We start from the raw sequence: 115,343 nt of genomic DNA, 5'->3' as shown, positions 1-115,343 counted from the left end.
GAGCCGGACGTCCATCGGGAGGGTCATGGTCACGCCCACGCCGACGGCCGCGCCGTTGAACGCGCCGATGACGGGCTTGAGGCAGCGGGCGATGCGGAGCGCCACCGTCCCGCCGCCGTCGCGCGGGGTGCCGTCCTCCAGGACGTCGTCCTCCCCCGCGAACATGTCCTTGGACCTGTCCTTGTCGAAGGTGTCGCCGCCGCCGCTCAGGTCGGCGCCCGCGCAGAACGCGTGGCCCGCGCCGGTCACCACGACCGCGCGCACGTCGTCGTCGGCGTCGATCCGGTCGAAGACGTCGAGCATCTCGTTGCGCATCACGAACGTGTAGGCGTTCATCTTCTGCGGCCGGTTGAGCGTGACCGTGGCGATCCCGCCCCGAACCTCGTACTCGATCTCTGCGTACGGCACCCTGCGCACCCTTCTCCAGACCGGCTGTCAGAATCCGATTCTAGGAAGGGGCCCGTCAGGCGCGGGCTTCGGGGAACATCCGGAGCAGGACGTCCCGGCGCCACTCGGCGAGGTCGCGTCCCGGCGGCGGGACGGGCGCCAGCGTGCCGCCGTCCGCCGGTGTGAGACGGATCTCGACGCCGGGCGCCAGTGTGAGACGGATCTCGACTCCGGGCGCCGGTTCTTCCGGGATCCCCCCGGTGGCGGCGAGGCGCTGCGCGAGCGCGGCGAGGACGCGCGCCCAGCCCTGCCCCAGATAGGGCGGAAGCCCGTCGGCGCGCAGTTCCGGGAGGCCCCTGGCGGACAGGCCGGAAGTGCGCAGGGTCAGGCCGTCCGGGCGCTCGGCCCCGACGACGCGGATCTCGGACGTGACGTCCGCCACGGCAACCCCATCTCACCATCGGTCGATGTCCGATAAATTGTGACAGTGAACTGGGCCGTGACGACGTACGACTCCGCCTTCGGGTATGTGTCCGCGCACGGTGCGCCCCTCGTCGACCTCCTCGACCCGCAGCCCGGCGAGAGGGTCATCGACCTCGGGTGCGGCACCGGCTCGTTCAGCGCGGAGATCGCCGAGCGGGGCGCCGAGGTGCTGGGCATCGACGGCAGCCCCGAGATGGTCGCGCAGGCGACCGCCATGCACACCGGGCTGTCGTTCATCGTCGGCGACGCCCACGACTTCACCGTCACCGAGTCCTTCGACGCGGTCGCCTCGAACGCGGCCCTGCACTGGATGACCCGCGACCCCGACGCGGTGATCGGGCGCGTGCACGCGGCGCTGCGTCCCGGCGGCCGGTTCGTCGGCGAGCTCGGCGGCGCGGGCAACTGCGCCGAGCTGATCGTCGCGATGCAGACGGCGTGGCGGGTGTTCGGCCTCGGTGAGCCTGAGCTGCCCTGGTACTTCCCGTCGCCGGCCGCGTACGCGACCAAGCTGGAGGAGGCCGGGTTCACGCTGCGGCTGCTGGAGCACGCCGAGCGCCCGACGCGGATGACCGAAGGCCCGAACGGCGCCGCCGACTGGGTCCGCGCGTACGCCTCCCGCGCGCTGGCCGACGTCCCGCCGGAGCTGGTGGACCCGCTGCTCGACCGCGTGAACGACCTCGCCGCGCCCGCGCTGCGCCGCGAGTCGGGGTGGGTCGCCGACTACGTGCGGCTGCGGTTCGCGGCCGTCCGGCGGTCGGACGGGGCCGCGCCGACGCCGTTCGGGCCGATGGCCGCCGACCTCCCGCTGTAGGCGCCGCCCTAAGGTGGGAGGCATGCTGCGGCTCCACGACCATCGGACGGGACGGACGGAGGCGCTGCCCGCCGGGCGCGGGCTGCGCGTCCAGGTCGTGGACGGCGGGTACCGCCGCGCGGTCGTCGCCGACCTGCTGCGGCGGGTCGCCGGACGGTCCGGGCGCCACGTCCGGGTCGTGAGCACGCCGGGCGCCGCGACGGGCCTGGACGACTACGGCGTCCAGGAGTTCGAGGTGCTGGACGACGTCCTCCCGGACGCCGACGTGTACGTCTCGGAGACGGCCGACAGGGACGCGCTGTGCATGGCCGTCCCGCAGGAGACCGGGACCTCGCCGGATCCGTACACCGCGCGCCTGGCGATGCTGGAGACCCCCTACCGGGAGCCTCTGGAGCTGTCGGCGGAGAAGCTGTCGGCGGCCGCGGAGCGGTTGGACGCGTGGCGCGGCAAGGTCGCCCAGTGGGCGACGTCCCCGGGACGCCCGATGAACCGCGCGTACGCGGCCGAGGCCGAGGCCGCGCTGGCCGACGACCTCGGCAGCCCCGCCGCGCTCGCCGTCCTGGACCGGCTCGCCGCCGACCCGGACGTCCCGCCGGGCGCGAAGCTGGAGACGTTCATCCATCTCGACCTGGTGCTGGCGCTCGGGCTGGTCGCCGCGATCGGCCAGGCCTGAGCCGGGGCGCGCTCAGGCGTCCGGGATCTCGACGAGGCCGCCGTCGGCGAGCAGGTCGGTGACCGACCGCCGGAACACGTGCGCCGTCCCGCCGCCCGGCTGCCCGAACCACGGGACGGCCGTTCCGGTCAGGGTCTCCATAGGCCGCTGCAGCCGGTAGACGCGGTACGGGCGGTCCCGCCACTCGGGCGGCAGCGACCGCTGCGGATACGGCGTGCGCGCCGCGTACGTCACGTTGCCGTCCGGGGCGCCGTAGCGGTCCACCTCCGTTCCCGCGGCCAGTTCCACGACATGGCGGTCGCGCAGGAGCGAGAGCGGCGGCTCACCCTTGAGCGGCGCGAAGGGCCCGTCCTCGACGGTGTGGCGTGGGTCGAGCAGCAGCCGCCCGAGCAGGTGCGCGGACGCCTGCTCGGCGTCGTCGAAGACGGCCTCCTTGCGGCGCTCCCCGTCGCGCATCCGGAACACCGACCAGCGGCCCTGCCGCGACACCAGGCACCAGACGCCCTCGGCCACGTCGTCGAGGCGGCGCGCGTTGATGCGGTAGGCGGCGCGGTCGACGCGGAGCTGGTCGAGGCGGTGCTGGAGCGTCCCCGTCCAATCGGGCTCGGCTCCGGCCGGAACGCGTTCGGGCGCGGCGCGTCCGGTGACGGCGGAGTTCGCGGCGTTCATGGTGTCGTCGTCGACTTCGGGGACGCGGAACCCGTTGGCGATGATGTGCGCGACGAGGTCGGGCTCCGGCGGGACGCCGTGCTCGCTCAGGTAATAGGCCACCGCACCCGACCACACCCACGTCCCGTCGGTGTGGAAGGTCAGCGGCACCGCCGAGCCGCGCGACGGGTCGAGCCGGTCGGGGGCGTTCGAGCGCGCGGCCATGACGGCCGGGGCCTGCCGCAGGTACCCGGCCACGCGCCCGGCCTGGTCCGGCGGGACGGGCGGGCGCGACACGGCGGGACGGCTCCCGTCCGGGCCCGCATGGTCGAAGATCTTGGCCCGGCGCAGCCCCGACCCCGGCGGGGGCGGCGGCGTGCCGGCCACCGCCATCGGCCGGGGGCGCGGTCCGAGCCGGCGCGCCATCCAGTCCGGGACGTCCTCGCGCGGGAACCGCTCCAGCTCGCGCCGGACGTCGTCGGCGGACGGCTCCTCGTCCCAGCGCGGCTCGTCGTCGTGGGCGAAGCTCGCGCGGCAGCGCACGGCCCCGTCCTCGTACAGGACCTCGAAGTCGATCCGCGACCAGGTGGATCCCTGGAACGCGTGCGTCCCGGCGCGGAGCCGGTCGAGCAGCACGGCGGCGGCGGCGGGCGCCTCCCGGGACGTCCGGGCGCCGTCGGCGTGGTGGCACGTCATCGCGGAGAGCTCGGCGTGCCCGCCGACCGCCTGGTAGTGCCCGCAGACCCGCTCCCACAGCGCCGGCGCGTGGTCGGCGATCAGGATCGCGAACCGGTTCGACAGCAGCTCCGTCCGCTCGACCGGGTTCATCGGCTCCGGGGCGGACGCGGGCGGCGCGGCGGGCTCGCGGCCCTCCAGCCGGTCGCGCAGCCAGCCCGGCACGTTCTCGCCGTCCCGCGGCATCACGGTCTGGTCGCGCCGCCAGTACTCCACCGGGATCGGCGGGTCCCACAGCGGGTCGAACTCGTGGTTGTAGAGCGGGCGCACCGAACCCGGCTCGATGATCATGGTCATCGAGAACCAGCTGCCCCGCTCGGGCCGGCACTGCGCGCGGCGCAGGTCCATCAGCAGGCCGGTCAGCTCCTCCGGGACGTCCTCGGCCGCCACGATCCCGCCTTCGCCCGTCAGCACCGTCAGCGCGACGTCGCTCGCGGCGACCGTCGCGGCGCAGTGCAGGTCGAGCCGCCGCCAGCCGGGCGGGGCCAGCCGCCGGGCGAACTCGGCGACCCGGCTCTCGAACTCCGCGACGCGGTCGTCCTGGCCCGTCACCGCGCGTCCCTCCGTCCCGATGGCTCCCCCTATGGCACCTGATCGGCAGGTTAACCGCACTAATCAATGTATTGCGCGCCGCCCCGGGCGATGGCGACGCTCGCGGGAGGCTACTTTCGTATGTCGTGTCCACCGCTGCACCAGCGTCGTCCGTCCCGGCGTCCCCCGGCCCGCCGCACCCCCGGCGTCGCCGCCGTGCCCGCCCGCTGATGTCGGCGGTCGTCACGATCACCGCACTGCTGTGCGCGCTCGTCGGCGGGGTCGGCTGGTACTTCGCCGGCGTCGCCATCGAGGTCGACCACTCCGCCGAGTACCCGCTGACCATCGAGGACATGGGGAACGGCACCGTCACGCTGCCCCGCGAGCCGGGGACGGAGCGTCCCGGCGCGTGGGCCCTGGTCTGGAAGGGCGGGCGCGCCCTGCTCGGGCCCGTCGTCGGCGGGAACGACGAGCACGTCGTCCGGAAGGTGTCCCCCGTGGAGGGCGCCCTGGTGAAGGACGCCCCGGCGATGATCGACCACTGGATGTACGACGGCGACCCCAAGACGGCGCTCGGGCTGCCGTTCCAGGACGTCTCGTATCCGTCCGAGGTCGGGCCCATGCCCGCGTGGCTCGTCCCGGGGACGTCCCCCAAGAGCACCTGGGTCATCGGCGTCCATGGGCGCAACGCCGACAAGGCCGAGACGTTCCGTGTGATGCGCACCGTCCATGCGCTGGGCATGCCGATGCTGTCCATCGCCTACCGCAATGACGTGGGCGCACCCCCTTCGCACGACCGCCGCAACCATCTGGGCGACAAGGAGTGGCACGACGTCGTCTCCGCCATGGGCTACGCGCGCGCACACGGCGCGACGGGCGTCGTCCTGTACGGATGGTCGATGGGCGGCGCGATGGCGATGACGACGTTGCAGCGGGACCCGTCGTTCGTGCGCGGGGTCGTGCTGGACTCCCCCGTCCTCGACTGGAACGCCACCCTGGACAAGCAGGCCGATGCCCGCCACCTGCCCGGCTTCATGACGGACATCGCCAAGCGCGTCCTGCAGTGGCGCATCGGCATCGACCTGACCGACTTCGACATGCGCCGGTTCGCGCCCCACCTGCGGACGCCGGTCCTCATGTTCACCACCGAGGACGACGCCACCGTCGCCAACGCCCCCGCCTTCGCCTTCGCCCGGAAGGCGCCGCCCGGCACGGTCACCCACATCCCCACGCCGGGCGACCACACCGAGTCCTGGAACGTCGACCCCGCCGCCTACGAGCGTTCGCTGGTCGCGTTCCTCAGGAGGGTGGGCTGACCTCCAGGAGCGTCTTGCCGACGGTCCCGCGCGACTCGATCGCGGCGTGCGCCCCGGCGGCGTCGTCGAGCGGGAAGCGCTGCCCGATCACCGGCTCGATCCGTCCGGCCGCCGCCTCGCGCAGCGCGTGCCGCGTGAACTCCCGCAACTCCTCCGGCGTGGCCGTGGGCCGGACGAGCGCGACGCCCCGCTCCCGGGCGTCCTCCTCGGGGATGCTCGCCCATTCCCCGCTCGCAAGCCCGAAACTGACCATGCGTCCGCCCTTCCTGAGCAGGCCGAACGCCTCGCGGGCCACGTCCCCGCCCACGCCGTCGAACACGACGTCCACCGGCCCGGCCTTCTCCGCCCAGCCCGGCTCGCCGTAGTCGACGGCCTCGTCCGCCCCCAACCTCATGACCAGCTCGGTCTTCCGCGCACCTCGCGCGGCCGCGACGACCGTCGCCCCCTGCGCCTTCGCGAGCTGGACGAGGAGCGTCCCGACCCCACCGGCCGCCGCCTCCACCAGGACGCGTTCGCCTTCGCGGGGCCGGGCCGCGCGCGTCATCATCGTCGCGGTGCGCCCGTCGGCCAGCAGGGCGACCGCGTCGTCGAGCGCCAGGCCGTCCGGCACCTCGAACAGGCCCTCGGCGTCCACGGCGACCTTCTCCGCGTAGCCGCCGGTGCCGCCGGTACTGCTGACGACACGCCGTCCGACGAGCGTCCCGTCCACCCCGTCCCCGACCGCCGTGACCACGCCGCCGACCCCGTTGCCAGGGATCACCGGCGGCTCCAGCCGCACCGGCATCGGACCGGTGCCCGACCGCATCTGCGTCTCCACGAACGTGATGTTGGCGAACTCGACCTCGACCAGCGCCCGGCCCTCACCCGGCACCGGATCGGGCGCGTCCCCCGCGACCAGCACCTCCGGCCCGCCGAACTTCCTCAACCACACAGCACGCATGTCCGACTCCTCCCATCAGCGCGTTCACCAGGAGCCTGGTACCTCAAGCAAGGTCGAGGTCAAGCGGTCGCAACGAATCTCTTTTCTCGCCCCACGCATCTCTGTAAGCTTTCGCGCGTATTCGGCCCGTTGTCTGCTGCCGCTCAGGGATGGCGATGCGCACCCGGTTGGTACGTTCCTCCCCTCTGGGGTCTCGCCGCGCCGCCTGCCTGTCGGCCGTCCTCGCCGTGTGCACGGCCGCCGGATGCGGCTCGTCCGGCTCGTCCGGCGGCGGCGAACTGGCCCCCAACGGCCGGTTCGACACCGGCGGCACCCCGGCCGCCGCCGGCGCGCCCACCGCGGTCCCGACGGAGCAGCTCTTCACGACGGTCCTTGCCCGCTACCGCGCCTATCAGGCCGCGTACCAGGCCGCCTACGAGAAGAACGACCCCGCCGGCCTCACCGACGTCGCCATGGACCCCCTCCTCACCGAGGTCACCGACGACGTCGAGGCCACCAAGGCCAAGGGCCAGATCTGGCGCTTCACGAAGACCCTGAACCCCCGGGTCTACGCGGCCTCCAAGGACCGCACGAAGGTCTACCTGATCGACTGCGTCAACACCGTCGCGGGTTACCGCTTCTCCGCCAAGACGGGCAAGCGGACGGGCGGGGGGAAGGGCGGCGCCTACCTCTACCGGTACACCGTCCAGTACGACGGCGGTTCCTGGAAGGTCGCCGCTTCCGTCCGGGACCGCACATGCTGACATCCCCCAGAGGACACGCGATGTCTCACACCCCCACACGGCACCGCGCGGCGTCAGGCATCACCGTGGCGGCGGCCCTCCTGTCCACCCTCGTGGCCCCGGCCCAGGCCCTCGCCGACGGATGCGGCGGCGCGAACAAAGGTCTCGACTGCAACCTGTCCGGCGTGACCGGCGGACGCGGAGGCGGGGGCGGAGGCGGGACGGGCGGAGGCGGGACGGGCGGCGTCAGCGGCCCGGTGGCCCCACCCGCCCCCGAAGGCCTGACCGACAACCAGGCCGTGGACGGCGTCGACGGCCCCGGAGGCGGCGCGCCGCCTCCGCCCGCACCGCCCGACACCTGGACGCTGGTGCAGCAGGCCAGGGCCTCGGCCCAGTTCCCCGTGCCGACCGTCCACACGGCCCCCAAGGGCAAGACCTTCGTCCGGCTGCGGACGTCCCTGTGGGTGGACGGCTTCACCGTCGTCCAGACCCAGCCGATCACGGTGGGCGCCCAGACCGTCCAGGCGACGGCGAACCCGTCGTCCGTCACCTGGAACCTCGGCGAGACACAGATCGTCTGCCAGGACGCGGGCAGCAAGGACGGAAAGACCTGCGGCTACACCTACACGCGCGCCTCGGCCGGCCAGCCGGGCGGCGCCTGGCAGATCACCGCCACCATCACCTGGAAGATCACCTGGACCTGCCAGGGCGCCGACTGCGACGCCGCCGGCGGCGCCCTCGACGACCAGACCATGACCTCCCAGCCGACCCCCCTGGTCGTCAGCGAGATCCAGACCAACACCGGCGACTGACCCGCTTCGCGCCCGCTTCTCGGCTCCTACTACTGGCGGCGGCGCCCTGGCTGCTCATGCTGCCGCTCACTGGAGCGGCTTGCGCGCTTCGCGACGGCGACCCCGACCCCGATCGCCGCGGCCACCGGCCATTCCACGACACCGAACGCCGCCAGGGCGCCCAGCCCTGCGTAGTAGGCCAGCCTGCCCGGCGGCGCGAGGAACGAGGTCACGGCCTTACCGGCGGTCATCATCTCGTCGCCGCTCACCGGAAGAGTCGGCGTCGGCACGTTGACCCTGTGGACGGTGACGTGCGGGGTGACAAGAGGAACAGCGACCGTCCGATGCGCCGTTCCGGTGCCCTCCTTCGACGTGGGGCGCTTCGTGGTGGAAGCTCGGCCCTTGGTCTGGGGCCGCTCCTTTTGCGGGGCCCGGCCACGGGTGGTCGTGGGCCTGGTCTTGGTCTTTCCGGTCGCTGCCATATCGGCCTCCTGGAAAAGGGCTGGGCCTCTCATGGTCCGGAGATGGGGCTGCAGTCCGCCCGTCCGTTGAGGTCGGCTACCCGGGACACCAGCGCCGCAATCAGCATGTTGCGGTCCGTTTACGGGGGTTTAAGGATTCTTCTCTGTCGCGTCCAGCGGCCTCAACGGCGCCCAGGCCAAGCGGCCAGTTCCTCGGCGGCTGACCCTTCACCGGGATCCGGACGGCCTCGCCGGACCCGGCCCGGAAGGGGAAGGCAGCAGCCTTGGGGCGACGGCGGCCCCCAGGGTCGCGGCCGCCGCCGCCATCGTGACGATCGTCCAGGCTCCGGGGCCGAGAGGGGTGCAGCCGAAGAACTGGCTGATGCCCGGTGTTTCGACCACGGCGAACAGGGCTGCGGCCGAGACGGCGCAGGTGGCGAGGACCAAGGGGCTGTTCCAGCGTGAGATGAGCGTTTGGCCGAGTTGGGCGCAGACCAGGGCGGCCAGGCCCATGGTGGAGGCCCGGCGGCGTCCTCCGGGGACGAGGCCGGTGAGGCGGCCCGCCTGCCAGGAGGCCAGGGCCGCCGCTGCGGTGGCGGCACCGCGCACGGCCAGCACCTGTCGCATGTCGTGGCCGGTGAACCCGCGTACCGGCGCGGCGCCGAGTGGTGCCGAGGGGTCGGGTCCGGGGTCGGCGGGGGTGATGGCGACGGCGAGCGACGGCAGCATGTCGGTGAACAGGTTCACCAGGAGCAGTTGCCGGGTGCTCAGTGGGGCGTTCCCGTCCAGTGCCGTCCCCAGGGTGGTGAAGGCCACTTCCCCGGCGTTGCCGCCCACCAGGATCGCGGCCGCGTCCCGGACGCTGTTCCACAGGGCGCGGCCCTCGCGCAGCGCGTCGAGGATGAGTGTGGTGTCGGGCGCGGTCAGGACGAGGTCCGCGGCGTTGCGGGCCGCGCCGGAGCCGCGCCCGGCGACGGCGATGCCGACGTCGGCGCGGCGGATGGCCGCGGCGTCGTTCGTCCCGTCGCCGGTCATCGCGACCACCCGCCCGGCTCGGCGCAGGTCCTTGATGATCCGTACCTTCTGGGCCGGGGTGACACGGGCGTAGACCGTCGCGCGCTGGACGGCCTCGACACGCTCGGCGGCGGACAGAGTGTCGAGTTCGGCACCGGTGACGACATCGTGCGCGTCGGGGATGCCGAGTTCGGCGGCGACCGCGACGGCGGTGTCCGGGTGGTCACCGGTGATCATGGTGACCTGCACGCCCGCCTCACAGAGCCGCCGTACCGCCTCCTCGGCGGTGGGACGCGGAGTGTCGGCGATGCCGATGAAACCGAGCAGGGCGAGGTCCTCGACGTGCTCGGTGATCTCACCGCGCGCTCCGGCGGCGTCGGGGACGTTCCGTTCGGCGATGGCGAGCACGCGCAGGCCCTGTCCCGCCAGCCGGCGGACGGTCGCGGCGGCGGCGCGGCGCCGGGCGGCGGTGAGCGGCTTGTCCCGACCACCCTTGGCTCCGCCATGGACCCGGCTGCATTTGGCCAGGAGCACTTCGGGAGCGCCCTTGACGGCGATGACCGCTCGGTCGTCGTCGTGCCCGAGCGAGGCGGAGAACCCCCGGGTGGTCTCGAAGGGCAGTTCCTCTTCCAGGCGCCACCGGCTGTCGGGTGGCAGGTTCTCCGCGCGCTCCAGGACGGCCCGGTCGGTGGCGTGGGGGGCCTGCCCGCCGCCCGGCGGTGGGCAGGCCCGCGCGGCGACCCGCAGGAGGCCCCGGCCGCCCTCCCCGGTCAGGGGCAGCGGACGGGTGGAACCGGACGCGCGGACCACGCGGAGCCGGCCCTCGGTGAGGGTGCCGGTCTTGTCGAAGCACAGGGTGTCCACCCGGCCGAGGGCCTCCAGCGCCCGGGTGGAGCGGACCAGCACCCCCAGGCGTGACAGCCGCCGCGCCGCGGCCAGCTGGGAGATGGTGGCGACCAGGGGCAGCCCCTCGGGGACGGCGGCCACGGCGACCGCGACGCCGGATCCGAGGCCGCGGCGCAGGGGCCGGCCGCGCAGCATCCCGAGCAGGGTGACGGCCGCGCCGCCCAGAACCGTGGCGGGCAGGGCCCGGTGGGTGAGCTCGGCCAGGTGGGCCTGCATGCTGGAGGAGACGTCCGCGGCGCCGGCGAGGGCCGCGGCCCGTCCCGCCTCGGTGGCCTCGGCAGTGGCGACGACGACGGCCCCCGCTTCGCCTGCCACGACCGTGGTGCCCTCGTAGACCATGCAGTGCCGGTCGGCGGGGCCGGCGCCCGGGGAAGGCTCGACGCTCTTGTCGACGGGTACCGACTCACCGGTGAGCGCGGCCTCGTCCACCTCCAGCGATTCGGCCCAGAGCAGCCGGGCGTCCGCGGGCACGACGTCCTCCGAACGCAGCAGGATCACGTCTCCGGTGTGCAGGCGGTCGGCCGTGACCCGGTCGCTCTCCGCGGTCCGCAGCCGCGCGAAGTCCCTCTCACCGGCCGCCTCCCCTGCTTGCCCCTCCACGACCGCCTGCGCGTCGACGCGCAGGCGGCGGGCGTGGATCCGTTGTGTCAGCAGCAGCTCGCCCAGTGCCTTCTCCGCCCGCATGCGCTGGGCGCCGCCGACGAGGGCGTTGCCCGCCACGACCCCGGCGACGAGCAGCGCGTCGACGCTGGAGCCGACCACCGCCGAAGCCGCCGCCCCGAGTGCGAGGACGGGAGTCAGCGGGTCGGCGAGTTCCTGCCGCACGGCCGCGGCGATACGCAACCCCGTGCCGGCGGGCCCGGCCACGGCCCGGCGCAGCAGCGGCACCTTCGCGAGCCCTGCGGCCTGCGTTTCCGCGCCGTTCCCGGCTGCGCGCTCGGCGGCGATGCGCGACAACCGCCGCCACGCCGCCTCGGCGGTGAGGGCGTGCCAGTCGTCCCGGACGATGGGCAGCGGCAGCGGTCGGTGGTTCAGCCGCCGGGCGCTCACCGCGTTGACCGCCATCGCCGGCAACGAGGCCGCGTGCACCGGGGGCACGTCGTGCCAGGACCCGACCACGCGGCGCAGCCTCACTCGTCCGGCGCGGCGCCGGCGCGGCCTTCCCGCGATCAGCAGCGCACCCAGCGCGGACGCGCTCAGCGACAACTGTGCGGCACGCTCGCTGGCACGCCGCGCCGACCGGACCGCCACCAGCAACCGCCACGCCTCCGCCAGGCCCGGACCGCACAGCAGGTCGGCGCGCCAGTCGACCGGACGATCATCGCGCAGCACACCGATCCCCACGTCGGCAGCATCGAGCGCCTGATCCTGCCCGCATGCGACGGCCAGAACCCCATGGCCGTCGCGCTGCAGGTCACTCACGCACCGCACCAGCCGGTCCGCGGCCACCGCGGAGTCATCGCCCCAGGCCAACAGCTCACGGGTGCTGGCATGCTCGGTCAGGACCACCACGTCGGCCGCCTCATGCGCCGCCGAGAGCAGGGCCTCCGCCAGGGGGTCGAGCGAGGACCCGACCCACACCCGGCCGCACCGTCCTCGTTGCTCGTCGAGTAGGTCCAGCGTGACGCCGCACGGGTCGGCGGGGCCGCCGGACGGTGCGTCGGCCGCCCGCTCCAGCCGGCACCCCGCCGCCTCCCGACCGCCCTCGGGCCTCCCCCGCCACGGCCCGGGCCCTTCCAGGTCATCGCGACCGTACCCGGCCAGCAACGCGCTCGCGGCACGCCACACGCCCGCGTCGTCCAGCACGTCACCGGTGGCGACCGCCGACAGCAGCCGCAGCTCCCCATCGCACAGCACGGCGGAGTCGATCACCACCGCGCTGACCCGGTCCAGCCGCCGCAGCGCCCCCGGGTCCAGCTGCACCACGCCCCGCCGCGCAAGGTCATGTGCCAGCACCGCCGCGAACGCCTCCCGCCCGTGCCGTGCCGCCTTCGGCACGGTCGCCAACAGCAGGTCGGCGACGGCGGACACATCGCGCGTGCCCGCCAGGACCCCGGCAGCTCCGATGAGGTGACCCAGCGACGTACGGTCCGCGGCCTTCTCCACCGGCCCGTCCGGAAGCGGGCAAGGACGCTGGGCACGGCGGCCCCAGTCTTGCGGCCGGCCGCCCGCCAGCCGCGGCTCGCGGGCCTCCCACACCTCGCGTCGCGCCTGGATCTCGTAAAGCTGAAAGACCCGGTGGGCGGCGTCAACGGCCACCGGGACGAGCCCCTGCCCGGCCCCGTGCACGACGGCACTGGCCACACCGAGCAGAGCGTCGGCGCGCGGCGCGCCCAGCCGCCGCTCCAGGGCCGCCCGCACCCTGGGCATGGAGTCCGCCACCGACACCGCCGCCACCACCGGCCTCGGCACCGGCGGAAGGAACAGCAGCCGCCCGGCCAGTGCTCCAGCGGCGCCCGCGCAGTCGGCCACCAGGGCGGACATCGCCGCCGTCCACGCCATCTCGTCGTCCGGTCGACGCGCGTGCGCGGCCTCGTCGAACCGGGCGGCCCCGTGCGCCTCCTCCACGTCCTCGACCGTCGACACCAGGGTGTCGAGGTCCACCGCGCCCTCCGCGTACGCCACCAGGACGTGACCGGTGACCGCGTTGACCTCCGCCAGGTCCACGCCTTCCAGACTCAGAAGCGCATCCCTCAGCGCCTTGGTGTATCGCCGTTGCCGCCTCCCGCCGCCCGCCAGGCCGTTGGCCCGGATGTGCGCCCGTCCGCCCCGCGCCCACACCCGGCGACCGGACTCCCCCGCGGCCAACGCGACCACAGCCCCGGACACCCGGGTCGCACGGTCGAACCCCGCCTCCGCCACCGCTCGGACCGTAGAGCCCACGCCCGGCCGGCCGTCCTTCTGGTCCGGCGCTTCCTCGCTCTTTCGCCGGCCTTCAGCGGCTTTCCCGCCCTCGACGCCCCCGCGCAGGACAGCCGCCCCCCGCCTCCCGACCTCATGGACGGTCCCCGTGGCGACACGGGCGGTGGTTCCCACGCCGACCGCGGCCGCCCGCGTCCCCGCCACCGCACCGCTGACGGCCAGCGTCGAAGCCATGTCCACCGCCGCGAACGGCGCGGCGAGCACGGCCTTGGCAACCGACATCCCCGCGATGCCCACCGCACGCTCCCTCAGCCCTCGAAGAACCGAGACCGATCACCTCATCCGCCGCCTGCCGCCGAGTACCCGCAACAAGAGCCCACAAACAGCAAAGCACCAGCTCAGCCCGTTTCGGAGCCTCACCGGGCCACCGACCTACCATCCGGGTCCCCGACCGCCGGTCAGCACCGGAGCACGGCCGGGAGGGCCGCGTGGTCATCCGTTCCTCGGCTTTCTCGCGGCGGCACCCAGTCCGGTCGTCGCCGCAGCGCACAAACAGATCGTGGTGAACGACCAGAGGCCCGTACCGGTCGCGCCGACGATGGCTCCGATCATGTACAACAGCCAGGCCAGGGCGAGCAGCCTCGAACCTCGTCGCCGATGGGAGCTCTCACTGCTTCGGGCGAACAACCGGGTCAGCGTGCCGGTGACCACCGTGGTGGGCACCCCGTTGATGCCGAGCCGCATGCCCTGCGCGCTTTGGACGCCCATCGCGGCCGCCGCCAACCCCACACGTGCCCAGTTCGGGCCGGGCACAGCCGCCACGGCCAGCAGGAGCGACTCGGCGCCCACGAGGGGCCATATTGCGGTCAGGCGTCCGAGAATGCGCGAATCGAGCCATCCCGCGGCCGCCACGCCGACACAGAACGCCGCGAGTGACGTCAGCGGTTCGCTCACGCCGCGATTCGGGCCGGGCAGGGCGTCGCCGAGCGGGAGGCGTTCGGCGATCCCGATGGCCAGCAGCACGCAGTTGCCCGTCTGGTTGGCGACGAACACGCCGCCCAGCGCGAGGTAGGCGGCGGCGTCCACCAGCCCCGCCACGGTCGTCAGGACCAGGGCCAATCCGACGGGGCCGATCTCCGGAAGACAACGCTTGCGACGCATGGGTTCAGTCTCACCACCGATCGATGGCCGACACGGGGTGTCACAGCGAAGGTCCTGGAGTCCGGTGACCCCGACGCCGGCCAGATGCTCGCTCTCCCCTGCCTGCTCCCGTTCGCTCCGCTGGAGTCCGCGGTGGGAGCGCAGGGCCGAGACCGTGGTGCGGTCCCAGGGCGATGACACGGACGTACGAGGCGGTCTTCAAGCGGTGACACCAACGCGCCTTCCCCGCCGCTTCCGCATGGCGGCACGCGCTGCTCGCAGGACACCGCGCCACCATCGACCGCATCCTGGCCCAAGCGTTCGGCTTGGCTCCGCCAGCCGCGTTCTGCGGGCGGGTGACGCTCCGTCCGCGCCTACCCGGACTCGTTCCTTTGCCAAGCGGGACGGAAATGGAGGCTCGCCGTCCATCGCCGCTTGCAGCAGGCTCAGGGAAGACGAACGGATGAGAACGGGCCCTTTCGCCTGCCACATGCCATGGTTCAGGGAGATTTCCCAGGACGAGTGACGTTCGCGTAGGGAGACCAGTGCGTCGGCCTCGTTCATGACGTGCTTTCAGGGAGGAGCGCCCACACGGCCTTTCCGCCGCCTCCGAGGGGCTGCGTGCCCCATTCCTTGGCGAGGACGTCCAGCATCGCCAGCCCGCGTCCACCCTCACTCAGCAGGTTCGCCGCGCCCGCCACCGGCAGGACGTTGGAAGAGTCGAACACCTCCACGACCGTTCCCTTGTCCGCCTGGACGACCCGCACGGTCGTGGTCGCGCTCCTGGTGTGCTGCAAGACGTTCGTCACCAGTTCCGACACCACGACCTTCGCCACATAGGCGTCCTGTCCCCACGTCCCCAGGACGGCCTCGACCCAGTCCCGAGCCACCTTTACCGACTCGGCCCGAACCGGCACCACGATCTCCGCGGGGCACTCCATAACGATCACCTCCGATTTCCGGTAACTCCCCGCACGGAATCCACTCCAAGGCGTAACGTGAACACGCAAGCTCCGAGACGCACACCGAGGACTCAAAATCATTTAATTCCAGTTCAGAGCCACTGGAGGTCTCGTCATGGCCAAGCGCAAGCCGTCCCCCGCCCTGAAGGCTTTCGGTGCAGAAGTCAGACGCCTGCGGGAAGACGTCGGCATAACCCGGACAGAGCTCGCCAACCGCCTATCGGTGACGCCCTCCTATGTCTCGCAGGTCGAAAGCGGCAACACCCGCTGCCGCAAAGACTTCGCTCAGCGTCTGGACCAGGCGTTAGGCACCGGCGACCAACTCGCGACGGTCTGGACCAAGCACCTGCGCGCGGCGAGCTACCCGAAGTTCTTCGCCGACTACTCGGAAGCCGAAGCATCAGCCGACCTCCTCCGCGCCTACGAGGCAACGTTCGTGCCCGGCCTTCTGCAGACGAAGGAGTACGCCCGCGTACTTCTTCTCTCCGAGACCACTCTCGATGGACGTCTCAACCGGCAGCAGATCCTGTTCCGCGAGGTGCCGCCCCGGCTCATCGTGGTCATGGACGAGAGCGTGCTCATGCGGGAGGTGGGTGGACCGGAGGTGATGCGAGGCCAGTATGACCATCTGCTGAAGATGTCAGAGCGAGACCACATCAGCGTCCAAGTTGCCCCGATCGCCTACTACCGAGGCGTCTCGGGATCGTTCAACATCGCCACTCAGTCAACACGAGAGGAATTAGTCTACTTGGAGACGTCCCCCGGTGGCCTTACATCTGACGACTCACAGGATATCTTGCATGTGATCAGCGCCTTCGCGGAGCTACAGGCACGTGCACTGAGCGCCGACGGCTCTCGCGACTTCCCACGAAAGGCGATGGACCGATGGACGGTGTGACCTGGCGAAAGGCAAGCCGCAGCAACGATCAGGGTGGAGCATGTATCGAACTGGCCGCCCTTACTGAAGGCGTGGCCGTGCGGGATTCCAAAGACCCGGATGGCCCGAGAATTGAACTCGACCCAAGCTCGTTCCGCGCACTGCTGACTGGCCTCAAGCTGCGGTAACGCGTTCTGGACGTCATGGGGCCCCGGCAGCTCGCCGGGGCTCCAGCGCTTCGCATATCAGCATCACGCGCCTACGCTGGAGGGGCAGAACCTGCGGTCACGCGGAGGGACGTCCAGCAGTGGACCAGGCAGAGTGGCGCAAGGCACGGCGAAGCAACGACCAAGGCGGGGAATGCGTCGAGCTTGCTGCCCTCCCGAAGGGCGTGGGCGTGCGGGACTCCCAGGACCCGGATGGGCCCAAGCCACTGCTTGCCCCCGCTGCCTTTCTTGCACTCCTTGCGGACCTCAAGCAGCAATAGCGCGGCTCGGGGCCCAGGCGAGTGGCCGGGGCTCCAACACGTTCACAGTCGCCACCACGCGCCCACGCCAGATGCCGGGATACCGTGCGTCCTGCCGTCGTCCGTGACACGGTTCCGCCGACGCCCGCACCGGCTGAGCAGCGCCTTTCACCATCCGGTGGAAGCAGCCGACGCAGGGCGGCAACCCCCGACCGCCCCGAACAGGCCCGGACGGTGCGGTGGGCGCGAGGCCGCCGGAGACGGCCGGTCATCCCGAACTCCCCGTACGGCTCAGCGGGCCACAGGCACCGGCAAGGCGCGCTCGAACGGCACGAGCGGTGCCGACTTCCAGCCTTCTGGCCGCGCTCGACGGGACCCTAGGAGGACGTAGGGGTCCTCCGGGCGACCTGCTGTCTCTTCTCCAGGCCGCCTCACCGCCTGACCCGCTGGCGCGTCGCGACGTGTGCCGCTTCAGGCGATCGGTGGTTCTACGCCGCCGGGCGTAGCCGACATGACGCCCCTGAGGGGACGTGGCCCGCGGAACCGGCGAGCCACGATGACGGCCGAAAGGAGAAGTGATGAAGCGATTTGGACGGAACGCACAGGCGTCACTGCTACTGGCGGCCGGCATCGGAACCGCGGTCGCGGGCGCGCCCGCCGTGAGCGCCGCGCCCCGCACGGAGCCGGTCACCGAGCCGGTCACCGAGTGGGTCGGGCACAACGCCGCGGCACTGGGCACCATCGACCCGGCGGCGCCCCTGGACGACCAGGCGCCGCTGCTGCGGTCGGTTCGCGGCGCCACCGTCGTCGGCCTCGGCGAGTCGGTGCACGGCACCCGCGAGGAGACGCGGCTCAAGCACCGCGCACTGCGGCTCCTGGTCGAGCGGCTCGGCTTCCGGTCCGTCGCCTGGGAGGAGAACTGGACGACGGGCGTCCAGATCGACCGGTACATCCGTACGGGCGAAGGGGATCTGGAGGCGCTGATGCAGCAGATGCTTCCCCAGTACCAGACCGGCGAGGTCGCCGATGTGCTGCGCTGGCTCCGCGACTTCAACGCGGGCCGGGCCGACAAGGTGCGCTTCGTCGGGGTGGAGTACTTCCTCACCGGCCCGCCGGCCTACGACGCCGTCCAGGCCCATGTCGCCGCGACCGCTCCGGAGCGCCTGGCCGAACTCCGGGGCCACCTGCGGGTCCTTCGCCCACCGAGTGCGGACATGTGGAAGTACGTCACTGAATACATGCAGGTGGCGGACAAGCAGCCGTACATCCGCCACGCCCGCCGACTGCACGACCTGGTCGAAGGGCTGCCGCACCGGCCGGGAGACCGAGCGCACGCCCTGGCCGTGCACAATGCCCGGCAGATCCTGTGGTTCTACGAGCACTACGGCCTTCCCGAGGCCGACCAGCACGGCTACAGGGACGCCCGCGCGGCGCGGAACCTGAAATGGTGGCGCGGATTCAGCGGCGACAAGATCGCATACTGGTCGGCCGGCGCGCACACCGCCGACGCCCCGCGGATGCGCATCGTCGGGCCTCCCGGCCCGGACATGCGCTTCGCCAGCGCCGGTTCGTATCTCCGCCGCTGGTACGGCCCGCGCTACCGGTCGATCGGCTTCACCTTCGACCACGGGACGGTGAGCCTGGGCGACGGTCGGACCGCGCCCATGCCGCGTCCCGCTCCGAACTGGTTCGAGAACCCCTTCGGCGGCGTCCGCACCGCGCAGTTCACCCTCGACCTGCGCGCACCGGCGCCCCCGCCGGTCCGCACGTGGCTGGACGCTCCGGTCCAGACCCGGGGCCTTGCCCACACCGGCCCCGGCTCGTACATGACCGGCGGCACCCTGCGGCAGTGGTTCGACGTGATCGTCCACCGCCAGGAGGTCACCCCCGCCACAGCGATCACGTCATAGGCCCCGTACCGAGCAGTCCCGGAACCGAGCCGGCACCCGGCGAGGGTCGGTACTTCTCGGCCTCGTCGGCGAGGACGCAGGCGTCCGCCCGCAGTCCGCCGTAACGCGGCGCAGGCAGCCTGAGTCGGCCCCCGGACCGTCACGGAACGCAGACTTTCTCAGGGCCGGCTCAGGGTGGCGCGTTGTTTCGAGCGGACACGGCAGGAGGCTCCTTCGCAGACCTGAGAGTGGGGGCTCCGGCTTCGGTGGCCGGTGTCGGTGATCATGCGTACGCTGACCGGTCAAGATCGAGATGGGGAGGCTGCGGCGTACATGGGGTGGCGGATCGAGGCCGGCGGATACGCGGCGGAGCTGACGGACGATCTGGAGATCGTCTACCGCAACCCCAGGGGGCGGAAGCTCAAGCAGCTTCCCGAACAGGTGCAGGGCGCGCCGGGCCTGGCCGCGATGTTCGTGGTGCGGCGGTACCTGAAGCGCCACGAGGAGCAGTGCGACGAAGCGGCACGCTCGTGGGCGGCTCAGGGGGTGGGCGTTCCGCGCGTGTTGGCGGACGCCGACCCGTTCTGGGCGGAGGCGCTCGACGCGGCGGGTGTCACGCTCACCACCGAGCCGGTCGAAGGCGGACTGTGCGCGCGGACCTACGTCGGCCCTGACGACCGCAGGCTCACCCAGGTGCTTCGCGAGCCGGCCGTCCGCTACCGCGACTTGCTGATGGCGGTGGACGGGTGGGAGCCGGAGGGCCTGTTCGAGACCGGCCTGCACGACCCCTACGGCGACGTGGTCCCCTTCCCCGAGAGCATCATCGCGGCGCACCCCGACGCGGAGCGGCTCGCGGTGGAGAAGGTCCACACCCTGGAGGTCCGGACCGGTCGCTGGCGCTACTTCTACAAGCCGTCCGTGGAGGAGACCCTGGGTGGCCTGGAGGAGTCCGCGCCCGCGCTTTTGATCTCCCTTCTGGACGCGGTGGCCGACGCCGCCCTCGACCACGATGAGCCGGACCTGGCCTCCGCCTGGTTCGGCCGCGCACGCAAGCTCGAACGGGCGCTGGCGCACCGTCCCGACCCGGAGTGGCTGGCCGGGCGCTACGAAGAGCACGCGCACGTGCTGTCCGCGACGGTCCTGCGGGCCTGGGCACGCGACCTGGGCGCCAGGGGCGCGGCCACGCCGGAGGGCCTTGCCCGCTTCCGCGAGGTGGCGGTGTGGCGGGTCGAAGCCGGCGGCGACGTCCATCCGCAGCTCGCCGCCGACCTCCGGAAGATCGCCAAGGCCGCCGGGCTGGATCCCGAGGAGGAGCTCGCGGCGTTCCTGCGGTCGGTCTTCGCGGCGGGCGAGGTGTCGCTGGGCGACGAGGCGTTCTGGACCGACGCGTTGAAGGGCCGTGCCATGGACCTGGTGTCCGGGCCTGAGGCGGCGCGGCGGGCTCTGGACCTGCGTCCGAAATGGCCGACGCACGGACCGCTGTGGCTGAAGCTGCTCGACCGCAGCGGCGCCCTGGCGATGCTGACCGGGGACGCCCCCGGCCTCCAGCGCGGGGAAGCGGCCGCCTGGCTGGTCGACTGCGTGCAGGGACACGATCACTGGAAGGACCCGGTCGGCGAGCTCTACGAGGTGGCCGAGCGGATCGGCCCGCGGCTCGCGGCCGACGGGGTGCCGGTGGCGTTCCGCTTCTGGCGGCTCGACGAGACCGGCCGCAGGAGGACGCCCCTGGACATGATCGACATGCTGCTGGAGCACGGCGTCCCCGTCGCCGACCCGCCGGAGCGCCTCGGCCCCGCGTTCCTGCCCGACCTGGTGGTCGCCCGCCGCCCCGGACTGCGGCACGTCCTGGCGGACGAGCGGTTCGCGCGGGAACTGCGCGCCAGGGCGCGGGGCGACCTCGACATGACCGTCGGGGACAGCGCGTCCAACACCTGGTACGAGCCGCACGAGACCAAGGGGTGGGGCAGGCTCCCGGGACCGTTCGACAACCCGATCGGCCACGAGGAGGTGCGCGCGTGGTGCGCCCGCGAGCGCGCCCGGCTGCGCGAGGGCCTCGACCTGTACGGGCTGCGGATGCTGCTCGCCCGGTTCGTGCACGTGGGCGCGGCGGTGGACCTGCTCCTCAAGGACGCCGAGACGGCGCGCGAGTTCGCGGCGGTGGACGTCATGGCGCTGCTCATGGCCGACCTGCCGGACGAGTTCACCCGCGAGCGCGTCGACGGGCTGGTGAAGCTCCTGGTGCCCCACTACATCAACCGCTCGGTGTCGGGGCCGAACTTCGTGGCCCTCTCGCAGGCGCTGCCGGAGCTGAAGGAGCAGGACAGGGCCACCTTCGACAGGGTCGCGTTCTCGCTGGTCACGGCGGTCAACTGCCGGGTGGGCCTGGAGCGCCTCGTCCGCCGCCTCACTCCGGGGGACGAACCGGAGGCGGAGCCCCGGGCGCAGAGCGCCGACCCGGTCGTGCGGCAGTGCGGCCGGCTCATGGATCTGGCGGGCTCCGGCACGCCCGTCTGGGACGGTGACCTGAGCACACCGAGCGCCCGGCTGGACGGCAACGTGGTCGGCCTGGAGTTCCGGCCGAACCACGCCAACACCGCCGCGTACAGCGGCCCCCTGTCAAGGTCGAGGCCGAGTCCGCACCAGAGGCCGGCCGCCTACGCGACCTATCCCTTCGTGTCGGGCGAGCCGGGCCGCTGGCGGGTGGTGCGCTGCGAACTGCCCGAGGCCACGGAGCGCGGCACGGTCTCCCCCGGGACGGCGTTCCGCACGGCCACGTCCGTCGCCCTGGTGGTGGGCGTCGACTATCAGGCGCCCCTCGAACGGGTGCTCCTGGAGTACGCCCCCGAAGGAGAGTTCGCCGAGGAGGGGCCGCTGGCGACGGCCGGGGCGGGCCTGCTCGACGCCTGCGTGCTGGAGCCGGTGCGCTCCGCCGACTGGTTCGCGCGGTTCGACGAACTCTGGCGCGAACGGGACCGTCCTCCGGTGAGCCCTGAACTGGCGGCCGTGTTCGCGGAGAAGACGGGGCTGTCGGAGGCCGAGGCGGCCGTTGTCCTCCAGGGGGCGCTCCTGTCCGCGCCGTACCAACTGGCCCCGGACGATCCCGTCCGGCTCGTCCACCCCGGTTCCAGGCCGTCCCGCTGGACGCGGTGGAGCCCGGAGATGGACCGGGCGAGGGAGAGTCTCAGGGCCCTGCGACCGCCCGAGTTCTACACCAGGCTCTACGAACGCCTCCTGCCGGACGACCCGGAGGAGCTGTGGTCGTCGGGCCCGGCGGTGGACCGCGCGGCCGCGTGGTGCTCGCAGGAGTCGGGGGCCCCGTTCCCCCTGCCCAGCGGGCTCCTGCCCCGCGCGCTCAAGGAGATCACCCAGCCCAGGGGCGAGGCTCCGCTGCCACGCGCGCCCCGGGCGTCCCCCTGGGTGTGGCGAAGCGGTCGGCCGTCCCTGCGTCCGTGGGTGCTCATCGGCCGCGTCGCCGCCGGCGCGGACTGCCTCGCGGACGCCTCGGCCTTCTCCGGCGAGCCGGACCCGCTCGCCCTGCCGCGCGTCGCCGCCTGGCTCGCCTACCGGACCCCGGCCGGCGATCCGCTGCGTCCCGCGGTCGGTGCCGCGATCTCCCGGCTGCGGGAGGCCGCGGGGCCGCGCACCCTGTTCTCGCTGCAGAGCAACCACCTGATGGGCGCCCCGCCGCCCACCGGCGTGCTCACCGGCCATCCGGCGGTGACGCTCGTCGAGGACGACGTCTTCAGCCTCAGCCACCTGCGGGTGGATCCGGCCGCGGTGAAGGGGCCGGACGACCCGCTGCTCGACACCCTCGACGACTACTACGACGCGACCCTGCCGTCCCAGGTGGTGCCCAGCGGCTCCGGGCTTCCCGCACTGGCGGACCTGCGTCTTCTGCTCAGCGACGACTTCGCGGCGCTCGGCGCGCACCTGGCCGCCGACGCGGACCTGGCGCCGGGCTGGGAGCAGCACCCGGCACGCTCGGTGCCGTACCTGGTGGAGGAATGCGCGGAGACCCACCGGCTGGGCGAGGACGCGGCGGCCCTCTACCTGATGCTTCTCGCCCTGCCCGACCCGTCCGACCGCAACGTGAAGGAGTGGACCGGCTGGAAGCCCGCCCGGTTCAAGGCGGCGGTGGCCGAACTCGGCGGCTCGGGGCTCGTGCTGAACGCCACCCGGGCGCGTGCGGGACGCTCGCTGTTCGTGCACGGCGCGTGGCGGGAGTACAAGGCGCCGCGCCTGCCCATCGAGGTGCCGAAGATCCGCCTGCTGCCGCTGGCGGAGGAGCGCCGCTCCACGGCGAACATGGCCGTCGTCCCGTCCGGCCCCGTCCCCGTCCTCTTCGACCGCGCCTGGAGGAACGCGCGTCCCCAGGGACTGCGGTAGACCCGCCCGCTCGTGTCGTGGGCCGGGTCAGCCGCCCGAGCCGGGGTCGGGTTCCGCGCCGGTGATGGCCTTCATCTCCTGGCCCAGGACGTCCACCAGGGACCCGCCGTCGGAGTCGCGGTTGGTGAGGATGATGCCGACCCAGCCGGTGTAGGGGTAGATGCTCCAGTTGGCGCCGACACCGGGGTTGCCTCCGGCGCGCTGGTACATCCACTGGCCGTTGACGATGCTGATCGGGATCCCGTACGCGCCGAACGACGCCGGTCCGTGCGGGATCTTGGCCGAGGTGAGCACGTCGGCCCAGGGCCGGTCCAGCACCGTGCCGTCGCCCAGGGCGCGGGCGAACCGGACCAGATCCGGCGCGGTGGCGAAGCCGCCGTCCCCAGGGGCGTCGATGAAGGCGCGGCCCGGGTTCTTGCCGAGCACGTACGGGTTGGGGCTGCCCTTGTCCAGGTTGTGGAGGGCGTCCACCACGCTGCCGTCGGCCACCTTCATGTACGGGTGCGCGATGTGCCGGTCGGTCAGCCACTGCGGCCTGGTGTAGAAGCCCGAGCCGGTCATGCCGCAGCGCTCGAAGATGTTCTCCTGGACGTAGTCCCAGTACGACATGCCGGCGACGGCCTCCACGATCAGCGCGGAGATGGTGACCTCCGGTTCCGCGTGGGCGGTGTTCGGAGTGCCCGGGACGCCCACCGGTTTCGCCTGCCGGGCGCGCTGCTCGTAGTACTCGTGCACCTCGTCGCGGCTCTGGAAGACGTGTTGCACGTCCTCATCCGGCGCGTCCAGTCCGGAGGTGCCGGACAGCAGGTGGTGGATGTTCACCTTCTCGGCGATGTCCTTGGCGAAGCCGGTCAGGTGGGCGCCCACCGTGTCCGTCAAACGCAGCTTGCCCTGCTGCGCCAGCTGCAGCATGGCCACCGCGAAGAACGGCTTGCCCGCCGAACTCAGGCTGAACGCCGTGCCCTCGTGGTTGCGGACCCCTTTCTCCTGGTCGGCCATGCCGTAACTGCGGGACAGCACCGTCCGGCCCCGGTGCGACAGCAGCACCACACCGGAGAACTTGCCCGCGGCGGCCAACTGCGCCACGTACCGGTCGTAGGCTCCGCCGGGCCGGGTCTCCGGCGGGATCTCATCCCGCCCGGACGGGCCGGCCGGGGGCGAGGCGGCGCGGCCGGTCCCGGCGCCCACCAGCGGCACACCGGCCGCCGCGCCGGCGGCGGCCAGGCCGCCCCAGGTGACCAGCCGCCGCCGGCCGACGCCACGTACAGAATCCGAGTCCATGCTCACGGTCCTTTCACCAGCTGATTCCGGCCGCCACCGGCAGGTGGTCGCTGCCGGTGGCGGGGAGCACCCACGAGCTTTCCGGCTTCACGCCGCGGACGAGGATCTGGTCGATCCGCGCCATCGGGAACGTCGCCGGCCAGCTGAAGCCGAAGCCGTCCCCGGCCTCGTCCTGGACCGAGCGAAGCCGCGAGGTGATGCCGGCGAGCGCTCGGTCGTCCTCGGTGCCGTTCAGGTCCCCGAGCAGCACCACCCGCTCGTTCCGTTCGGCGGCGACGGCCTCGCCGAGCGCCTGCGCGCCTCTGTCCCGGTGGGCCGTCCAGAAGCCCGCCCTGGGATTCACGCGCACGGACCCGAGGTGGGCCACGTACACCGCCAACGGCCCTTGTCCCGTGGCCACCGTTGTGCGAAGCGCCCGGTTGTAGTGCATCTTGACTTCGGCCGGCTTGGACTCCCCCAGCGGCCCGGCGTCCGTCTTGATGTCGACCGGCCGGGTGTCCGACAGCGGCAGCCTGCTCCACAGCCCGACCGTGCCCTGCACCGTGTGGTACGGGTACGCCTTGGCCAGCTCCCTCTCGTACGTGCCCCTGACCTGCTCGGCCAGCTCCTCCAGCGCCAGCACGTCCGCCCCGGAGGCGGCCAGGTCGCGGGCGGTGCCGATCGGGTCGGGGTTGTCGGCACCGACGTTGTGACTGGCCAGGGTGAGGTCGCCGCCCGCGTGGGACTTGTCGCCGAGCAGCCCGCCGAAGAGGTTCAGCCACACCACGACCGGCAGCAGCAGCGCGGCCACCGCGGAGGCGGAGCGGCGCCACAGCGCCGCTGCCAGCAGCACCGGGACGAACAGGCCGAACCACGGCAGGAAGGTCTCCACCAGGCTGCCGAGGTTCCCGATCCGGTTCGGGATCTCCGCATGCAGCAGCATGAGAAGGCCGAGCAGCAGCGCCGACGCGGCGAGCACCAGACCGCGCTTCCAGGGCCCCGGCCGGGAGCCGGCGCGGATCGCCCGGCGGATGCCCGCACGCCAGGTCCCGGCACCGGTGTGCCGGTGGTCGGTGCCGGCCTGTTCGGTCTCCACCGCGTCGACCTGCGCCATCGTCTGTGGTCGCTCACTGCCGGTCACTGCTGCATCCTCGGACGGTCACGCCGTCGCATCGGGTTCGAGTCACATCGCCAGTCAAGGCGGCGCGGTGTTGCCGGCGCGTATGGGGTTTTCGATATGCCGACGATATGTAGCGGTTCGTAGCATCGAGAGCATGCGTGTGTGGATCGTCGAGCCCGTCCACCCCGGCGGCACTCGTGGATAGGCGCCCAGGGCTCAGCGCTCGGCTGAAGCTCACCCTCAGCTACGCCGGATTCGTCCTGCTGGGCGGCGCTCTCCTGCTGGCCGTGGTCTGGGTGTTCGTGCTGCGCTGGATGCGCGACATCGACCCCGGAGACATCCAGCGGAAGTACGGCATCGTGATCGTCGTCGGGCCCGACCGCTCCGACCTCCTGCAGGGCTTCTATCCCGCCGCGGCCGCGGCGATGGCCCTCCTCCTGGTGTTCGGCCTCCTGGGAGGGTGGTTCCTCGCCGGCCGGATGCTCGCACCCCTCACCCGGATCGCGGACGCGGCAAGGACGGCCTCCAACGGATCACTGTCCCACCGGATCCGGCTACGGGGCCGCAATGACGAGTTCCGCGAACTCGCCGACGTGTTCGACACCATGCTCGAACAGCTCGAATCCCACGTCGACGAGCAGCAGAGGTTCGCCGCGAACGCCTCCCACGAGCTGCGCACCCCGCTGGCGATCTCCCAGACGCTCCTCGACGTCGCCCGCACCGACCCCACGCGGGACCAGGGCGAACTCATCGAACGCCTCCACAGCGTCAACACGCGGGCGATCGATCTCACCGAGGCCCTCCTGCTGCTCAGCCGCGGCGACCGCAGGAGCTTCGCCCGCGAGCCCGTCGACCTGTCCCTCATCGCCGAAGAAGCCGCCGAAACGCTGCTCCCGCTCGCCGAACAGCGCCGGATCACGCTGGACGTCACCGGTGAGAGGGCACCGGCCGTCGGTTCCGCGGCCCTCATCCTGCGGATGGTCACCAACCTCGTCCAGAACGCCGTCGTCCACAACCTCGCCGCCGGCGGCACCGTGACGATCCACACCGAGTCGCGGCATGACGCGAGCGTGCTGCGGGTCGAGAACACCGGCCGGCCGGTCCCGCCGGAACTGGTCCCGACCCTCACCGAGCCCTTCCAGCGCGGAACGCAACGCATACGCGCCGACGAGCACGCCGGCGTCGGCCTCGGGCTGGCGATCGTGCACAGCATCGTCCGAGCACACGACGGAACCCTCGACCTCGTCCCCCGCCCCGCCGGCGGCCTCCTCGTCACGGTCCGACTGCCCGGGGGGCACGCGGAGGTGTCTCAGCAGGCGTCCTCCCCGGGCGGGGCTTGCAAGATCCGTTGATGGGGGCTCCGCCGGCCGGTTCCGCGACCTCACCCAGGTGTCGTGTTCGCCGAGGGGGGCTCGGCGAAGGCGCCGGCGGCCGCGGCCAGGGCGGCGGTTCTGGCCGCGTGGCCGGGGAGGGCCGGGTCGGGTGGGGTGCGCAGGAGCACCAGGTGGTGGTACAGCGGTGCGGTGGCGGCGATGAGAAGGCGCCGGGCGTCGGTGCGCGGCGGTAGTTCGCCGCGGTGGGCGGCCCGGGCGACGACGATCTCGCAGCGGGTGTAGCGGTCCTCCCAGAGCCGTTGCTGGGCGCGGGCGGCCTTCTCGGAGCGGAACGAGGCGGCGATCAGGGCCGCCATGATCGGCGGCTCGGCGGCCATGGCCGTCTGGATCTCCTGGTTCAGGGCCGCCAGGTCGCCCTCCAGCGAGCCGGTGTCCGGGGGTCCCCAGTCGTCGTCGCCGGCCGCGTCGAGGACGTCGGCGAGCAGGCCGCCGACGTCGTTCCAGCGCCGGTAGACCGTGGCCCGGTGAACACCGGCACGGGCGGCGACGGCCTCCATGGTGAGCCCGTCATAACCGTGTTCGCCGAGCTCCGCGAGGACCGCTTCGAGCACCCGCGCACGGGTGCGGGCGGTTCGGCCGCCGGGGCGGGGCCGGGGCGGTGGCGCGGGCCGGTCGCCCTCCGGTCGCGGCGTTCGGGGAGTCATCGCAGCTGGTCCGGTTGCTCCGTGGGACGGTGGCATGGCAGTATCTTAATGTAACAGTTGTCGCATTAGTGGAGTGATCGATGCTCTTCCGAAGCGTTCGCCCGGCCGCGCGGCCCCTGACGGCCGCCCAGTTCTCGAATGCTCGGGAGTGCTCGCATGCCTACACAGATCACCGCGCTCGGTGTCAGCAAGTCCTACGACGGCAGGCTCGTCCTTGACGAGGTGACCTGCTCCCTGGCCGCGGGCGAGCGCACCGGGATCGTCGGAGAGAACGGCTCCGGCAAGACCACCCTGCTGCGGCTGCTCGCCGGGCGCGAACAGCCTGACCAGGGCCGCGTCGTCGTCCAGGCCGCCGGTGGCGTCGGCTATCTCGCCCAGGACGGGCGGCCGGCGCCGGACGCGACCGTCCAGCAGGTCATCGACCGGGCGCTGAGCGGTCTGCGCGCCGTCGAGGAACGGATGCGCCGCCTGGAGGCGGCGATGGCCGGGGGCGAGGAGTCGGCCGCGGCCGAGTACGGGGACCTGATGACGGTCTTCGAGCTGCGCGGCGGCTATGACGCCGACGCGCGGGTGGAACGCGCCCTGCACGGGCTCGGGCTGGGTCTGGTCGACCGCGGCCGCACCGTGGGCGGTCTCTCCGGCGGGGAACGGGTCAGGTTGCGGCTGGCGGCCGTCCTGGCGGCCGCGCCGGAGGTGCTGCTGCTGGACGAGCCGACCAACCACCTCGACGAAGGCGCCCTGAACTGGCTGGAGGAGCACCTGCGCGCCCGGCGGGGCACCACGGTGGCGGTCTCGCACGACCGGGCGTTCCTCGATCGCGTCGCCACCGGCCTGCTGGAGGTGGACGGCGACCGGCGCCGCGTCGTCCGGTACGGCAACGGATACGCCGGCTACCTCGCCGAGAGGGCGGCGGCCCGGCGGCGCTGGGTCCGGGCGCACGAGCAGTGGCAGGACGACGTCGACCGGCTCCGCCGGGCCGCCGCGACCACCGCCCGCCAGGTGGCCCCCGGCCGGGAGATGAGGGACCGGAACAAGATGGCCTACGACCGGGCCGGCGGACGGGTGCAGCAGTCGCTGGCCGGCCGGGTGCGCAACGCCGAGGAACGGCTGCGCCGCCTGCTGGCCGACCCGGTCCCGGCTCCGCCGGAGCCGCTGCGCTTCACCCCGGTCCTGCGGGCCCGCCGGCTGCGGGGGGCGGTGATCGAGGCCGCCGGCATCGCCGTCGCCGGCCGGCTCGGCCGGACGACCCTCACCGTCGCGGCGGGCGACCGCCTGCTGGTCACCGGGCCGAACGGAGCGGGCAAGAGCACCCTGCTGCGCGTCCTGGCCGGAGAACTCGCTCCCGACGGCGGAAGCGTCACCCGTCGCGGCCGGATCGCCTACCTGCCCCAGGAACCGCGCCCCGGACGCCTGGACGAGACCCTGCTGGCCGCCTTCGCCCGCGGACGGCCGGGAGAGCCCGCCGAGCACGCCGAACGGCTGATGGCCCTCGGACTGTTCGAACCCGATCGGCTCACGGTGCCGACCGGCCGGCTGTCCACCGGGCAGCGGCAGCGGCTCGCCCTGGCGCGGATGCTCGGCGAGCCGTCCGATGTCCTGCTGCTGGACGAACCCGCCAACCACCTGTCACCCGCCCTGGTCGAGGACCTGGAGAACGCCCTGGCCGACTACGGCGGCACGCTCGTCATCGTCAGCCACGACCGGCTGCTGCGCCGGCGCTGGAAGGGCGGTCACCTCGCCCTGCAGGCCACCCCGGCGCCCGCCGTCTGACGTTCTCCACGCCCGCGACCACCTCTTCAGTAAGGAAACGATCGTCATGCCGCTTGTCCCCGCCGACCCGACCGTCGTGCATCCGATGCCCGACCAGCCGCGGGTGGTGCTGCTGAAGCCGCTGGTCACCTCGCCGCTGATCGAGGTCGGGGAGTTCACCTACTACGACGACCCGGACGATCCGACCGCGTTCGAGACCCGCAACGTCCTGTACCACTACGGGCCGGAACGGCTGGTGATCGGGAAGTTCTGCGCGCTGGGCGAGGGCGTGCGATTCATCATGAACGGCGCCAACCACCGCATGGACGGACCCTCGACCTTCCCCTTCCCCATCATGGGCGGCTCCTGGTCCGAGCACTTCGACCTCATCACCGGCCTGCCCGGACGGGGCGACACCGTGGTCGGCCACGACGTCTGGTTCGGCTACCGGACCACGGTGATGCCCGGCGTCCGCATCGGCCACGGCGCGATCATCGCCTCCGGCTCCGTCGTCGTCGACGACGTCCCCGACTACGGCATCGCCGGCGGCAACCCGGCCAGGCTCATCCGCCGCCGCCACGGCGACGCCGACGTCGACCGCCTGCTGGCCCTGGCCTGGTGGGACTGGCCGCTCCAGCACATCACCGAGCACGTCCGCACGATCATGTCCGGCGGCATCGACGACCTGGAGGAAGCGGCGGCCCGCATGAGGTGAGTCACCCTCCGCCCGTTCGCCTTCCGACCCTGAATCGAGTTGTCAGCATGCCTGCTCCGTCCCACCACGTCTCGTTCGCCGACTGGCTCGGCGCCCACGCCGTCCCGCTCGCCCACCTCGACCGTGAAGCGCCGCTGGACGACCTGGAGCCGCTGCGCGGCATCATCGGCGACGCCCGTGTCGTCGCGATCGGCGAGAACTCGCACTTCATCACCGAGTTCTCGCTCCTGCGCCAGCGCATCCTGCGGTTCCTGGCCGAACGCTGCGGTTTCACCGTGCTGGCCTTCGAGTACGGCTTCAGCGAAGGCTTCCCGCTGGACGCCTGGGGCCGGGGAGAGGGACCGGACGGTGATCTGTCCGCCCATCTCGCGGCGGCGATCCCGGTGGGGGTCGAAGAGCCACTGCGCTGGATGCGCGGGCACAACGCCGCGAGCGGGATCCCGGTGCGCTTCGCCGGGATCGACATCCCGGCTGCGGGCGGGTCCCTGCTCCCCGCCCTGACCCCGGTCGCCGAGTACCTGCGCCAGGTCGACCCCGAGGTCCTCCCGTTGATCCAGGAGGCCATGCGGATCGCCGGGTCGTTCGCCGGCGCCTCGGCGGCCGCGGCCGCGCCGGCCTGGACACGCCTGGCCGCCGCCGAGCAGGACGCTCTCAGCGCGATCCTGACGCGCCTGCTCATCCGGTTCCGCGCCGTCGCACCGCTGTACACGTCCCGTGGTGACCAGCACGGTTATGACGTCGCCCTGCGTCGCCTGGAAGCCGCCTGCCACGCCGACTACGGCTTCCGCGCCATGGCCGGCCTGTACGCCGGCAACGGCCTGACCGCCGACACCTCGGCCCGGGACGTCTTCATGGCCGGGTCGGTCCAGTGGCACCTGGAGCACTACGGGCCCGGCACCCGCATCGTGCTGGCCGCCCACAACGCCCACATCCAGAAGACGCCGGTCTCCTTCAACGGCCACCTCACGGGGCTCCCCATGGGACAGCATCTGCACCACGCCCTGGACGACGACTACGTCGCCCTCGCCCTGACCAGCATCACCGGACACACCGCCGACATGCGGCCGGATGAGAACGCGCGCTTCGGCTTCGCCGTCGACGCCACCGCGCTGCGGCCGCCCGAGCCGGGCAGCATCGAGGCCGCCTTCGCCGACGCCGGGCTCGGACTGAGCATCGCCGATCTCCGCCCGGCCCGTGCGCACGCTTCCGGCGGCCCCGACCGCATCCGGATTCAGAGCGCCTACGTGGAGACTCCCGTCCTCCACGCTTTCGACGCCGTCGTCGGCACTCCGGTCTCCACCGTCGCCGACGGCCTTGAGAGCGCGTGAAAGCCGTCCCCGGGCTCAGGCACCGGAGCCGGTGGGTTCGACGTCTCGTTCGGGCCGGCTGATCTCGGCCCACACCTCGTCGAGGGAGAGTCCGAGGACGCAGGCGATCGCGGCGATGGTCGAGAAGGCGGGGGTGGCCACGCGTCCCGACTCGATCTTCCGGAGCGTCTCCGGCGAGACGCGTGCGTCGAGCGCGGTGGCGAGCATCGAGCGCTCTCCCCTGGCCCGGCGCAGGAGGGCGCCGAGGCGCTGCCCGCGTTCGACCTCCGCGGGAGTGAGCGGCAACCTGACCATGGCCCCTATTCTAGTACCGGTATAGTATGGCCGGTATAGTTATTGGTTGCATAAGATGGGCGCCGCATGATCGAGATCCTGAACCCCAGCGAACTGGCCCGAGCGAAGGACACCGGCGCCCTGGTCGCCGGCATCCTGCAGACGCTCAAGAGCCGCACCACGGTCGGCACGAGCCTTCTGGACATCGACCGGTGGACCGAGACCATGATCGTCGAGGCGGGGGCGCAGTCCTGCTACGTCGACTACGAGCCGTCCTTCGGACGCGGGCCGTTCGGCCACTACATCTGCACCGCCGTCAACGACGCCGTGCTCCACGGGCTGCCCCACGACTACGCGCTCGCCGACGGTGACCTGCTGACGCTCGACCTCGCCGTCTCCCTGGGAGGAGTCGCCGCGGACTCCGCCATCAGCTTCATCGTGGGCGAGGCACGGCCGCCGGAGAGCGTCGCGCTGATCAGCGCGACCGAACGCGCCCTGACCGCCGGGATAGCCGCCGCGGGACCCGGGGTTCGCATCGGGGACGTCTCCCATGCCATCGGCTCGGTCCTCCACGAGGCGGGCTACTCGATCAACACCGAGTTCGGAGGTCACGGCATCGGCTCCACGATGCACCAGGACCCCCACGTGTCGAACACCGGACGCCCCGGCCGCGGGTACAAGCTGCGCCCCGGTCTGCTGCTCGCGCTGGAGCCGTGGATCATGGCGGACACCGCCGAACTCGTCACCGACGCCGACGGATGGACGCTGCGAAGCGCGACGGGCTGCCGGACGGCCCACAGCGAGCACACGATCGCCATCACCGACGACGGAGCCGAGATCCTCACCCTGCCGAGGTAGGCGCCGAACGCCTGCCTAGCCGGAGAATGTGCCCTTGCGGGCGTTCTGCCAGGATGCGCTGTCCAGCAAGTGGACGTCGTAACGCTCCTGTACCTGCGCGAGGACCTCGGGAGAGTCCTGCCCCTTGGCGACACGCTGCAGCATTCGGAAGTAGCCGAACCGCTGGACGCCCGGGGTGATCCCTATCAGCAGATCGGTGTCGAGGCCTCGTGCCGCCCCGAAGGCATGCGGAAGACCGGGCGGGATCACCAGGAAATCTCCCCGGCCGAGAGACTGGATGACGTCGCCGAGAAGGAACTCGGCCGTGCCGGCGAGGACGTAGAAGAACTCCGTCGAGCGCAGGTGGCGATGCGGCAGCGCACCGTCGGCTCCGTCGGCGAGGGTGAGACGGCTGGCGCTCAGGGCCGCGCCGGTCTCCTCGCTGTCGGTCAGAAGCCCGAACCCCCCGCCGCCGGGCAGGTCGAGGACCTCTCCGTCGCCGCCCCGGACGAGCAACGCGCTCTCGCCCGGCTGAGGTGTGCTGGTCATCGGAAGTCTCCAGGTACGGTCACCGGGCGCCGGTCAGGGCTTGATGCTGAACGGGCCGAGCGAGTTGTAGTCCAGCCGCAGCGACTCTGCCATCGCCCACGCGTTGGGCAGTGTGAACACGTCCGCGCCGCCCAGGCGATCCAGCCACCTCGGAACGACCTCGTCGGCCGCCTGTGCGGCCACCGCGTCCAGGTAGGCGCGGAACACCGCCCAGCCGTTCTCGGTGTCGACGGGCCCCATGGTCGATTCGAGGTCCACGCTTGACAGCGCCGCCTCGGTGGTGGTGCGCAGGTCGTTCATGTACTCGATCTGGGTACGCACGTCCTCGGGCGTCCCGGGGCGGTTGACGTGGCCGCCGACCAGCTGGTCGAAGTCGTATCCGAGGACCTTGTCGTACAGGGCGAACACCCCGGGCATGTCGGCCGACAGCGCCAGGTTCGAGAACGGCACCCAGCCGGGGAAGATGACGTCGACCAGCATCACGACCCGCTGGTTCGGGAGGTAGATCAGGCTGTTCCCCTCGGTGTGGTTGGGGCCGGGGTAGTCCAGGTGGACGATGTGGCCGCCGGCCTCGATGGTGAGGGTGTGGTCGAAGACCTCCGTGGGGAGAGGCCGATCCGGGTCGGCGAGCGCCTCCAGCCGCTGGGCGACGATGCTCTGGGCGTAGCGGGGGACGGAATCGGGGTAGATCGACATGCCGCCGACATGATCGCCGTGTTCGTGGCTGTAGATCACGTGCGAGATGGGCTTGTCGGTCACCCGCTTGATGGCACGCAGGATGTCGTGCCCGAGCGTCGGGGGCGCGTCGACCGCGATGACCCCTTCGTCATGGACCACGAACATGTTCCCGTACTGGCCGTCGCTGAGCCAGAAGACGCCGTCGGCGATCTCCTTCATGACATACCCGGCGTCCGGGATCTCAGGTCCCTTCGCGTTCTGCGGCAGCGGGGCCGTCGGACGTTCCCTCCTCCGCTGCGCCGATGCGGAGAAGTGAGACATCGTCGTCATGATCATCCCTTCGCTCGCCATCTCAGGGCCTTGTCCGCCCAGCCTTTCCGGTCACCGCGCAGTGCCTAACCCAACAAAACTGAAAGTCGAGTAAATTCGGGCCCGGAATCAGTGCCTTCCATGGCCGCCGCGGTCACCGGCCCGGCAGGCGAGTGGTGATCTCCTGGAGGAACCAGGCGTTGCCGTCCGGATCGTCGAAGGAGGCGAACGAGCCGTAGCTCGTGCGCTCGGGGTCCGGCCCGGGGACCCGTCCCCCGGTCCCGGCGTGGTGGAAGACGCCACCGGCGTCGTGGAACACCTCGCCGACCTTCGCACCGCGCTCGACCAGTTCGGTTCGGGCGGCTTCGATGTCGTCCACCACCAGGTGCAGGCCGTGCGCCGAGCCGGGCGCGTCCGAGGTGACGCCGGTTCCGAAGATGACCGAGCACGCCGACCCCGGCGGCGTCATCTGCACCACCCGGAAATCCTCGCCGGTGGCGACGTCGGCGTCCTCACGCCATCCGAGCGCCTGGTAGAAGTCCTTGGCGCGGTCGACGTCGGTGACGGGCACCACGACGACCTCGAGTCTCATGTCCACGCTGCCGCTTCCCCCTCCCACGCCACAACTGCCCTGATACCCACCGTCACGCCGAGAGTCGCCAAAGCTAATAAATCCACTTTAAATAGCCACAAAGCCTCGACAATGGAAGTTTTGGTCCACTCCTGCGGGCGATGGCGACGGCGCCCGCCTTCCTTGCCACCGCCTCGTCCAGTCGACTCCCGTGGTGCCGGACGGCGGGCTTGGAGCAGGAATCCGCGAGGTGCTGTGAGGTGGTGCGGTTGGCACGGCTGGTGGCGGTCAACGTCGGTATGCCCAAGGACGTCTCCTGGGAGGGGCGGACGGTGCGCACCGGAATCTGGAAGGAGCCGGTGCGCGGCCCGGTCATGGCACGTCGTCTGAATCTGGACGGGGACGGGCAGGGGGACCTGGCGGGCCATGGCGGTGAGCAGCGCGCCGTGATGGTCTACCAGGTGGACTCCTACCGGTACTGGGAACGGGTGCTCGAACGTGATGATCTGGTGCACGGGCACTTCGGGGAGAACTTCACCGTCGAGGGCCTACCCGATGATCAGGTGTGCATCGGGGACCGCTACCGGATCGGCGAGGCCGTCTTCGAGGTCACCCAGCCCAGGGTGACCTGCTACCGGGTCGGCCTGCGCCTGGGCGAACCGCAGATGGCGGCGCTGCTGGTCGCGCACCACCGTCCCGGCTTCTACATGAGAGTGATCACCGAGGGCGCGGTGGAGGCGGGGCAGGAGATCGTCAAGGTCGCCGACGGCCCGGGCGCGATGAGCGTCACCGAGGTCGACGGGCTGCTGTACCTGTCCGAGCATCCCCGTGACCGTCTGGAACGCGCGTTGCAAGTCGAGGCGCTCAGCCCTGGCTGGCAGGACTCGTTCCGGGCCCTGCTACGGCGGGGCGACGACGGGCTCGGCGGGAATGTCGGATTGACGGCCGAAGCAACGGTGCCGCCGCCCGCCTGGACGGGATTCCGGGCCCTGCGGGTGGCCCGCATCCAGCGGGAGAGCAGCAGCATCGTCTCCGTGTGGCTGGCCGCCGAGCAGGGCGGTCCGCTGCCGCCCGCACTGCCCGGCCAGTTCGTGACCGTCATGCTGGACGCCGACGCCCACGGACCCGCGCTGGTACGCGGCTACTCGTTGTCGGGCAGGCCCGGGGACCAGGAGTACAGGATCAGCGTCAAGGCCGAGCCGCACGGTGCCGCCAGCACGCGGCTGCACCGGTATCTGAAAGTCGGCGACATCCTCCAGGTGGCCGCGCCCCGTGGCACGTTCGTGCTCGCCGCCGGCGACGGCCCCGTGGTGCTGGTGTCGGCGGGCGTGGGCGCCACCCCGGTCCTGGCGATGCTGCAGGCTCTGGCCGAGTCGGGGACCACACGACCGGTGTGGTGGCTGCACGGTGCCCGGGACGGCTCCGAACACGCCTTCGCCGCCGAGGTTCGCTCCCTGCTGGGCAGGCTTCCCCACGCCCGCCTGCGTGTGTGCTACAGCCGCCCGCGCCCGCAGGACCGCCTCGGCACCGACTACACGGACCCGGGTCACTTGGACGCCGCCCTGCTGCACAGCGCCGGAGTGCCGGCCGACTCCGAAGCCTACGTCTGCGGCCCGCCTTCGTTCATGGCCGCGCAGACCCGTGCGCTCGCCGAGCAGGGACTGGCCACCGACCGCATCCGCACCGAGACCTTCGGCACCGTGGCCTCCATCACACCGGGCGTCACCGCCTCCGCCGCCCGGCCGCCTCATCCGCCGGCGGGACCACCGGGCGCCGGACCGGCGGTGACGTTCGCCCGCAGCGGCATCCGGGCTCCCTGGGACGAGAGCGGGTCCAGCCTGCTGGAGTTCGCCGAGGCATGCGACGTCCCCGTCCGCTGGTCCTGCCGCACCGGCGTCTGCCACACCTGCGAGACGGCCATGCTGTCAGGCGAGGTGACCTACGACCCGGCCCCCATCGCTCCTCCCGCCGACGGCAACGTCCTGATCTGCTGCTCCCGCCCGGCAACGGAGATCGTCCTGGATCTGTGAGGAGGTGAGGAGGGACGGCCCGCTGCATCGCGCTCCCGAGAGGAGGAGAACGTTATGGAGTACCTCGTCCAGTTCCGGGTCGACGTCCCCGCCGGGACCTCCGACGCCGAGATCGAGCGGCGCCGGGACGCGGAGGCGGCCGCGGCGGCCGACCTGGCGGCTCAGGGGCACATCGCCCGCATCTGGGCCGTGCCCGGCACTTCCCCGATCATGGGGTTGTACCGCGCCGACGACCGGCCCCAACTCGACGCCCTGCTCCGGGGCCTACCGCTGTACGACTGGATGCGCATCACCGTCACACCGCTCGGCCCCCACCCCAACGACCCCGCCCGCGCCGCCGCTCCCGGCCCCGCCGGCGGCCGGCTGCCCGGACCCCGGCTGACGCTGGTGTACCGGCTGGAAGCCGCTCTCGATGCGCCGCTGGACCTGGGCGAGGTCGCCGCGGGGCATCGGCGCATCGTCGCCCTGACCGGCGGAACCTTCGCCGGACCCGACATCCGGGGGATCCTGCTGCCGGGGGCCAGCGCCGACTGGCAGATCGCGCTGGCGGACGGTACCGCGCTGGGCGACATCCGCTACACCCTGCGAACCGACGCCGGCGACCTGCTCTACGTCCGGTCGCGGTCGGTGCGTCACGGGAGCGCGGAGGTGCTCGCCCGGCTCGGCCGCGGCGAGGACGTCGACCCGAGTGAGTACGTCTTCCGGGCGGCCACCGAGATCGAAACCGCCGCCCGCGGTCTCGACTGGCTGAACAAGGGCGTCTTCGTCACCGTCGGCGGACGCCGCTCCGCGGAGGTCGTCTACGAGACCTACCTCGCCGGATGACCGACCGGCTCCATCGCGCCTGCTCATCCAGGCGCACCACCGATCGCCAGGCACCTGGGGACCGCTTCCTGGCAGGTTGGTGACCATGGACATCAACTGCGTGATCGTCGACGCCGTCGACCCGGATCGGCTGGCGGCCTTCTGGAGCGAGCTGCTCGACCGGCCGATCACCGGGCGTACCGGCCCGTACGTCTGGCTGGAGCGCAGGAACGGGCTGGGCGTGGGCTTCCAGCGCACCGACGGCTCCAAGTCCGCGAAGAACCGGCTGCACCTGGATCTGGAGTCGGAGGATCCAGCCGCCGAGCAGGCCAGAGTGGAGGCGCTGGGCGGACGGCGACTGACCGAGTACGACCCCGGGGGCTTCCTTGTCATGGCCGATCCCGAGGGCAACGAGTTCTGCATCATCCCGAAAGGCCCGTTCGAGCTCGACGACGAAGGCCGGGCCGACTACCTGACGGCGGACGCGCAGGCCACCTGATCCCAGGGCATGTGCCGGTGGTGCGGCCGGTCGGCATGGACGAGCAGCGGCACCGGCTGCGCAGTGGTGGACCCCGATGGGACAAACCCATAGAAGCGGCCCGCAAGGGCCCGCTTCTATGGGTGGTCTCCGGCCGGCCAGGTACGGTCGCCGGCCGTTGAGTTGATCAGGCGCCGTCTTCCGGCGCCTGCAGCGCCTGCCGCGCCGCCCGCATCGCGGGTGTGACCTTGTTGCCCGGGTCCTTCAGCGACTCCAGGAGCGTCTGCCCGGCGTTGCGATTGCTCACCGCGGCCATCTCCCAGGCACCTTCCCTGACGATGGGGTCGGTCGTACGCAGGGCCAGGAGGGTGTACTCCTCGGCCCGGGTTCCGCAAGCCTGCTGGGTTTCACTGAGCCGTTCTTCTTCTCCTCGACTGCGCCTCAATGCCATGACAGGTCTCCTTCGGGGTCTTTTGTTTGTGTGGAGGGACGGCTCGTCCCGAGCCCCTACCGTCCCGCACTCCCGGCCATCGTCAACACCGCCCGCCGGGGGCCGCCGCCACCTGGCCGTCCACGGAGGGGCCGGGGCTGCGCTGGTAGGCTCTCGGCCGATACGTGGGCGGAAGTGAGTGACGTAGTGGCCCGCCCCGGCGTGACGCCGCCGGTTCCGGACCGGCGCAGGATCCTGTCCGCCCGCACGTCCCACAGTTAGGTTCCCGGTGTCGTTCTCCCCTTCGACCGTCCGCCGCAACTGGCTGTTCTGCGCGGTGCTGCTCGTGGGCGTCGTGCTGCGGGTGCTCGCCATGGTGGGGTTCCGGGGCGTGCTGTGGTTCAACGACAGCTACGACTTCGTCCGGATCGCGGACGACCCGTTCCCGCACCCGCTGAGGCCGTCCGGGTACGGGCTCTTCCTGTGGGTGTTGAAGCCGTTCCACAGCCTGGCGCTGGTGACGGTTCTCCAGCACGCGGCGGTCCTCGGGCTGGCGGTGCTCGGGTACCGGATGCTGGTCCGCGACTTCGAGGTCCGGCGGACCTGGGCGGCGCTGGCGGTCGCGCCGATGCTGCTGGACGCCTTCCAGGTCGAGCTTGAGCATCTGCTGCTGTCGGACACCCTGTTCACCGCCCTGGTGTTCGGCGCGATGCTGCTGCTGGCGAAGCCGGGAGAGGCCGGGTGGCGGCGGGCCGCGCTGGTGGGCTCGCTGCTCGGCGTGGCGGCCGTCACGCGGTCCGTGGGAGTGCCGCTGTTCCTGATCGCCGTCCTCTACCTGCTGCTCAGGCGGACGCGGTGGCCGGTGTACGTGGCGCTCGCCGTGACGTTCGCGCTGCCCGTCGGGGCGTACGCGACGTGGTTCCAGCGGGACCATGGCCGGTTCCAGATGACGGGCGTGGACGGCGTCTTCCTGTGGGGGCGGACGGCGGCGTTCGCCGACTGCGACGCGTTCACGCCCCCTCCGGACCTGGCGAGGCTGTGCCCGTACGGCGCCAAGGGCGACCGGCCCGCCTCGTCCCACCAGATCTGGGAGGACAACTCGCCGACCGGCTGGTCCAACGGACGGGCGTTCGACGAGGAGACGAACGCCCGGGCGCAGCGGTTCGCGGTGTGGGCGATCAAGAACCAGCCGCTCGACTACCTGCGCGTGGTCTCCTACGACTTCTTCGTCCGGACGTTCTCGTGGCACCGGTCGCGTTACCCGACCGTGGGCACCGAGGCCAGGTACCACTTCCCCACGAAGCCCACGGCGCGCAAGCCGGAACTGCCCGTCTACGGGGGCGGCACCCGGGGGGCGGTCGTGTACGAGTACTCGCACGGAACGGGCCGCACGCACGTCGTCGAGCCGTACGCCGGTGTGCTGCGCGGTTACCAGGAGCACGTGAGCGTGCCGGGGACGGTGCTCGGCGTGGTGCTGCTCGCGGGCGCGGCCGGGATCGTGTGGCGACGGGCGCGCGCGCGGACGGCGCTGTTCTGGACGTCCGGTGTCGCCCTCCTGGCCATCCCTCCGATCACGGTCGACTTCGACTACCGCTACATGCTGCCCGCCCTGCCGTTCGCGTGTTTCGCCGCCGCGATGGCGTGGGGCCGCCGCCGTCCGGTCCCGGCCGCGCCGGAGGCCGAGTCGGCCCCGGCAGCGCCCGAGGCGCAGCCGGCGGACGCCTGACACGGTGCCGGATGAGTACGAGAGCGGATACCGCCGCGTCGCGGCCGTCGGGATCATTGGGCGCATGCGCCGATACGTGATCCCGCTGGTCGTCCTGCTCGCCGCCGGCTGCGGGCAGGTGGGCCGGAGCCCGGAAAAGATCGCTGCGGCGGACGCGCGGAAGGCCGCCGAGCGGGCCGGGGACCGGGTCCACGACTCCCGGGTACGGCCCGCGCGGGACGTGGGGCACCGGGCGGCGGACCTCGACGGCGTGGAGGTCATGCGGGTGACCGGTGTCTCGACCGCCGGGGACGGGGTGCGGCTCGTGCTCCGGACGTCCGGGACGGCGCCGGACGGCGGCTGGTTCGCGACCTCGACGATCACCGTGCGGAGATGCTTCGAAATGCGGTTCTCGACCACCACCGAATGGCAGCACTACGGGACCCGGCAGGTGGCGTGCCCGTCCGGGGGCCCGCTCACGTTCAAGCCGTGGCCGAAGGCGCCGGAGATCCCGTTCGAGCGGCTGCGCAAGGCGCTGCCCCGCGTCCCGAAGGGGGGCGGGGCGGACGAGGCGAAGGTCCGCGCGGCGGTCGCCTCGCTGCGGCTCGACCCGGCGATCCGGCGCGAGTTCGCGACCGAGGGCGACGTGGTCGGCGTGGCCCTCATCGTGAGGCCCTACGGTTCGGACGCCTTCGACTGCGTCCTGGCCCGCGTCGCGCCTGGCCGCACCAGCGTGTGGACGCCGCCCCGCATGCAGCGGATGGCGGGCGAGGGCGGCTGCAGCGCCGGCAACGCCGTCGACCCGCTGCCGCCGCCGCACTGAGGCCGCACCGGTCGGCGCGGGAGGCCGGGGGGCGTCATCCGTCCTGAAGGCCGAGGCGGGCGGCGGCGACCTTCTTCGGGACGACCATCAGCCACGCGTCGATGACGAGCTCTTCCATTTCCGCCTCGTCCAGCGCCGCCGTCCAGGCGTGCACCCAGTTGAAGCGCATGTCGGATTCACCGGGCAGGTGGAACTTCTCCGGCTCCGATTCGACGAGGGAGAGCCGCTCCTCCTTGGGGAACGCGAAACCCATGACGGTCTCGTCCCGCGAGAAGGCGACGTAGACGATGGAGCCGACGCGGAACTTCACCCGGTCCCTGATCAGGTGCTCGGACGTGCGGGGCAGCGTCATCGCGAGGGCCCGCACCTGCTCGACGGTGATCATCATGTCCTCCTGTGGCCGCGCCGCCTCCGGTGCGGTCCCCCCAGCAAAGCACCCCACAACGCATGATCTTGTTAGGTTTGTCGGGTGAACGAACTGGTGCGCTGGCAGACCGAGAACGGGACCATCGTCGTGGAGACCGACGACCTGGAGCCGGGCTTCCAGTCGGTGTCCCGCACCGGCGATCTGATCTACGACGCGGCGGGCCGGCTGGAGGACGCGTTCCAGCACGTCCGGGAGGCGGCGCAGGCGGCGCTCGCGTCGCTGCGCGGAGGCGACCTGGACCCCGACGGCGTCGAGCTGGAGTTCGGCGTCAAGCTGAACGCGGCGGCCGGGGCCGTCATCGCGAAGACGACCGTCGAGGGCCACCTGAAGGTCAAGATGACGTGGGGGCAGCCGCCGCGCGCCGCGGAGGGGGCGTAGCCGCGACGTGGACGACTGGCAGTGGCGCGCCTGGGTCGGCCCGCCGTCCGGGGGCAAGTTCGGCGCGGCGTTCCTCGTCACCGCGACGCGGCTGCTGACCTGCGCCCACACCGTCCACGGCCGGGACGAGGTGCGCGTCGGGTTCCCCGGCCTGCTGGAGGACCTGCCCGCCAGGGTCGTGCGGCGCGGCGGCTGGAGGCGGCCGGGCGACCCCGGCGACGTCGCCGTCCTCGAACTGCGCGAGCCCGTCGCGCTGACCCCCGCCACGCTGGCCGCGCCGGACGGCCTGCACGCGGGGAGCCTCGGCGAGCGGACGTTCGGGGTGTGCGGGTTCCCGCGCCGTCCCGACCAGAACGAGCGGCACGCGTCCGTGACGACGTTCCCGCATCGCGGGATGCGGCACGAGTGGTGGGAGCTGAAGACCGGCCAGGGCGACTGGCTGGAGGAGGGGTACAGCGGGTCCGCCGTGTACGACACGGCGACGGGCGAGGTCATCGGCATGGTGACGAACGCCGAGCTGCGGGACGGAGGCCGGGCCGACCTCGGCTGGATGCTGCCCGTCGAGCACATCCGTACGTACTGGGAGGAACTGGACGACCTGCTGCCGCTCCGGTGGCTCACCCCCGAGGCCCGCCGCGAGCTGCGGGACCTCCTGGACGGCGTCCGCTACACCGACCCGCTCGCCGCCGACCTCGAACGGATCACGGGCCGGCGGGCGTTCGGCGGTTTCCGGTCGGCGTGGGGCTCGGTGCGCTACGTGGCCGAGGGCTGGGAGCCGGACCGGCTCGTCCGGTACGTGGCGGCGCTCGGGCCGCACCTGCCCGGCTCCGCCCGGCGGCGGCTCGCCGCGTGGTCCGCGCGGCACCTGCCCGGCGCCGCGCCCGCCGCCCCGCGCTCAGGACCCGCATCGGTGATCGTCCGGCTGGAGCGGGCCACGTTCGACAACGCCTTCGACGTGACCGTGCACACCTGGATCGACGGCGCCGAGGGGCCGGGACGGCCGACCGAGCGCGTCCCGGACCGGCGGGTGCGGCCGGTGGTCGAGGCGGGCGTGGCGGCGCTCGCGCCCGCGCTGTTCGGCCGCGAGTGGATGATCGAGTTCGCGGTGCCGGAGGGCTGGCTCGGCAAGCCGTTCGAGCAGTGGTACGTCGACCCGCGCAACAGGATCCCCATGCGCAAGTACCCGGTGGTGGTGCGGGACGTGGAGCGGCTGCGGCCCGACTCGATCCGCCGCGACCAGGCCCACCACCGCTGGCGGCTGCTGAACGAGCGCGGCCGCAGCGACCCGCGCCCCATCGCGTGCGACGCCCCGCGCAAGGGCAGCGACTTCCAGGACTGGCTGGAGGCCAACATCGACTTCTGCGTCCTGGTGTACGGGTCGCGTCCGGTGAAGAGCTGGCTGACGGCCGCGCTCAACAACGGCATCCCCGTCATGATGTGGACGCGCACCCCGTGCGACGCGTCCTCGCACGGAGACTGCCGGGGGCACCGCGTCCTCGACGAGCTGACCGCGGCGGTCGGCGACCGGCACCCGGGCGACCTGCCACGGCTGGCGCTCGCGCTGCGCAAGGCCGCGCTCGTCGCCCCCAAGGACGCACCGCACTGCGGGCGCGACCTGACGCTGCTGTGGGACGATCCGTCCCGGCTGCCCGACCCCCCGCTCGCGATGGAGGTATAGGTGCCCGACTGGCTGCTCTACACAGGGAGCCGAAGCACGCACGACGGCATCGACCGGCTGCCTCCTCCGCCGCGCTGGCGCGCGTTCGACGGCGAGCCCGTCATGGAGACCCCTTCCGGCGGTTCCGGGAACGAGCACCAGGCGACCACGTACCGTCCGTCCGACGATGCCGTGCAGCAGGTGAACGCCGCCCTGTATCTGCGCCGCCCGCTGCTGGTGACGGGGCCGCCCGGCACCGGGAAGTCCACGCTGGCCTACGCCGTCGCCCACGAACTGGGTCTCGGGCCCGTCCTGCACTGGCCCATCACCAGCCGGACCACGCTCCGCGACGGCCTCTACCAGTACGACCCGCTCACCCGCCTGTACGCGGCCGGACGGGGCGACGCGGCGGGACGGGACGACGCGTCCCGCGAGGAGGACATCGGCCGCTACATCCGCCTCGGCCCGCTCGGCACGGCGCTGCTGCCCTACCGGCGGCCGCGCGTCCTGCTGGTCGACGAGATCGACAAGAGCGACATCGACCTGCCCAACGACCTGCTCACCATCTTCGAGAAGGGCGAGTACGAGCTGCCCGAGCTGACCCGGCGGGCCGACCCGGTCGCCGAGGTCATGACCGCCGACGGGCCGGGCGGGCGGGTCACCGTCACCGCCGGGACGGTCCGCTGCCGCGCGTTCCCGCTGGTCGTGATGACCAGCAACGGCGAGCGCGAGTTCCCGCCCGCCTTCCTGCGGCGCTGCGTGACCGTGGAGCTGCGGCAGCCGTCGGACGAGGCCGAGCTGTCGGCGATCGTCCGCGAGCACCTCGGGTCGCTCGCCGACCAGAGCGACGACCTCGTCCGCCGCTTCTTCGAGCGCTCCGCGTCCGGCACGCTGGCCACCGACCAGCTCCTCAACGCCGTCTACCTGTGCCGCCACGCCGACACCGAGGACCGCCGCGCCCTGGCCGACCGGATCATGCCCTACCTGACCGGGCCCGTCGATGACGATTGACCGGCTCCGGGACGCCCTGTCGGCCATCGGGCCGCCGCCGGACGCCCGCGAGCTGAGCGAGATGCTCTGGCTCGCCTGCCACATCTCCCCGGCCGGGGAGCAGCCCGCCGCCGTTCCGCCGGTCCCACCTCCGGTCGTGGACGAGCCCGTGGACGCCCCCGCGCCGCCCAAGCCGCCGGAGCCCCCGGCCCCGCGCCCGTCCGAACCGCTGACCGGGCTTCACCCGCGCCCGGACGCCGGAGCGGAGCCGGTGGGCCGCGCGTCCGAGGTGCTCGTCCCGACCGCGCCGATGCTGGCCGACCCGCTCGGCGTCCAGCGGGCGCTGCGCCCGTTGAAACGGCGCGTCCCGTCCCGGCACCGCGTCGAGGTGGACGAGGACGCCACCGCCGCGCGCATCGCCGACACCCGGCTGTGGACGCCCGTCCTCGTCCCGTCCCCCGAACGCTGGCTCGGCCTCGACCTGGTCGTCGACACCGGCCACAGCATGCGGCTGTGGCGCCCCCTCGCCCGCGAGCTCGCCGAGACGCTGCTCCGCCAGGGCGCGTTCCAGGACGTCCACCTCAGCTACCTCGACGGGAAAGGCCGCGTCGCCTCCACGCCCGAGGCACCGCCCCAGGACCCGGGAACGCTCCTGGACGCCTCCGGGCGACGGGCCGTGCTCGTCCTCAGCGACTGCTCGGGCCCCCACTGGTGGAACGGACGCGCCGTGCAGGCCGTGCGCCGCTGGTCGCAGGCCGGACCGACCGCGATCGTCCAGCCGCTCGCCGAACGCCTCTGGCGCCGCACCGCCGCGCCGACCTCACCCGGCCTCGCCGTCCTCCCCCGCCCCGGCGCCCCGAACACCGACCTGCGCTTCGCCCCCTACGACGGCGCCGCCGGCCCCGGCGTGCTCGTCCCCGTCCTGGAGATCGCGCCGCGCTGGTTCGGCGCGTGGGCCCGGCTCGTCTCCGGCTCCGACCCGCAGCCCGCCGCCGTCGCGACGCTGCCGGCCCGCCCGTCCGGGGCGGCGCCGGTGCGGCGCGAGCAGGAACTGCCGGTCGCCGAGCGCGTCCGCCGCTTCCTCGCCACCGCGTCCCCGGCCGCCGCCGAACTGGCCGCCCACGTCGCGGTCTCCGTCCCGTCGCTGCCGGTGATGCGCCTGATCCAGCACCGGGTCCTCGGCGGCTCCGGCCCCGGGCAGCTCGCCGAGGTGCTGCTGAGCGGCCTGCTCCGCCCCGCCGGCGACGTGCGCTACGCGTTCGTCCCCGGCGCCCGCGAGGCCCTCCTCGACACCCTTCCGCGCCCCGAGGCCCTGCACACCCGGCACGTCCTGGAAGCGGTCTCCGCCGAGATCGAGCGCCGCGCCGGCACGAGCGCCGAAACGTTCCGCGCCCTCCTCCCGGCCGACGGCGGCCCGGTCGTCCTCACCGCCGAAACCGACCACTTCGCCCTCCTCACCCCGCAGACCCGCTCCCACCTCACCCCCGGCCCCGCCCCCGCTCCTGCGGCTTCTGCCCCCGACCTGCTGGAACTTCTCGACTCCCCGGTCGAGGAACTGATCGGGGACGGCTGGGACCGCGGCCCGCGCCCCACGGTGATCGGCGTGGACGGCGAGGACCTCGTGTCGGTCGACGTCCTGCGCGGCAACCCCGACCTGCCGCACGGCCTGATCACCGGCCCTGAGGCGTTCCGGGAATCGCTGCTGCGGACCCTCGTCCTCAGCCTGGCGCTCGACCACTCCCCGAACATCGTCAACTTCGCGTTCGTCGACCACAGCCCGGCCACGTCCTTCCCCCTGGTGCATCTCCTTCCTCACGTCGCAATGCCCCTCCACACCCAGTGGACGGACCCGTCTGCGCTGGGCCGGCTCCCAGAGGCCCTGGAGACCGAGCGGAAGCGCCGCGCGACCGTCCTCCAGGACGCCGGGGTCACCACCTGGGACGAGTACCAGGCGGCCGTCGCGGGCGGGCGGCCGCTCGATCCGCTGCCCGCCCTCGTCGTGATCATCGACGACACCGGGCCCATGCTGGACGCGCGGCCCGAACTCCTCGACCCCCTCGCCGCGCTCTGCGAGGAGGGACCCGCCCAAGGGATCAGGTTCGTCTTCTGCTCGCCGAACGACTCGCCCGCGCCGCCGGGCATCGCCGGGTTCGCGGGCTGGAACGTGGGCTCTCCGAGCCGCATGGGCGAACACCTCGCGTCCGTGCACATCTTCGCGCAGGAGGCCCGCCCGGCCTTCGAGCCCGCACACGTCCCACTCGACGCGGTCGATCCGATCCTGGGGCTGATGGCGCGCCGCGGCCGGGAGGCGCGTCTCCTCTCCCGGCCCGAGGACCCCGCGAATTCTGAGCCCGTAGAGCCGGTTGACCCCCTCCAGCTCACAGGCGAGCCCGAGCTCGACGTTCTGCGGTTGAACGGGGGCGGGTCGAGGGAGTTGTTGCACGAGACATGGGCACTGCCCGCCGACATGCCGCGCAGCCCGGCGATCGGTCACCGGCCGGACGGGCATCTCCTCAGCCTCTATCCGCTCGATCGCTCATCGGGCATTCCGCACGGTCTGGTCGTCGGCAGCCCGGAGGCCCGCCAGAAGGTCGTTCGCGCCGTCACCCTGGCCCTCGCCGCAGGGCACTCCCCGGCGGACCTGCAGTTCGTCTTCGCGGGGCTGGGCGAACATCCCCTGGGCGCGCCCATCGACCTTCCGCACGTCCGCTACTCGGAGGAAGAGCTGCTGGGCTCGCCGGAGAGACTCCGGCTGTTCTTCGAATTCCTGTCCGATGAGCTCGAATCACGGTTCCCGGCCCCGCCGCGGAACGTGCCGGCGGCTTCGAGTCTCGGCACCGGCCAGCTCACGGACGACGAGCTGCACCAGTTGTACGAGCGGTTCCGCCGGGACCCTCACTCGGTCAGCCAGGCCTGGTGGGACTTCTTCGAGGACTACCAGCCCGGCGAACAGCCCGTCGCCCCGCCGCCTTCGCCGACCGAGACGCGGCCGCGCCTGCTGGTCGTGGCCGACCTGTCGCTCACGTTCCCGCCCAGCAGGCGCGAGGTGGGCGAGACGCTCATCTCACTGGCGCAACGGGGCAGGGCGCTCGACGTCCAGCTGCTGCTCACCTCGTCCACCGTCGAGAACACCACGATCTGGGACCGCTTCCTGCCCCTCCTCGGCTGGCGCATCGCGGCGAGCCGCCTACCGCCCGACCAGCTCCAACGCGTCCTCGGACAGGCGGGTCTCCAGTTCCCGGACGAGCGAACGGCCTACCTCCTCGCCGGAGGCGGATCCCCCCAACCGTTCACCGTGGCGCCGGAACCTCCTCGCGAGGCCGTCGAAGACTTCATCCGCCGAACGCGGCAGTCCTCGCCGGCCGTCCCGGCGGGCACCGCGCCGGAGAGCGCCCGCCTGGAGGCCGTCAACCGCCTGCTCGGCGACCTGGACGAGTTGATCGGGATCGGCCTTTGGACGCGCGAGGGCGGACGCGTCGACAACATGGCCGTGCGGGCCCTCCGGGACATCCTCCGAGCAGACGCGGAGACCGCGCGTTCGGGCGATCCCCTCACGCTTCGTCACCTGGTCTTCCCGACCGCCTACAGGCCGGAGATGATGGTGGCGGCGGAGCTCTACGTAGAGAAGCTCGACGAACTCGGGGTCCTGGCGCAGAGCGGCCCTCCCTCGTCCCAGGACGACGTGCCGAACCTCTGGTCCTTCGACTCCGCGGAACGGTGGCCGGACCTCATCAGCGCCGTCCGAAGCCGCGTCCTCTTCCTCCATCTCGACGACCCGGGAGCGATGCCGCCGGACGACTCGTCGGTCCGGGCGCTCTTCGCCCCCTTGCTCTCCGCGCTGCCCGAGGAACCCAAAGGCCCCCTGGTCGTCCTCTGCGGGGAGCCGGAGCAGTTCGAGAAGCTTCGCCGAGCCGTCCCCGAACTCGCCCGCCGCATCAGATGGATTCACACCTTCGACGCCGCGGCCCCGGCGGGTGCCGCCCGGCCCTCGCCGAGTCGGACCGTGCGGCTCGGGAGCGACCCGGAGACGGGCGAGTCCGTGCTCCTGGACTTCGACGTCGATCGCCATCTGCTCATCAGCGGCCCGAGCGATACGGGTAAGTCGCCCCTGGTGCACATGATCGCCGAGAGGCTCGCCTCGGGCGGCACCGAGCGGGACCGCCTCGTCTACGTCCTGGACACCTACATGAGCCCGCATGACCTGGCGGACGCGGAGGCGCGGAGACAGGCCGGCGTACGGTACACGGCGTCGCCGGAGGAGTTCGGCGGGCTGCTGGACGAGGCCGTACGGAGCGCTGGGATTCCCCTCGGCGGCACGGGTCCCGAGGTGTACGTGCTCGTGGCGCACCGCCGGCGCCCGGTCGGGGACGACCCGCTCGCGGCGGCCGTTCCCGTCCTGCGGACGATGCGCGAGCACGGCGTCCACCTCGTCCTCGCCCACCACCAGATCACGGCCGGGGAGCCGCTCGACCCCGTGGTCGCGTTGCTCCGGAGACTCGGCGCGCCCGCCCTGCTGACCGGCCGCGTGGGCGGCCAGGAAGCGGATCTCTGGGACGTGCCCACGACCTTGCAGGGCCCTCTGGAGCCGGGCGAGGCCCTGCTGGCGCATCCCGGGCGGCAGCGGCTCGTCCGGCTCGGCCACCCGTCCCGATGATATTGGATCGAGCTGTCCATAACGTGTTACGGTGATCCCATGGCACGGCCGAGGAAGTTCGACGAGGGGCTGGCCGTGGAGGCGGCCATGCGGGCCTTCTGGGCGGACGGCTACGAGGCGACGTCGACGCAGGAGTTGTGCGCGGCGACCGGTCTCGGGCGCAGCAGCATCTACAACACCTTCGCCAGCAAGCGCGACCTGTTCGTCAAAGCGCTGGCGCACTACATGGAGGTGCGGACCACCCGGCTCATCGACCACTTGCAGGACGGCGAGGGCACGGTGCGCGAGCGTCTCCGGGCGGTCATGGACTGGGCCGCCGAACCGGACGGGGACGACCCGTCCGGCTGCCTGGTCGTGAACGCGACGGTGGAGCTCGGCCCGCACGATCCCGAGATCGCCGAGCGCCTCGAACGGGACCGGCGGCGGCGCTTCGCCACCCTCAAGGCGGCGATCGAGGGCGGGATGCGCGACGGCGAGATCGACGCCGCCAAGGACGCCGGCGCGCTGGCGCACTTCATGATCTCCACGATCAGCGGCATCCAGGTGGCCGCGCGCGGCGGCGCCGGTCCCGACACCCTCAGGTCCATCGCGGACACCGCGATGCTCTCCCTCTGACCCGGGCGACCGGTGAGCCGCCCTTTTTCACGCCCGAATTTTGTACTGATCTATCCAATACACAGGAGGACAACGATGCCACTGGCCGTCTACGTGCTGGGCGTGGCCATCTTCGCGCAGGGCACGTCGGAGCTGATGCTGGCGGGGCTCCTGCCCGGCATGGCGCACGACCTCGGCGTGTCCGTGCCGGCCGCCGGGTGGCTGATCTCGGCGTTCGCGATCGGGATGCTGGCCGGGGCGCCGCTGCTCGCCGTCCTGACGCTGCGCTGGCCGCACCGGCGGGCGATGCTGGCGTTCCTCGCGGTGTTCGCGCTGACGCACGTGGTCAGCGCGCTCACGCCGGGGTACTGGACGCTGTTCGCGATGCGGATCGTCGGCGCGTTCGTCTACGCGGGGTTCTGGGCGGTGGCGGCGGCGACCGCCGTGAGCCTCGTGCCGCGCGACGCGCGCGGGAAGGCGATGGGCGTCGTCGCGGGCGGCCTCACGGTCGCGGCGATCGTCGGGCTGCCCGCGGGGACGATGGTCGGGCAGCATCTCGGCTGGCGGGCGGCGTTCTGGGCGGTCGCGGCGATGTCGGCCGCCGCGATGGCGGGGGTGGCCGCGACGATCCCCGCCGCGCGTGCGGACGCCGTGCCGCCCCGGGTGCGGGACGAGGTGCGCGCGATGGCCGTCCCCCGCCTGTGGCTGCTGTACGGGACGACGGCCCTGGCCACGAGCGGGCTCCTCGCCGTCTTCGGCTACCTGGGCGCGCTCCTGACGGAGACGACGGGCATCGCGGAGGCGTGGGTCCCCGGCGTGCTCGCGCTCTACGGCGTCGGCGCGCTCATCGGGATCACGCTCGGCGGGCGGACGGCCGACCGGTGGGCCGTCCCGACGCTGTACGCGGGCTTCGCAGGGCTCACCGTCGTGTCCGTGCTGCTCGCCCTGGCGGCGAGGTCGCCCCTGCCCGTGGTCGTCCTGGTGTTCCTCCTGGGGTTCGTCGGATTCGGGACGAACCCGACCCTCAACTCGCGGGCGTTCGGGATGGTGGACGGCGCGTCGACGCTGGTCGCGGCCGGGAACGTCGTCGCGTTCAACATCGGCATCACGGTGGGCCCGTGGCTCGGCGGGCTCGCGATCGGCGCGGGGAAGGGCTACCCGTCCACGGCCTGGATCGGGGCGGCGCTGGGCCTCGCGGCGGTCGGCACCGTGGTGATCGGCACCCTGACGCGCGGGGAGCCCCGGCCGCGCTCCGCCGAGGAGGCCGAGCCGGCCGGGTCCACGATCAGCGTGTGAGGGAGCCGGCGGTCAGGAGCAGGAGGCCGCGCGGAAGGCCCACAGGGCGCGCCGCCCCGGGTGCTCCGCCAGCGTGAAGATGCGGTGGCGGCCCCGGTGGCACGACAGGTCCTCCGGCCCGTAGGAGATCGTGCGGTGCCGCACCGGGGCCCAGCCGCGGCCGGTGTGGCGGGTCGAGAAGAGCCGGCCGCGCCTGCCGCCGCGGCTCTGGGTGAACCACCACTGCCCGTGCGTCCTGACCGCGCCCTGGACCCTGTCCACCGGGAGCCGTGCGCCCCCGTCGGCGCTCGCGGTCCCTCCTCCGGCCAGCGCCTCCAGCGGCCAGGTGACCACCCGTCCCCGCGGCCAGTTCGGGCGGCAGTACTCGCCCGCGATGAGGACGTGCGGCCACGTGGTGCGGTCGACCGCCGTCCACGACATGCGCAGCGGGCCCGAGCCCCTGCACTTGGCGCCGACCCGGCCGCGGGCGAACTCCCAGTTGCTCGTCTGCGCCATCACGTACCGGAACCCGTGGGCGTAGTAGGTGCCGCCGTACAGCCCGATCCGGTCGGCATGGCCGGTCGAGCCCGCCTTGCTCGCGGTCAGGTCGAAGATCTGCCGCATGTCGAACTCGCGCAGCCCGTGCCTGGTGTCGGCGACGTACAGCTTGTTGCCGTACCAGGCGATGCCGCCGGCGTGGACGCCGACGTCGGTGTAGGTGGGCCGCCCGCCCCGCATCACCGGCGCAACGAGCAGGACGTGCCGGTACACGCGCCGGTCGGGGTCGACGAACGTGAGCCTGACCCGGCCGCCGTTGTGCCAGGACACGAGGATCGGCCGGACGCCGCCCGCCCACGCTCCGCCCGCCGCCGCGTCCGAGACGGACGTGACGCCCTGCGGAACCCAGGCCCTGGCGGTGCCGTCCGCCCTGGTGAAGCAGTAGACGAGCGAGTCGGCCGGGACACCTGCGGCCCGGCCGCATCCGCCGCCCAGCCTGGCGTGGCCGGACGAGCGGAGCAGCGGGCCGACGCCGGTCCGGCGGAGCCTGCCGCCGAGCGCGCCGATCGTTCCGCTCCGGTCGGTGCCGCGCCGCAGATCGAAGTCGCGCGGATCCAGGGGCGCCGCCACGGTCCATGCCCGCGCCGCAGACCCCGCCGGCGACTCCACCGGCGCAGGTGCGGCCACCGCCTGGGCGACACCCGGGGTGGCGGCCGCGAGGACACCCGCCGCGACGACAGCCACCCCCGGCCACCGGACTACAGTCACCGTGCGTTGCAAGATCATCACAGTGCGTACATACCCAGGCCGGACGCTACGGACGACCCCGACAAGACCTAGGGAAAGGCAACTTATGTTTCGCGGCCCATTACTTCGGGGGCGTCAACCCGTCCCCAGCTCCCGACGTCACGGACGGGACGGTCCCTACCCGGGGACCGTCCCGTCCGGGATGGGTCAGCGCAGGGCGCACGTCCCCGAGTCGGACTTCGACGCGTCGCTTTCCGAGGTCCCCGTCAGGCTGAGCCGCGCGTGGCGGGAGGCTCCCGGCTTCGCCTTCGCCCAGACCTCCACCTTGGTGCGGCCGCCCGCCTGGGCGGTGGCCAGCTCGTTCGGCAGGGACGTCGTCCAGCCGTCACCGGACACGGCCGCCTTGAGGCGGAACACGTCGGAACCGTGGCGGCCGTCGCCGCCCCGGCCCGTGTTGGTGAGCGTCATCGTGCACTTCGTCCAGCCCGCGCCGGTCGGCCGGGCGGGGCCCGAGTCGACCCGCACGCCGCGCCGCTGCGGCCCGGCGCCGTCCAGCGAGCCGACCGCGACCGTGTAGGACAGGACGCCCTTGCGGTCCCGCCTGAGGTTCAGGACGTAGAAGTGCAGCCGGTTCGCCTGGTCGACGTACTCGTACTCGCTGCCCGAGTTCGTCCCCGCGTGGTAGAGCGCGTCGGAGAGCTGCCGGTAGTCGCCGATCGTCATCTTCTTCGGGGTGCCGTCGGGCAGGACGAAGTCGACCTTGTCGATGTCCTGCGGGTTGGCGTCCTCGACCCAGATGAACGGGGCGCGGTCCTGGTCCTTGGTCTTGGCCAGCAGGACACCGGAGTCGGGAGTGAAGGAGTCCGTGCCCATCCGGTCGACGACTTCGAGGGTGTAGTTGTCGTAGCCGCCGCCGTCGCACAGCGGGTCGGCGGCGGTGTCGCACGCCGGGCTCTTGTCACCGCCCTCGCCGAGCTTGACGTTGATGCCGGTGAGGCCGCCCTTGCCCGGGTCGACCGACCGGGCGGTCACGTTGGCGACGACCATGCCGGACGCGGCGAGCGCTTCCCGGCTGAGCTGGAGCACGTCGTCGTTGTTCACCATGCCGAGCTTCAGCTTGTTGCGGAGCATGTGCTGGGCGCCCATGGACCCGCCGCCCGTCGCCGGGATCGTCCACCGGCTGTGCGGGCCTCCCGGCCCGTTGAACGTGCCGCGGCTGAGCATGTCCCACGGGCCGCTGTAGGCGCGGCGCGGCGGGTCGCCGTAGGGGTTGTTGTAGTTGTCGCCGATGCCGAGGATGTGGCTGAACTCGTGGGCGTAGACCGACATGCCGGAACTCTCGGCCTGCGTCGAGGAGACGCCCGGGATGGCGTTCGGCCAGATCGTCGAGCCGGCCTGCCAGGACGTCCAGGGGACGTACCGGGTCTTCACCCAGTTCGTCAGGGTCGGGTCGCCCGGGCCCCACTCGTTCGGCACCTGCTCCTTCGTGCCGAACTTCATCTCGCCGAACTCCTGCCAGGTGGACGACTCGTCCTGCCCGGCGCTGAGGAAGAAGACGAAGTCGAACTTGTTCGCCGCCTCCTCGCCCACGTCGGCGACCCACGCGTCCCGCGCGTCCTTGCGCAGGTCACGGTTGCAGGTGTCGCCGGTCGGGCATCCCGTCCCGCCCTGCATGCCGTCCACGCCGTACTCGTGGTCCTTGGCGGGCATCTGGTAGGCGCCGAACCCCGTCAGGTTCACGCCGAACCGGCCGCCGGAGTCCTCCATCCAGTACTCGTGGAGGGTGTGGCCGTGGTTCAGGGCCTGCGGCTTGTTGAGGAAGTCCTGGTAGAACTTCGCCACCTGCGCGCGCGGCACGTCGCCGACCTTGACCGGGTTGCCGAAGACCGACGAGTTCACCGGCTGCGTGACCTCGAACGGCTGGTTCGGGTAGTCGGCGAGGACGACCGCGACGTTGAAGTTCTTCACCGAGCCCTTGCGGGCCGGGTCCGCCCACGCGGTTCCAGGGATCGCCTTGTAGTCGTCCCAGGTCATCGTGTCGGGAAGCTCGTAGTTCTGGGGGTCGATCGGGCGCGGGGCCCCCGCCGCGAACGCGCGGGCGGACGGCTGCTCCCGCTGCCACGGCTGCGTCTGCGGCCAGTGCCGCATCTGCCAGGGGTTCGCGGTCGGTTTCGGGACCGGGGGCCCCGGCTGCGCGGCGGCCGGCACGGCCGCGAGTCCCACGACCAGCCCCAGCGCCGCCGCGGGCACCAGCAGAATCTTCTTGGCGCGCATGTCTCCCCTACCTCAGGTGGGTTGCGGGGAGACGGTAAGGACGGGCGGCCCCGCCCGGCTACGGCCGACATACACGATCTTGCGCCGGATGCCCTGGCATCTCGCGCCGTGCGCCCAGGTCAGAGCGGAAGCTCGCGCTCCGCGACGACGATGCCGTCCTCGTCGCTGTAGAGCCAGTCGCCCGGACGGAACTCCACGCCGCCGAACGCCACCGGCACGTCGGTCTCGCCCGCGCCGTCCTTGGCGCTCTTGCGCGGATTGGACCCGAGGGCCTTCGCGCCGAGGTCCAGCCCGCGCAGCGCCGCCACGTCCCGGACCGCCCCGTTGATCACGACCCCGGCCCAGCCATGGGCCACCGCCGCCGCCGCGATCATGTCGCCCATCAGCGCGGACGCCAGCGACCCGGCGCCGTCCACGACCAGCACCCGGCCCTCCCCCGGGGTGCCCAGCCGCCGCTTCACCAGGCCGTTGTCGCGGTGGCAGCGCACGGTCGCGACCGGGCCGGCGAACGCCGTCCGCCCGCCGTACTGCCGGAACTGCGTCTCGCAGCTGCGCAGCTCGTCCCCGAAGTCGTCGATGAGGTCGGCGGTCGCGAAGTCCATGCCGGCAGCCTACTAGTCGGTAATTTCTCAGCCGTAGGGCGCGTCGGTCGGGCGGCCGATGAGCCGGGACAGCACGATCGCCGTCTTGGTCGCGGTGATGTTGTCCTCGCGGCGCAGCCGTTCGAGGGCCTGCTCCAGATGCTGGATGTCGCGGGCCCGCACGTGCACGAGCGCGCTGGCGTCACCGCTGATCGTGTACGCCGCGACGACCTCGGGATGGCCGCGGACGCTGGAGTAGATCTGCTCGGGGGACGTCGCCCCGGTGCAGAAGATCTCGATGAACGCCTCGGTCGTCCAGCCGAGCGCGGCCGGGTCGACCACGGCCGCGAAGCCGTTGATCACACCGTCCGCGCGGAGCCGGTCGACGCGCCGCTTCACCGCGGGGGCCGACAACCCCACCTTGTCGCCGATCTGCGCGTACGAGGCGCGCCCGTCCTCCAGCAGCCGCGCAACGATTCGCCGGTCGAGTTCGTCAAGACGCAACAAATAACACCCCCCAAGTCGGTTTTCATCATTGGTCGGTAGTCATTTCCGAACATACGCTGGGTACAGACCGGCGGCCACCTGACCCGCCCGGCCTCCTCCCCCTCGGCACCGGGAACGCGCCCGGTGTCCCAGCCATGCCCCGGCCGAACCGGCCGGGCCTAGCCGCGAAGGAGCGTCGTGACGCCGACCGACCAGCTGCGAGCGATGTCCGAGGACCACAGCGCGCACAACTACCACCCCCTCCCCATCTTGGTCTCCGAGGCGGACGGCGTCTGGCTGACCGACGCGGAGGGCCACCGCTACCTGGACATGCTGGCCGCCTACTCCGCCGTCAACTTCGGGCACCGCAACCCGCGGCTGACCGAGGCCGCGCGGCGGCAGCTCGACCGCGTCACGCTGGTGAGCCGCGCCTTCGACCACGACCAGTTCGGCCCGTTCGTCGCCGAGCTGGCCGAGCTGTGCGGCAAGGACATGGTGCTGCCGATGAACAGCGGCGCCGAGGCCGTCGAGACGGCCCTGAAGACGGCCCGCAAGTGGGGCTACGAGGTCAAGGGCGTCCCCGCCGGCGAGGCGAACATCATCGCCTTCGAGGGCAACTTCCACGGCCGCACGACCACCATCATCAGCTTCTCGACCGACCCCGACGCCCACGACTCCTACGGCCCCTACACGCCGGGCTTCCGGACCGTCCCGTACGGGGACGTCGAGGCGCTCAAGGCCGCGATGGACGAGAACACGGTCGGCGTGCTGATCGAGCCGATCCAGGGCGAGGCGGGCGTGAACGTCCCGCCGAGCGGGTTCCTGCGCGCCGTGCGCGAGCTGTGCACCGCGGGCGGCGCGCTGATGATCGCGGACGAGATCCAGTCGGGCCTCGGCCGCACCGGCGCCACGTTCGCGGTCGAGCACGAGGACGTCGTGCCCGACGTCTACATCCTCGGCAAGGCCCTCGGCGGCGGCATCATGCCGGTGTCCGCGGTCGTCGCCGACCGGGACGTCCTCGGCGTGTTCAAGCCGGGCCAGCACGGCTCGACGTTCGGCGGAAACCCGCTGGCCTGCGCCATCGGCCGCGAGGTCGTCGCGATCCTGAAGACCGGCGAGTACCAGGAGCGTTCCCGGACGCTCGGCGCCCACCTGCACGACCGGCTCGGCCGGCTGCCGAGCGACCTCGTCCGCGAGGTGCGCGGCCGCGGCCTGTGGGCGGGCGTGGAGCTGTACGGCAGGGCCCGTCCGGTCAGCGAGCGGCTGATGGAGCTCGGCGTCCTCGCCAAGGAGACCCACGAGACCACGCTCCGCCTCGCCCCGCCGCTGGTCATCGAGCGCGACGAGCTCGACTGGGCGCTCGACCAGCTGGAGATCGCCCTCAAGGGCTGACCGCCGGGCCCACCGACCGGGCAGGGGACGCCGCCGGTCAACGGCGCCCAGCGGCGCTCCCTGCCGACCAACCCCTGGTTTGCGTCATCGCAAACCTTGGTCTCCCCCAAGCCTCGGCCAGCGCCCGCCCGGCGCGGCCGACTCCGCCGCGTCCCGCCGGGAGGGTGTGAGGATGCTGCGGAACAGGAGTCGGCGCCGGGTGATCATGGGCTGCGGGGGGCTGGCGGTGGGTCTCGTGCTGCTCCTCGCAGGAGGCCTGTACTTCCTGCAGCGCTTCTACGACGGCGAGGTCAGGCGGGTCTCGGGCGCACTGCCGACCGCCGGCGGGCGCCCGTCCTCCAGCGGGCGCGGCGAGAACTGGCTGCTGATCGGGTCCGACCGGCGCGCCGACATGCCCTCGATGGGCGCCCGCGCCGACACGATCATGCTGGTGCACCTGTCCGGGCGCGGCGACCGGGTGTCGGTGATCGCCATCCCCCGGGACGGCTGGGTGCCCGTTCCCGGGCACGGCCTCACCAAGATCAACTCAGCGTTCGCCCACGGCGGGCCGCCGCTGCTGATCCGGACGGTCGAGCAGCTCTCCCGCGTCCGCGTCGACCACTACGCCGCACTGGACTTCAGCGGGTTCGTGAAGATGACCGACGCCCTCGGCGGCGTGGACGTCACCGTCGCCAAGACCACCCACGACCCCATGCACGACCGGACCTGGCAGGCGGGACGGCACCACCTCGACGGCGCCCGGGCGCTCGACTTCGTCCGGCAGCGCTGGAACCTGCCGGGCGGCGACCTCGACCGGATCAAGCGGCAGCAGGCGTTCCTGCACGCGCTCGCCGCCAAGGCGCTGGACACCCGCAACCCGATCAGGATCGACCGGTTCGTGCGGGCCGCGACGCGCTCGGTGGCCGTGGACGACTCGGTCACGTCGGGAACGCTGCGCCGGCTGGCGCACCGGCTCCTCCGGACCTCGCTGATGGAGTACCTGACGGCCCCGGTCGACCAGACGGCGGAACGCGACGGGCAGAGTGTCGTCCTCCTGGACGAGGCTGAGGCCGGAGAGCTGTTCACCGCCGTCCGGGAGGACCGGGTCGGCGACTACGTCTCCCGCAACGGCGCCGCCAACGCCGTGGACTCCGTCCGCTGACCTGCCCTGATATGCCCGTTTTCTTAAGAACGTGACGAAGGCGGTCCGAGTGGATTAGTCTACGTGGACTAATCGAGTTCGACCATGAAGGCCGCAGGAATGTCCCGACCCCTCACGCCGCTCGCGCTGACCGTGCTGCGCATGCTGTGCGACGGGCCCATGCACCCGTACGAGATGCAGCAGCGCATCCGCGACCACGCCTACGACCAGGCCGTCAAGATCACGCACGGGTCGCTCTACCACTCGGTGGAGCGGCTCGCCGGCGGCTGCCTGATCGAGCCGCTGGAGACCAGCCGGGAGGGCCGACGGCCCGAGCGCACCGTCTACGCGGTGACCAGCGCCGGCCGCGACGCGGCGCAGTTCCGGCTCGCCGAGCTGCTCGCCCGTCCCGCGGAGGAGTTCCCGCTCTTCGGCACCGGGCTGGCGTTCATCAACCTGCTCCCGGAGGACGAGGTCGCCCGGCTGCTCCGCAAGCGGAGCGTCGCCCTGGAGGCGGCGCTCGCGGGTCACCAGGCCGCGCACGACTCGCTCCGCAAGCAGGGCATCGAGCGCTACAAGCTGATCGACCAGGAGTGGCATATCGCGCGCGTGCGCTGCGAGCTCGACTACGTACGGGGGCTCGTCGAGGACCTGCAGTCCGGCCGGCTCACCTGGAAGGACACCGAGCCGCGGGCGATCTGCCATCCGCGGCCACGGCCACGACGCACTGACGATATGGGGGCCTGATGAAGAGGTGGAGCGGAAATCCCTGGGCGATCCTGCTGACGCTCTCGCTCGGATTCTTCATGACGCTGCTCGACCTGACGATCGTGAACATCGCGATCCCGAGCATGATCGACAAGCTTGACGCCTCGCTGGACGAGGTGCTGTGGGTCGTCAACGCCTACATCCTGGTCCTGGCGGTGCTGCTCATCACCGCCGGCCGCCTCGGCGACCTGTGGGGCAAGAAGAACCTGTTCATCGTGGGTGTCGCGCTGTTCACGCTGTCCAGCCTGGCGTGCGGGATCTCCCAGGACCCGGCGCAGCTGATCGCGGCACGCGCCGTGCAGGGGCTCGGCGCGGCGCTGCTGATGCCGCAGACCATGTCCATCATCATCAGCGTGTTCCCGCCGGAGCGGCGCGGCGCCGCGCTCGGCGTCTGGGGCGCGGTGGCGGGCGTGTCCACCATCGCCGGGCCGACGATCGGCGGGCTGCTGGTCACCAGCCTGGACTGGCGGTGGATCTTCTTCGTGAACCTGCCGATCGGCATCCTCGTGCTGGCCATGGCCGTGCCGATCCTGCCCGGCCACACCCGCACGGTCCGGCACCGGTTCGACGTCGCGGGCGTGCTGCTGGCGTCCGCCGCCCTGTTCTGCCTCACGTTCGCGCTGACCGAGGGCCAGAAGTACGAGTGGAACGAGGGCATCTGGGGCCTGATCGCCGCCGGGCTCGGACTTTTCGTGATCTTCGTGGTCTACCAGCGGGGACGCCAGGACCGCGAGCCGCTCGTGCCGTTCTCGCTGTTCAAGGACCGCAACTTCACGATCCTCAACCTCGTCGGCGCGGCCGTCTCGGTCGGCATGATCGGCATGTTCCTGCCGATGACGATCTACCTGCAGTCGGTGCTCGGCTTCAGCGCCCTCAAGGCGGGCCTCGTCATGGCGCCGTCGTCGCTGGTGTCGATGTTCCTCGCCCCGGTCGCGGGCCGGATGTCCGACCGCATCGGCGGCAAGTTCATCCTGATGACCGGCCTGACCCTCTACGCCGTCGGCATGGCGTGGATCGTGCTCATCGCCGATGTCGGCACGAACTGGACCGCGTTCATCGCCCCGCTGGTGGTGTCCGGGCTCGGCATCGGCGGCGTGTTCGCGCCGATGGCCACCGAGGCGACCCGGAACGTCCCGCCGCACCTCGCGGGCGCCGCGTCCGGCGTGAACAACACGATCCGGCAGGTCGGCTCGGTGCTCGGCAGCGCGGCGGTCGGCGCCGTCCTGCAGAACCAGCTCGCGTCGTCGCTGCGGGACCAGGCGGCCACCCGGTCGGCGGCCCTCCCGCCCGACGTGCGCGGCGGCTTCGTGAAGGGCTTCGCGGGCGCCGCCAAGGGCGGTCTGGAGGTCGGCGCCGGGCAGAGCGGGGCACAGCAGCAACTGCCGCCCGGCGTCCCGCCGACCGTCGCGCACCGCATCCAGGAGCTGGCCGGTCAGGTGTTCTCGCACGGCTTCGTCCACGCGATGAGGCCGACGATGTGGCTGCCGATCGGCGTGGTCCTGCTCAGCGCCGCCGCGTGCCTCACCCTCAAGGGCCACAACGCCGGCACGCCCGTCCACAAGGACGCCGAGCCCGCCTCCGTGGCGAGCTGAGACCCCTACCCGCGAGAACGGCCCGCCTTGCCGAGCATCCATTCGCCCGGCGGGCGGGCCGGCGGCACCAGCATGATCCCGATCACGGCGGCGACCATGCCGCCGATGACGAACACGTACCCGGGCAGCGTCGCCGGGACGACGAGATCGCCCTCGGGGCGGCGCATCTGCAGGATGAACACCACGACGCCCCAGACCAGCGCGGGGATCAACGCGCCGAGCCGCCCGCCCATCGCCTTCCCCGACGCCCACGCCATCGCGAAGACCAGCGCGACCAGGACGAGAGCCACGAGCGGGACGGCACCGAGGGACCAGTCCTGCGCGAACGAGCCGAACACGCCGAACACCCCGCCGAGGACGCCGAGCGCGGCGTAGGCGGCGCCGGACACGAACGCGTCGCCGGGGCCTTCGCCGTCGGCCTGCCGCAGGGCGGACGCGCCGGCGCCCTCCGCGGGCTCGGCGGGCTCCGCGGACCCGGCGTCGACGCCCTCCGCGGGCTCGGCCGCGGCGGCCTCCGCGACGTCGGCCTGGGCCTCGGCGTCCTGCGCGCCGGCGTCCGCCGGGAGGTCGTTCTTGGCGAGCCGCACCCGGGCCTGGTCGTCCTTGTCCACGGACGCCAGCGTACCGGGGCCTGTCAGTCCCCCGCGCTCGCCAGACCGGCGAACAGGTCCCGCTCGCGGCGGCCCGGACCGACCGGGCCGAGCTCGCCCGCCTGGAGGATGAAGTACTCGGTGCCGAACGCCTGCTGCCCCAGGTTGTTCGACAGCGCGAAGAACGGCCCGACCTGTTCGGGCGCGACCGTGATCTGGGTGTGGTGGGCGCGCAGCGCCGCGAGCTTGGCGGGCAGGTGGGGGCGGGCGTCCACGACCGTGGTGACCTCCCCGTCCGGGACGCCGGACCCGAGTTCCTCCAGCCCGGCGACGCGGGCGAACGGCAGCCGGGCCTCGCGCATCACCGCGATCGCGCGGGCGAGGACCGTGCGCGGCGCGGCGTAGGCGTAGACCTTGGCCGCCCGCCACGGCTCGGCGCCGTCCTCGTGGGAGGGGTCGGCGGCCAGCTCGAACGCCCGCCATGTGACGCGGTGCGCCTGGATGTGGTCGGGGTGGCCGTAGTTGCCGCGCTCGTCATAGGTGACGATCACCTGCGGGCGGACCTCCCGGATGACGGTCACGAGGTCCCGCGCGGCGGTCGTGACGTCCGCCTGCCAGAAGCAGCGCGGGTCGTCGTTCGTGGGGGCGCCCATCATGCCGGAGTCGCGCCAGCGACCGGCACCGCCGAGGAAGCGGTGGTCGCGGACGCCGAGCGCCTCGCAGGCCGCGGCGAGCTCGCCGATCCGGTACTCGCCGAGGGCGTCCTCCTTGTCGGAGGCCAGGTGGCGCAGGTCTTCGGGGATGACCTCGCCCTCCTCGCCCAGCGTGCAGGTGACGAGGCAGACGTGGGCGCCCTCGGCGGCGTATTTGGCCATGCTCGCCCCGGTCCCGATGGACTCGTCGTCCGGATGGGCGTGGACGAACAGGATCCGCGGCTCCTTCATAGTCCACGAGCCTACTCAGGGCCCGGCATCGCGGCGATGACCGCCCTGCCCCGCGCATCCCGGCGGGGCGCCGCCGGGCCCCGGTCAGCCGCCGGTGCCGGCGCCGCCCGCTCCGGTGCCGCCGTCGCCGCCGCCGTTCCCGCCGCCGGTGCCGGTGCCCCCGGTGCCGCCCGTCCCGCCTCCGCCACCGGGATTGGTGGGCGTGCTCGGCGGCGTCTCGGTGGTCGGCGTCTCGGTCGGGACCTCGCTGGTCGGCGGCTCCTGCGTCGGCTCGGACGTCTGGGGCGGCGGCGTGTTCCGGCGCGTCCGGGTGCGGGTCGGCGTCGGCTGCTCGGGCTCCTCGGACGACGGCTCCTCCGAGGCCGACCCGGAGTCGCTGACCGTCGGGGTGGGCGGGGTCTCCTTGTCGCCGCCGCTCCGGGACGCCATGAACAGGCCCACGACCAGTGCCAGCACGGCGATCGCGGCGATGGCGCCGAAGATCGGCGCCTTGGACTTGCGCTCGGGCTCCCAGTCGCCGTCGTACCGGGCACGGCCGGCCCCCGTCGGGGGCCCCACCGGCGGGAGGGTCCCGGTGTAGTCGCGGGGGGCGACCGGGGGCGCCCCGCGGCCCGGGTGGGTGGCGCCCGCCATCATCCCGGCGCCGGCGAGGCCGCCCGCGGCGAGCGTGGACCCCTCCGCCAGCATCGTGGTGGCCTGGGCCGGGTCGTCCATGCGGGTCTGCCCGGCGCCGCCCGGGCCGCTGCCGATCAGCGCCATCATGATCTGCTGCGCGGTCGGCCGCCGCTCCGGCTCCTTGACCAGGCAGGCACCGATCAGCCGGTGCAGGTCGGCGGGCACGCCGTCCAGCGACGGCGGCTCGTGCATCACCCGGTTGATCACCGCGACGACGGTGTCGTCGCCGAACGGCGGGTGCCCGGTCGCGGCGAACACCATCGTGGTGGCCCAGGCCCACACGTCCACGGCCTCGGTGAGGGTGGCGCCCGCCACCTGCTCGGGCGCCATGTAGGACGGGGTGCCGATCGCCTTGGTCGCGTTGGTCTGCCCGGTGTCCAGGGCCCGCGCGATGCCGAAGTCGATGACCCGGGGGCCGTCCGGCGCCATGATCACGTTGTGCGGCTTGAAGTCGCGGTGCACGATCCCGGCCTGGTGGATCGCGACCAGCGCGGTCGCGGTGCCGATCGCGAGCCGGTCGAGCGGCGCCCCGCCGATCGGGCCGGTCTCGGTGACCTGCTTGTACAGCGACGGCCCCGGCACGTACTCGCTGGCGATGTAGGGCTGGTCGCCCGCGACGTCGGCCTCCAGGACCTGCGCGGTGCAGAACCGCGCGACCTGCTTGGCCGCCTGCGCCTCCCGGACGAACCGGTTGCGCGCCATCGTGTCCCCCGCCAGGTCGGCGCGCAGGAGCTTGATCGCGGCCTGGTTCCCGGAGGCGTCGACCCCGGCGTAGACGACGCCCTGGCCGCCCTCGCCGAGCCGGTCGACGATCTCGTAGGAACCGAGCCGCCGGGGGTCTCCCGGCTGCAGCTCAGGCATTGACAACTCCTCAGCCCGCGAACGAAGAAAGTGCTTGGGGAAGCTTTGAGCTTACGCGAGCGCGGACACGGGCACGGAACATTCCCGTCCACCACGCGACGACCCGTGATCTTAGGGGGAGGAGGCCGCCGTGCGCCGCGGTTCCGGACCGTGCTGGCAGACTCGGATGCCATGAGCATCAGCTTTCCGCGGCAGAGCGCCCGCACGCGACGGTTCAGCCTCGGCGTTCCGCGCGCCTTCCAGATCGCGCCGGACGGGTCGCGCGTCGCCTTCCTGCGCACCCGCGCGGGCGACGATCCGGTGACCTGCCTGTGGACGCTGGACACCGCCACCGGCGAGGAGGAGTGCGTCGCCGACCCGGCCGCGCTGGACGTCCCGGGCGAGGAGGACCTGCCCGCCGAGGAGCGGGCCCGGCGCGAGCGCGCCCGCGAGCAGGCGGGCGGCATCGTCGGGTACGCGACCGACCGCGCCATGGGCCAGGCCGTCTTCACCCTGGGCGGGCGCCTGTACGCCGTCGACCTCGGCACCGCGCTCGTGCGGGAGCTGCCCGCCCGGCCGCCCGTCTTCGACCCGCGCCCCGACCCGGCGGGCCGCCGCGTCGCCTACGTGTCGGGCCGCACACTGCGGGTCGTCGAGCTGGACGGCGGGGAGGACCGTGCTCTCGTGGAGCCCGAGTCCGACCAGGTCTCCTACGGCCTCGCCGAGTTCGTGGCGGCGGAGGAGATGGACCGGATGCGCGGCCACTGGTGGTCGCCCGACGGCGGGACCGTGCTGGTCGCCCGGGTGGACGAGACCCCCGTGCACCGCTGGCACATCGCCGACCCGGCCAACCCTGACCGGCCGCCGGTCGAGATCGCCTACCCGGCGGCGGGCACCCCGAACGCCCTGGTGTCCCTGGTGCTGCTGAAGGTGGACGGCGGGCGGATCGCGGTGGACTGGGACCGCGGCATGTTCCCCTACCTCGTGACCGCCGTCTGGGACCGGCACGGCCTGCTGATCGTCGTGCAGCCCCGCGACCAGCGCTCCCAGCGGGTGCTGCGGGTCGATCCGACCAACGGCGAGACGGTGCTGCTGCACACCGAGCACGACCCCGTCTGGACGGAGGTCATCCCCGGCCTGCCCGTCCGCACGCACGGCGGCGCCCTGGTGTGGGCCACCGAGGACGCCGAGACCGACACCCGCCGGCTCACCGTCGCGGGCGAGCCCGTCACGCCCGGCGGCCTGCAGCTGCGTTCCGTCCTCGGCGTGGACGGCGAGTCGATCCTGTTCACCGCCTGGGAGGAGCCCACCGAGGTCCACCTCTACTCCTACGAGGGCGGCGAGGTGACCCGGCTCAGCGAGGGGCCGGGCGTCTTCGGCGGCACCCGGTCGGGGGACGTCACCGTCGTCTCGGGCGCGCGGCTGGACCGCCTCGGCTCGCAGGCCGAGGTGCGCACGCCGACCGCGGTCCACCCCGTCGCCTCGTTCGCCGAGACCCCGGTGATCACCCCGCGGGTGGAGCTGCTGCGCTCCGGCGACCGCGAGCTGCGCACCGCCGTCGTGCTGCCCACCGGCTGGGAGCCGGGGCACGGCCGCCTGCCCGTCCTGATGGACCCCTACGGCGGCCCGCACGCGCAGCGCGTGCTCGCCGTCCAGCGCTCCTACTGCGAGGCGCAGTGGCTCGCCGACCAGGGCTTCGCCGTCGTGATCGCGGACGGTCGCGGCACCCCCGGACGCGGCCCCGCCTGGGAGCGCGCCGTGCGCGGCGACTTCGTCGGCCCCGTCCTGGATGACCAGATCAGCGCGCTGATCGAGGCGGCCCGCAAGCACCCCGCGGCCCTCGACCTCGACCGCGTCGGCATCCGCGGCTGGTCGTTCGGCGGCTGGCTCGCGGCCCTGGCCGTCATGCTCCGCCCGGACGTCTTCCACGCGGGCGTCGCGGGCGCGCCGGTCACCGACTGGCGCCTGTACGACACCCACTACACCGAGCGGTACCTGGGCCACCCCGACGAGGAGCCGGAGAACTACGCCGACAACTCCCTCCTCGGCAAGGCCGCCGACCTGAAGCGGCCACTGATGATCATCCACGGCCTGGCGGACGACAACGTGGTGGCCGCCCACACCCTGCGCCTGTCCTCGGCCCTCTTGGCCGCAGGCCGCCCCCACACCGTCCTCCCCCTGTCGGGCGTCACCCACATGACCCCGCAAGAAGTGGTCGCCGAAAACCTCCTCCACATCCAGGTCCACTTCCTCAAAGAATCCCTAGGCGCACAGTGACCGCAGGAGGAGGCTTTCAGCTTCTCCAGGAGGCCCAAAGGGCTGCGTAGGAGCCCTGTGCCGCTAGAAGTTCTTCGTGGGTGCCCAGTTCGGTGATGCGGCCGTCCTCCACCACGGCCACGCGGTCGGCGTCGTGGGCGGTGTGGAGGCGGTGGGCGATGGCGACGACGGTCCGGCCGTCCAGGACGGCGGCCAGCGAGCGTTCCAGGCGGCGGGCGGCGCGCGGGTCGAGGAGGGACGTCGCCTCGTCCAGGACGAGCGTGTGCGGGTCGGCGAGGACGAGCCGGGCCAGGGCGAGCTGCTGGGCCTGGGCGGGCGACAGGGTCTCGCCGCCCGAGCCGACGACGGCGTCGAGGCCGGGGCCGTCCCAGTCGACGGCGGCCAGGACCTGGCGGATGTCGTCGTCGGAGGCGCCCTCGCGGGCCATCACGAGGTTCTCGCGGAGGGTGCCGCGGAACACGTGGTGCTCCTGGGTGACCAGCGCGACATGGCCGCGAAGGTCGTCCAGGGTCAGCTCGACCAGGGGGACGCCGCCGCCCGCGCCCACGGTGACCGCGCCCGCGCGCGGGCCGTCGACGCCGGCGAGCAGACGGCCGAGCGTCGACTTGCCCGCGCCGCTGGGCCCGACCATCGCCAGGCGCTCGCCCGGCCGCAGGTCGAGGTCCACGCCGTGCAGGACGTCGTGGCCTCGGCGGTAGGAGTAGTGGACGTCGCGCGCCGCGATCCGCTCGCCGGTGGGCCGGGCCCCGTTCGGCGCGCGGTCGGGCGGGACGTTGCCGACGCCGAGCAGCCGGGCCAGGGACGCGCCGCCGAGCTGGAGCTCGTCCAGCCACTGCATGAGCGTGTCCACCGGCTCGATGAGCTGCTGGGCGTACAGGGTCGCGGCGGTCACCTGCGCGAGCGTCGCCATGCCGTTGATGTAGAGCAGGCCGCCGACGAGCAGCGTCGACACGACGGGTAGGACGAAGCTCATCTCCATCACCGGGAACAGCACCGTGCGCAGCCGCAGGGTGTACCGCTCCACCTTGTAGGACGCCGCGATGTCGGCGTCGCCGCGCTCGTGCCGGCGCTCGGCGAGCCCGAGGGCCTCCACGGTCCGGGCGCCCTGGACGGTCTCGGTCAGCCCGTCGGCGATGCGCGCCCACGACGCGTTCTCCCGCAGGTAGCCGTTGTGGGCGCGGGGCAGGTACCAGCGCATCACCGCCACCAGCAACGGCACCGCGACCAGGGCGGGCAGCGCGACGAGCGGGCCGTTCAGCATCAGCGCTGCGACGGTGAACCCGCCCACGACGACGGCGACGAGGGTCTCCGGCATCGCGTACCGGACGGAGGTGCTCAGCGTGTCCACGTCGCGGGAGGCGCGGGTGACCAGGTCGCCGGTGCCCGCGCGCTCGACCGTGGACAGCGGCAGGGCCATGACGCGGTCGACGAACTCCTCGCGGAGCTCGGCCAGCACCCGCTCGCCCAGCTTCGCCGACGCCAGGTAGGCGTACCGGATCAGCACGCTCTGGACGATCACGAACCCGGCGATGGCCAGCCCGGTGGTGTCGATGTCGGCGCCGCCGTCGCGGACGCCCTCCACCAGCGAGCCGAGCAGCCGCGGCGTGACGAGCCCGGTCAGGGCGGCCAGCGCGTGCAGGGCCAGCACTCCGGCGAGGTCGCGCGGGTGCCGGAGGACGAGCCGCCGCGCATAGGCCCGCACCTGCGCGGGCGTCGCGACGGGCAGAAGCTCGGCGCTCACGTTCCCGCCCTTTCCGCGGTCTCGCCTCGGGTGACGGTCGCCGCGTAGCGCGGCTCGGCGTCCAGCAGTTCCCGGTGGGTCCCCTCCGCGACGACCAGGCCGTCGCGGACGAAGGCGACGTGGTCGGCGCGGTCCAGCATCAGCGGGCTCGTCGTGCACACCACGGTGGTGCGGCCCGCGCGCGCTTCGCCGAGCCTGCCGGCGATGCGCGCCTCGGTGTGCGCGTCCACCGCGCTGGTCGGCTCCACGAGGACGAGGACGTCGGGGTCGGCGGCGAGCGCCCTGGCCAGGCGGAGGCGCTGCTGCTGGCCGCCGGAGAACTCCCGTCCGGCCTCGGCCACGTGCGCGTCGAGCCCGGCCGAGTCGACGACGTCCTCGGCGCAGGCGGCGCGGACCGCCGCCCGGAGCACGGCCTCGCCCGCGCCGGGCGCGAGCGACTCGGCCAGCGGGCCGGAGAACAGCCGGTCCTCGTTGACCGCGACCAGGATCCGCTTCCGGACGTCCTCGACCGCGCGCAGCGGGACGCCGCCGAAGTCGACCTCGCCGCTCTCGTACCGGCCGAGGCGGTCGGCGACGGCCTGCGCGTCGCGCGGATCGGCCGCGGCGATCGCGGTGACCCGGCCCGGCCGCACGACCAGCCCCGAGGCGATGTCGACCAGCTCGGCGTGCGCCGCCGGACGGGCCGTCCCGGTGGCGGGCAGCTCGGGGTCGAGCCGCAGCAGCGCGGTGACCCGGCCCGCCGCCACCAGCCCCTTGGTGATCTTGCTGGCGGCCTCGCCGAGGGTCTTCAGCGGGACGATCAGGAACACCGCGTACCCGTAGAACGCGACCAGCTCGCCGACGCCGATCTCCCCCCGCGCGGCGAACCGGGCGCCGGCCCAGGTGACCAGCGCGATCAGCAGGCCGGGCAGCAGCACCTCGGCGCCGTTCATCCGCGTCTCGGCCCGCGCGACCGCCACCCCCGCCCCGCGCACCCGCTGCGACTCGGCGCGGTAGCGGCCGGAGTACAGCGCCTCGCCGCCGATGCCCCGCAGCACCCGCAGCCCCGCGACCAGGTCGGTGGCGTGCGTGGTCAGCTCGCCGACCAGCTCGCGGTGCGCCTGCTCCCGCTCGCGGTAGGGGCGCAGCAGCGGCGCCGCGGCCACCAGGATCAGCGGGACGCCGACCAGCACGATCAGGCCGAGCGGCGGCGACGTCGACAGCAGGATGCCGGCCACGACGACGATCGCGACCACGGCGCCCGACCCGCGCGCGACGATGTCGATGGTGTCGCCGATGTGCGACACGTCGGAGAGGCCGACGCTCACCACCTCGCCGGCGCTCAGCCGCTTCGGCAGCGTCGAGCCGAGGCGGGTGGACTGCCGGGTGACGAGCTGGACGGTCCGGTACGCGGCGGAAAGCCAGTTGAACACGGCGCACCGGTGCCGGAGCACGCCCGTCACGGCCTGCGCCACGCCGAGGCCGAGCAGGACGGCGGCCCATGTCACGAGGGCGCCCTCGTCCCGCGCCGCGACGCCGTCGCCGATGGCGCGGCCGAGCGCGGCGGGCATGAGGGCCTGGCTGAGCATCCAGGCCACGCCGAGGAGGGCGCCCGCGGTCACGCTTCGCCACTGGACGCGCAGCAGCGAGAGCAGGTAGCGCGCGGGGGATCCGCGATCGGCGCGGGAGGCGCTCCAGGGATCGAGGGACGTCGTTCGCCCTCGCGCAACGTGGTCGGGGCCGCCAGGATCTTTCACCGGCAACGGCTTCACGCGACGAAGGTTATGCAGCGGAACCCTTGGCGCACGACTGGTTTTTCAGCAGCGGAAACTGGTTTCGGCCCGTCCGGAAACACCGACAAAGGCGGGCTCGGGGGGTGCGCCCGGACGCTGGGACACGCTAAGGTCGTCACCGTACGGAGCGATGCTTCCTCCGCTCCATGAGCCGGGACACATGGCGGCTAGGCCCACGCCGCTGCCCCGGCGCGGCCCGTACCGTTCCCCGCTACCGCAGGGACGAGCGGGACGACGCGGTCGTTGCCAGTGCCGTCGCCAGCCCGACATTCCGGAAGCCCTGTGAGCACCATCAGTCACCAGACGCATCCCCTCACGCCAGGTACCGAGGACAGGATCGAGCTGCTCCTCATCGACGACGACCCCACCGACGTGCTCATGGTGGAGAAGATGCTCGCCGACAGCGGCCTGGACGCGGGGATCACCGTCGCGAGCGACCTGGACGCCGCGAGGCGCATGCTGACGCGGCGCACCCAGTGCATCATCGTCGACCTCTCCACGCCCGACATCGACCGGCTGGAGGGGCTGCGGCGGGTGCTGGCGCTGTCCGGCCCGGCCGCCGTCGTCGTGCTGACCGGCCTGGACGACGGCCGCCTCGGCGTCCAGGCGGTCGCCGCGGGCGCCGAGGACTACCTGGTCAAGCAGGAGGTCGACGGGCCGCTGCTGGCCCGCGCGATCCGCTATGCCATAGAGCGCAAGCGCTCGGAGGAGACCGAGCGGCGGCTCGTCGAGGCCCGCATCCTCGGCCGCGAGAACGCCCGGCTGGAGCGCGGCCTGCTGCCGGTCCCGCTGATCGAGGACCCGACGCTGCGTCACCACACCCGCTACCGGCCCGGCCGGCGGCGGGCGCTGCTCGGCGGCGACTTCTACGACACCGTGCAGACCGAGGGCGGCGCCGTCCACCTGGTGATCGGGGACGTCTGCGGCCACGGCCCCGACGAGGCGGCCCTCGGCGTCCAGCTCCGCATGGCGTGGCGGACGCTCGTCCTGGCCGGGCACACCGGCGAGCAGCTGCTCGGCACCCTGGACACCGTCCTCGGGCACGAGCGGCGCAGCGAGGAGATCTTCACCACCCTCTGCATGGTCACGATCGCGCCGTCCCGGCGGACCGCCCGGATGCACCTCGCCGGCCACCCCGCGCCGCTGTTGTTCCGCGGGGCGCCGGGAGCGGGCGGCGAGGTCGCGGCGCTCCCCGACTACGCCCACGGCCCGGCGCTCGGCCTGGTGCCCGGCGCCGAGTGGCCGACCACCGAGATCGATCTCGGCGAGTCCTGGGGCCTGATGCTCTACACCGACGGCCTGATCGAGGGCCGGATCGGCGAGGGCTCGGACCGGCTCGGCACCGACGGCCTGGTCGGCCTGGCCCGCACCGCGCGCGCCCGGGGCGCGGCCGGACGGTCGCTGATCGACGCGCTGGTGGCCGAGGTGGAGCGGCTCAACGGCGACGCCCTGACCGACGACCTCGCCGTGCTGCTGCTGTCGCGGCAGGCCGAAACGGACCGGCCAGGGCGCTGACCACAAGCCCCTGACCTCCGTCAATGTCGCCTGAGTCACTCCCAGGCAGAGTTCCCGCACCCCCTGTGAAGTCCCTCACGCGCACCGGTGTCACGGAACGGACACAAGCCGCGTGCGGCGTGTGTTCATAGCCTGCGGCTATCGCCACAAGTGCGCTCATGACTTGGAAAGAATCGCCGAACCGGACATAGCGTGCAGGTCGTGGCTATAGCGATACCTGCGATCTACCGATCGACCGTCGGCAAGAAGGCCGTGATGGCCGTCACCGGCGGCATCCTCGTGCTGTACCTGGTCGCGCACATGATCGGGAACCTGAAGATCTTCCTCGGCGCGGAGGAGTTCAACCACTACGCGCACTGGCTGCGCACGATGGGCGAGCCCGCGGTGCCGCGCCGGACGGTGCTGACGATCATCGAGCTGGTGCTCGGCGCCTCGGTCGTGCTGCACATGTGGTCGGCGGTGTCGCTCGGCAAGCGCGCGGCGCACGCGCGTCCGGTGAAGTACCAGTCGAAGAAGAAGTCGCACGCGCAGGGCTACGCCGTCCGCACCATGCGGTACGGCGGCGTCATCATCGCCGTCTACATCATCTGGCACCTGCTGGACCTCACGTTCTTCGTCGTGAACCCCAAGGGCGCCGACGCCACCCCCTACCAGCGGATGGTCGCCGACTTCGACCCGTCCCGCTGGTACATCACGGTCTGGTACGTCGTCGCGGTCCTGCTCGTCGGCCTCCACCTCAACCACGGCATCTGGAGCGCGTTCCAGACGCTGGGGCTCCGCAGCCCGCGCAGCCACAACGCCCTGAGGGGCCTCGCCGCGACCACCGCCGCGCTCGTCACGCTCGGCTTCGTCGCCGTCCCCGTCTCCATCACGTTCGGATGGGTGAGCTGATCCCATGACAGACGGCTTCTACAAGTCCGGCGAGCCGATCGCCGACGCCAAGGCTCCGGCGGGCGCCATCGAGGAGCGCTGGACGACCCGCAAGTTCGAGGCCAAGCAGGTCAACCCGGCCAACAAGCGCAAGAAGAAGATCATCATCATCGGCACGGGGCTGGCCGGCGGATCGGCCGGCGCCACCCTCGGCGAGGCCGGCTACCACGTCCAGCAGTTCTGCTTCCAGGACTCCCCGCGCCGCGCCCACTCGATCGCCGCGCAGGGCGGCATCAACGCCGCCAAGAACTACCGCAACGACGGCGACAGCGTGTACCGGCTGTTCTACGAGACGGTCAAGGGCGGCGACTTCCGGTCCCGCGAGTCCAACGTGTACCGGCTCGCCGACATCTCCCGGCAGATCATCGACCAGTGCGTCGCGCAGGGCGTCCCCTTCGCCCGCGAGTACGGCGGCCTGCTCGACAACCGCTCCTTCGGCGGTACGCAGGTCTCCCGCACCTTCTACGCGCGGGGGCAGACGGGCCAGCAGCTGCTCCTCGGCGCCTACCAGGCGCTGATGCGGCAGGTGGACGCCGGGAACGTGGAGCTGTACCCGCGGCACGAGATGCTCGACCTGATCATGGAGGACGGGCGGGCGCGCGGCGTCGTCGTCCGGAACCTGATCAACGGCGAGGTCAAGCACTACACGGCGGACGCGGTGGTGCTGGCCTCCGGCGGCTACGGCAACGTGTACTTCCTGTCCACGAACGCGATGGGCTCGAACGTCACCGCGTCCTGGCGCGCCCACCGGCACGGCGCCCTGTTCGCCAACCCCTGCTACACCCAGATCCACCCGACGTGCATCCCGGTCAGCGGCGACCACCAGTCGAAGCTGACGCTGATGTCGGAGTCGCTGCGCAACGACGGCCGGGTGTGGGTGCCGAAGAAGGCCGGCGACACCCGCAGGCCGTACGACATCCCCGAGGACGAGCGCGACTACTACCTGGAGCGCATCTACCCGTCCTTCGGCAACCTCGTCCCGCGCGACATCGCCTCCCGCGCCGCCAAGAACGTCTGCGACGAGGGGCGCGGCGTCGGCCCCGGCGGGCTCGGCGTCTACCTCGACTTCGCCGACGCGATCGCGCGCCTCGGCCGGGACAAGGTCGAGGCCAAGTACGGCAACCTCTTCGAGATGTACGAGCGCATCACCGGCGAGAACCCCTACGACACGCCGATGCGCATCTACCCCGCCGTCCACTACACGATGGGCGGCCTGTGGGTGGACTACGACCTGGAGTCCACGATCCCGGGCCTGTTCGTCATCGGCGAGGCGAACTTCTCCGACCACGGCGCGAACCGGCTGGGCGCCTCCGCGCTGATGCAGGGCCTCGCGGACGGCTACTTCGTCCTGCCGAACACCATCGGCGACTACATCGCCCGCAACAGCCTCCCCCCGGTCGCCGAGACCGCGGTCAGCGAGGCCGAGGAGCGGGTGCGGACGCGCATCGAGCGGCTGCTGTCGATCGACGGCGACCGCACCGTCGACTCCTTCCACCGCGAGCTCGGCCACATCATGTGGGAGTACTGCGGCATGGAGCGCACCGAGGAGGGGCTGCGCAAGGCGCTGGACCTCATCCCGGCGCTGCGCGAGGAGTTCTGGACGCGCGTCAAGGTCACCGGCAGGGGCGAGGAGCTGAACCAGCAGCTGGAGAAGGCGGGCCGCGTCGCCGACTTCTTCGAGCTGGCCGAGCTGATGGTCGTCGACGCGCTGCACCGCGCCGAGTCCTGCGGCGGCCACTTCCGGGCCGAGAGCCAGGACGAGGACGGCGAGGCCAAGCGCGACGACGACAACTTCGCCTACGTCGCCGCCTGGGAATGGGCCGGGGAGGACGCGCAGCCCGTCCTCCACAAGGAGGCCCTCAACTTCGACTACGTCAAGCCCACGCAGAGGTCGTACAAGTAATGAAGCTCACACTGCGCGTCTGGCGCCAGAGCGGCCCGCAGGACAAGGGCGGGATGGTCGAGTACAAGCTCGACGACGTCTCCCCCGACGCCTCGTTCCTGGAGATGCTGGACGTCCTCAACGAGAAGCTCATCGCCTCCGGCGAGGAGCCGGTCGCGTTCGACCACGACTGCCGCGAGGGCATCTGCGGCATGTGCTCGCTGGTCATCAACGGCACCCCGCACGGCCCGGAGCGCGCCACGACCACGTGCCAGCTCCACATGCGCAAGTTCAAGGACGGCGAGGTCATCGACATCGAGCCGTGGCGGGCCAGGGCGTTCCCGGTCGTCAAGGACCTGGTCGTCGACCGGTCGGCGTTCGACCGGATGATCCAGGCGGGCGGCTACATCTCCGCGCCGACCGGCACCGCCCCGGAGGCGCACGCGACGCCCGTCCCGAAGCCCGACGCCGACCGCGCGTTCGAGGCCGCCGAGTGCATCGGCTGCGGCGCCTGCGTCGCGGCCTGCCCGAACGGCTCGGCCGCCCTGTTCCTCGGCGCCAAGGTCACCCACCTCGGCCTGATGCCGCAGGGCCAGCCCGAACGCTGGGACCGCGTCGTGTCCATGCTGGACACCCACGACCAGGAGGGCTTCGGCGGCTGCACCAACACCGGCGAGTGCACCGTCGCCTGCCCGAAGGGCATCCCGCTGGACGTCATCGGCCGGCTGAACCACGACTACCTGAAGGCCACCGCCGGCGGGAAGAAGCGGTAACCGCCGCCCCTCGTTCTCGGTCCCGCCCGGAGCACCGGGCGGGACCGTTCTACTGTGTCCGCATGAACGTCACGCTTCTCCCCTACCACCAGGACGAACGGCTCCCCGACGCGTCCTTCCCCCTTTCCGGTCTCGATGTCGTCCCCGTGACGCCGGACCTGCCCGACGGCGACGTGTGGCAGCGCGTCGCGGCACTGTTCGAACCGGTCGTCGCCGAGGTCGCCCGCCAGATCGACGGCGGTTCGATGCCGCGCGTGGTGTCGGGCGACTGCCTGACCGCCGAGGCCGTCCTCGCGGGCGTGCAGAAGGCCGGGGTGGACGCCTCCGTCGTCTGGTTCGACGCGCACGGCGACGTCCACACGGTGGACAGTTCGACGTCCGGCTACCTCGGCGGGATGCCGCTCCGGCAGATCCTCGGCGCCGACACCGCGCTCCTCCCCGACCGGCTGGGCCTGCGCACGCTGCCGGAGGACCGCGCCGTCCTGGTGGACGCCCGCGACCTCGACCCGGCCGAGGCGGAGTTCCTCGCGTCCTCGCAGGTCCGGCGCTGCCCGGTCGACGACGTGGTGCTGCCCCCCGGCCCGCTGCTGCTGCACATCGACGTGGACGTCATCGACGCCGGCGAGATGCCCGGGCTGAAGTTCCCCGTCGGCGGCGGGCCGTCCTACGACGCGGTGGTCGCGTCCGTCCGGCGGATCATGGCCACCGGCCGCGTGGCCGCCCTGGACGTCGCCTGCCCCTGGCATCCGCCGGAGGGCGACGACGACGCCGTCCGCACCCGGCTGCTGAAGGATCTCCTGACCGCCTGATCCGACCGCCGACCGGTCCGCTGAAGCGCTTCGACAGGCGCTGATCTTGCCGTAGCATGCTGCTGCACATGCATGAGGGGGTGCATATGCATGAGCTAATGCACTGTGCAGGCGGCGCCGGCCCGGCGGTGCACCGGACGATCCTGTGCCTGGACGTCGAGGGCTACGGGCGCCGCACGAACGGGGACCAGCTCGCCGTGCGGGCGGGCTTATACCGCGCCCTGCGGCGGGCCCTCGACGAGTCCGGCGTGCCCGCGGCCTCCTGCTACTGCGAGGACCGGGGCGACGGGGCCATGATCCTCATCCGCCCGGACGTGCCGAAGGAGCTGCTGGCCGGCGCGTTCCCGGCGCGGCTGGCCGCCCTGCTGGCACGGCACAACGGCGGCGCCCCGCCGGACGCCCGCATCAGGGTCCGCGTCGCCGTGCACGCCGGCGAGATCCACCACGACGACCACGGCGTCGCCGGCACCGCGATCAACAAGGCGTTCCGGCTGCTGGCCGCCGACCCCCTCAAGGACGCGCTGCGCGACTCCCCCGGCGTCCTCGCCCTGATCACCTCCGGCTGGTTCTTCGAGGAGGTCGTGCGGCAGAACCCCGCGTGCCGCGCGGCCGCGTTCCGGCCCGCGCAGGTCGCGGTCAAGGAGCTCCGGGAGCAGGCCTGGATGCGGCTGCCGGACTCCTGGCCGCATGCGGACAGTGCCCGGACCCTCCGGCTGCTCGCCCTGCACCCCGGCGCGGAGATCTCCGTCCCTGCCGCGGCCGTCCTCATCGGCGTCCCCGACGCCGAGGCGCGGCTCCTGCTCGGCGACCTCGGCCTGGTGGAGCGCGGCGAGGGCCGGTACGGCGTGCCCGCCCCCGATCCCGGCCGCGACCCCGGCCCCGCGCTCGCGCCGCAGGAGCGCTCGGCCGCCGTCCGCCGCGTCCTCGCCTGGTATCTCGGCACCGCCGACAACGCGCGCCGCCTGCTGTGCCCCGACCGCATCACCGCCCCGCCGCTGCCGGACGAGCCGGGCCGCGCCCTCCGCTTCGCCTCCGCGGACGAGGCCCGGCGCTGGTGCGAGACCGAGCGGCCCAACCTGGTCGCCGCCGCCCGCGCCGCCGCCGACGAGGGCCACCACGACATCGCCTGGCGGCTCCCGCTCGCCCTGTGGACGTTCTTCTTCCTCCGCGGCCCCTGGACCGACCGGAGCGAGGCGCTCCGCAACGGTCTCGCGTCCGCGCGCCTCCTCGGCGACGACCGCGGCATCGCCTACGTGCTCGGCGGCCTCGGCTACGCCAGCCAGAGCCGATGGCGGTTCGAGGAGTCCGTCGAACTGTTCACCGCGGCGTGCGAGGTGTTCTCCCGGCTCGGGGACGTGCGGGGCGAGGCGTGGACCCTGCACGGGCTCGGCTACGCCTGCCGCCGCCTCCAGCGGTACCGCGAGGCCGTCGCCCACCACCGCCGGTCGGTGCTGCTGGCCGCCGCGGTGGGCGACCGCCGCAACACCGGACGCGCGCTGACGGCCCTCGGCTACGCCTACGCCGGGCTCGCCGACTTCGGCTCGTCCCTGGACCACTTCGAGCAGGCCCACGGCATCGCACTGGAGGCCGACGGGCGGACCCTCGGCTGGACCCTGCACGGCCTCGGCTACGCCCACCACGGCCTGCGCCGCCTGCACACCGCCATCGTCCACTACGAGAAGGCGCTGAACGTCTTCCGCGAGTTCGGCGACCGTCCGGGCCAGGGCGAGACCCTCTACAATCTCGGCCGCGCCCACATGCAGATGTCCCGCCCCGACGCCGCCCGCGACTGCTGGCTGCTCGCCCTCGCCATCTTCGAGGACCTCCGGACCCCGCAGACCGAAGGCGTCCTCGCCCGCCTCCGCTCCCTCGATCCGAGATCATGAGGAGATGACCCTCCAGCAGCACATGCGCCGGGCCGCCGAAGACGCCCTGCGCTCGTTCCCCGAGGCACTCCTCCCCGACATCTACGTCATCTCGCTCCGGATCTCGCACGGCGAGTTCTCGACCGTCCACGAACTCTGGGACTACCCCTACGACCCGTACATGGCGATCGGCTACAACACCGAGAGCAACGTCCGGCAGAACCTCGAAGGCTCCTCCGCGGACCCGCTGGAGGTGCGCTGGAACTACGCCTGCATGCTCCTGGAGGAGTCCGGGCCGGCGGGACACCACCCCGCCGACCCCGAGGGCACCGCCCTCTACCTGGACGAGGTGAAGCGCCTCGGCCTCTGGTACGAGCCGGACGAAGACGCGGAAGCCGAGCAGGACGAGCAGGACGAACGGCTCTGCGCCCACTTCGACGACCTCTGCATCGACGCCGCGCGGCACCTGCACTCCACGGGCCTCGTCCAGAAGGTGCTGGGTCGCGAGGTGCCGATCATCCTCTTCGACATGTTCCGCGTCATCGAACCCGGCGCCACCCAGGCGGCCAACCCGCCCCGCCTCGTCCCCGCCGGCTACCTGACCTTCCAACAGGGCTGACGGACGCCGGGCCGGGGCAATGGGCGGGGAATCGGCATCGGCGACCGGCCTGGCGCCTGTCCGGAAGGTACAAGGGAAGGATGGGGTTACTCGCCCATCCTCACCTCCTCGTTCTACTGGGCGTGCCGAATTCCAAAGCCGGAGACCGCCTGAACTGCGGCCCTGGTCAGCTCCGCCTTGTTTCCGAGGTTGAGCTTGCCGCGTATGCGCTTGACGTAGGTGTCCACCGTGTGACGGCTGATCCCGAGATGCCGGGCGATCTGGCCGTGCGTGTATCCGTTCGCGATGCAGTCGAGGACCTGTTGTTCGCGAAGTGACAGCTGGTCGGTCGCCGCCGGAGTCTCCAGGAACGACGACACCTCGTTCGGAATCACCATCCGTCCCGCCGCCGCCGTTCGGACGGCGTCCAGGAGGGTGTTGACCGGAGCATCAGGGTGCAGGACGCCGCGGGCTCCGGCGCGTAAGCACCGCACGGCCTCCTCCCTTTCCTCGGGCCCGCGAGCCCAGCTCAGAATGAGGACCGAGGTCTTGTGGGACAACTCCGTGATCTGCCGTCCGCGCGCGACGCCGTCGGACGGACAGAATCCCAGAAGGACGACGTCGAGCGTGTTCGACGGTACGCCGTTCGTGTTCGATTGAGAAACCTCAATTGTCACTTCTTGCGCTTTATTGAACACATATCGTAGTCCGTGCAGGATGACAGGTCGTGGATCGATGATGCCAAGACGGATCACTTCACCCCCAACGATTGCGGGCTTCTGCTCTTCGCGCGTGCCGGGCGAACCTCATCCGGGCCACGTCAGAGAAGAGTAAGTTTCCGTAAGGGAACTCGTGAGGAAGGTGTTTTCTGCAGGGGTTTCAGATTGTTCCGCATCCAATGATCTATGAGGTGCGCCAGTTATTCAAGGCTCCCGAGCAATAAATGAGACGACTCTTCCTGGCCATCGAATAACTGCAGGTAGATCAACCTCCGGCACGAATCACGGTCCGCTCACGCCGATCCGTGCCGTCTCGATCCGCTCGGTCCGCGGATTCACAGCCGACCCGTCCGGCGGTGGACGCCCGTCACACCGCCGAGGCGGTCGGCCCGACCACCGGACCGCGGAGCGCGTGGGCCGGCGCGGCACCGTCGTCCACCGCATTCATCGCCGGACCTTCGATTCGCCATCCGGTCATGAGAATCAGCGCTTCGTTTCCGTCTGGTCACCTTCGAACACGAAGTGTGGCAGGCGCTCTCTCGGCCCGTCAGGGAACAGGGCCGGCCAATTCACGTCCACACCCTCCACCCACAGGCGGCCCAACGCCGTCAGCACGCCGGCCACGTCCGAATCGCGGGCCGCCGTTGTGGGAAGGGTGCTCAGAATCGTGCCGTCCGGTCGTCGGCCGGGATGTTGCTGGACCAGCGTGCCGAGCGTTCGGCCCGCACCGACCTCCACCAGTATCGGTGCCGGCAGACGCCAGAGCTCGGCCAGTTCGTCCTCGAAGCGGACGGTCCGGGACATGTGCTGTGCCCAGTATTCGGGGCTGGTCGCCTGGACCTCGGTCAGCCACGTTCCGGTGACATTCGACAGCAGCGGGATGGTGGGCGGACGCAGCGGGAACCCGGCGGCCAGTTCACGCATCCCCTCCTCGAACGGCTCGAGCATCGCCGTGTGGAAGGCGTGCCGGGTGGGCAGCCGCAGGCTGGCCACGCCCTCGGCCGCGAGCCGCCTTTCAAGGCGTTCCACCGCCGTGATCCGGCCGCCGACCACCGAGAGCCGCGGACCATCGGCCGCCGACAGCGACAGCTCACCGTCGAGGTGGTCGGCGAGGTGGTCGGCGCCGAGCATCACCGCGACCATCGCACCCTCGGGTGCGGTCTCGATCAGCTTCGCCCGGCGCGCCACCAGTTCCAGCGCGTCCTCCGGTGCCAGCACCTCCGCCGCACACGCGGCGACGTATTCCCCCAGGCTGTAGCCGGCCAATGCCGTGGGACGGATTCCCGCACCCATCAGGAACCTGGCCAGCGCGTACTCGACGGCGAAGACCAGGGGCTGGGCCGTCGCGGTCCGGTCCAGCTCGCCGGACCGTTCGTCCCGGCCGAGCAGCCGGGCCAGGTCGAGTCTGCCGTGCGGCCCGTCCGCCGGCGGCGCGGCCTCGCCGTTCTCCGGATAGAGGATTTCACGCAGATCCCGGCCGAGCTGGTTTATGAGGACCTCGGCGCAGTGGTCGAGCGCGCTACGGAAAAGGGGTTCGCTCCGGTAAAGGCCGGCCGCCATCCCGGCATAGTGGTCACCGACCCCGGGGAAAAGAAAGGCGAGGGGACGCTCGGCCGTCGTCGCGTGTCCGATGTGCGTCTCGCGGGCGGCCGGGGCCTGGAGCCGCCGCGCCGCGTCGGCGCAGTCGCGCGCCACCAGTGCCAGGCGGTGCGGTAGCCGCGGCCGGTCATGGACCAGGGATCCCGCCACCGCGGCGAGCGGAAGGCTCGGCCTGCCGGCCAGGAACCGAGCCAGCCCGCGTGCGGCCGCGGCAAGTTCGTCACTGGATGAGGCTGACAGGACGACGAGCTCGTAGGGCCTGGTCACACTGTTCCTCTCGGTGCGGGGCCCCGGGGACGGCCCCTCAGGGCGGTCCCCGGGCCTACGGTGGTCTGAGCGGGATCAAGAAGAGCCGGGGACCGCCTGGGAATCCATCTGCCTGCGCAGGCTCAGTGGCCGCATGTCCGTCCACACCTGGTCGATGTGGGCCAGGCACTCAGGCTTGGTTCCCCGGGTGCCCTCCGCGCGCCACCCCGCCGGGATCTCCCGGTCCTCCGGCCAGATCGAGTACTGCTCCTCGTGGTTGGTCACGACCCGGTAGGTCCGCTCGTCGTCGTCATCGAACATTTCCCTCTCCTCTCGCGTTCTCCAGAAATTCCATGCCGTTCAGTCGTGCTCCACCCGGCCGGCATGCGCATCCCCCGGAAGGGATTCGTCGGCGTCCCACAGGTGGTGCATTTCCGTGCAGGTCTCCAGCAGTTCGTCCAAGGTGCCGACGGCGGACATCTCACCGTCGACGAGCACCACGATCTGATCGGCCCGGCGGAGGATGGACGGCCGGTGCGAAACGGCCAGGATCGTGGCGCCGCCGTGGTCCAGAAGCCGGTCCCACAACCGGCGCTCGGTGGTGACGTCCAGCGCGTTGGACAGGTCGTCGAAGACCATCAGGTCGGTACGGCGCACGGCCATCCGGGCGGCGGCGATCCGCTGCCTCTGGCCCCCGGACAGGCGCAGACCTCGCGGCCCGATCACGGTGTCGAGGCCCTTGTCCAGACCGGCGATGTCGTCTTCGAGCACGGCGAGGCGCACCGCCTCGGCCACCTCCGTCGGCGAGGAGGGGGCACCGAGCGTGATGTTCTCCCGGATCGTGCCGCTGAACAGCCGGGGGACCTGCGGCACGAAACTCGACCGCGGCGGGGTCAGGAACGTCTCGGGATGGTCGACGGGCACGCCGTTCCAGAGGACCGTGCCGCGCTCGGCGGGGAGCAGCCCGAGGAGCACTTGCAGGAGGGTGCTCTTGCCGGATCCGACCCTGCCGGTCACGACCGTGACCGTGCCGGCGGGCAGGTGGAGATCGATGTCGCGGACGCCGCGTGAGGTCCCCGGGTAGCGCGAGGTGAGGCCACGGGCCTCCAGCAGGCGCAGCGGCGCGGAACGGTCTTCGCGGGGTGCCGGCCGCGGCGGCTCGCGCCGCAGGTGGGTCCGCGTGCGGGCGATCACCGCTGATTCGTCGTCGGCGAGTTCGGCCACCCGGCGCGTGGAGAGTTCGGCCTTCTGGAACCGGGCGAAGAACATGCCCAGCGCGGTCACCGCCTCGGTGATGAACTGGATGTAGAAGACGAAGAGCGCCAGGTCGCCCACGGTGAACTCGCCGCCGCGCATGCGCGCCGCGGCCAGCAGCAGCACGAACCCGGTGCCGAGCGCGGCCGTGCCGTTGAACAGGGACGTCTGCACGGTGGTCAGGAGCACCTCGCGGGCGGCGAGACGCAGCCTGACGGCGTTGGCCTGCCGCAGCCGCGCGACGAACCGTTCCTCGGCACGTCCGACCTTGATCGCCTGAACCCCGCCGACCGCCTCCCCGACGACGCTGCTCACCTCCGCGGCCGCCCGGCGACCGGCGTTCTGGCATTCGCGCAGCGGCCTTGCCAGCGCCCGGCTCGCCAGCACCATGACCACCACCGGGACGACGAGCCCCAAGGTCACGACGGCGTCGATACCGAGCATGATGATCAACGCCGCCACGGCGATGATCAACCGGGAGAGGTTGGACGCCGACCAGATCGCGAAGACGCCGACCTCGTCGGTGTCGGCGCCGAACCGGCTGACGGCGTCGCCGCCGGTGCGGTCCAGCGCTCGCCCGGCGGGTTTGCGCAGGATCGCGCGCAGCGCGTTGACCTGCAGGGCCGCGCGGATCCGGTAGGTGAAGTGCGGTTCGACCCGGCTGAGGATCACGCCGTACCACACGGTCACCTTGGTGGCCTCCGCGGCCGCCACCAGGGCGATGAGCGACCAGGCCGACGTGCCGGCCGGATCGGTGCCGCTGAGGGTGTCGAAGACCATCTGGAGCAACAGTCCGGTGGCCAGGAGCGCGCCCCGCAGCAGGATCCACAGTCCGGTCAGGCCGAGGTAGGTGGGCGCCGAACGGGACAACAGCGGGATCAGCAGCGCCCGCCGGACGGAACGTCCCCGGGGGGGCGCGGGCGGCGGCTCCGACCGGCGTGTCCGCGGTGCCCTCATGCCAGTGCCTCGTTGGCGGCGAGCAGGCGGGAGAACCGCGAGGACGGATCCGCGACCAGCCGGTCCCGTGGGCCGTGCTCGGCGACGCGGCCATCGCTGAGCAGGAGCACCTCGTCGACGGTGCCGAGGGTTTCGAGCCGGTGCGCCACGATGATCGCGGTGCGTCCGGCGAGCAGGCGTTCCATGGCCGTCTCGAAGACCCGCAGGCTCGCCGGGTCCAGTCGCGACGTGGCCTCGTCCAGGAGCACCAGGCCGGGGTCCTGGATCAGGACGCGGGCGAAGGCCAGCAACTGCTCCTGGCCGGCCGACAGCCCGGTGTCGCCCGGGCCGAGGAGGGTGTCCAGCCCCGCGGGCAGGCTCTCCAGCCACTGCCGCAGCCCCACCTCCGCGAGCGCCTCGCGCACCCGGGCGTCGTCGACCGTGTCATCGAAGAGCGTGACGTTGTCGCGGACCGTGGCGGCGAACAACTGGACCTCCTGCGTGACCAGGCCGACCTGGTCGCGCAGTGAGGCCACCGAGATCTCCCGCACGTCGCGGCCGTCGAACCGGACCGTCCCCTGGGTGGGGTCGGCGAATCGGAACAACAGGCGTATCAGGGTGCTCTTTCCGCTGCCTGTACGGCCGACTATGGCCAGCCGGGTCTTCGGCCGGAGGCGCAGGGAGATATCGCGGAGCGCATCTTCTTCGGGCCTGTAGCTGAACGAGACGCGCTCGAATTCCACGGCGGGCGCCCCCGCGGGCAGGGTGGCTTCGCCGGTGCGGACCACGCTGTGCTCGTCGAGCAGGCCGTGGATGCGCCGCAGCGCCCCCAGGGCGGCTTCGAGATCATGAAACTGCGAGGTGATCACCAGCATGGGGGTCTGCACCATGACCGCGTAGACGACCAGGGTGTAGGCGGCGCCGAGGGTGATCTGGCCGGACGTGTAGAGCCATACGCCGGCCCCGAGGGCCATGACGAACCCCGCCGACGCCAGTGACTGCGCGGCCGCGGGCCAGCGCACCCCCAGCAGCGCGGCGCGGCGACTGGCCCAGAACAGCGTTCCGGCGTAGGTCCAGAAGCCGTGCACGGTGTGTTCTTCGGCTCCGTTGGCCCGCAGATCGGGAAGTCCGTTCAGGCGTTCCTCGAAGAACCCGAGCAGTTTCGCGTTGGCCTCCCGCTGGGCCGCCATCGCCGGCACGGCGGTGCCGACCAGTCTCCGCAGCAAGAAGAAGGAGGCGGTGACGAACGGCGCGTACACCAGTCCGATCCGCCAGTCCTGGACGAACAGCGCGACCCCGATCCCGACCACCAGCAGCACGTTGGACAGGACCAGCAGGAACATCTGCGAGAAATAGTTGGCCAGCTTGCTCACGTCTCCGTCGATCCGGTCGATCAACTCTCCGGGGGCGTGCCGCTCATAGAAGGACATGTCCAGCCGGAGGCAGTGCTCGGTCAGATCGGCGCGCAACTCGTTCGTCGCGCTCCAGGCCACCCGGGCGCCCCGGTATTCGGCGACGATCCAGATCACCTGCGCCACCACCGCGACCGACAGGTAGATCGCGCCGAGCCCCAGCAGATTCGACAGCGGGGCACCGGAGCGGACACCGTCGATGAACCTCCCCAGCAACTGCGGGTTGGCCACCTGGAGCGCCGTGTAGACCAGTGTCGTCACCGCGAGCACGGCGGCTACGGCCCGGTGCGGCCCCAGGTAGGTGCGAAGGGTTCTTGCGGCGTTCGATCCCACGGTGCCGTCCGCGTTCCCGGTACTCGAAGGCTCGGCACTCGCATGCGCCATACAACGGTTCCTTCAGACGATGGATTCTTTGAGCATTCGGGGCGGTCACCCCATGGCCATGATGTCGGTCAACGCTCCTCGGTCAGCGGTCTTCGGTCAACGCGGTCAACAGCGTGTCCAGCCGGTCCTGGTCGAGTCCCGACTCGGGGAAATCGGAGGGCGTGTAGCCCCCGGCCTCCGGCCGGGTGCAGTGCGAGATCAGTTCGCGGAGGCCGGCGATGGTCTCCTCGGCGAGGCGCTCGACCGCCTGGTCGCTGTAGTGCGCCGTGCTGTAGGAGAAGGTGATGTCCAGGTGCCCGTCGATGGTGATCGCATCGATGTCGAGCAGGTGCGGGCGCGCGTTCTCCGGGTGGAACGCGGGCGGCGGCGATTCAGGCGCCCGCCGCAGCCGCAGCGCCGGTCCGTCATGGGCGCCTGGTTCCGTGTGGTCACCGGCGATGGCGGTGTCGAACTGGCCCAGGTAGTTGAAGCCGACGCGTGGCGCCGGCCGTGCCGCGAGGGTCGATGCGTGCGCCGAATGCAGATAGCGCAGCAGACCGTAGCTCAACCCGTGATGCGGCACCGCGCGCAACTGCTCTTTGACCGCCTTGAGAGCCGTTCCGGGATCGTCGCCCGGGGGCAGGCTGAGCGTCACCGGGGCGATGGAGGTGAACCAGCCCAGGGTGCGGGACAGGTCTGCTCCGTCGACCAGATGCTGTTCCCTGCCGTGGCCCTCAAGCCACAGCGACACGTGATTCGACGCCGTCGACCGGGTCAGCGCCCGCGTCAGCGCGGTGAGCAGCACGTCGTCGATATGGGTTCGGTAGGCCCGCGGAACTTCGCGCAGCAGCAGCCGGGTCTGCTCCACGTCCAGGCCGACCGTGGTGCGCGCCGTGTCCTCCTCGCGGGCGTGCTCCGGTGGCTGCGGCAGGTCAGGCTCCGGACCGGCAGGGTCCGCCGACGTCTGGGAGAGCCAGAAGTCCAGGTCGGCCTCTGTCTCGGGGGCGTGCGCCAGCTCGCGCAGGGCCCGCGCCCAGGCGGAGATCGGCGTGGTCGCGGACGGCAGGCGAACCGGCGCCCCGGTGGCGGCCTGCCGGAATGCCGTGTGGAGATCCTCCAGGAGGACGCGCCAGGACACTCCGTCGATGACCAGGTGATGGGCCAGCAGAGCCAGCCGGCGCCGGTCCGGCCGGCCGCCGTCGATCACCAGCACCCGCAGCAGGGGCGGTCTGCCCAGGTCGAACTCGGCGGCCGCCGCAAGCGCCGCGCCCAGCGCCGCGTCCCAGTCGTCGCTCTCGGCCACGTCGACCAGGGTGACCGACTCGTCGGTCGCGGCGCGGTCCACGGCCCGCGCCTCGGCGTGCCATCGGCCGTGCGGGCCGCTCCGGTCGAAGCGCAGGCGAAGGGCCTCGTGCCGGTCGCCGAGGGCGGCGACCACGTCCCGGAGGTGCCCGGCGATCCGGGCGCAGTCGGCGTCGGCGTCCAGCGCGAACAGCCATCCCTGGTTCCAGTGCCCCGGACGGGTGAGCCCCTGCTCGAAGAACCAGTGCTGGACGGGCGTGAGGGGCAGGTCGCGGGCGTCGGCGGCCGATCCCTTCCGGGCGTGCCGCACGCCGATGGGGCGGGTCATGGGCTCGGCCACGGCGGCGAGTTCGCGGACGGTCTGCTTGTCGAAGAACTGCCGCGGCGTGATCCGCAGCCCCTCCTGAGCGGCCCGGGAGACCACCATGATGCTGAGGATCGAGTCGCCGCCGAGTTCGAAGAAGTTGTCCAGCGCGCCGACCCGGTCCACGCCGAGCACGTCGGCCCATATCGCGCCGAGGGTCTTCTCGGCGGGGTCGCGCGGCGGGACGAACTCCTGCGCCAGCTCGGGACGGACTCCGTCGGGAGCCGGCAGCATCGCCCGGTCCACCTTGCCGTTCGCGGTCAGGGGAAGGGCGTCCAGCCAGACGAACACGGCCGGGACCATGTAGTCGGGCAGCCGCGCGGCGAGGTGGTCGCGCAGCTCCGAGACCGGCACCGGTTCGGCGCCCCGCGCCGGCAGCACGTAGGCCACCAGCCGCCGTGAGGAGGTGTCCTCCTGGTCCTGGGTCGTCACCACCACGTCGCGGACCGCGGGATGGCCGGAGAGCACCGCCTCGATCTCCCCCAGCTCGATGCGGAACCCGCGGACCTTGACCTGGTGGTCGGCCCGGCCGACGAACTCCAGGCATCCGTCGGGCATCCAGCGGACGAGGTCTCCTGTCCGGTACAGCCGGCCGCCGCCGGTGCCGAACGGGTCCGGCACGAACCGTTCGGCGGTCATTCCGGGCCGCGCCAGATAGCCCCGGGCCACTCCCGAGCCGCCGACGTACAGTTCGCCCGGGACGCCCGCGGGCACCGGGCGCAGCTCTGGATCGAGCACGTAGCCCCGTGTTCCGGTGAGCGGCCGGCCGATGGGCACCCGGGTGACGTCGGACCGGTCCGGCACGGGCCAGATCACGCACGACACCGATGTCTCGGTGGGGCCGTAGACGTTGGCGGCCTCGGCGTGGCAGACCTCGCGGAAGGCGTTGACCAGGCCGGCCGGCAGGGCCTCACCGGCGATCAGGACGAGCCTCAGATGGTGGCCGAGGCGGCGCCGAGGGTCGGCGAGCACGGTGTTGAGCAGCGACGGCACGTAGGACACGACGGTCACCTTGTGCTCGTCCATCACCTGGGCCAGGCGCTCGGGGTCCTTGGCGTCGGTGTCCGGCACCACCAGAGCGGCGCCGGTCAGGAACGGCCAGAAGACCTCCCAGACCGACGCGTCGAATCCGACCGAGGTGCGCTGCGCGATCCGGTCGCCGGGCCCGATCGGGAACGTGCGCTGCATCCAGCCCAGATGGTTGAGGACCCCCCGGTGGGTGGTCATGACCCCCTTCGGGCGGCCGGTCGAGCCCGAGGTGCAGATGATGTACAGCAGGTTGTCCGAGGACACACCCGGCTCTGGCGGGGTGGCCGGTGCGCGGCCGATCTCTTCCGCCTCGGCCTCCAGCCTCATCACCCGCGCCGCGCCGGCTCGCGGCAACCGGTCGGCGGCGGTACCCCCTGTCAGGACGAGCCGCACACCGGTGTCGGCGATCAGGGAGGCGATGCGGGCCTCCGGGTACTCCGGATCCAGGGGCACGTAGCAGCCGCCCGCCTTCACCACGGCCAGCAGCGCCACCAGCAGTTCGACCGAGCGTTCCAGACACACGGCGACCGGCACGTCGGGGCCCACGCCCGCGGCGCGGAGATGGTGCGCCAGCCGGTTGATGCGCACGTCGAATTGGCGGTAGGTCAGGCGCTGCTCTCCGCAGATCACCGCGAGCGCGTCGGGGCGCCGGCGGGCCTGTTCGTCGAGGAGTTCGGGGACGGTGGGGCCGAGAAGGTCGGGCTCGCCTCCATCGGCCCAGTCGCGCAGCAGCCGGTCTCCTTCGGCGGAGGTGAGGTGCCGCAGTCCCCCGACCGGGCGGTCCTGGTCGTCGGCGAGGCCGTCCGCGATGCCGGTGAGGAGCGTGCGGAGGTGTCCGAGCAGCCGCTCCGCCGCCGGATCGGACAGGCGCCGCCGGTCATGGTGAAGGCGCACCTCCAGATCATCGGTCCCCGCCACGACGAGCGTCACGGGGTAGTGGGGCCGTTCGTGAGCTCGGACGCCGGTGACGCGGAGGTCCTCGTCGGCGCCGAGCCATCCGGTGCGCACCGGGTAGTTCTCATAGGCGACGATGCTGTCGAACAGTGCGGTCCCACCGGGGACATCGCTCCAGCGCTGCACCTGGGCGAGGGGACTGTAGTCGTATCGCCGGCCGGCGGCCAGGTCCTTCTGCAGAGTGGCCAGCCACTGCAGGAGCGGTGCGGACTCGTCGACGCGGACCCGGATCGGCAGGGTGGCGCTGAGCAGGCCCACCATCCGCTCGACGTCCGGCACCTGCGGCGGGCGGGTGGACACGACCGAGCCGAACACCACGTCGCGCTGCCCGCTGTACCGGCTGAGCAGCAGCGCCCACGCCCCGTGGACGACCGTGCCCAGGGTGAGGTGCCGGCGCTTGGCCAGGTCCTCCAGCCGGGCCCGCAACTCGTCCGGCAGGACATCGGTGATCTCGCCGAAGCCGGGCTCGCCCCGCGCCGCCGGATGGCCGACGGACAGCGGCGTGGGTTCGCGGAACCCGGCCAGATGCTCCCGCCAGTGCCGCTCCGCCGCGGCAGGGTCCTGCCCGTGCAGCCATGCCACGTACTCCCAGTGCGGCGGGCCCGGTGCGGCCTCCTCCGTGCCGTCGGCGTCCGCCCGCCGGTACCGGGTGAACGCGTCGTCGACGACCAGCTGGACCGACCAGCCGTCGAGCAGCAGATGGTGGAACGTCAGGACGAGCCACCAGTCCTCGTCCGTGAGCCGCACCAGCACCATGCGCACCAGCGGGGCGCGGGCGAGTTCGAACGGGCGGGAGCGGTCGTCCTCCAGCAGCCCGCTCAGCTCCTGCTCCCGCTCCTCGTGGGACACCGCGCGCCAGTCCAGCTCCGTCCAGGGCACCGGGACGGAGGTCCGTACGACCTGGAGGGGCTCATCGGTGCCCTCCCAGACGAAGGCCGTGCGGAGGGCCGGATGCCGGTCGGCCACCCACTGCCAGGAGTCGCGCAGGCGCGACGCGTCCAGCGGACCGCGCAGCGTGAACACGATCTGGTTGACGTAGAACCCGGCGGCCGGATCACCCACGCTGTGCAGCAGCATTCCCTGCTGCATCGCCGTGAGCGGGAAGACCTTTTCCACTTCACCGTTGTCGATCATCATGATCCTTCGCTGAGCCGGTCCTGCTCGCGCATGACGGAGAGGATGTAGTCGAACGTGTCCCCATCGATCCGGGTGACGGGGAACCGGTCGTCGCCGGAGGCGTCGGGGACGCCGGGACGGTCCGGTCCGGACCATCGGGCGAGCCGGGCCAGATCCGCGATGGTCTGCTTGTCGAAGAACTGCTCCGGCGTGATGTGCAGCCCCTCCCGGGCGACCCGGGAGACGACCATGATGCTGAGGATCGAGTCGCCGCCCAGCTCGAAGAAGTTGTCGAACACGCCGACCCGGTCCACCGCCAGCACACGGGTCCAGGCATCGGCCAGGATCTTCTCAGCGCGGTCACGAGGCGGCACGAAGCGCCCGCCCGTCTGCTCCCTGGTGACCTCGGCCGCCGGCAGTGCCGCACGATCCACCTTCCCGCTGGCGGTGAGCGGCAGGGACGCCAGCCACTGGAAGGCCGACGGGACCATGTACTCCGGCAGCCGGGCGGCCAGGAACTCCCGCAGGCGGGGGACGGGGACCTCCGAGCCGTCGCCCGCCGGCACCAGGTGCGCCACGAGGCGCGTCGTATCGGCGCCGTCCCGCCGGGTCGTGACCACCACGTCGCGGACGGCGGGGTGTTCGGCCAGCACGGCCTCGATCTCGCCGAGCTCGATGCGCAGTCCCCGCACCTTGACCTGGAAGTCGGTGCGGCCGAGGAACTCCAGTTCTCCGTCCGGCAGCCGGCGGACCCTGTCCCCGGTGCGGTAGAGGCGCCCGCCGTCGCCGGTGAAGGGGTCGGGGGCGAACCGTTCGGCGGTGGTCCCCGGCCGGTTCAGATAGCCGCGGCCGACCTGGACGCCGCCCAGGCACAGCTCCCCCGGCACGCCCACCGGGACCCGCTGCCCTTCGCCGTCGAGCACCTCGGCTCGCGTGTTGCTCACCGGCCGGCCGATCGGGACGGTCCGCTCGGCCGGATCGCAGGGATGCCAGGTGACGTCGATCGTCGCCTCGGTCGGCCCGTACAGGTTGTGCAGGGCGACGCCGGGCAGGACCTCGGCGAAGCGTCGCGCGAGCTCCGCCGGCAGGGGTTCCCCGGAACAGATCACCCGCCGCAGGCAGGCCGGGCGGCCGAGTTCCCGCACCCGATCCAGGAACGGGTTGAGCATGCTCGGCACGAAGTGCACGGTCTGCACGTCCGCACGCGTGACGAGTTCGAGGAGATGGTCCGGGTCGCGGTGCCGGCCCGGCTCGGCGACGATCAGCCCGGCCCCGGCGGTGAGCGGCCAGAACAGCTCCCACACCGACACGTCGAACGTGAACGGCGTCTTGTGCAGGACGCGGTCCTGCGGTCCGAGCGGGAAGGCCTCCTGCATCCAGCGCAGCCGGTTCACCAGGCTCCGGTGGCTGATGCCGACGCCTTTCGGGCGGCCCGTCGAGCCGGACGTGTAGATGACGTAGGCGAGTTCGTCCCCGGCCTCGGCGCCGTCGCCCGTGAACGCCGGTGCGCCTGCCTCCACGGGCGTGTCGAGGTCCCCGTCGTCCCAGCGCAGCAGCGTCGCCCCGGCGCCGGTCAGGTCGTCCGCATGGTCGTCGGAGGTCAGGACGACGGTGGCGCCCGAGTCCTCGACGGCGAATCGTCGGCGGGAGGCCGGGTGATCGGGATCCAGGGGGAGGTACGCGCCGCCCGCCGCGAGCACGGCGTGCACCGCGACCACCAGCTCCACGCCGCGGTGCAGGCATACCCCGACCACGCGCTCCGGGCCGACGCCGGCGCGGCGCAGCCGTCCCGCCAGCCGATCGACCGCGGCGGCGAACTCGCGATAGGTGATCCGTCGCTCGCCGAACCCGAGCGCGAGCGCGTGCGGCGAAGCCGCCGCCTGCTCGGCCACCAGGTGCGGCAGGCGCACGCGCCGATGAGCGCGGCGGGTGCGGTTCCATTCCGCGATCTGGTCGTGTTCCCCGGCGGTGAGCATGGGGAGCGTCGCCACCGGGCGGTCCGGCTCGGCCACCGCGGCGGCCAGCAGCGTCAGCAGGTGGCCGGTGAGCCGTTCGACGGTGTCCGCCGTGAACAGGTCCACGTCGTACTCGAATACGCCGCGCAACCGGTCGGTGTCCTCGACCAGGTAGAGCGCCAGGTCGAACTTCGCCGTACCGGTGTCCGGAGGGAAGAGCTCCTCGGCCTGCCCGGCGGTTCCGTCCAGCGGCGCCGCGGCCTGCAGGGTCAGCATCACCTGGAAGAGGGGGTTGTGCGCCATGCTCCGCCGCGGCGCCAACTCCTCCACGAGCCGTTCGAAAGGCATCTCCTGGTGGGCGTAGGCGCGCAGGCAGGTGCGGCGGACCCCGTCCAGCAACCGGCGGAACGACGGCCGTCCGGAGGTGTCGGTGCGCAGCACCAGGGTGTTGGCGAAGAACCCCGCCAGCTCCTCGACATCGGCGGCCGGCCGGCCGGCGACCGGGGCGCCGACCACGACGTCCGACTGGCCGGACCAGCGGGACAGGACGGCGGCGAAGCCGGCGAGCAGCGTCATGAACAGCGTCGCGCCCTCGGCGGCGCCCAGTCTCCGCATCGCGGCGAGCAGGGCCGGAGGCACCTCCACGTCGTGGCGGGCTCCGCGGTGCGCCTGAACACGCGGGCGCGGGCGATCGGTCGGTAGTTCCAGGAGCTGCGGCGCCCCGGCGAGTTCGTCCGTCCAGAACCGCACCAGTTCCGCCTGCCGCTCGCTGGTCAGCAGCTCGCGCTGCCAGGCGGCGAAGTCGGCGAACTGCACCGGCAGCGGCGCCAGGGTGTCGGAGGCGAGGAGACGGAGCAGATCGCGCAACAGCACACCGCCCGACCAGCCGTCGGTGATGAGGTGGTGCAGGGTGAGACCCAGTACGTGGTCTCCTTCGGACAGCCGGATCAGGCAGGCCCGCCACAGCGGTGCCGTGCCCAGGTCGAAGAGACGCCGCGCCTCGGCGTCCAGCAGGTCGCGGGCCCCGGCGAGCGGATCCGCCGACCCCCCGCTCGGGGCCGGCGGGCCGGATCCGTCGAGCTCGATCTCCTTGAGCTCGACGTCGACGGACTCGTGCACCGTCTGGAACGGACGTCCGTCCACCACCGTCACCGAGGTGCGCAGAACCTCGTGGCGCCCGGCCAACTCGGCCAGCGCGACGCGCAGCCGGGCGGTGTCCAGCTCACAGCGCAGCCGCACGGCCACGGGGACGTTGTACGTGGCCTGACCGGGTTGCAGTTGCTCCAGCACCCAGAGACGTTCCTGGGAGAACGACGCCGGAAGGGGCCCGCCGTCGCGTGGCTCCCGGCGCAGCTCCGGGGTCGCGACGGTGGCCTCGTGCCGTCCGAGCGCCTCCCGAACGGCGCTCGCGGCGCCGGCGACGGTCGCCTCCTCGAACAGTTCGGCGATTCCCAGGTCGACGCCGAAGACGTCCTGCACCCGGGTCAGCAGCCGTACCGCGAGGATCGAGTTGCCGCTCAGCGCGAAGAAGTTGTCGAACACCCCGAAGCGATCGGTCCGTAGTACCTCGGCCCAGAGTCCGGCCAGCGTGCGCTCGATGTCGTCGCGAGGCGGGACGGAGTCCTCCGGCGGCTGCCCGTCCACCGTCTCGGGGATCGGCAGCGCCTGCCGGTCGATCTTCCCGTTGGCCGTCACCGGAAGCGCCTCCAGCAGCACGAACGCCGCCGGGACCATGTAGTCGGGCAACCGGGATGCCGCGAACCCCCGCAGTTCCTCCGGACGAGGCCGCTCCGCCTCCGCGGGCACCAGATAGCCCACCAGCCGCCGCGAGTCGGGGCCGTGGTCCTCCCGGACCGTCACGACCGCTTCGCGGACCCCGGGATGGCGGGTCAGCGCGGCCTCGATCTCGCCGGGTTCGACGCGGAACCCGCGTATCTTCACCTGGAAGTCGGCTCTGCCGACGAAGTCCAGGGTGCCGTTCCGCGCCCACCGCACGAGATCACCCGTCCGGTACAGCCGGCCGCCTCCGCGCTGGAACGGGTCCGGCACGAACCGCTCCGCGGTCAGCCCCGGGCGCCCCGCGTACCCCCGGCCGATCCCGGTGCCGCCGAGGTAGAGCTCGCCGACGACTCCGGCGGGCACCGGCTGCATCTCGCGGTCGACCACGTAGGCCCGCATCCCCGGCACCGGCCTGCCGATGGTCGCGATCGGGCCGGACGTGCCGTCCGGCGGCGCGTCGATCACGGCGTGGCACTGGTCGTCGCTGCACTCGGTGAGGCCGTAGGTGTTGAGCAGCGGGACGGCGGGATGGAGGTCGAGCCACCGGCGCACGAGATCGCCGGGCAGCGCGTCGCCCGTGGGCACCAGCCAGCGCAGTCCCGCCAGCCGCGACGCGGCGGGACCGGCGAGCATCATGCTGATCGCCGCGGGCACGGCCTGGAGCACGCTCACCCCGCCGCTCCGCACCTCTTCGGCGAGCCGTTCGGGATCCTCCAGGGCCTCATCGGGCACCACGTGCACCCGGCCGCCGATCGTCAGCGGGGTGAGGCACTGCCACACCACCACGTCGAAGGTGGCCGGCCCGTTCTGGGCGAGCACGTCCGCCGGTCCCATGCCCAGATCGCTGATCTTGGCGGTCATGTGGTTGAGCAGGCCGCGGTGCAGGACGCCGGCCCCCTTCGGCGCGCCGGTGGTGCCGGAGGTGAACATGACGTAGGCCACCGCGTCGGGGAGGCAGCGGGCCGGCGGATCCCCGGCGGGCCGGTCGAGATGGGCCCGCGGGTCGATGTCGATCCAGACGGGGCGCCGGTCCTGCGGCGCCGCCGCCATCGCGCCGGTGAGGGCCTCGCGGCCCGCCGCGTCGCCCAGCACCACGCCGCAGCCGCTCTGGGCGATGATGTAGCGCAGCCGGTCGGCAGGCTGGGCCGGGCTGAGCGGGACGAACGCGCCCCCTGCCTTGAGCGTGGCGAGCATCCCCGCGATGAAGTCGGGACCCCGCCGGGCCATGAGACCGACGAACATCTCGGCCCCGGGCCCCGGCCCGAGCGACCGGTGTTCGCGCAGCCGGTGCGCCAGCCGGTTGGCGCGCGCGTTGAGTTCCGCGTAGCTGACCCGTTCGGAGCCGCTGCTGACGGCGATGGCCTCCGGGGTGCGGGCCGCCTGCGCTTCGAACAACGCCGGCAGGCAGTCTTCCGGCCGGTCCACGGTCACCGGGGCCGGCCCACCGTCGGCCCAGCCGGCCAGCGTCCGGCGTTCGGACGCCGTCAGCAGCGGCAGGGCGGCCACCGGCCGGTCGGGGTCGGCCGCGGCCGCGGCCAGCAACGTGCGCAGGCTGCCGGCCAGCCGCTGCGCCGTATCCCTGTCGAAGAGGCCCGTGTCGTAGTCCAACGCGCCGCTGAGAGCGTTCTCGCGCTCCGTGAATCGCACAGCCAGGTCCAGGGACGTCCCGGCAGGACCCCTGGCCGGCGCCACCGGGGCGTCCAGCACTTCGTCGTCCAGCGTGAGCGCCACCTGGAACACGGGGTGGTGGGCCGGGTCCGGCGGCAGCGCCAACGCCTCCACCAGGGACTCGAAGGGGAGATCACTGTGCGCGTCCACCCGTTCGCACGTCCGCCGCAGCCGCCCCACCACCTCGCGGAACGACGGGCGGCCCGAGAGGTCCGCGCGCGTCGGCATCGGCGAACCCACCACGATGTCCGTGAGACCGGACCATCGCGCCACGACGACGGAGAAGGCCGCCAGCAGCGGGACGAGAGGCGTCGTCCGCTCAGCGGCGGCCAGTTCCCTCAAGGAGGAAAGGGTCTCCCCGGGCACCTCGACGGGGAGCCGCCCGGTTCGACGGGACGCCGCATGACGGGGTCGATCGGTCGGAAGCGTCAGGACCTCGGGCGCGCCGGAAAGCTCCTCCCGCCAGAACGCGACGAGTGGGACCATCTCGACCTCCTTGCTGCGTTGGACCGGCGGGCGGCCGGGCGGTCGACCGGGCGCCGGCCTCACGAGCGGCTCAGCGGTCGCCGCGGGGGTGACGACGACCAGTCGAATCTCGGTTCGGCCGGGGCGTCCGCGTAGAGCAGGTCGAGATAGCGCTCACCGCGGTCCGGTAGAAGGGTCAGCACCCGCACCGGGCGAGGCAGCCGCGGCAGGAGCTGCCAGAGCCCGGCGACGACGGCCCCGGACGACCCTCCGGCGAGGATCCCTTCGGAGCGCAGCAGTTCGTGGCAGCCTTGGACGGCCTGGTCGTCGTCGACGAGGACCACGTCGTCGATCTCGTCCCGGCACAGGAGCTCGGGGACACGGCCCGCACCGATGCCGGGCACCCGGCGCGGGGCCGGCGGATGACCGAAGATCACCGAGCCGACGGCGTCCACGGCGACGACCCGCAACCGCGGATACGCGACGCGCAGCGCCCGGGCGACCCCGTGGATGGTCCCCGTGGTGCTCACCGCCATGACCACGCAGTCCAGCGGCCCGTCGACGTCGGCGAGGATCTCCTTCCCGGTGGTCTCCGCGTGCGCCTGCCAGTTCAGCCGGTTCGCGTACTGGTTGACCCACACGGACCCGGGCACGGCGCCGACGATCTCCCGGACCCGGCGCAGGCGCTGCTCCAGGTAGCCGCCGCTGCCGTCGCCCTCGCTCACCATGTCGACGTTCGCGCCGTACCGGCGCAGCAGCTGCAGGTTCGTGGCGGTGATGTTCGGGTCGACGACCACCGTCAACGCCAGGTCGTAGATCCGGCACACCATGGCCAGCGCGATCCCGAAGTTGCCCGAGGTGCTCTCGACCAGGTGCGAGTCGGGGGCGATGGCGCCGTTCCGCAGGCCCTCCTCGATGATGTGCCGAGCCGGGCGGTCCTTGACGCTGCCGCCGGGGTTGAGCATCTCCAGCTTGGCGAGGACCTCGACGCCCGGGTCGTCGAACAGCCGGCGCAGCGCGACGATCGGCGTGCGGCCGATGCAGCTGACCACGGATTCGTGGATCACCGGTCCGCTCCCGGGTCCCCGTGCGCGGGCTCGTCCAGGCATGCCTCCAGCCGCCGGGCCACCTCGGCGACGGCCGGTCCGTAGACGAACTCCATATGGGAGCCGGCGTCGATCTCCTCGACCTTCAGGCCGCCGATCGGGAAGCGGGCCCACTCGGCCGGCAGGTCGCGGTCGGTGCGGTCCCGCTGCGTCAGCAGCGTCACCGTTCCCGGATAGGACGGACGGTAGGGGGAGATGGCCCGCGCGTTCAGCTCCAGACGGCGGCAGAACGACTCGAACTCGGCCGGCTCGACGTCCGGCGGCAGGTCACCGGCGCGCTTTCCGGCCTCCAGGACCCGCTGCAACTGCGCCCGCGGGTCCAGCCCGCGCAGTTCATCCTCCGGCGGTGAGAACAGCAGCCACCCCGCGAGGATGAACGCGCGGTCAGGTGCGGGTGGAGCGTCGGTGAGCGGTGCCGTGTCCAGCAGCGCCACCGTGCCCACCCGGTCGCCTGCGGCGTGCAGGCGGTCGGCGACCGCCAGCGCGAACCTGCCCGCTCCCGAGAAGCCGCACAGGTGGTACGGCCCCTCCGGGTGGACCCGGCGCACTTCTTCGGCGTAGCGGTCCGCCATCTGCTCCATGGTCAGCACGCCCGGGTCGGCTCCGCCGTGGAAGAAGCCGTCGTTCTGGACGCCGTAGAGCGCCCGGCCGGTGCCCAGCGCCCTGGCCAGCTCGAAATAGTGGTACAGCTCTCCGAGCACCGCGTGCAGGAAGAACAGCGGGGCTCGCGGCCCACCGGGCTGCAACTCCACGACGAACTGGGGATCCGGCGAGATCGTCTCGCCGGAGCGGATCCAGTCGGCCAGCGCCTCCACCGTGCGCGTCGCGTACAGGTCGTGCAGGGTCACCGACCGGCCCGTGAGCCTGCACAGCCGGTCGACCACCAGCATCCCCGGCATGGAACTGCCGCCGAGTTCGAAGAACTCGTCGTGCGCGCCGATCGGCGTGACGCCGAGCACCTCCGACCAGACCTGCGCGACGTAACGCTCCCAGCGGTCGCGCGGCTCGACGAAGCCGGGGGAGGCCGGCCAGAGGGACGGGGCGGGCGGCTCACCGGGGTCGCCGGTCTCCGGAGTACTCCCCGACGGGGTTCCCGGCCGCTGTCCCGGTCGCGGGTCCGGCAGGTGGGCGATGGGCAGGTCGGGATCGGCGGTGACGGCGGCAAGGACCTCGACCAGGTATCCCGCGAGGCGCTCGATGGTCGCCGCGTCGAAGATGTCGGTGGCGTACTCGAACGTTCCGGCCAGCCGGCCCCGGTCCTCGTTCAGGTAGAGCGACAGGTCGAACTTCGCTCCGGCGCCGCTGGGGACGGCCACCGGCTCCGCGACCGTCCCCGGAAGGTCGAGGTGGCCGCGCGGTACGTTGCCGAACCCGAAATTGACCTGGAAGAGGGGGTTGTAGGCGGTGTCGCGCGTCGGCGCCAGGTGTTCGACGAGTTTCTCGAAGGGCAGGTCCTGGTGCTCGAACGCGCGCAGGGACTGCCGGCGCACGTGGTGGAGGAGCCGCCGGAACGAGGGGCCGCCGGACAGGTCCGTGCGGACCACCACGCTGTTGACGAAGAAGCCGATCAGGCCCTCGAGGTCCGGGTGGTGGCGCCCCGCGACGGGTGTTCCCACGACGACGTCGGTCTCTCCCGACCATCGCGACAGCACGGTGACGAACGCGGCCAGCAATGCCATGAACAGCGTGACGTCGGTGCTGCCGCTCAGTTCCCGGGCCGCCCGGAGCAGGTCGCCGGGCACCTCGAAGTCATGGCGGGCGCCGCGGCCGCTCCGCACCTGAGGTCTCGGCCGGTCGGTGGGCAGGGCCAGCAGTTCCGGGGCGCCGGCGAGCTCCTCCTTCCAGAAGCCCGTCAATCCGGCGACCAGGTCGTCGGTCAGGCGCTCGCGCTGCCAGACCGCGAAGTCGCCGTACTGCAGGGGCAGCGGCGGCAGCACCGGCCGTTCCGGCGCCGGATCCCTGCGCGACGCGGTGTAGAGCCGACCGAGCTCGGAGAGGAGCACGCCGACCGACCATGCGTCGGTGATCGTATGGTGCATGGCGACGCCGAACAGGTGGTCCCGCGGGCCCATCCGCACCAGCCGCGCCCGCCAGAGCGGCGCCGCCGTGAGATCGAAACCGCGCTCGACATCGGCCGCCAGGATCCGTTCGGCGTCGGCGCGGGGGTCGGATACGGCCGACAGGTCGGTCATCTCCCAGGGCACAGTCACCGAGTCGTGGACGATCTGGGCCGTCCGGTCGCCGGTCCAGGCCAAGGACGTCCGGAGGATCTCGTGTCTGGCGGTCAGGTCGGCGAGTCCGGCGCGTAACCGGTCGACGTCGAGGTCACCGCGCAGCCGTCCGGCGGTCGAGACGACGTAGGCCGCCGAGTCGGGGCGGAGCCGGTCCAGCAGCCACAGCCGCTCCTGGGAGAAGGACGCGGGCAGCGGGGCGCCGGTGCGGGGCACCGGCCGCGGGTCCGCCGGGCCCGTCGCCGCGGCGCCGTCCCGTGCCGGGCCGCGCATCCGGCGCAGGACGAGTTCGCGTGCCCGCGGGCTGAGGGCGGCGAGGCGCTCGGCGCGGTCGGACGGACCGGAGGTTGCTTCACTCATGTGACTTCTCGCCTTCCGCGAGCCTGGCGGCGATCTCTTCGTCGGACAGGCCTGCCACCTCGTCCACCAGTGCGTCCAGGTCGGCCGCATCGCTGAGCAGGCGCTCGACCGCGGCGGCGCATCCGCTGATGGAGGGGGCGGCGAACAGCTCCGGCAGGGTGTAGTCGGCCGGGAAGGCCTCGCGGATCCGCCCGACGACGCGGACGGCCATGAGGGAGTCTCCGCCGAGGGTGAAGAAGTTGTCGTGGACCCCGATCTCCGAAACGCCCAGAACCTCGCTCCACAACCCCGCCAGCACCCGCTCCGCCGACGTCCGCGGCGCCACGAACCGCTGCCCCAACCGCGGACGCTCCCCCTCCGGAACCGGCAACGCCCCCCGATCCACCTTCCCGTTCACCGTCAACGGCAACGAACCCAGCCACACGAACACCGCCGGCACCATGTACTCCGGCAACCGACCCGAAACAAACCCCCGCAACTCCTCGACCCCCACCTCACCCCCCACCTCCGAAGCCACCACATACGCCACCAGACGAACCACCCCACCCCCACCATCAGACCGAGCCACCACCACCGCATCACGCACCCCCCGATGCGCCCCCAACACCGACTCCACCTCCCCCAACTCCACCCGAAAACCCCGCACCTTCACCTGAAAATCAGCACGCCCCACAAACTCCAAACCCCCATCACCCGACCACCGCACCAAATCCCCGGTCCGATACAAACGACCACCCGAACCACCGAACACATCAGGCACGAACCGCTCCGCCGTCAAACCCGGCCGCCCCAAATACCCACGCGCCAAACCAGCACCACCCACGAACAACTCCCCCACCACACCAGGCGGGCATGGCTCCAGTTCGCGATTGAGCACGTGCACTCGCGTGTTGGCGATCGGACGGCCGATGGGGACGGCCCCTCGGCTCTCGGCGAACCCCCGCGGCAGAGCCTGGTAGGTCGCATAGATCGCCGACTCGGTCATGCCGTAGATGTTGGCGATCCTGCCGTTGCGGAACTGCCGGTCCCATTCGACGGCGAAGGACTGCGGCAATGGCTCACCGCCGTTGAAGACCCTGCGCAGGCGTGGCAGGGGATCATCGTCGCCGCGCCGCGCCGCGGCGGCCATGAACAGATCGAGTTGGCGCGGCACGAATTGGCAGTAGGTGACGTCGTGCCGGTCCAGTGCCTCGTACAGCGCGTCCGGGTCGCGTACGGTGTCGTCGTCGAAGACGGCCAGTGCGGCTCCGTGGCAGAGCGGCCACAGCACCTCGCAGACGGAGTCGGTGAAGCTGACGGGGGTCTTGAAGGCGACCACGTCGCCGGGACCGCAGCCGAGTTCCTCCCGCAGCCACCGCAGCGTGTTCAGCACCGCCCGGTGATCGACCACCACGCCCTTCGGCGTTCCGGTGGAACCGGACGTGTAGATCACGTAGGCGGGGTTGCCGGGGCGCGCCGGCGCCGGCAGCGGGCGCGCGGGCCCGGTCGAGCCGCCCTCGGCCGGAGGCGAGTCCAGGCAGACGATCCGGACCGCGGCTCCGCAGTCGGCCGGGAGCCGGTCGAGAAGGTCACTACGGGTGATCACGGTGCGGCAGTCGCCGTCCTCGATCATCCAGGCGATGCGCGCCGCCGGATACCCGGGATCGATCGGGACGTAGGCGGCCCCGGACTTCAGAATCGCCATGGCCGCCGTCACGAATTCCACGGAACGCTCCAGCAGGACCGCCACCCGTTCCTCGGCCCGCGCGCCCTGCTCGACGAGCGTGCGCGCCAGCCGGTCGGTCCGCCGGTCCAGCTCCCGGTAGCTCAGCCGGGAATCGGCTTGGAGGACGGCCGGCGCGTCGGGCGTCCGGCCGACCTGCGCCTCGAAGAGCTCCGCGACGGTGTGCGGGGGTGGGAACCGGCGCTCGGTGGCGTTGACCCGGTCGCGCAGGCCGCGAGTCGCCGCCGTTCCCGTGCCGAAGACCGGGACCGTGCCGAGGGGCCGATCCGCGCCGGCGGCCAGGCCGTTCAGCGCCGTGAGCACGGACTCGGCGAGGAGCGCGGCACTTCCGCCGTCGACCGTCGCCTGATCGTGCACCACCCGTATCTCAAGCCGCTCGCCGGGCACCGCGAACACCGTGATCGGGTAATGGGTGGTCTCGAACCCGCGCAGGTCGCTGGGACGGTATCCGGGGTCGATCTGCCCGGTCTCGTCCAGCCGCGGATAGTTCTGGACGACCAGCACGGTCTGGAAGAGCTCCTGCCCGGCGAGCATCTCGCTGCACCGCTGCACCTGGGACAGCGGGGTGTGCTCGTACTGCAGGGTGGCGGACTGCCGCGCGTGGAGCGCCCGCAGCCACGTCCCCACCCGGTCGTCGTGCGCGGCCGCCGCGCGGACCGGGACGGTGTTGGTGAGAAGTCCCACCATGTCCTGCACTCCGGGAAGGTCACCGCCGCGGCCGGAGACGACCTGGCCGAAGACGACGTCGTCGACCCCGGTGTGCCGCATCAGCGTCAGCGCCCATGCGCCCTGCACCATGACGCCGAGCGGAACCCGGTACGTCCGGGCGGCCGCGGCGACGCGTTCCGTGTCCGCGGGCGAGAGCCGTGCGGTGTGCTCGGCCACCCCCGTCCGGCCGCCGCGGTCCGAGCCGCCCGGCCCGGCGACCGGCAGCGGCGTCGGCTTCGTGAAACCGCGCAGCGTCTCCCGCCAGTGGCGGTGGGCTTCGTCGTGGTCGCGCAGGCGGGTCCACTCGACGAAGTCCCGGTACGGGGCCCGGTCCGGTGACGGCATCACCTCGCCGGCGCGGGCCGCCGCACCGTGGCGGACCAGGTCCCGCATCACCATCGCCGTGCTCCAGCCGTCGAGCAGGATGGCGTGGTAGGTCCAGACGAACTGGTAGTCGTCCTCGCCGAGCCGCAGGAGGGCGTAACGGGCCAGCGGCGCGTGGGACAGCCGGAACGGCTCGTCGCGGTCCCGGTCGAGGAAGGCGGTGAGGCGCCGTTGCCTGACCTCGGGGGGCAGGTCGCGCCAGTCCTGCGTGTGGAACCGGACCGGCGCTCTCCTGTAGACCACCTGGACCGGCTCGTCCGCGCCCTCCCACAGGAAGGCCGAACGCAGCGCCGGGTGCCAGGCCACCGTCTGCTCCCAGCTGCGCCGGAAGGCGACCGGATCGAGCCCGGACAACAGGGCCGTGGTCTGGCTGAGATAGACCGCCGAGTCCGACTCGCGCAACGTGTGGAACAGCAGTCCCTGCTGCAGCGGGGACAGCGGATGGATGTCCTCGATGACGTCGGCCGCCGCCGGCCGCTGCCGCTGCGCCGGTTCCACCGTGTCACTCATCTGGTCGCGCCTCCGTCACATCGGCCGTGGTCTCCGGCGCCAGGGCCAGCGCCTTGTCGAGCAACGTGTGGAATCGCGTCCTGCCCGAGCGCCCGCAGTGGTCGATCAGCTCGCCGAGCCGGGCGACCACATCGCCGGTCAGCCGGTCGATGGTCGCCCGGTCATGGTGGGCACGGCTGTAGCCGACGCGTATCCGGAGCCGGCCGCCGACCACGGCGGCCGTGACGTCCAGCAGGTGCGTGCGCCGGTTGCCCGGATGCTGCGGCGGGGGCATCGGCTCGGGGGCGGCGGCCAGGTCCAGGTGATCGCCGGGCGGCCGTGTCGTCCGCGTCTCGGCGCTCGCGTCGAACTGGCCGAGGTAGTTGAAGCTCACCTGGGGAGCCGGTGGTTCGGCCAGTGCCTGACCGCGCACCGGATCGAGATGGCGGAGGATGCCGTGGCCGAGACCGCCGTGCGGGACGGCGCGCATCTGCTCCTTGACGGCGGCGAGCGCGTCGCCCGGGGCCGAGCCGTCCGGCAGGCGCAGCAGCAGCGGAGCAATCGCCGTGAACCACCCGACCGTGCGGGACAGGTCCGCCCCCTCCACGAGGTGCTGCTCCCGGCCGTGCCCTTCCACGTCGACGTACAGCCGAGTGATGCCGAACGACTTGGTCATCGCCAGGGCGAGCGCGGTGAGCAGGACTTCGTCGACGCGGCTGTGGTGGATCGCCGGCAGGTCCCGCAGCAGGACCGTGGTCTCCTCGGCGCCGAGGACTCCCTCGACGTCCTCGGCGTCGCCGTACGTTCCGGCACCGCTCGCCTGACGGTCCAGGGGCACCTCCCACCGCCCGGAAGGCCGCTGGGCACGCCAGAACTCCAGGTCGTCGGCGACCGCGCCGGGCAGTTCGGTGAGCGCGCGGGCCCAGGACGCGAACGAGGTCGTGGCGTCGGTGATCCCGGCTTCACCGCCGGCGGCGAGCGCCCGGTACGCCTCCCGCAGGTCGTCGAGGAGGATCCGCCAGGAGACCGCGTCGATGACGAGATGATGGGCGATCAACGCGAGGCGACACCGGTCCTCCCGGCCGCCGTCGATCAGCAGCGCTCGCAGGGGCGGGTCCCGTTCCAGGTCGATGTCCTGGGCATCGGCGAGGGCGCGGGCGAGCGCGGGTTCCCACTGCGCCGAGCCGGACAGGTCCACGCGACGGAACGCGGCGGGCGCCGGGGCCGCGCCCGGCGCGGTGTACTCCGCCCGCCGGCCCCCGGCCGCCCGGGTGTCCCGCGGGAACCGCAGCCGGAGCGCGTCGTGCCGCTCCAGCAGGCCCGTGATCGCGGCGGCGAGCCGATCGGCGTCCACCGTCGCGGGGACGCGGAACAACCACCCCTGGTTGTAGTGGCCGGGATGGGAGAACGCCTGGTCGAAGAACCAGCGCTGGACGGGCGTCAGCGGTGCGGGGCCGGCGGCCGGCGCCGCGGAGCCGGCCCGGTCTTCGACGGCCACCACCGGCACGGCCACCCGGGCCTGCCCCGCGACGGTCTGGTTCTCGAAGAACTGCCAGGGAGTGATGCGCAGACCGCGGCGGGCGGCCCGCGACATCACCACGATGCTCGTGATCGAGTCTCCGCCGAGGGTGAAGAAGTTGTCGTGGACCCCGATCTCCGAAACGCCCAGAACCTCGCTCCACAACCCCGCCAGCACCCGCTCCGCCGACGTCCGCGGCGCCACGAACCGCTGCCCCAACCGCGGACGCTCCCCCTCCGGAACCGGCAACGCCCCCCGATCCACCTTCCCGTTCACCGTCAACGGCAACGAACCCAGCCACACGAACACCGCCGGCACCATGTACTCCGGCAACCGACCCGAAACAAACCCCCGCAACTCCTCGACCCCCACCTCACCCCCCACCTCCGAAGCCACCACATACGCCACCAGACGAACCACCCCACCCCCACCATCAGACCGAGCCACCACCACCGCATCACGCACCCCCCGATGCGCCCCCAACACCGACTCCACCTCCCCCAACTCCACCCGAAAACCCCGCACCTTCACCTGAAAATCAGCACGCCCCACAAACTCCAAACCCCCATCACCCGACCACCGCACCAAATCCCCGGTCCGATACAAACGACCACCCGAACCACCGAACACATCAGGCACGAACCGCTCCGCCGTCAAACCCGGCCGCCCCAAATACCCACGCGCCAAACCAGCACCACCCACGAACAACTCCCCCACCACACCAGGCGGCACGGGATGCAGTTCTCCGTCGAGTACGTAAGCGCTCAGGTCCGGGAGCGGAACTCCGATGGGGCTCCGCTCGGAGGACGGGGAATCCGGCGCCTCGGCGAAATCGGCCGCGGGGACGTCGGCCGCCGACAGCGGGTAGTAGGTCGCGTGCACCGTGGTCTCGGTGATGCCGTACATGTTGACCAGCCGCGGCGCCTGGTCGCCGTTGCGGGCGAACCAGCCGGTGAGCATGCCGGGCATCAGGGCTTCGCCGCCGAACACCACCACGCGCAGCGCCGGCCATCCCTCGGTGGCGTCCGCGTCCTCGGCGGCCATCAGGTTGCGGAAGGCCCCCGGCGTCTGGTTGAGCACGGTCACCCGCTCCCGCACCAGGAGGGCGCGGAACTTCTCCGGCGACCGTGTCACGGCCGTCGGCACGACGACCGCCCGGCCGCCGCTCACCAGCGCGCCCCAGAGCTCCCAGGCCGCGAAGTCGAACGTGACGGTGTGGAACAGCGTCCAGATGTCGTCCGGCCCGAAGGAGAACCACGGCCGGGTGGCGGTCAGCAGCCGGACGAGAGCGGCATGGGTGACCATCACCCCCTTGGGCCGTCCGGTCGACCCGGAGGTGTAGATGACGTAGAGCAGACTGCCGGGCACCGTGTTCGGCGGCGGCGCCTCGGCAGGCCACCGGTCGATCGCCGCCGCGTCCTCGTCCATCCGTACCGTCGGCAGATCCGTTCCCGCGGGTGCCCGCTCGCCCGCCCGCCCGGACGTGACGAGGATCCGCACACCGGCGTCGTCGAGGACGTAGGCGATCCGCTCCCCGGGATGATCCGGGTCCACCGGGACATAGGCCCCGCCCGACTTGACGACCGCGAGCAGTGCGATGACCAGTTCGATCGAGCGGGGCAGGCAGACCCCCACCCGCACCTCCGGACCGGCCCCGAGCGCGCGCAGGTGATGAGCGAGCCGGTTGGCCCGGCGTTCCAGCTCCCCGTAGGTCAGGCGTTGCGTGCCGCACACCACGGCCACGCCCTCGGGCCGCCGCGCGGCCTGCTCCTCCACCAGTGCCGCAAGGCATGCCCCGGATGGTTCGCTCTCCGGGTCCCCTCCCGATCGCAGCAGCAGCCGTCGTCCTTCCGGCCCCAGAAGGTCCAGGTCCCGGCAGGCGCTGTCGGGCCGGTCCAGCGAGTCGGCCACCAGTGCCAGGAAGGAGTCCATCAGCTGCCCGGCGGCGGAACGCGGCAACGCGTCGCCGTCGTACCCGAGCGTGAACCGCATCCGCTCCCCGGTGTCCTGGCAGGAAAGGCGGACCAGGAACCTGTCGTGGTGGCCGTACGACTCGGTCGGGCCGGCGCCGTCGTGGTCCGCGGGCCGTTGCCCGGCGTCGAAGTCGAAGCCGATCGGGAACCAGGACGGCCGGCCGGGCGCGGCGGGGGGAACGCAGCGCTCCCAGCTGTACCACTCGGCGTGAGCATCGCCCGCCTCGATCTGCTCGGCCGTCTCGGCGGCGGCGGCCGAGACGGCGACGTCGAGCGGCCGGTCGAGGCGCACGGGCAGGGTGACGGTCAACGGCCCGGAGCAGCCCCGCAGCTCCTCGTGCCGGCGCAGGTCCGTCGCCACGCCGACGACCAGGGCGCCGGCGCCGGTCATCCTGCGGAGCAGCACCTGCCAGCAGGCCAGCAGCCAGCCGCGTGCGTCGTTCGGCGAGGGGCACCGGCGGCGCAGCGCCATGGTCTCGGCGGGGGGAAGGAAACCGGTCAGGGCCTGAGGGCGGAACGGCCCGGCCCGGTGCTTGCGCTGCCCCGGCAGCTCTATCGGCTGATCCCACCCGGCGCAGCGGGAACGCCAGAACTCCCGGGCCGTCGCCCCCTCCGGCAGCTCGGCCATCTCGTTCCACCAGGCGGCCACGCCGTCGTACGGCAGGCCGCCGGCACGGGGGGTGCGGCCCGCCGCGCGTTCGACGACCTCATGGGCCAGGCTCCGCATCGTCGTGACATCGGCGCAGATGGCCGGAAGCGAGAAGGTGACCGCGTGACGGCCCTCGGCCAGCCGTACGGCGAGGACGTTGAGTTCGACGCCCTCGGTCAGCGGAGTCCGGTGTTCCACCTCTGCCGCGTGTTCCGCCGGTTCGGCCGCGCCTTCGGCACGGTCAGGGCACATCAGGTCGAGGCGGCGGAACGTGATCCGGGGCCGGGCGGCGACCGTCTGGACGGGACCCGTTCGGGCCGCCGCCGAATCATCGTGGGGGGAGAACACCAGCCGCGACTCGGTGCGGCGGGCGGCGACGGCCTCGGCCGCAGCGGCGAGGCGGTCGACGTCCAGGCCGCCGGTCAGGTGCACGGTGCACGTCGTCGCGTACGGGCCGACCCCGGGGCCTCCTTGCAGCCGCCAGAGCCGGCGCTGCGCGGGAGTCAGCGGAATGGCGGCGGCGCGGTGGTCGCGTGGAAACCCGGTTTCGAATTCCCCGTCATCCATGTTTTGGTGGCCCTCCTCGCTTGCGCGCATCAGGTGCGCCGGCGCCCGCGCTGAGCGGCATGCCCAGCATCCATATTCAGTGGGTCACGTTTGTAATTCATGTCCCACAAACCGGTGACATGCGATATCAGAAAGCCGCCGCACTACCATTTTGGTTCTGGCTCGTCAAGGTCGGCTTCACTGCCGGTCTCCGCCGCCTCGGTGATGCCGATGGCGGCCACGGCCCGCAGGTCGGCCGCCACCGGGACGGCGCTCCCGCCCTCCGCGGAAGGCGCGGTCTTCAGTCCGCTGCCGGTGTTGAGCAGAACGACGCGGTCCGCGCTCCCGAGCTCCCCCCGCGCCACGAGGGCGGGCAGTGCGGCGGCTCCGGCCGCACTGGCCGGCTCGGGATACACGCCGCTTTCCGCGGCGAGCCAGTCGACCGCGGCGAATATCTCCTCGTCCTCCACCGCGACCACGAGTCCCGCGGTGTCCCGCACCGCCGCCAGAGCCCGGAATCCGTCCTGCGGCTCCCCGACGTTGATGCTCTCGGCGCGCGTGCGGGCCGGAGCCGGGCTGACGTCCGCGGCGCCCTCGGCCCAGGCGCGGTGAACCGCCGGCGAGGCGGCGGCCTGCACCCCGATCAGGCGCGGCATGCGGTCGATCCAGCCCATCGCCAGGGCATCGCACAGCCCTCTGTACAGGCCGACCAGGATGTTCCCGTCCCCCACGGGCACCACCACCGCGTCCGGCGCGGACCAGCCGAGCTGCTCGACGATCTCCAGAGCGGCGGTCTTCTTGCCCTCGGCGGTGCAGGGGTTGTACGCGGTGTTCCGGCAGTACCAACCCCATCGCCGGCACGCCGCCGTGCTCAGCCGGACGGCGTCGTCGTAGTCGCCGTCGACCACCAGGACGCGCGCCCCGTACCGGCTGATCTGGGTGACCTTCGTCGCCGGGGTGCCGCGGGGCACGAAGACCACGCACCGCAGGCCGACCGCCGCGGCCGCGCCGGCGAGCGCGGCCCCCGCGTTGCCCGAGGACGCCGTGGCGATCACGTTCCGGCCGCGGTCGAGCGCGTCGGCGACCGCGACGACGCTGGCCCGGTCCTTGAGGGCTCCGGACGGGTTGGCGGCCTCGTCCTTGATCCACAGTCGGCCCAGCCCCAGCCGCCGGGCGAGCCGGTCGGCCCGGTGCATCGGGGTCCAGCCGGCCACGTACCGGGACCTGACCCGGCGGGAACCGCCCCCGTCCATGCCGACGGGCAGCAGGCGGGCGTACCGCCAGAGGGAGTGCTCGTCGGTGAGCAGCACGTCGGCGGGCGGCCGGCCCGCACCGACCCGCTCGTAGTCGATGACCAGGGTCAGCCTGCCGGACCACCGGCACCGGGTGCACGCGTAGCGCAGGTCGCCGACCGGCGAGAAGGCGGCACATCGCGAGCACTCCCACCGCAGGTGGTCCATGCCGTCGGCGTCGGCCACGGGCTTCGGCGTCATCGCCGATTCCTCAACCTCGCGGCACGGCGTCGGCGTCCGCGTCGACGTCCGGAGGGGCTCCCGTGAAGAAGCCGGCCAGACGGTCGATGCCCTCCTCGTAGCGGGCGGAGGTGTAGGAGAGCCGTAGCGTGTCCGGCAAGCCGAAGTCCGAGCCGGGCACGGTCGCCACCCGCGTCGCCCGCATGATGCGCTCGGCCAGGGCGAGCGAACCGGGGACGTCGTGCCGGCGCAGATACTCGGCGCAGTCGAGGGTCAGATAGAAGCTCCCCCGGGAAGGGACGGCCCGCACCGAGGAAACCTGGCCAAGGCGTTCGAGCGTGTAGTCGCGCCGGGCGCCGTAGCGACCGGTCAGCGACCGCACGCCGTCCTGGTGGTCGAGCGCCGCGATGGCGCCGAACTGCGGCACCGGATCGGTGGTGAGAAGGGTGTGGTGCTGGATGACGGTGAGCGGGTGGACCAGCTCGTCCGGGACGATGGCGTAGCCGACCCGCCGCGCGTACATCCGGTGGGCCTTGGAGAACGCGTTCGTCACCACCAGCGGACTGGTCATCTCGTCGGCCAGGGCGATGGCCGAATACGGTTCGTCGTCGAAGTGGACGTTGTTGTAGATCTCGTCGGCGATCAGCACGGCGCGACCGGCGACGACCTCGTCGATCCGCCGGAAGGTCGCGGGATCGATGACGTTCCCCAGCGGGTTCCCAGGGGAGTTGACCACCACGATCCGGGTGCGCTCGTTGATCGCCGCGGCCAGCGAGTCCATGTCCACCTGGAGCGTGTCGAGGTCGATGCGGTAATGCCGGACCCGAGCGCCGGCCAGTCGCGCGGTGAAGGGGTAGAGCGGGTAGTAGGGCAGGGGCACGACCACCTCGTCGCCCGGGCCGGCCAGCAGCTGGGTGAGATTCCGGAAAGCCATGCTGGTGCCCACGCTGATGACGAACCGTTCGGACGGCACCTCGACGCCGTAGCGGCTCCGGTACTCGGCGGACAACCGGCGGCGCAGCTGCGGAAGGCCGCCCGGGAAGACCAGACTCGCCTTCGCGTAGTCCTGTGCCGCGTCCAGCATGGCCGCGATGATGGGCGGTTCCGGCGGCAGCTCGGACTTGCCGAGCGTGAGCCGGATGACGTCGTCATATCGCTGCTCGTAGTCACCCGCCATCTCGTCGAGGACGAACATGAGGAACCGTTCGTCCTCGAAGGAGATCGCCGGACGCAGCCGGCTCCCCGCGAGCGTGGGCGGCCGGGTGTCCTGTCCAACGGTCATGGTGCCTCCTGAGACCGGCGAGTTGAGATGGTCCGGGCTGATCACGATGGGGCTCGGCGGGGCTCGGGTGCGACGGCCTCCGCCAGCTGGGCGACCGTCGGCCGGCCGAGGACCCGGGCGGCCGAGAGCGGTGCACCGTTCCCCGGGTCGGCCCGCCCGGCGAGGCGCAGGGCGTGCAGAGGGCGGGCCCCCAGCCAGACGAGGTCGTCGGTCCTTCCCACCTCGTCCACGCCGAGCGACCCGGCGAAGCCGGACGCGAGCCGTTCCTCGACGGGGTCGGCCGGTGGCCGGTACCTTTCACCGGCTCCGGTGATGTCGGTGCTCCGGAGCCGCCGCCGGTCGAGTTTTCCGTTGGGCAGCAGCGGCGGTTCCGCCAGGGCGATGAACGCGGTCGGCACCATCGCCTCGGGAACCCGTCCACGCAGGTGGTCCCGCAGTTCGGCGACCGCTTCCTCGTGCTGCCCGGGCGGGTCGCCCACCCAGGAGACGAACGCGGTCAGAGTCATGCCGTCCGAAGCCTCCCCGGCCCCCTCCCGCTGGGGGACGACGGCGGCGTGCCGTACTCGCGGATGGTCGGTCAGCGCCGCCTCCACCTCGCCCGGCTCGGTCCGCACACCACGGACCTTGACCTGGTCGTCGGTCCGGTTGAGGAACTCCAGCTCCGCGCCGGGCAGTCGGCGGGCGCGGTCCCCGGTGCGGTAGAGCCGATCTCCGGGCCGGCCGGACAGGTGATCCGGCACGAACCGTTCGGCGGTCTCGGCCGGGCGGCCCCGGTAGCCCCACGCCAGCTGGGCGCCGCCGATGAACAGCTCGCCCGGGGTTCCGGGTGGGACCGGTTGGCCCAGCTCGTCCAGCAGGTACAGCCGCACACCGGTGACCGGGTGCCCGATCGGCACGGTCGTCCCCCGGGCTCCGGCCTCCGCCCGCCACCAGGTGGCGTCGACGCATGCCTCGGTCGGGCCGTAGAGGTTGAGCAGCGCGGCCTCGGTGTGGCCGATCACCGCGTCGGCCAGCCGCTGCGGCAGCGCCTCACCGCCGCAGCACACCAGCCGCAGTTCCGGGCACCGGGTGAAGGTGGCGCTCTCGGCCAGCACGGCGAGCAGGCTCGGCACCACCTGCAGAACGGTGACGGCCCGCTCCGTGAGGACCGTTTCCAGGGCGGCGATGTCCCGGTCCGCCCCGGCCGGGACGGTGACGACGGCCGCTCCGCAGCTCAGCGGGGCGAAGAACTCCCACAGCGCGGCGTCGAAGGCGACCGGTGTCCGCTGCGCCACCCGGTCGCCGGGCCGCAGCCCGAAGGCCTCCACCGCCCACCGCACCTGCTCCACCACCGCGCTGTGCGGCATCACCACGCCCTTGGGACGACCGGTGGAGCCGGAGGTGTAGAGCACGTAGGCGGGGGACTCCGGCGACGACCGGTCCAGCGGGGGCCGCCGCTCCTCGGGGCCGTCGCCCCGCCGGTCGAGGATCATCGTGGGCCCGGTGAAGTCGAGCCGGTCCGCCACGTCCGAACGGGTCAGCAGAAGGTCGGCGCCGGCGTCGCCGAGCGCGAACTCGCAGCGGCGCCGCGGATACCGGACGTCCAGGGGGAGGAACGCGCAGCCCGCGGCCAGCACCGCGACCAGTGCGACGACCAGGTCCGCCCCGGGGGGCACGTGCACCCCGACCAGGCCCTGCGGCGCCACGCCGGCCGTCCGGATCCGGTCGGCCAGTACGGTCACCCGTTCGTACAGCTCGTTGTAACCGACCACAGTGTCCCCGTCGATGACCGCGGGCGCGTCCGGGGTACGGGCCGCCTGCCGTGCGATGAGTCCGTGGAGTGTGGCCGGGTCTTCGGCGGCGGCGGACGAGGAGGGCGTCGACTCGGCGGGCCGGACGGACGCCGGGCCGGGGGGCACGGAACCGAGCAGCGGAGCACTGGTGCGGGGATCGCCTTCGACGTCGGCGGTGATCTCGGTCAGCGCCCGCAGGTAGTAGCCGAGGATCTCGGCCGGGTCGCCGCCGTGCCGGAAGAGCCGGAGGGTCATGCCGCCGGTCTCGGCGGCGTCCTCCACGGTGAGGGTCAGCGGCGCGACGGGAGACTCGGTGTAGGTGTGCTCGACCGCGTCCAGCAGTTCGCCGCCCGGCGGTCGATCGGCGGCCGGCATCTCGCAGTACTCGAACAGCGCACCCGGGACCAGGCCCGTCTCGACGAGTTCGGCCACCGGGAAGGACCGGTACGGCCGGTGGGCCGCCAGTGCCGCGTCCGTCCGCTCCACGAGCGAGGCCCAGGTCGGGACATCGCAGCACATCGAGACCGGCAGCAGGGAGCGGAAGTCCCCCAGGGACCCTCCGTCGACGCCCGCGGGCCCGCGCGCGTCATCGAGCAGCCACGTCCCCGCCGTGGCGGTGCCGCCGATCAGGGCGAGTACACGCAGGTAGGCGGCCAGCAGCACCGCGTCCCGGGAGGTCCCCGCCCGCTGGGCGGTCCGCCCCAGCCGGGTCGCCAGATCGGAGGGCAGCGCCGCCACCGCGGGAGCGCCCCGCGCGGACGCCGCGTCGGGTGATCGCCATGCCAGGCCGTCCGCGACCCGTTCCAGCGTTCGCCGCCAGTACCCGGTCGCCTCGGGCGTGACGGCGCCCCACTCCGCGGCGACCATGTCGCGCATCCCGGTCACCGGTGGCGCATCCGCGGACGGCCGGCCACGGAGTTCTGCCGCGTAACCGCGAAGCAGCGCGGTGGTGAGCAGCGCACTGCTGCGCCTGTCGAGCAGTGGCCCGGCGAGCCGGAGGGAGACCGTCACCCGGCCACCGGACGTTCGTCGCACCGTGCAGCGCGAAGCGGCGGGCAGGCCGAGCGGGCCGGTCGGCAGTTCGGCGACCTCGCCGCCATCGGTCCCCGTCCGCGGCCGGCCGGCGAGGGCGGGCTCGGCGGGGTCCGTGGTCGGGGCCGGATGCACCAGGTGCACCGGTCCCCCGGACGGCGGCAGGTGGACCGTACTGCGCAGTACGGGATGGCGCCCGACCAGACCGGCGAGCGCGCGGACGAGCGCGGGCCGGTCGCACGGGCCGTCGAACGCGACGCTCACCTCGCTCGCCCGGCCGGGATCGGCCAGCAGCGCCGCCTGCTGCCAGGCGGTGAGCGGAAAGACGTCCGCGATCCGCCCCGGTCCCGCGGCGGTCGCGTCGCGGTGCACCACCGGCCCCTGCGTCATCATCACGGTTCTCCCATCGGCTCGCCGCAGCCTCAGCCCTGTCCCTGCAGAGCTCGCAGCCGGTTCACGCTTGAGGTGTCCAGCGCCTGCCGCACCTGTGCGGACACGTTCACGTCACCGTCCGCGGTGGCGAAGACCAGGCCGTCCGGCTCGGCGGCCAGGCGCCGCACGAGGTCGAGGTACTCGTCGGCGAACTGGCCGACGAACGCCGGTTCGAACAGATCGGCCGAGTAGTGGAACATGCAGTGCACACCGCCCTCCCATTCGTAGAGCTCGGCGACCAGGTCGAAGCGGGCCACTTCGTGATCGGTCTCGAACAGGGTCGCCTCCACCTCCCCGAACCGCAGAGGCGCGAACGGCGCGTTCTGGAAGTTGAACGCCACCTGCACCAGCGGGACGCGGTCCGTGGCGCGGTCCGGTCCGAGCTCGCTGACCAGCCGCTCGAACGGCAGGTCCTCATGGGCGAGGGCGCCCAGGTGCACCCGCCGGACATGCTGCAGAAGCCGGCGGAACGTCGGTTCTCCGGAAAGGTCGAGACGCACCGGGAGGGTGTTGACGAAGAACCCGACGAGGTTCTCCAGATCCGGATGGGAGCGGCCCGCCACCGGCACCCCGATGACGAAGTCGCGCCGGCCGGCACGGCGGGCGACCAGCACGGCGAACGCCGCGAACAGCACCATGAACAGCGTGCCGCCCTCCTGCCGGGCCAGATCGCGCACGATCCGGAGGACGTCGGGCGTGAGGTCGACATCGCACCGGCCGCCCCGGTGGGACCGTTCCGCGGGCCGCGGCCGCCCGGGCTGGAGTTCGAGCATCTCCGGCGCGTCCCTGAGCCGCCCGACCCAGTACTTCAGCAGTTCGTCGAGCGGCTCGCCGGTCAGCCGCCGCCGCTGCCATGCCGCGAAGTCGGCGTACTGCGCCGACAGCGGGGCCAGCGTCCCCTCGCGTCCGTCGGCGAACCTCTGATAGAGCTCGCCCAGATCGCGGAAGAGCACGCCGGTCGACCAGCCGTCGATCGCCAGGTGGTGCAGGCAGATGCCGATCACGTGATCGTCGTCGTCCAGCCGGACGACCCGGACCTTGAACAGCGGGGCGACCGACAGGTCGAAGCGCCCGGCGCTGTCCTCCTCCAGCATCGTGCGCGCTCTGCTCTCGGCCTCCGGCAGCGGAAGGGACGAGAGGTCGCTGAAGGCGAGCGGCGGTTCCAGCGACCCGTGGACGACCTGGACGGGACGTCCGTCCCTCTCGTCCAGGCGGGTCCGCAGCAACTCGTGCCGCTCCATGACGGCGGCGAGCGCGGCCCGGAACGCCGGCACGTCCACGGGTCCGCGTAGCCGGCAGGGCAGCAGGATGTTGTCGTGGCGCGCCGCCCCTCCGAGCCGGTCCATGATCCACAGGCGCTCCTGGGCGAAGGACGCGGGAATCGGCCCGGTCCGATCGCACCTCGGAATCGCCCGTTCCGGCTCCAGCGTGGCTCCGGAGCGCAGCGCCGCCATCACGGCGTGCGCCGTGCCGATCACCGTGGGGTCCCCGAACAGGTCGTTGAGGGTGAAGTCCACGCCCAGGGCCGAGCGGATCCGCGACACCAGCTTGATCGCGAGGAGCGAGTGACCCCCGAGGTCGAAGAAGTCCTCGTCGACGCCGGGGGCGCGGTCGAAGACCTGGGCCCAGATGCCCGTCAGGACCTCGATCATCACGGCGGCGGGCGACGCCGCGGGCACGGCCTCCCGCCCGCCGTCCTCCTCCGGTGCCGGCAGGGCGGCCACGTCCGGCTGCCCGTCCCGGGCCGTCGGCATGGCGGCGAGCGGTACGAACGCCGACGGCACCAGCCGTGCCGGCAGCCGGAGCATGAGGAACTCCTCCAGCTCCGCGGCGTCCGGCATGTCCTGCACGGACTCGCCGGCCGGCACGACATACGCGGTGAGCCGTTGTTCACCGGACGGCCCCGTTCCCACGGTCACCGCCGCGTCCCGCACACCCGGATGCCCGGCCAGCACCGCCTCCACCGCCCACTGCCGGGCGCCTGCGTTCCTCGCGGGCACGGGGCCGTCGGCGTCTGCCGCGGACGGCAGCACCCGCGCATGGCCCCGGCGGCGCGCCACGAGCGGCGCCGCGACGAGCTCCCCCGTGCCTGCGTGCCAGAACGAACTCTGCGGCACCGGATGCGGGAACCGGTACTCCTCCACCAGATCCGCACCTGTCCCCTGGGTCAGCTCAAGCCGCGACGCCGTCGGCACCGGGCCGGGCACGAAGACGAGGCGCAGGGAACGGCACCGCCCGAGGGCGGATGCCACCGAGCCCGGTGGCGAGCCGGGGATGACGGCGACGGTGGCCTCGTTCTCGACGAGGATCTCTTCGAGGACGGCCGGGGACACCCCCGCGGACGGCCGGGCGGCGCGCGGCGGGAGGACCAGCGCCGCACCGGAGGACATCGTCCAGAAGATGTCGCGCACCGACTCCGCCGAACCGGGCGAACGCAGATGTGCGACGCGGTCATCGGCGGACAGGGGGAAGTGCTCGCCCATCCAGTGCAGCAGCCCTGCCAGCGCGTCGTACCTGATCAGGGAGGCCGCGGGCTCCTGCGCGTCATGCCCGAGCACCGCCCAGCGCGTCGCGGATGGGGCGTCCGCCGCGCTCCCCCCGGGAGTGGGCCCCGCGCCCGGGTGCTCCGCCGCCTCCCGCTCCCCCAGCCGCAGGAGCCGCAGATCACCGCCCACCGTCACCTGGTCGGTCGCGGCCGGCGAGTCGGCGTGGGAGCCGTCGCAGAGCACGACCGTGGCACCGGCGGCGGCCACCGCGGCGCCGATCCGCTCCCCGCCGTCGTCCGGATCCAGCGGCAGGATCGTGCCCCCGGCCTTCACCACGGCCAGCAGGCCCACCGCCAGTTCCGCGGACGGGCCCAGCATGACGGCGACGGGGCCCGCTCCGGAGCGGCGCAGCTCGTCGGCGACGCGTTCGGCCCGGCGGTCCAGTTCTCCGTACGTCAGCGTGAGATCGCCACAGATGATCGCCGGCGCGTCCGGGGTGCGCAGGCACTGGCCGGTCAGCCGGTCGAGGGACCGTCCAGGGGACGGAACGCCGGTCGTGGTGACCCCGTCGTCCGCCGCGGCCCGCCCGACGGGTTCCGGCCATCCCGGCAGCTCGCCGAGGCGGCGTTCGGGATCGGTGGCGGCGATGGTGAGGATCTCCACCACCAGGTCGCGGA

Annotated in this window: 79 protein-coding genes (2 of these 79 running past the window's edge); 38 read left to right on the top strand and 41 right to left on the bottom strand. The window is 72.5% G+C overall.

Annotated features, from left to right (window positions below):
• A protein-coding gene (locus tag BJ999_RS09225) for a crotonase/enoyl-CoA hydratase family protein (RefSeq protein WP_179832908.1) crosses the window boundary here: on the bottom strand, positions 1 to 408 show its 5' portion. 465 nt of this gene lie to the left of the window's left edge; the window shows 408 of its 873 coding nt (coding positions 1-408); the start codon lies at positions 406 to 408; the stop codon falls past the left edge of the window.
• Between the two features lie 55 nt (positions 409 to 463).
• The gene (locus tag BJ999_RS09220) at positions 464 to 829 is read right to left on the bottom strand and encodes a hypothetical protein (protein ID WP_179832907.1); all 366 of its coding nucleotides are present in this window, start codon (positions 827 to 829) and stop codon (positions 464 to 466) included.
• A 45-nt stretch (positions 830 to 874) separates the two neighbouring features.
• Between BJ999_RS09220 and BJ999_RS09215 the strand changes: the two genes are divergently transcribed.
• Positions 875 to 1,681 (top strand): class I SAM-dependent methyltransferase, encoded by an 807-nt coding sequence (locus BJ999_RS09215; RefSeq protein ID WP_179832906.1) that lies wholly within the window; start codon positions 875 to 877, stop codon positions 1,679 to 1,681.
• A gap of 22 nt (positions 1,682 to 1,703) precedes the next feature.
• Positions 1,704 to 2,354 carry a cysteine--tRNA ligase gene (locus BJ999_RS09210; protein ID WP_179832905.1) on the top strand — a complete coding sequence of 217 codons (651 nt, stop codon included), beginning with the start codon at positions 1,704 to 1,706 and terminating at the stop codon, positions 2,352 to 2,354.
• Between the two features lie 12 nt (positions 2,355 to 2,366).
• Here BJ999_RS09210 and BJ999_RS09205 read toward each other — a convergent pair whose 3' ends face one another.
• Positions 2,367 to 4,289, bottom strand: coding sequence for a TNT domain-containing protein (locus BJ999_RS09205; protein ID WP_229810436.1), 1,923 nt, complete (start codon positions 4,287 to 4,289; stop codon positions 2,367 to 2,369).
• A gap of 125 nt (positions 4,290 to 4,414) precedes the next feature.
• On the opposite strand from BJ999_RS09205, the gene BJ999_RS43475 reads away from it, so the two are divergent.
• Entirely contained in the window at positions 4,415 to 5,584 is a 1,170-nt protein-coding gene (locus BJ999_RS43475; RefSeq protein ID WP_179832904.1) for an alpha/beta hydrolase family protein, read from the top strand.
• Here the strand turns inward: BJ999_RS43475 and BJ999_RS09195 are convergent.
• On the bottom strand, positions 5,568 to 6,524 hold the full coding sequence (locus BJ999_RS09195) for a zinc-binding dehydrogenase (protein ID WP_179832903.1): 957 nt from the start codon (positions 6,522 to 6,524) through the stop codon (positions 5,568 to 5,570). The genes BJ999_RS43475 and BJ999_RS09195 overlap by 17 nt on opposite strands.
• 155 nt (positions 6,525 to 6,679) lie before the next feature.
• On the opposite strand from BJ999_RS09195, the gene BJ999_RS09190 reads away from it, so the two are divergent.
• Together BJ999_RS09190 and BJ999_RS09185 are read left to right on the top strand one after the other, a co-directional pair.
• Entirely contained in the window at positions 6,680 to 7,267 is a 588-nt protein-coding gene (locus tag BJ999_RS09190; RefSeq protein WP_179832902.1) for a hypothetical protein, read from the top strand.
• Between the two features lie 20 nt (positions 7,268 to 7,287).
• Positions 7,288 to 8,058, top strand: a complete 771-nt coding sequence (locus BJ999_RS09185) for a hypothetical protein (protein WP_179832901.1) — start codon at positions 7,288 to 7,290, stop codon at positions 8,056 to 8,058.
• 29 nt (positions 8,059 to 8,087) lie between these two features.
• Here BJ999_RS09185 and BJ999_RS09180 read toward each other — a convergent pair whose 3' ends face one another.
• The 4 genes from BJ999_RS09180 to BJ999_RS09165 form a co-directional block, all read right to left on the bottom strand.
• A complete protein-coding gene (locus BJ999_RS09180) occupies positions 8,088 to 8,519 on the bottom strand; it encodes a hypothetical protein (protein ID WP_179831320.1) in 432 nt (143 codons plus the stop codon).
• A 207-nt stretch (positions 8,520 to 8,726) separates the two neighbouring features.
• Positions 8,727 to 13,577 (bottom strand): cation-translocating P-type ATPase, encoded by a 4,851-nt coding sequence (locus BJ999_RS43470; RefSeq protein ID WP_179832900.1) that lies wholly within the window; start codon positions 13,575 to 13,577, stop codon positions 8,727 to 8,729.
• Positions 13,578 to 13,772: 195 nt separating this feature from the next.
• The gene (locus tag BJ999_RS09170; RefSeq protein WP_179832899.1) at positions 13,773 to 14,441 is read right to left on the bottom strand and encodes a YoaK family protein; all 669 of its coding nucleotides are present in this window, start codon (positions 14,439 to 14,441) and stop codon (positions 13,773 to 13,775) included.
• Positions 14,442 to 14,980: 539 nt separating this feature from the next.
• Positions 14,981 to 15,361: an ATP-binding protein gene (locus BJ999_RS09165; RefSeq protein WP_179832898.1), complete on the bottom strand. Its 381-nt coding sequence runs from the start codon at positions 15,359 to 15,361 to the stop codon at positions 14,981 to 14,983.
• A 136-nt stretch (positions 15,362 to 15,497) separates the two neighbouring features.
• Between BJ999_RS09165 and BJ999_RS09160 the strand changes: the two genes are divergently transcribed.
• The 5 genes from BJ999_RS09160 (at position 15,498) to BJ999_RS09140 (ending at position 23,000) form a co-directional block, all read left to right on the top strand.
• On the top strand, positions 15,498 to 16,280 hold the full coding sequence (locus BJ999_RS09160) for a helix-turn-helix domain-containing protein (RefSeq protein WP_179832897.1): 783 nt from the start codon (positions 15,498 to 15,500) through the stop codon (positions 16,278 to 16,280).
• Positions 16,268 to 16,447 carry a DUF397 domain-containing protein gene (locus BJ999_RS09155; protein ID WP_179832896.1) on the top strand — a complete coding sequence of 60 codons (180 nt, stop codon included), beginning with the start codon at positions 16,268 to 16,270 and terminating at the stop codon, positions 16,445 to 16,447. Before BJ999_RS09160 ends, BJ999_RS09155 begins: the two co-directional genes overlap by 13 nt.
• Before the next feature lie 119 nt (positions 16,448 to 16,566).
• A complete protein-coding gene (locus tag BJ999_RS09150; RefSeq protein WP_179832895.1) occupies positions 16,567 to 16,746 on the top strand; it encodes a DUF397 domain-containing protein in 180 nt (59 codons plus the stop codon).
• Between the two features lie 557 nt (positions 16,747 to 17,303).
• A complete protein-coding gene (locus BJ999_RS09145) occupies positions 17,304 to 18,635 on the top strand; it encodes an erythromycin esterase family protein (protein WP_179832894.1) in 1,332 nt (443 codons plus the stop codon).
• A 312-nt stretch (positions 18,636 to 18,947) separates the two neighbouring features.
• Positions 18,948 to 23,000, top strand: coding sequence for a hypothetical protein (locus BJ999_RS09140; RefSeq protein ID WP_179832893.1), 4,053 nt, complete (start codon positions 18,948 to 18,950; stop codon positions 22,998 to 23,000).
• Positions 23,001 to 23,027: 27 nt separating this feature from the next.
• On the opposite strand, the gene BJ999_RS09135 is transcribed toward BJ999_RS09140, so the two are convergent.
• Together BJ999_RS09135 and BJ999_RS09130 are read right to left on the bottom strand one after the other, a co-directional pair.
• Positions 23,028 to 24,281, bottom strand: a complete 1,254-nt coding sequence (locus tag BJ999_RS09135) for a serine hydrolase domain-containing protein (protein WP_179832892.1) — start codon at positions 24,279 to 24,281, stop codon at positions 23,028 to 23,030.
• Between the two features lie 13 nt (positions 24,282 to 24,294).
• Positions 24,295 to 25,401, bottom strand: coding sequence for an endonuclease/exonuclease/phosphatase family protein (locus BJ999_RS09130; RefSeq protein ID WP_229810437.1), 1,107 nt, complete (start codon positions 25,399 to 25,401; stop codon positions 24,295 to 24,297).
• A gap of 176 nt (positions 25,402 to 25,577) precedes the next feature.
• Between BJ999_RS09130 and BJ999_RS09125 the strand changes: the two genes are divergently transcribed.
• Positions 25,578 to 26,732, top strand: coding sequence for a sensor histidine kinase (locus BJ999_RS09125; RefSeq protein ID WP_179832891.1), 1,155 nt, complete (start codon positions 25,578 to 25,580; stop codon positions 26,730 to 26,732).
• 29 nt (positions 26,733 to 26,761) lie between these two features.
• On the opposite strand, the gene BJ999_RS09120 is transcribed toward BJ999_RS09125, so the two are convergent.
• Positions 26,762 to 27,325 carry a TetR/AcrR family transcriptional regulator gene (locus tag BJ999_RS09120; RefSeq protein ID WP_229810438.1) on the bottom strand — a complete coding sequence of 188 codons (564 nt, stop codon included), beginning with the start codon at positions 27,323 to 27,325 and terminating at the stop codon, positions 26,762 to 26,764.
• Between the two features lie 249 nt (positions 27,326 to 27,574).
• Here BJ999_RS09120 and abc-f point away from each other — a divergent pair, with 249 nt between their 5' ends.
• The 3 genes from abc-f to BJ999_RS09105 are packed head-to-tail and all read left to right on the top strand — an operon-like array spanning position 27,575 to position 31,210.
• Positions 27,575 to 29,188, top strand: coding sequence for a ribosomal protection-like ABC-F family protein (abc-f, locus tag BJ999_RS09115; RefSeq protein ID WP_179832889.1), 1,614 nt, complete (start codon positions 27,575 to 27,577; stop codon positions 29,186 to 29,188).
• A 46-nt stretch (positions 29,189 to 29,234) separates the two neighbouring features.
• On the top strand, positions 29,235 to 29,882 hold the full coding sequence (locus tag BJ999_RS09110) for a CatB-related O-acetyltransferase (RefSeq protein WP_179832888.1): 648 nt from the start codon (positions 29,235 to 29,237) through the stop codon (positions 29,880 to 29,882).
• Between the two features lie 47 nt (positions 29,883 to 29,929).
• Positions 29,930 to 31,210 (top strand): erythromycin esterase family protein, encoded by a 1,281-nt coding sequence (locus BJ999_RS09105; protein ID WP_179832887.1) that lies wholly within the window; start codon positions 29,930 to 29,932, stop codon positions 31,208 to 31,210.
• 15 nt (positions 31,211 to 31,225) lie between these two features.
• On the opposite strand, the gene BJ999_RS09100 is transcribed toward BJ999_RS09105, so the two are convergent.
• Positions 31,226 to 31,504, bottom strand: coding sequence for a helix-turn-helix domain-containing protein (locus BJ999_RS09100; protein ID WP_179832886.1), 279 nt, complete (start codon positions 31,502 to 31,504; stop codon positions 31,226 to 31,228).
• A gap of 66 nt (positions 31,505 to 31,570) precedes the next feature.
• Here BJ999_RS09100 and map point away from each other — a divergent pair, with 66 nt between their 5' ends.
• Positions 31,571 to 32,341: a type I methionyl aminopeptidase gene (gene map, locus BJ999_RS09095; RefSeq protein WP_179832885.1), complete on the top strand. Its 771-nt coding sequence runs from the start codon at positions 31,571 to 31,573 to the stop codon at positions 32,339 to 32,341.
• A 15-nt stretch (positions 32,342 to 32,356) separates the two neighbouring features.
• Here the strand turns inward: map and BJ999_RS09090 are convergent, their stop codons facing one another.
• The 3 genes from BJ999_RS09090 to BJ999_RS09080 all read right to left on the bottom strand — a co-directional run bounded on the left by BJ999_RS09090 (position 32,357) and on the right by BJ999_RS09080 (position 34,448).
• Positions 32,357 to 32,869, bottom strand: coding sequence for a cupin domain-containing protein (locus BJ999_RS09090; protein ID WP_179832884.1), 513 nt, complete (start codon positions 32,867 to 32,869; stop codon positions 32,357 to 32,359).
• 33 nt (positions 32,870 to 32,902) lie between these two features.
• Complete coding sequence (locus BJ999_RS09085) at positions 32,903 to 33,877, bottom strand: MBL fold metallo-hydrolase (protein ID WP_179832883.1); 975 nt, start codon at positions 33,875 to 33,877, stop codon at positions 32,903 to 32,905.
• Positions 33,878 to 34,010: 133 nt separating this feature from the next.
• Complete coding sequence (locus tag BJ999_RS09080; protein WP_218935638.1) at positions 34,011 to 34,448, bottom strand: VOC family protein; 438 nt, start codon at positions 34,446 to 34,448, stop codon at positions 34,011 to 34,013.
• A gap of 239 nt (positions 34,449 to 34,687) precedes the next feature.
• On the opposite strand from BJ999_RS09080, the gene BJ999_RS09075 reads away from it, so the two are divergent.
• The 3 genes from BJ999_RS09075 to BJ999_RS09065 all read left to right on the top strand — a co-directional run bounded on the left by BJ999_RS09075 (position 34,688) and on the right by BJ999_RS09065 (position 37,760).
• A complete protein-coding gene (locus BJ999_RS09075; RefSeq protein ID WP_218934994.1) occupies positions 34,688 to 36,457 on the top strand; it encodes an MOSC and FAD-binding oxidoreductase domain-containing protein in 1,770 nt (589 codons plus the stop codon).
• A 54-nt stretch (positions 36,458 to 36,511) separates the two neighbouring features.
• Entirely contained in the window at positions 36,512 to 37,282 is a 771-nt protein-coding gene (locus BJ999_RS09070; RefSeq protein WP_179832881.1) for a muconolactone Delta-isomerase family protein, read from the top strand.
• 85 nt (positions 37,283 to 37,367) lie between these two features.
• Positions 37,368 to 37,760 (top strand): VOC family protein, encoded by a 393-nt coding sequence (locus BJ999_RS09065; protein WP_179832880.1) that lies wholly within the window; start codon positions 37,368 to 37,370, stop codon positions 37,758 to 37,760.
• Between the two features lie 166 nt (positions 37,761 to 37,926).
• Here the strand turns inward: BJ999_RS09065 and BJ999_RS09060 are convergent, their stop codons facing one another.
• Entirely contained in the window at positions 37,927 to 38,190 is a 264-nt protein-coding gene (locus BJ999_RS09060; RefSeq protein WP_179832879.1) for a hypothetical protein, read from the bottom strand.
• 268 nt (positions 38,191 to 38,458) lie between these two features.
• Between BJ999_RS09060 and BJ999_RS09055 the strand changes: the two genes are divergently transcribed.
• Together BJ999_RS09055 and BJ999_RS09050 are read left to right on the top strand one after the other, a co-directional pair.
• Positions 38,459 to 39,895 carry a hypothetical protein gene (locus BJ999_RS09055; protein WP_179832878.1) on the top strand — a complete coding sequence of 479 codons (1,437 nt, stop codon included), beginning with the start codon at positions 38,459 to 38,461 and terminating at the stop codon, positions 39,893 to 39,895.
• A gap of 64 nt (positions 39,896 to 39,959) precedes the next feature.
• The gene (locus BJ999_RS09050) at positions 39,960 to 40,697 is read left to right on the top strand and encodes a translation initiation factor IF-2 (protein WP_179832877.1); all 738 of its coding nucleotides are present in this window, start codon (positions 39,960 to 39,962) and stop codon (positions 40,695 to 40,697) included.
• A 34-nt stretch (positions 40,698 to 40,731) separates the two neighbouring features.
• Here the strand turns inward: BJ999_RS09050 and BJ999_RS09045 are convergent, their stop codons facing one another.
• Positions 40,732 to 41,082, bottom strand: a complete 351-nt coding sequence (locus BJ999_RS09045; protein WP_179832876.1) for an MmcQ/YjbR family DNA-binding protein — start codon at positions 41,080 to 41,082, stop codon at positions 40,732 to 40,734.
• Positions 41,083 to 41,166: 84 nt separating this feature from the next.
• Between BJ999_RS09045 and BJ999_RS09040 the strand changes: the two genes are divergently transcribed.
• The 6 genes from BJ999_RS09040 (at position 41,167) to BJ999_RS09015 (ending at position 50,693) form a co-directional block, all read left to right on the top strand.
• Positions 41,167 to 41,502, top strand: a complete 336-nt coding sequence (locus BJ999_RS09040) for a CU044_2847 family protein (RefSeq protein ID WP_179832875.1) — start codon at positions 41,167 to 41,169, stop codon at positions 41,500 to 41,502.
• A 7-nt stretch (positions 41,503 to 41,509) separates the two neighbouring features.
• The gene (locus BJ999_RS09035) at positions 41,510 to 43,180 is read left to right on the top strand and encodes a VMAP-C domain-containing protein (RefSeq protein WP_179832874.1); all 1,671 of its coding nucleotides are present in this window, start codon (positions 41,510 to 41,512) and stop codon (positions 43,178 to 43,180) included.
• Positions 43,181 to 44,170, top strand: a complete 990-nt coding sequence (locus tag BJ999_RS09030) for an AAA family ATPase (RefSeq protein WP_179832873.1) — start codon at positions 43,181 to 43,183, stop codon at positions 44,168 to 44,170.
• Positions 44,160 to 48,803, top strand: a complete 4,644-nt coding sequence (locus tag BJ999_RS09025; protein WP_179832872.1) for an SAV_2336 N-terminal domain-related protein — start codon at positions 44,160 to 44,162, stop codon at positions 48,801 to 48,803. The genes BJ999_RS09030 and BJ999_RS09025 overlap by 11 nt, the downstream gene beginning before the upstream one ends.
• A 39-nt stretch (positions 48,804 to 48,842) precedes the next feature.
• A complete protein-coding gene (locus BJ999_RS09020; protein WP_179832871.1) occupies positions 48,843 to 49,418 on the top strand; it encodes a TetR/AcrR family transcriptional regulator in 576 nt (191 codons plus the stop codon).
• A gap of 75 nt (positions 49,419 to 49,493) precedes the next feature.
• The gene (locus tag BJ999_RS09015) at positions 49,494 to 50,693 is read left to right on the top strand and encodes a Cmx/CmrA family chloramphenicol efflux MFS transporter (RefSeq protein ID WP_179832870.1); all 1,200 of its coding nucleotides are present in this window, start codon (positions 49,494 to 49,496) and stop codon (positions 50,691 to 50,693) included.
• A gap of 12 nt (positions 50,694 to 50,705) precedes the next feature.
• On the opposite strand, the gene BJ999_RS09010 is transcribed toward BJ999_RS09015, so the two are convergent.
• The 4 genes from BJ999_RS09010 to BJ999_RS08995 all read right to left on the bottom strand — a co-directional run bounded on the left by BJ999_RS09010 (position 50,706) and on the right by BJ999_RS08995 (position 55,276).
• Positions 50,706 to 51,914: a hypothetical protein gene (locus BJ999_RS09010; protein WP_179832869.1), complete on the bottom strand. Its 1,209-nt coding sequence runs from the start codon at positions 51,912 to 51,914 to the stop codon at positions 50,706 to 50,708.
• A gap of 210 nt (positions 51,915 to 52,124) precedes the next feature.
• On the bottom strand, positions 52,125 to 54,191 hold the full coding sequence (locus tag BJ999_RS09005; RefSeq protein ID WP_179832868.1) for a M6 family metalloprotease domain-containing protein: 2,067 nt from the start codon (positions 54,189 to 54,191) through the stop codon (positions 52,125 to 52,127).
• A gap of 119 nt (positions 54,192 to 54,310) precedes the next feature.
• Entirely contained in the window at positions 54,311 to 54,793 is a 483-nt protein-coding gene (rraA, locus tag BJ999_RS09000) for a ribonuclease E activity regulator RraA (RefSeq protein WP_179832867.1), read from the bottom strand.
• A 27-nt stretch (positions 54,794 to 54,820) separates the two neighbouring features.
• The gene (locus tag BJ999_RS08995; RefSeq protein WP_179832866.1) at positions 54,821 to 55,276 is read right to left on the bottom strand and encodes an Lrp/AsnC family transcriptional regulator; all 456 of its coding nucleotides are present in this window, start codon (positions 55,274 to 55,276) and stop codon (positions 54,821 to 54,823) included.
• Between the two features lie 207 nt (positions 55,277 to 55,483).
• On the opposite strand from BJ999_RS08995, the gene rocD reads away from it, so the two are divergent.
• From rocD to BJ999_RS08975, 4 genes are all read left to right on the top strand, one after another.
• A complete protein-coding gene (gene rocD / locus BJ999_RS08990; RefSeq protein WP_179838416.1) occupies positions 55,484 to 56,650 on the top strand; it encodes an ornithine--oxo-acid transaminase in 1,167 nt (388 codons plus the stop codon).
• A gap of 172 nt (positions 56,651 to 56,822) precedes the next feature.
• The gene (locus BJ999_RS08985) at positions 56,823 to 57,791 is read left to right on the top strand and encodes an LCP family protein (protein ID WP_229810439.1); all 969 of its coding nucleotides are present in this window, start codon (positions 56,823 to 56,825) and stop codon (positions 57,789 to 57,791) included.
• Positions 57,792 to 57,890: 99 nt separating this feature from the next.
• The gene (locus BJ999_RS08980; RefSeq protein WP_179832865.1) at positions 57,891 to 58,517 is read left to right on the top strand and encodes a PadR family transcriptional regulator; all 627 of its coding nucleotides are present in this window, start codon (positions 57,891 to 57,893) and stop codon (positions 58,515 to 58,517) included.
• Positions 58,517 to 60,130: a DHA2 family efflux MFS transporter permease subunit gene (locus BJ999_RS08975; protein ID WP_179832864.1), complete on the top strand. Its 1,614-nt coding sequence runs from the start codon at positions 58,517 to 58,519 to the stop codon at positions 60,128 to 60,130. Before BJ999_RS08980 ends, BJ999_RS08975 begins: the two co-directional genes overlap by 1 nt.
• Before the next feature lie 5 nt (positions 60,131 to 60,135).
• Here the strand turns inward: BJ999_RS08975 and BJ999_RS08970 are convergent, their stop codons facing one another.
• From BJ999_RS08970 to BJ999_RS42900, 3 genes are all read right to left on the bottom strand, one after another.
• Positions 60,136 to 60,741: a DUF6113 family protein gene (locus tag BJ999_RS08970; protein ID WP_179832863.1), complete on the bottom strand. Its 606-nt coding sequence runs from the start codon at positions 60,739 to 60,741 to the stop codon at positions 60,136 to 60,138.
• Positions 60,742 to 60,764: 23 nt separating this feature from the next.
• Positions 60,765 to 61,664, bottom strand: a complete 900-nt coding sequence (gene mshB / locus BJ999_RS08965; RefSeq protein ID WP_179832862.1) for an N-acetyl-1-D-myo-inositol-2-amino-2-deoxy-alpha-D-glucopyranoside deacetylase — start codon at positions 61,662 to 61,664, stop codon at positions 60,765 to 60,767.
• 84 nt (positions 61,665 to 61,748) lie between these two features.
• Positions 61,749 to 63,200, bottom strand: coding sequence for a serine/threonine-protein kinase (locus BJ999_RS42900; protein WP_179832861.1), 1,452 nt, complete (start codon positions 63,198 to 63,200; stop codon positions 61,749 to 61,751).
• 171 nt (positions 63,201 to 63,371) lie between these two features.
• Here BJ999_RS42900 and BJ999_RS08955 point away from each other — a divergent pair, with 171 nt between their 5' ends.
• Positions 63,372 to 65,456, top strand: coding sequence for a S9 family peptidase (locus BJ999_RS08955; protein ID WP_179832860.1), 2,085 nt, complete (start codon positions 63,372 to 63,374; stop codon positions 65,454 to 65,456).
• Between the two features lie 16 nt (positions 65,457 to 65,472).
• Here BJ999_RS08955 and BJ999_RS08950 read toward each other — a convergent pair whose 3' ends face one another.
• Together BJ999_RS08950 and BJ999_RS08945 are read right to left on the bottom strand one after the other, a co-directional pair.
• Positions 65,473 to 67,197 carry an ABC transporter ATP-binding protein gene (locus BJ999_RS08950; RefSeq protein ID WP_179832859.1) on the bottom strand — a complete coding sequence of 575 codons (1,725 nt, stop codon included), beginning with the start codon at positions 67,195 to 67,197 and terminating at the stop codon, positions 65,473 to 65,475.
• A complete protein-coding gene (locus BJ999_RS08945) occupies positions 67,194 to 68,948 on the bottom strand; it encodes an ABC transporter transmembrane domain-containing protein (RefSeq protein ID WP_229810440.1) in 1,755 nt (584 codons plus the stop codon). Before BJ999_RS08945 ends, BJ999_RS08950 begins: the two co-directional genes overlap by 4 nt.
• Before the next feature lie 303 nt (positions 68,949 to 69,251).
• Here BJ999_RS08945 and BJ999_RS08940 point away from each other — a divergent pair, with 303 nt between their 5' ends.
• From BJ999_RS08940 to BJ999_RS08910, 7 genes are all read left to right on the top strand, one after another.
• Positions 69,252 to 70,484, top strand: a complete 1,233-nt coding sequence (locus BJ999_RS08940; protein ID WP_229810441.1) for a PP2C family protein-serine/threonine phosphatase — start codon at positions 69,252 to 69,254, stop codon at positions 70,482 to 70,484.
• Positions 70,485 to 70,685: 201 nt separating this feature from the next.
• Positions 70,686 to 71,375 (top strand): succinate dehydrogenase cytochrome b subunit, encoded by a 690-nt coding sequence (locus BJ999_RS08935; RefSeq protein WP_179832857.1) that lies wholly within the window; start codon positions 70,686 to 70,688, stop codon positions 71,373 to 71,375.
• Between the two features lie 4 nt (positions 71,376 to 71,379).
• Positions 71,380 to 73,317: a fumarate reductase/succinate dehydrogenase flavoprotein subunit gene (locus BJ999_RS08930; RefSeq protein WP_179832856.1), complete on the top strand. Its 1,938-nt coding sequence runs from the start codon at positions 71,380 to 71,382 to the stop codon at positions 73,315 to 73,317.
• Positions 73,317 to 74,069, top strand: coding sequence for a succinate dehydrogenase/fumarate reductase iron-sulfur subunit (locus tag BJ999_RS08925; RefSeq protein ID WP_179832855.1), 753 nt, complete (start codon positions 73,317 to 73,319; stop codon positions 74,067 to 74,069). The genes BJ999_RS08930 and BJ999_RS08925 overlap by 1 nt, the downstream gene beginning before the upstream one ends.
• Positions 73,973 to 74,878 (top strand): arginase family protein, encoded by a 906-nt coding sequence (locus BJ999_RS08920; RefSeq protein WP_338070768.1) that lies wholly within the window; start codon positions 73,973 to 73,975, stop codon positions 74,876 to 74,878. Before BJ999_RS08925 ends, BJ999_RS08920 begins: the two co-directional genes overlap by 97 nt.
• A gap of 98 nt (positions 74,879 to 74,976) precedes the next feature.
• A complete protein-coding gene (locus BJ999_RS08915; RefSeq protein WP_179832853.1) occupies positions 74,977 to 76,764 on the top strand; it encodes a tetratricopeptide repeat protein in 1,788 nt (595 codons plus the stop codon).
• A gap of 4 nt (positions 76,765 to 76,768) precedes the next feature.
• The gene (locus BJ999_RS08910; protein WP_179831319.1) at positions 76,769 to 77,362 is read left to right on the top strand and encodes a hypothetical protein; all 594 of its coding nucleotides are present in this window, start codon (positions 76,769 to 76,771) and stop codon (positions 77,360 to 77,362) included.
• A gap of 113 nt (positions 77,363 to 77,475) precedes the next feature.
• Here BJ999_RS08910 and BJ999_RS43465 read toward each other — a convergent pair whose 3' ends face one another.
• From BJ999_RS43465 to BJ999_RS08835, 15 genes are all read right to left on the bottom strand, one after another.
• The gene (locus BJ999_RS43465; protein WP_179832852.1) at positions 77,476 to 78,096 is read right to left on the bottom strand and encodes a response regulator transcription factor; all 621 of its coding nucleotides are present in this window, start codon (positions 78,094 to 78,096) and stop codon (positions 77,476 to 77,478) included.
• Positions 78,097 to 78,543: 447 nt separating this feature from the next.
• Positions 78,544 to 79,926, bottom strand: a complete 1,383-nt coding sequence (locus BJ999_RS08900) for an acyltransferase domain-containing protein (RefSeq protein ID WP_179832851.1) — start codon at positions 79,924 to 79,926, stop codon at positions 78,544 to 78,546.
• Positions 79,927 to 80,001: 75 nt separating this feature from the next.
• On the bottom strand, positions 80,002 to 80,226 hold the full coding sequence (locus tag BJ999_RS08895) for an MbtH family protein (RefSeq protein WP_179832850.1): 225 nt from the start codon (positions 80,224 to 80,226) through the stop codon (positions 80,002 to 80,004).
• Between the two features lie 39 nt (positions 80,227 to 80,265).
• Positions 80,266 to 82,116: an ABC transporter ATP-binding protein gene (locus tag BJ999_RS08890; RefSeq protein WP_179832849.1), complete on the bottom strand. Its 1,851-nt coding sequence runs from the start codon at positions 82,114 to 82,116 to the stop codon at positions 80,266 to 80,268.
• The gene (locus BJ999_RS08885; RefSeq protein WP_179832848.1) at positions 82,113 to 83,891 is read right to left on the bottom strand and encodes an ABC transporter ATP-binding protein; all 1,779 of its coding nucleotides are present in this window, start codon (positions 83,889 to 83,891) and stop codon (positions 82,113 to 82,115) included. The genes BJ999_RS08890 and BJ999_RS08885 overlap by 4 nt, the downstream gene beginning before the upstream one ends.
• Before the next feature lie 82 nt (positions 83,892 to 83,973).
• On the bottom strand, positions 83,974 to 88,656 hold the full coding sequence (locus BJ999_RS08880) for a non-ribosomal peptide synthetase (RefSeq protein ID WP_179832847.1): 4,683 nt from the start codon (positions 88,654 to 88,656) through the stop codon (positions 83,974 to 83,976).
• Positions 88,653 to 94,523, bottom strand: coding sequence for a non-ribosomal peptide synthetase (locus BJ999_RS08875; RefSeq protein ID WP_179832846.1), 5,871 nt, complete (start codon positions 94,521 to 94,523; stop codon positions 88,653 to 88,655). Before BJ999_RS08875 ends, BJ999_RS08880 begins: the two co-directional genes overlap by 4 nt.
• 59 nt (positions 94,524 to 94,582) lie before the next feature.
• Entirely contained in the window at positions 94,583 to 95,569 is a 987-nt protein-coding gene (gene sbnA / locus BJ999_RS08870; RefSeq protein ID WP_229810442.1) for a 2,3-diaminopropionate biosynthesis protein SbnA, read from the bottom strand.
• Positions 95,566 to 98,199: a condensation domain-containing protein gene (locus tag BJ999_RS08865; RefSeq protein ID WP_179832844.1), complete on the bottom strand. Its 2,634-nt coding sequence runs from the start codon at positions 98,197 to 98,199 to the stop codon at positions 95,566 to 95,568. Before BJ999_RS08865 ends, sbnA begins: the two co-directional genes overlap by 4 nt.
• Positions 98,192 to 101,524 (bottom strand): non-ribosomal peptide synthetase, encoded by a 3,333-nt coding sequence (locus BJ999_RS08860; RefSeq protein ID WP_179832843.1) that lies wholly within the window; start codon positions 101,522 to 101,524, stop codon positions 98,192 to 98,194. The genes BJ999_RS08865 and BJ999_RS08860 overlap by 8 nt, the downstream gene beginning before the upstream one ends.
• Positions 101,517 to 106,211 (bottom strand): non-ribosomal peptide synthetase, encoded by a 4,695-nt coding sequence (locus BJ999_RS08855; RefSeq protein ID WP_179832842.1) that lies wholly within the window; start codon positions 106,209 to 106,211, stop codon positions 101,517 to 101,519. The genes BJ999_RS08860 and BJ999_RS08855 overlap by 8 nt, the downstream gene beginning before the upstream one ends.
• Before the next feature lie 143 nt (positions 106,212 to 106,354).
• A complete protein-coding gene (thrC, locus tag BJ999_RS08850) occupies positions 106,355 to 107,683 on the bottom strand; it encodes a threonine synthase (protein WP_179832841.1) in 1,329 nt (442 codons plus the stop codon).
• A 10-nt stretch (positions 107,684 to 107,693) separates the two neighbouring features.
• Complete coding sequence (locus BJ999_RS08845) at positions 107,694 to 108,944, bottom strand: pyridoxal phosphate-dependent aminotransferase (RefSeq protein ID WP_179832840.1); 1,251 nt, start codon at positions 108,942 to 108,944, stop codon at positions 107,694 to 107,696.
• A gap of 41 nt (positions 108,945 to 108,985) precedes the next feature.
• Positions 108,986 to 112,141, bottom strand: a complete 3,156-nt coding sequence (locus BJ999_RS08840) for a non-ribosomal peptide synthetase (protein WP_179832839.1) — start codon at positions 112,139 to 112,141, stop codon at positions 108,986 to 108,988.
• Between the two features lie 29 nt (positions 112,142 to 112,170).
• Positions 112,171 to 115,343 carry the 3' portion of a condensation domain-containing protein gene (locus BJ999_RS08835; protein ID WP_179832838.1) on the bottom strand. The gene runs 1,249 nt beyond the window's last position, so 3,173 of the gene's 4,422 nt are visible here — the last part of the coding sequence; its start codon lies beyond the right edge, outside the window; the stop codon is at positions 112,171 to 112,173.

The organism is Actinomadura citrea (assembly GCF_013409045.1).
GTDB lineage: Bacteria > Actinomycetota > Actinomycetes > Streptosporangiales > Streptosporangiaceae > Spirillospora > Spirillospora citrea.
The sequence above is the reverse complement of the archived record's forward strand: the minus strand, read 5'-3'. Positions and strand labels throughout refer to the sequence as shown.

What these genes read in the sequence shown, in the direction of transcription:
- BJ999_RS42900 (WP_179832861.1), bottom strand. Translation starts at nt 63,200, where the DNA reads ATGCCTGAGCTGCAGCCGGGAGACCCCCGGCGGCTCGGTTCCTACGAG.
- BJ999_RS09060 (WP_179832879.1), bottom strand. Translation starts at nt 38,190, where the DNA reads ATGGCATTGAGGCGCAGTCGAGGAGAAGAAGAACGGCTCAGTGAAACC.
- BJ999_RS09080 (WP_218935638.1), bottom strand. Translation starts at nt 34,448, where the DNA reads ATGAGACTCGAGGTCGTCGTGGTGCCCGTCACCGACGTCGACCGCGCC.
- BJ999_RS09190 (WP_179832902.1), top strand. Translation starts at nt 6,680, where the DNA reads ATGCGCACCCGGTTGGTACGTTCCTCCCCTCTGGGGTCTCGCCGCGCC.
- BJ999_RS08865 (WP_179832844.1), bottom strand. Translation starts at nt 98,199, where the DNA reads ATGAGTGAAGCAACCTCCGGTCCGTCCGACCGCGCCGAGCGCCTCGCC.
- BJ999_RS09065 (WP_179832880.1), top strand. Translation starts at nt 37,368, where the DNA reads ATGGACATCAACTGCGTGATCGTCGACGCCGTCGACCCGGATCGGCTG.
- BJ999_RS08975 (WP_179832864.1), top strand. Translation starts at nt 58,517, where the DNA reads ATGAAGAGGTGGAGCGGAAATCCCTGGGCGATCCTGCTGACGCTCTCG.
- BJ999_RS08875 (WP_179832846.1), bottom strand. Translation starts at nt 94,523, where the DNA reads ATGGTCCCACTCGTCGCGTTCTGGCGGGAGGAGCTTTCCGGCGCGCCC.
- BJ999_RS09005 (WP_179832868.1), bottom strand. Translation starts at nt 54,191, where the DNA reads ATGCGCGCCAAGAAGATTCTGCTGGTGCCCGCGGCGGCGCTGGGGCTG.
- BJ999_RS08895 (WP_179832850.1), bottom strand. Translation starts at nt 80,226, where the DNA reads ATGTTCGATGACGACGACGAGCGGACCTACCGGGTCGTGACCAACCAC.
- BJ999_RS09195 (WP_179832903.1), bottom strand. Translation starts at nt 6,524, where the DNA reads ATGCGTGCTGTGTGGTTGAGGAAGTTCGGCGGGCCGGAGGTGCTGGTC.
- BJ999_RS09170 (WP_179832899.1), bottom strand. Translation starts at nt 14,441, where the DNA reads ATGCGTCGCAAGCGTTGTCTTCCGGAGATCGGCCCCGTCGGATTGGCC.
- BJ999_RS08840 (WP_179832839.1), bottom strand. Translation starts at nt 112,141, where the DNA reads ATGATGACGCAGGGGCCGGTGGTGCACCGCGACGCGACCGCCGCGGGA.
- BJ999_RS08915 (WP_179832853.1), top strand. Translation starts at nt 74,977, where the DNA reads ATGCACTGTGCAGGCGGCGCCGGCCCGGCGGTGCACCGGACGATCCTG.
- thrC (WP_179832841.1), bottom strand. Translation starts at nt 107,683, where the DNA reads ATGACGCCGAAGCCCGTGGCCGACGCCGACGGCATGGACCACCTGCGG.
- BJ999_RS08880 (WP_179832847.1), bottom strand. Translation starts at nt 88,656, where the DNA reads ATGATGATCGACAACGGTGAAGTGGAAAAGGTCTTCCCGCTCACGGCG.
- BJ999_RS08860 (WP_179832843.1), bottom strand. Translation starts at nt 101,524, where the DNA reads ATGAGTGACACGGTGGAACCGGCGCAGCGGCAGCGGCCGGCGGCGGCC.
- BJ999_RS08955 (WP_179832860.1), top strand. Translation starts at nt 63,372, where the DNA reads ATGAGCATCAGCTTTCCGCGGCAGAGCGCCCGCACGCGACGGTTCAGC.
- BJ999_RS08930 (WP_179832856.1), top strand. Translation starts at nt 71,380, where the DNA reads ATGACAGACGGCTTCTACAAGTCCGGCGAGCCGATCGCCGACGCCAAG.
- rraA (WP_179832867.1), bottom strand. Translation starts at nt 54,793, where the DNA reads ATGGACTTCGCGACCGCCGACCTCATCGACGACTTCGGGGACGAGCTG.
- BJ999_RS09145 (WP_179832894.1), top strand. Translation starts at nt 17,304, where the DNA reads ATGAAGCGATTTGGACGGAACGCACAGGCGTCACTGCTACTGGCGGCC.
- BJ999_RS09160 (WP_179832897.1), top strand. Translation starts at nt 15,498, where the DNA reads ATGGCCAAGCGCAAGCCGTCCCCCGCCCTGAAGGCTTTCGGTGCAGAA.
- BJ999_RS08845 (WP_179832840.1), bottom strand. Translation starts at nt 108,944, where the DNA reads ATGACCGTTGGACAGGACACCCGGCCGCCCACGCTCGCGGGGAGCCGG.
- BJ999_RS09165 (WP_179832898.1), bottom strand. Translation starts at nt 15,361, where the DNA reads ATGGAGTGCCCCGCGGAGATCGTGGTGCCGGTTCGGGCCGAGTCGGTA.
- BJ999_RS09045 (WP_179832876.1), bottom strand. Translation starts at nt 41,082, where the DNA reads ATGATCACCGTCGAGCAGGTGCGGGCCCTCGCGATGACGCTGCCCCGC.
- BJ999_RS09110 (WP_179832888.1), top strand. Translation starts at nt 29,235, where the DNA reads ATGCCGCTTGTCCCCGCCGACCCGACCGTCGTGCATCCGATGCCCGAC.
- BJ999_RS09050 (WP_179832877.1), top strand. Translation starts at nt 39,960, where the DNA reads ATGCGCCGATACGTGATCCCGCTGGTCGTCCTGCTCGCCGCCGGCTGC.
- BJ999_RS09090 (WP_179832884.1), bottom strand. Translation starts at nt 32,869, where the DNA reads ATGACCAGCACACCTCAGCCGGGCGAGAGCGCGTTGCTCGTCCGGGGC.
- BJ999_RS09100 (WP_179832886.1), bottom strand. Translation starts at nt 31,504, where the DNA reads ATGGTCAGGTTGCCGCTCACTCCCGCGGAGGTCGAACGCGGGCAGCGC.
- abc-f (WP_179832889.1), top strand. Translation starts at nt 27,575, where the DNA reads ATGCCTACACAGATCACCGCGCTCGGTGTCAGCAAGTCCTACGACGGC.
- map (WP_179832885.1), top strand. Translation starts at nt 31,571, where the DNA reads ATGATCGAGATCCTGAACCCCAGCGAACTGGCCCGAGCGAAGGACACC.
- BJ999_RS09070 (WP_179832881.1), top strand. Translation starts at nt 36,512, where the DNA reads ATGGAGTACCTCGTCCAGTTCCGGGTCGACGTCCCCGCCGGGACCTCC.
- BJ999_RS09105 (WP_179832887.1), top strand. Translation starts at nt 29,930, where the DNA reads ATGCCTGCTCCGTCCCACCACGTCTCGTTCGCCGACTGGCTCGGCGCC.
- BJ999_RS09135 (WP_179832892.1), bottom strand. Translation starts at nt 24,281, where the DNA reads ATGGACTCGGATTCTGTACGTGGCGTCGGCCGGCGGCGGCTGGTCACC.
- BJ999_RS09015 (WP_179832870.1), top strand. Translation starts at nt 49,494, where the DNA reads ATGCCACTGGCCGTCTACGTGCTGGGCGTGGCCATCTTCGCGCAGGGC.
- BJ999_RS09155 (WP_179832896.1), top strand. Translation starts at nt 16,268, where the DNA reads ATGGACGGTGTGACCTGGCGAAAGGCAAGCCGCAGCAACGATCAGGGT.
- BJ999_RS08925 (WP_179832855.1), top strand. Translation starts at nt 73,317, where the DNA reads ATGAAGCTCACACTGCGCGTCTGGCGCCAGAGCGGCCCGCAGGACAAG.
- BJ999_RS08910 (WP_179831319.1), top strand. Translation starts at nt 76,769, where the DNA reads ATGACCCTCCAGCAGCACATGCGCCGGGCCGCCGAAGACGCCCTGCGC.
- BJ999_RS09085 (WP_179832883.1), bottom strand. Translation starts at nt 33,877, where the DNA reads ATGACGACGATGTCTCACTTCTCCGCATCGGCGCAGCGGAGGAGGGAA.
- BJ999_RS08985 (WP_229810439.1), top strand. Translation starts at nt 56,823, where the DNA reads ATGCTGCGGAACAGGAGTCGGCGCCGGGTGATCATGGGCTGCGGGGGG.
- mshB (WP_179832862.1), bottom strand. Translation starts at nt 61,664, where the DNA reads ATGAAGGAGCCGCGGATCCTGTTCGTCCACGCCCATCCGGACGACGAG.
- rocD (WP_179838416.1), top strand. Translation starts at nt 55,484, where the DNA reads ATGTCCGAGGACCACAGCGCGCACAACTACCACCCCCTCCCCATCTTG.
- BJ999_RS08980 (WP_179832865.1), top strand. Translation starts at nt 57,891, where the DNA reads ATGTCCCGACCCCTCACGCCGCTCGCGCTGACCGTGCTGCGCATGCTG.
- BJ999_RS08890 (WP_179832849.1), bottom strand. Translation starts at nt 82,116, where the DNA reads ATGAGGGCACCGCGGACACGCCGGTCGGAGCCGCCGCCCGCGCCCCCC.
- BJ999_RS09210 (WP_179832905.1), top strand. Translation starts at nt 1,704, where the DNA reads ATGCTGCGGCTCCACGACCATCGGACGGGACGGACGGAGGCGCTGCCC.
- BJ999_RS09185 (WP_179832901.1), top strand. Translation starts at nt 7,288, where the DNA reads ATGTCTCACACCCCCACACGGCACCGCGCGGCGTCAGGCATCACCGTG.
- BJ999_RS09020 (WP_179832871.1), top strand. Translation starts at nt 48,843, where the DNA reads ATGGCACGGCCGAGGAAGTTCGACGAGGGGCTGGCCGTGGAGGCGGCC.
- BJ999_RS09140 (WP_179832893.1), top strand. Translation starts at nt 18,948, where the DNA reads ATGGGGTGGCGGATCGAGGCCGGCGGATACGCGGCGGAGCTGACGGAC.
- BJ999_RS08885 (WP_179832848.1), bottom strand. Translation starts at nt 83,891, where the DNA reads ATGGCGCATGCGAGTGCCGAGCCTTCGAGTACCGGGAACGCGGACGGC.
- BJ999_RS09025 (WP_179832872.1), top strand. Translation starts at nt 44,160, where the DNA reads ATGACGATTGACCGGCTCCGGGACGCCCTGTCGGCCATCGGGCCGCCG.
- BJ999_RS09180 (WP_179831320.1), bottom strand. Translation starts at nt 8,519, where the DNA reads ATGGCAGCGACCGGAAAGACCAAGACCAGGCCCACGACCACCCGTGGC.
- BJ999_RS08855 (WP_179832842.1), bottom strand. Translation starts at nt 106,211, where the DNA reads ATGGATGACGGGGAATTCGAAACCGGGTTTCCACGCGACCACCGCGCC.